A 96,729-nucleotide genomic window follows, 5' to 3' on the forward strand; every position below is an offset into this window, starting at 1 on the left:
CGATCGACTCTACTGTTTCTGAAACAACTTGCAGATTTTCGACAATCGGTTCTGGTTGAGGATGCTCGATCGACTCTACTGTTTCTACAACTGGTTCCGATGCTGGTTGAGGATGCTCGATCGACTCGACGGTTTCTGAAACAACTTGCAGATTTTCGACAATCGGTTCTGGTTGATGAGGCTCGATCGACTCGACGGTTTCTACAACTGGTTCCGATGCTGGTTCATGATGCTCGATCGACTCTACTGTTTCTGAAACAACTTGCAGATTTTCGACAATCGGTTCTGGTTGAGGATGCTCGATCGACTCTTGCCTATCTGAAACAACGGGCAGATTTTCGACAATCGGTTCTGGTTGAGGATGCTCGATCGACTCTAGAGTTTCTGAAACTTCTAGATTTTCGACAATCGGTTCTGGTTGAGGATGCTCGATCGACTCTAGAGTTTCTACAACTGGTTCAGATTCTGGTTGAGGATGCTCGATCGACTCTTGCCTATCTGAAACTATCAGATTTTCGACAATCGGTTGCGATTCCGATTGAGGAGAATCCGCGCTCGAGTCTGGAGTTTCTGCCGCTTCTTGCAGATTTCGATCGACCTCCGGTTCGCTGTGAACCAGATTTTCTTCCGGTTTTTTTTCAGCCGCTGTCAGCCTTAAAAACACATCTTCCAAACTAGCCCGATTGCGGCGCATTTCGCAAAGTCCGAATCCCGAGGTGATAATAGCTGCGGCAATTTCTCGTCCGGGTTCTATGTCCGATTCGCACAAGGCCCGCAGGCGGTAACGACTTGCTAAAAATTGCTGGCTTGGAATTAATTCGACCGATCGAACTCCCGGCACATTTTCCAAAGAAGGCAACAGCAGACTGTTTACCAAATCAGCCTCGCCTTCAACTTCGAGTTCGTAGCCCTCTCCGGCGGCCAACTCTCCCATCAAATTTTCGGGAGTACCCGCAGCGACGATTTTACCGCGATTGATGATGGTGACGCGGTTGCAAGTCATGCTGACTTCGGGGAGAATGTGCGTGGAAAGGATGATTGTGTGCTGGCCGCCAAGACTTTTGATTAAATTGCGGACTTCGATGATTTGTCGGGGGTCGAGGCCGACGGTTGGTTCGTCTAAGATAATTACCGGGGGGTCGTGGACGATCGCCTGGGCGATACCGACGCGCTGCCGAAATCCTTTAGAAAGTTTGCGGATTAAAACTTTGCGTTTATCAATCAGGCCGCAGCGTTCGATCGCGGAGGTAACTCGTCGCGCGCGATCGCCCGCAGGTACTTGCTTAATCCTGGCCACAAAAAACAGAAACCCTTCCACAGTCATTTCTGGATAAAGCGGCGGGTTTTCCGGCAGATAGCCGATGCGCTGTCTGACTGCCATCGAGTTTTCGTGAACGTCGAGGCCGGCGATGCGGGCGGTACCGCTGGATGCCGGCAAATATCCCGACAAAATCCGCATAGTTGTGGTTTTGCCAGCGCCGTTTGGCCCCAAAAACCCGAGAATTTCTCCTGATTCGACCGAAAAAGACACGTCCGCGATCGCTGCGGTCGAACCGTAAGTTTTGCTTAAGTGTTCTACTTCAATCATTTGTCAGAAGTCACGCGATTTTAGATTTTAGATTTTAGATTTTAGATTGACTCCGCCAAGTGCAGAGTCCCCCAGCACAGCGGGTCGATCGAATTTATGGCGCAAATCTTAATTTGATTTTGTCTTTTAGTGTAGTCCTGCAAGAACCAAATCTATCATAAGTGTCGATCGTACTTTGAAGCAAAATGCTACGTAGTAGGGTGCGGAACCCGGAAATGATGAGCCCATGTGCATCGAATCGCTACGAACTGACGCACCCTACCAGTAGAGTCCGTGCCTACCCCAACCCTCAAGTAGCTGGCTTCGCTACAGAGGCGGGGCTGTTTCTAGGTTGAGTAGCGCTTACGCGCCCCTCCGCGTAACGCGCCTTGGCGGTTCGTTCAAAAAAATCTCAACTCCTTTTCCAAATCTTGATTTCCCCCAACCAACCCGCACTAACAATAGTCTTACCGTCGCTGCTAATCGCCACAGCGCTAACGTAGCCAGCATGACCGCTCAAATTACCTCTCAATTCGCCCGATCGCACATCCCAAAGTCTCACACTCTTATCCCAACTCCCAGTAACCAACGTAGTGCCATCCCGACTGAATGCCACAGACCAAACTCCATCAGTATGCCCGCTCAAACGCCGAATTAACTGCCCGTTTCCGACATTCCACAAACCAACAGTGCCGTTGCTATTTCCCGCCGCTAAACTTTTGCCGTCGGGAGTAAAAGCTAGCGACAAAACAGACAAGTTTTTGCCGCCAATCGTGCGAATTGCTTGACCGCTAGCTAAATTCCACAACCTAATTGAACCGTCTTTGCTGCCGCTAGCTAAAGTTTTGTTGTCGGGACTGATTGCAACAGCATTCACCAACCCAGAATGCCCGGTCAAAGTCCGCAGCAACTCCCCCGTTTTCGGGTTCCAAAGCTTAATCGTTTTGTCCCAACTGCCGCTGGCTACAAATTGACCGTCGGGACTAACGGCAACGCTCGAAACTGCATTGGAATGCCCGCTCAAAGTGCGTACAACCGCGCCAGTTTCTAAATTCCAAATTTTCACAGTTTTGTCGTCGCTACCGCTAGCTAATACCTTGCCATCCGCACTCGCGCCCAGTGCGTTTACGGCTTCCGTGTGTCCTTGCAGGGTAGTTTTTAATTGCCCGCTGGGAAAATTCCAAACTGAGATTGTGCCGTTGCTATTTCCTGTAGTAAAATAAGCTGAAGCTAGGGCAAGGGAACTGACAACTTCCGAAGGCCCTTTGAGGGTATTTGTAGCAGCAAAGGCGATCGCACTTGCTGGCCGGCGGGGCGCATTATTCGCCGGAGTTTTCGGATTTCCGGCAGTAGGAGATTGGGGAACTACTGGCAGCGAAACAGTCGATCGCCATTTCATGAAAGTATTAATTTCTATTCCCGCAGCCACGATTTTATCGGAATTGTCCTCTAACCTGACAATGCCGTTAATTGCGACAACTCGCCCCGCATCATCGAGCACCGGCCCCCCACTCATGCCCGCTCTCACTAAGTTGTTGTAGACCAAAGTATAGCCGTTCCAGGGAGTTTGGCGGCCGGTAAGCTGACCTTCCGTGGCGATGAAAATCGGCTGTCTCAGAGAACCGCCGGATATCGGCCAGCCGGCCACATAAGCCTTGTTTCCCTTAGTTGCTGCGGAATTGGCTAATTGAGCCAGGGGGTAGCTTTGAGTGCTGCTGAAGGGTACGACGGCTAAATCCATCCCCGGCACTCGCCGCACGAGGCTGTATGATACAGAGTGAGCTTTGCCGTCGGGAGTTACGACCTCGTAACCGCCGGCTTTATCGACAACGTGCCAATTTGTGAGAATATAGTATGTGCTGCCTTGTTTCTCTAAAATTACTCCCGAACCGCCTTTTGGGCCCTGGATGCGAACCGTAATTTGTTGGGCAACGGTTTTAACTTTGTCGGCGGTTAATGCGAGGGCAATTTGAGGTGATGTGATTGGGATGAGGGCGATCGAACTCAGGGCGATCGTAGCACTCAAAATAGCCGGAATTGTTCTGCTGTAATTCATTATTGTGTAAATTTAACATACCCATATATCAACTGACGGATAACTTTTCCGGTTTGTGGCATATTGACCGAAAGCATCCAGGATACAAGCCCCCGGATTCATCGGTCCAGAAATAAAAAACCTGTATCCGATAAAGGAGCCCCCGAATTTATCCGTGCGGTCAGTCGATTTTAGATTTTAGATTTTAGATTTTAGATTTACCCCACAGATAAATCTGGAAGCTTGAACTAGGGTCTAAAATTTTTATTTTTCCACGACTTAAGTACGTGGCAGCGTATCCGTTTTTGGGCCTTGTCAATGCTTCAATTCTAAAATCTAAAATCTAAAATCTAAAATCTAAAATCGATTGACGGTTAACAACGCCAAAATGCCTGCGCGACGATCGAACTTTCGACATTCGCACAAGCCTCACAATATGTGACACAGCCCTCTGGCTAGCATAAAAATTTAGAATCGGGAACCGCACCTAGCCTCAACAATCGCAACTGGCTGATCTCTATTCTTTTCTCGGCAAATCAGAATTTGAGCCAAACGCTGCTCGGAATAATACCCATTAGCCATCCAGCCGATAGGTGCGCCCGCGATCGCGCCAACTGCTAAACCAGTGATGAGGCTCCCAATAAGATGCTTCCTGGCGATCGGGTTTTCTTGCATAACAATTTATCCTAAACACTTAACCTTAGCAAAAATACCACAAATAAAATTCACTTTCTTCCTCCTATTTACTTATTTCCTAAGTAGTAACCCAGGATTAAGTATAATTTTCTTCACAGTCCGCTTAACACAATCCCATGCAGCAATAATCAAGCATCCAAACTTAACAAAACCGATGGCAAGAAATATATGGTATTTAGAAACTGGGACAAAGAATTAACTGAGGAAAATCTCCGAGAGCAAATAGCCCAAGCCAAGCAAGCATGGAAAAACGCTGAGGCTACAGAGTCGCGTGCCGAATCCGTGCAGTATAACCAGTCGGAAGATTTAATAGTTATCAAACTGAAAAACGGCGCTATTTTTTGTTTTCCTCCAAAGCTGGCACAAAGCTTAGAAGGTGCTTCACCAGAACAGCTTGCTGATGTTTTGCTGCCTCCTTCTGGCAGCAGCGTGCACTGGGAAAGCTTCGATATTGTTGATTTTGGCATTGCCGAACTTGTAGCAGGTATTTTTGGCACAAAATATTGGATCGCTGATTAATTTCTTAGTCCGCGCAGGCGGACTTTGTTTGTATAGTAGCGGTTTCAACCGCCGAGTGACTTTCAACCATTAACTTATTCAGCCCTCTCAATATGACTTCAGCTTTGAGCAAGGAACTTAAGTCCCTTGCGGACTGTAACGGCAGGTGCAAAATATCAATAGTAAGGCATCTGCACTTGACAAAACCAAACGCTTGGGTTATCATACATAATATATAAAAATTTTTAAAATTAACAATAAAATTATGCCCCAAGTTATAGAAGATATCAAGAACAATTTATTTGTTTACATCTATACTAACGACCATATTCCCGCTCATGTCCACGTTTTCAAAGGGAGAAAAAATGATGCTAACCAGATGGAAATCAAGATTAATATTGGCAATGAAGAAGCACCTCCTACTTTAGTTAAGGCTGACGAGAGAATCAAGAATAAAGACATCGTGAATGCACTTAAACTTATAGCGACCAATCAAGAAATGCTGTTAAGTAAATGGGAGGAAATACATGGCATTTAAAAACTGGGACAAAGAATTAACCGAAGAAAATCTTCTAGAGCAAATAGCCAAAGCCAAAGAAGCATGGAAACAAGCCGAGGTTACAGAGCCCCGCGCCGAATCTGTATATTACAATCAGTCTGAAGATTTAATTGCGATCAAACTGAAAAACGGTGCTATTTTTTCTTTTCCGCCAAAGCTAGCACAAGGCTTAGAAGATGCTTCACCAGAACAACTTGCTGATGTTTGGCTACCACCTTCCGGTAGCAGCGTGCACTGGGAAAGCTTAGATGTTGATTTTGGCATTCCCGAACTTATCGCAGGTATTTTTGGGACAAAATCTTGGATGGCTGAATTAGGAAGGAAGGGAGGACAGGCAACTTCAAACTCTAAATCGGCAGCAGCACGGAAAAATGGCAAGAAAGGCGGACGACCTAAAAAGAATATTTCTGTTAATTCTTGAAATCCTTTTGAGCTGTCACATACCAGCGAATTAAATCCCCGACTTCTCCAAGAAGTCGGGGATTTTGCATTCAATATTATGCCAAATCAAACAGCAAAAATTCAGCATCTTCCGTAGCTTCAATCGCCAATTCAGACTCGCCGCTAACCGCCGCAGCGTCGCCATTTTTCAAAGGCAAACCGTTGAGCAAAACCGAGCCGCGAGCCACTTGCACCCAAGCATGGCGATTCGGCTGCAAAGCATGAGAAACCCGCGAGTCTTTATCCAAAACAGCCGCATACAAATCCACATCTTGATGCACTTTCACAGCACCATCTCTGGCATCTCGCGCCGCCACTAATCGCAGTTTTCCGCGCCTTTCTTCCACTGGAAACTCCCGCTGCTCGTAACTCGGCTGCAAGCCTTTTGTATCGGGTAACAGCCAGATTTGCAGCAAATGAACTGCGTCTGTTTGCGAGTTATTGAACTCGCTGTGCTGGATACCCGTACCTGCACTCATCCGCTGCACTTCACCGGGTTTAATCACTGCACCGGTACCCAAACTATCCTTGTGTTCTAATGCTCCTTCTAATACATAAGTAATGATTTCCATGTCGCTGTGCCCGTGAGTGCCGAAACCTCTGCCGGGGCTAACGAAATCCTCATTAATTACCCGTAAAGAGCGAAAATTCATATAATTTGGATCGTAATAGCCGGCAAAAGAAAATGTGTGGTAACTGTCCAGCCAACCGTGATTAGCGTGTCCTCTTGCTTCACTTTTTCTGACGGTAATCATTTTCTGAATCCTCAGTGAAATTTATCGGGTGTTTCTTTGATGTTTTTATTTTAAACCGAGTCAAGCTATTATGGATAGTACGCACTTAAAAGTGCGGTAGTTACCAAAAAGATACTATGCAAGTCCAAGAAGTAAACGTCGATCGAGCAAATTGCCCTGTAGAACGCACTCTAGATGTGATAGGCGGGCGCTGGAAAGTCTTGATTCTGCGGGAGTTGTTTCAAGGAGTGAAGCGTTTTAACGAGCTGCAACGAGCTGTAAACGGCATTACTCAGAAGATGCTGACGCAGCAACTGCGGGAAATGGAATCAGACGCGATCGTACACCGGGAAATTTACCTGCAAGTGCCGCCAAAAGTTGAATATTCGCTAACGCCTTTGGGCGAAAGTCTCAAACCGATTATTAATGCCATGCACGAATGGGGAATTCAGCATATTAGCGAAGATCGAGAATGAGCGGTTTCTAGATGTTTTTTTTCCCTCTTCCGACAGATTTCAAATTTTCAACCTAGTTCAACAATAATAATATGAACAACATAGAGCGTCTCGCCACCCTCAACCGCATCCGCAAACTCAGCCGCCTGATGGATACCGCCATTGGCATCCCCGGCACTAAATTTCGCATTGGTTTAGACCCGATTATCGGTTTAGTTCCGGGTGCTGGGGATATCGTAGATACCGCATTTTCCGCCTACCTAATTTATTTAGCAACTCGATTCAACATCCCCCAAAAGACTCTAGGCAAAATGATTTACAATATCGGTCTAGAAGCCGTTGTGGGATCGGTACCTTTAGTCGGAGATATCTTCGATGCTTTTTATAAATCAAACATGAGAAATCTGGCGCTTTTAGAAGCACACCTCGAAGCAGTTGAACCAGAACTAGCCGCAGTTGCAGAACCTATTCCTCAACCTATTAAAATGTAGGGCTGGTGCCACAAACAATAATTGTAAATAACCAACAATCTCTCAAACCCGCTCCGATCAAACGAAAAATCACAATGTACATTTTCCGCATTCGATCCAAATTTAATGTTGATGCGGGTTGTCAGTTGTGGGGAACGGGTTGATCTAGATTGTTGGTACTCGTCAAATATTATTCGTAAAACCCGCCCTTACGAAATAATTACTGATGTCGTTTAACTGCTTCCACCAAAGCAACAACATCGGCTTCCAGAGTATTAAAAGCCGTTACCAGTCTAATAGTACATTCATCCCACCGATAAAACAGAAAGCCCTCAGCTAAAACCGCTGTAATTATCGATTCGGGAAGTTGAATAAAAATCTCGTTAGCTTCAACTCGATGGCAAAACTTCGCTCCCTCAACTCCCGCCAAACCTTCGGCTAATTTTGCTGCCATATTATTTGCATGAGCCGCATTTTTCAGCCACAAATCATCCGTTATGTACGCTTCCAACTGCGCCGACAAAAACCGCATTTTAGAGAAAAGATGGCCGCTGCGCTTGCGATAAAAAGGAAAAGTCTTTGCCAATTCTGAATTAAAAAAAACCACAGCTTCCGCAGCCATCGCGCCGTTTTTTGTCGCTCCAAAGGAGAGAATATCGACACCGGCGCGCCAAGTAACATCCGCAGGAGAACAGCCCAAACTGGCGACAGCATTGGCAAAGCGAGCTCCATCCATGTGCAGGTGCAAATTGTGGCTGCGAACCACTTCCGAAATGTGGGAAATTTCCGCTGGATTGTAGACAGTTCCGGCTTCCGTTGCTTGAGTGATGCTGACGGCTGCCGGCTGTACGTGGTGGACGACACCTGCACCAGCGCGATCGAGTATTTTTCCTAAAGTCTCTGCCTCTATTTTACCATGATTTCCTGTTACTGTTACTAACTTTGCACCGCCTGTAAAAAACTCCGGCGCGCCGCATTCATCTAGATTAATATGAGATTCGGCGTGACAGTAAATAGCCCCGTAAGGAGGAGTGACAACCGCAAGGGCTAGCGCATTAGCAGCAGAACCAGTTGCTACAGGAAAAACAGTCACCGATGTCTCGAACAAATCCGAAAATTCAACTTGCAAACGCTTTGTATATTCATCATCTCCGTAAGACATCACAGCACCGCAATTAGCTGCTGCAATCGCTGCCATAATTTCCGGCGAAACCCCGGTTGCATTGTCGCTACAAAAATTCATTAGAATAATTGGGAAATAGAATCTATAATATAACTCAACACTCAGCAGTCAACACTCAAGCATTAAACCAAGAGGCAGAATTATGGCCGAATACCGCCAAATAGAATACCGTATAGGCAAAGACGGCAAAATTACCGAAACCGTCCTCAACGCCACAGGTTCGAGTTGCACCGAAACCACCGCCGGAATTGAAAAATCTCTCGGAAAAGTAGAATCTCAAGACTTGTTGCCAGAATATTACCAAGGCGAAGAAAATTTGAGCGTTGAACAAACGCAGACTTTAAAACAAGTTTAGAAGAGTTAAAGATGTTTGAGATCCTCGGTGCAACAGTTGATGTAACAACAGTGCCTGCCTTCAGCTTCGCGCTGGCTGTCGGGGGCATTTTTCTAATTTTAGTCTACCTTTATGCTGCATCTGAGGCGGGAGATGCGATCGAGTTTAAGTACGATACAATTCTGCGGGAACGCATGAATCAGCTAGACATTCTCGATTGGCAAGATTTAGGCGAAAAAGCAGGCTTAAGTCGCTACGCGGTGCGTTTAGTGCGACAGGGAGACGTGGGAAACCTCAAGCTAGACCAACTGAGGCGGCTGGCAAAAGTGCTGAATTTGAATTTTCAAGAGTTCGATCGCACTTTGATCGCGCTGCCAATATCGGCTACAATCACAACTAATCCCACCGAAATTGAAGAATTAAGGCAGCAGTGTTTCCGGCTGCGAGAAGAATTGCAGCAGCAAAAAACTCAACTAACTGCCGATTTTCGCCGCGCTACATTTGAACAGTTGCAAACTTTGTTAACCAACTATCCCGCCGCCCGCAAAATGGCAGAGGCCAAGCCTGATATGCCAGCCAAAAATCTTTCTGCTCTTTTTACTCCGTTAGAAAATCTGTTATCAAGCTGGGATTTTGAAACGATTGGTTCTGCGTGGGAACAAACTGCTTACAATCCGCAGTTGCACCAGCCAGATGTTGAGGATATAACAGAAGGAGAATTAGTTTATATTCGGTTTGTCGGGTATCGGGAGGGAGAGCGAATTCTTACTCCTGCTAAAGTTAGTCGCACGCTGCCAGGAGGCATAAAAAATTAAGTGAGGAGCGCAATGCGACCCTACAAATAGAGTAGATTCGTAAGTCATATAAAGTAAAGTTAGCTGCACCACCCTGGGCAGCATAAAAAATAAAATCTAAAATCTGAAATCTAAAATCACCATGACTACAGTTGCCATTGACTTCGGCACCAGCAACACGGTTGTCTGCATTCTCAACCCGGATACGCAAACACCAGAAACTTTAAGATTGGGCGAGATATCCCGCATTTTTAAAACGCATAAATCGAGTGAAGATCCCCGAGAAATACCTGTAGTACCGACTTTGGTATTTGTGAAAAGTGCGGGAGAGTTAATATTGGGAGAAAAAGTGCGATCGCAGCGTTTGGGGCAAGCCCAGCCAGACCGTTTTTTTAAAGCTTTTAAATGCAATTTAGCCGCTGACTTTCAGCCACCACCCCGCAATATTGATGGAGAAACATACACATCAACATCAGTAGCAGAACAGTTTATCAAAACTATTTGGAAGCAGTTATATATACAAAATATACAGCCAGACAAAGTAATTTTTACAGTACCCGTAGGAGCATTTGAGCGATATCTGGATTGGTTTCGCGATTTAGCAGAATCTTTGGGAGTTTCGGAAGTTCAGCTAATAGATGAATCCACAGCAGCAGCCCTAGGATATGCAGTCAAACGCCCCGGTTCTCTAGTTTTAGTAGTTGATTTTGGCGGCGGAACTTTAGATTTAAGTTTAGTCCGTACTGCTCTAGCCCCCCCCTTACCCCCCCTTGTCAAGGGGGGGAGAAATCTCGCTCCCCCCCTTAACAAGGGGGGGCTGGGGGGGGTGCGTGCCGAAGTGTTGGCAAAATCGGATGCTTATGTCGGCGGCGAAGATATTGATATCTGGATTGTCGAAGATTATTTGCGGCAAATTGGTTCGTCGCGGGCAGAAGTCGGCGCAGTTGGGTGGCAAAACTTATTAGAAATAGCGGAAAAATTAAAAATTCAACTTTCTCAAGTTAATGAGGCTAAGGAAAGCTGGTTTGACGATGAAAATTTTATGTCTTACGACTTGCAGCTAAACCGAGACAAGCTTGAGGAAATTCTGGAATCTAGGCAGTTGTTAGAACAGTTGCGGGAAAGTTTAGATGAAGTGCTGAGCATTGCACAGGGAAAAGGTATCGGTAAAGCAGATATCGAACAGGTTTTGCTGGTAGGAGGAACTTCTCTAATTCCGGCTGTATCTAATGTAGTGGTTTCGTATTTTGGGCGGCAAAAAGTCCAAAGAGACAAGCCTTTTGAAGCCGTGGCGCACGGTGCTTTAGCCTTGACACAATTAGCGAGAGTTGACGATTATTTGCGCCACAGCTATGCAATTCGCCTCTGGGAACCTTATGCTAAAGCTTATGCTTATTCGCCGATATTTAGCAAGGAAATGAAGTATCCCTGTGAAAGTTCCGAAGAGTTGACGCTGCAAGTGGCAATTGAAGGGCAAAGGGAAATTCGGTTAGATATTGGGGAAGTTGCGGAGGTATCGCAAGCGGAGGTTATTTTTAACGAAAAAGGGCAAATGACGAGCAGCTTGCTCAACAAAAAAACGGATTTTCGGTCTCTGGAAAGCCATCACCAGCAGGTTTGCGTAGCGCATTTGAATCCGCCCGGAGTATTGGGAATTGACAGGGTTTCGGTGAGTTTTGAGGTGGATGAGAGGCGGGTTTTGTTGGCGACGGTGCGAGATTTGGTGACTGGTAAGGTGTTGGTAGAAAAAGGGGCGATCGCCAAACTGCAATAATGATAAAATTTTTATATAACATTCGGATCTTGAAATCGGTACGACACAAACTCTCGTCCGGATGGTGCGCGGACGGAAGAATATTTATTTAAATCAAATCTATGCCACCATGAAAAAGCAACAAAATAAATTTAGCCACCTGACAGCAATCGAAAGAATTTCCCTGTCATTTCCAGCCAGATTTTTATTGGATAAAAACTTGCTGCAAGGGAAAGTCTTAGATTTTGGGTGCGGCTTCGGCAGCGATGTTAGATTGTTGCAGCAAAAAGGCTTGAATATTGCGGGTTACGACCCTTATTATTTCCCGGAATTCCCCGAAGATAAATTTGACACAATCATTTGTTTTTATGTTTTGAATGTTTTGTTTCCTGAAGAACAAGCTAATGTCCTGATGGAAGTGTCGCACCTGTTGAAACCGGGAGGTAATGCGTATTTTGCGGTAAGAAGGGATATCAAAAAAGAAGGCTTCCGAGAACATTATGTTCACAAAAAGCCTACATATCAGTGCATTGTCAAACTTCCATTTAAGCCAGTTCACCTAGATGAGTATTGCGAAATTTACAAATACGTGCATTACAACCATCAAAGAAATTCTACTAATAACTGCATATTCTGCAATCCGTATAAAAACCTAATTTTACTAACTGAATCAGCAACAGCTTATGCGATGTTTGACGGTTATCCCGCCAGCAAAGGTCATGTTTTAATCATCCCCAAGCGTCACGTTGCAAATTATTTTGAACTGCCGTTTCGAGAGCAATCTGCTTGCTGGTTTATGGCTAATAAGGTACAAGAGATGTTAAGTAAAGAATTTCAGCCTGACGGGTTTAATGTGGGAATAAATATTAATAAACAGGCAGGTCAAAGTCGAACTCACGCGGCTATTCATGTGATCCCGCGTTATAAGGGCGATGCGGCTGGGAATAAAGGCGGAATTAGGTATGTGATTCCAAAGAGTGAAAAATAAAAGTTAGCCAATTGTGAAAGGAATTCTTTTTTACCGCAGAGGCGCAGAGGAATAGAGAAGAGAGGAATTCATAATTTTTGTAAGGATTGTTATATTTGAGCAAACGGCGAGCAAAATAAGGTTAAAATGTGTTTGCCAAGTCTAAAACTACACATTAGCAGTAATTTGGTGTTCTGTTTATGTCTAAGCGCAAAAAGCAAGAATGGCTCAAGGAAACCCTAGAACTCAAAGAAGACCACAATTGGAAATCAAAGCCTGGAACTCGGATTTTTGTAGCAGGAAGAGGTGCAGTCCGCTTTGATGTCCCCGAAGATTGGCATTTTGAACCCGATACTAAGTCGTTCCGATTTACGGATAAAAAGCCGCCGGATGATGATTGTTGTTTGGAGGTTTCGTTTAATTTGCTACCGCCTGGTAACTGGGCAGATTTTCCGCTAGTACCGCTATTACAGAAGGTGGTTGAAGATGATACGCGGAATCCGATCGCTCCTGGGGAAATTATCCAATTGAAGCGGCAAACTGCCCGCATTGTTTGGACTGAATTTAAGTTTATCGACCCTCCAGAACAGCGGGAAGCTTATTCGCGAATCTGTATTGGATTGGGTTCTAATGTTCAGTGTTTGATTACTTTTGATTACTGGGTAGACGATGCAGAGCGTTTGACTCCGGTCTGGGATACGGTGATGGATTCGTTAGTTCTGGGTTTGTTTATTAGCGACCCTCGAACGGGGTTCGCACGTCCAGACTAGACCGATTTTCTGGGAAACTTTCAACCACTAATTTTGCTAAGTGTTGGATTGGCAAGCCACCGGCCAGTAAATTGAGAACCTACATTAAACTTTACAACCGCTTTGCCATGAAAATATCTGGCTTGCCAATTCCGTTCGCGTCGGGCATCACTCCGACGATCGCAAAACCCATTTTTTGATAAAATTCGTAGGGATGACCGCGCAAGTTTCTAATTTTGGCGATGTGTTCCCAAACGTTAGGATAAAGATTGATGCCTGAAAGAGTTGTTTGATTGTCTTCGTCGTCGGTGCCCACCCACAGCACGATCCCTCCCCGGTTTTTAGCTTCTGTTGCCAAATCAGCTACGAGCGATCGACCAATTCCTTGTCCGCGAAATTCTGTTCTCACTACCAGCGGGTGCAGTTCCCAAACATTACCGTCATACTGTTTAATCCCGCCAATCCATCCCAAAACTTGATTGCTGTCGCCGACAGCAATTCGACTGATGCGATCGGCTCCGAAAGATTCTTGCACTTCTTGCAAAGCAGATTTTAGATCGGGCCAAGCATCGGGCCAATGCTCTTTAAAACCTTCAACTATTAATCTAGCTACCTGTTGAACTTTTGGCTCGTCAACCGCACGCAAATCTGTAATTTGTACGTTCATGAATTTACATACTAAATTAAGGATTACGGACTAATACGCTCACAAACCGGATTTTATAACCGGGGTAAACGGCAAAAACGAAATATTATTCATAGTCTTCAGGCTCCTTATGTTCCCAAAGGGAAAAGTTATTATTGGAAAGTTGCGATCGCCCGTTAGCGAAGCCCTGGAAGAGGATCGCCAATTCCCCGCAAAATACTAACACAAGTGCCCTACAATTATCCCACCATCCGGCATCAACCAACCTGCTAACCCCATGCTTTGCGATTACCTGGTACAAATCCTCACCGCCCGCGTCTACGATGTTGCTCAAGAAACAGCCCTAGAAGTAGCCCCCAATCTATCAGCACGGCTCAACAATAAACTTTTGCTGAAGCGAGAGGATATGCAGTCGGTGTTTTCCTTCAAGCTGCGGGGTGCGTACAACAAAATGGCGCAACTGTCGCCGGATTTGCTAGCACAAGGTGTCATTGCAGCTTCCGCCGGCAACCACGCCCAAGGAGTCGCCCTCGCCGCCCGCCACCTGGGAACTCGCGCGATCATAGTCATGCCCGTAACGACGCCGCAGGTGAAGGTAAATGCGGTCATATCCCGGGGCGGAGAGGTAGTTTTGCATGGGGATACCTACGACGATGCCTACGCCTTTGCGCGCCAATTAGAGGCGGAAAAAGGTTTAACTTTTATTCACCCTTTTGATGACCCGCACGTAATTGCGGGACAGGGTACGATCGGCATGGAAATTCTGCGGCAACATCAAAAACCAATTCATGCGATTTTTGTGGCAATTGGCGGCGGCGGATTGATTTCGGGAATTGGGGCCTATGTCAAGCGGTTGCGGCCGGAAATTAAGATTATTGGCGTCGAACCCATCGATTCCGATGCAATGAATCAATCGCTGAAAGCAGGTAAACGGGTGCGTTTGTCGCAGGTGGGTTTATTTGCTGATGGCGTTGCTGTGCGGGAAGTGGGGGAGGAAACTTTTCGGTTGTGTCAGGAGTATGTGGATGAGATTATTTTGGTGGCTACGGATGATGTTTGCGCGGCGATTAAGGATGTTTTTGAAGATACGCGATCGATCTTAGAACCTGCTGGCGCTTTGGCGATCGCAGGTGCGAAAGCTTACGTGGAACGGGAACAAATCGCAGGACAAACATTAATTGCTGTGGCTTGCGGCGCGAACATGAATTTCGATCGGCTGCGTTTTGTAGCAGAAAGAGCCGAGTTTGGCGAACGCCGCGAAGCCATTTTTGCAGTTACAATTCCCGAACAACCGGGAAGTCTCCGCAGGTTTTGCGAATGTCTGGGAAAACGCAATTTAACTGAATTTAGCTATCGAATTGCGGATGAGAAAGAGGCACATATTTTTATCGGTGTACAAATTCAAAACCGTGCCGATGCGGTGAATATAGCCGCAAGTTTTGAAGATTGTGGCTTCAAGACTTTGGATTTAACTGATGATGAATTAACGAAATTGCACGTGCGGCATATGGTGGGCGGGCGTTCGATGCTGGCCGATCATGAATTGTTTTATCGCTTTGAATTTCCCGAACGTCCGGGTGCGTTGATGAAGTTTGTCGGTTCGATGAGCCCTAACTGGAATATCAGCGTTTTTCACTATCGAAATAACGGCGCAGATTACGGGCGAATTGTGGTGGGAATTCAAGTACCGCCCGATGAGATGCAGGAATGGCAGGCTTTTTTGGATACGCTGGGCTATCAGTATGGGGATGAGAGTAAAAATCCGGCGTATAAGCTATTTTTAAGATAGTTTGGGTTGTGGTCTTGAAACAAATTAATATTTATGAACGTACTCAAAAAAATCTTGCCGTTTTTTTTGATGATTTTTGCTGTTGCTGTTGTGGCAGCAGTTGCACATTTTGCGATCGAACAAATTTCCAGCCCAGTCAGTTATTTTCAACCAGTGGATACCAGAGATGGTGCAGAGTTGTACAAAAAAGAACTACCCAACGGAAATCAGGCTTATTTGCAAGTTATTAACGTCCAAAAAATGCAAATAGACCAGCTAATTGGAGAGGTCGATCGGATGGCTTTCAATAAAGGATTGTATTATCAGGGAGAAAACAAATATTACAGTCCTTTCTTTAAGACCAAGTTATTCTCTGAAGTTACAGGTGAATACAAAAAGCTTTACGCTAACGATGTTTTTTCCGTGATTAACTGTTCTTTTTTTGAACAATACCAACGCAGCACGCAGCTATCTTTTCCTATCAAATTCAACGGTCAAGTTATTACTGGCGGTAACGGCCTCTACGGCCCCGTCAAGAAACCAAAAGATGGGCAGTATAAAAATGTTCGATTGAAAGCTTTGGTCTGGAACGATCGAGAAGCATATATCACAAATTACGAACCGCAAACCGGAACGCCCTTGAATCAAAAAGAAGTACAAAATGCAGTTGTCACTTACGAATACAAGCACCATCCAGCTAAACTCATATCTAAAAATCCCGCAAATAGGTATCACGTGATCGGTACGCTGGACAAAGATGGTCGCAAGGGTAATGAATTGCTGGCAATTATCACAGTTAATGAAGCGACATTAGATGCAGCAGCTAAGTTAATGCGAGAATTCGGAGTGAAAGGAGATATAGTGACGATCGACGGCGGACTCTCAACTTATCTATTCAATCCTAAAGTCGGGGAGATTATGTTGCCTCAATCGAATAATATTGCCACTCGCGAACTGCCGCACTATTTAGGATTTAGGAATAGAAAATCTCAGACAGCTTCACCAAAAATAGTGGTTGCTCAACCAGCAGAAAAAGTGCAGGTGGAAGCAAATAAACCTTACTTAATTTTGTGGAAAGATAATATTCAGGATGAGGTCAAGATTGAGCTGTATCAAGAGAATAAGTTGGTTGAAAGCATAGCCAACCGCGCGACTAGCGATGGGGTTTATGAATGGAAACCTAAGATTGCTGTAAAATCAGGGTCTTTGATTCGGATTTCAAGTGTTAAAAATGCCAAGGTGTCTGGGGCTTTGCAGTTGTGATTATTGTTGGCAAAGAAATCTCATTGCGATCGCAAATTCCGCACATCCTCAATACTGAGTCCCGTTGTTTGACCGATCGTTGCATCATCCAGGCGATCGACCAATTGCCGCGCGATCGCAACTAAGATGCGATCGCGCGGCGGTATGATATTCCTGACGTTGAAACGATTTGGTAGTTGCGGGCGATCGCACTTGGGTTTTCTGGTTAGGGCGATCGGGCAAAACGTACAATGCCCAAACCTTGCTATAATAAACAATCTTAAAAACTTAACACTAAAGGCTGAGGTTAAAGTCCTGACAATAACTTCACAAGAAACGGATGTAGAGATTCAATAATTTCCCATTGTTCTGGGACAGGGAGGGGAAATTACTATTCCCCAGTTTTTACAAGATTCTCTCAATGTTAATCAGGGAGATATGCTGGTATTACTCCCAATAGGTAATCTGATTGTGATTGATCCCAAACAACCTCAAGCTCCCCAATTAATCGATCGGATTGCAACGATTATGGAAAATGAAAATGTGGGTTTGACTGATTTATTGGCTGGTTTATAAGCCGAGAGAGAGGCGATTTGGCGGGAGAAACAATCTTGATGCGTAGGATCTTTGCACAGGAAACTCTAGAGGCAAGCCGATGGAGTTAATCTTCAAGTAGCGTCAATTATGCAATTTTAAATATTTTCGGAAGTGAGTTTAAAAGAAGATATTGCTGAATCCAATTGGCCCAAGGGAACTACTGCAATTATACCTCACTAGGCGATCGCGCACTGATTTTGAAGCTGGATACATGGATAAAGACGATCGCTATGGTGAAAGCATCGTTATCCCTGCTACCGAAAAACTTTGCTTCTTATCTCTGCAATTCGATGGCTTTTTTCACTGTCGTCAAACGACTAAGACCCTCATTTTTCAAAACACCTAAAATTGACAAGCGGTTTTCGTCAATAATCCGGCGTGTGGTGATTCGGTCTGGATAACACCTCATAAACATATTTGTAAAGTGCGAGCCGTAGTGGATATGCTCATCGCTTGAGGGAGCGAAAAGAGGGCGGACACAAGCCTCGAAATTCGGCTCGTGGAAGTAGGCTATAGCAAATCGCTCCCTCGTATTCAGCCTGACTTTATGTGGTGTTGAGAGGAGGTAGCCATTGGTGAGGAATTGCAGAATATCGCCAGGAAATACCGTTAGTACGCTTGGCACAGGCTTCACTAATATCCAGGGTTCCTCATTTTCATACATACCCCCCATACTTTCAGTCGGCAGCCAATTTCTGTTTCTCTTTTCCCCTTCAACTGGTGGACGTATATAGAGGCCACCCACATCATCCTGGGCCGCGATCACCAATAAGCCGTAATCAGTATGTGCACCGATTCCTCTCGTTGATTTTTGAGATAACGCCGGGAATCGCAATACGCGCATATGATGCCAACCATCCTTGGTCAATTCCGTCAAAGCGTTAATGTCATCCAGTTCCAAGCCCAGGGCCGTCAGTTTCAGCAATTTCTCGCCGATTGAGCCTAGCTCGTCCATGTATGCTTTCATGCTTTGTTGGTAGTCCTCATCAGGCCAAGGCGCCGGACCATGACAAGGCCATTGCGCTTGTACACGCCTATCATTTAGTGGAACATCTTTGCAAACAGTGAATATCTCGGAATAATCGGACTCCCCAGCGGTGACTTCCTCGCCCGAAGCAATATACCCACTGTAGGTAAGATCGCTAATGAATTGGGATTTCGACTCCAGAGGCATACCAAAGAACCGCCTGCTCGCGGCAAAAGTTCTCTCGCTCTTTCGCTCCTGTATTTTGTTCGTGGCCACGTGAAAGATACCGTCCCTTCTCCATGCCTGAATCATCTGGCGAGCTAGGTCAATATCGGATTGTCTTCCAGTGATACATTCGGGCAGATGAAATATTTGCAAATTAGACACTTCGATTTTCTCTTGGTATTTATGGGTCAGATGTATATAGCAGTTATTGGATAGATGAGGTAGAGGTTTCAACTTAAAAAGCTTGAGTAGACTGGGTTTAGGCTTACTCCATCTTTGTGAGAACCGCTATATGTATTTTTATCTATAAATACATATAATAGCTTGTTCACCACCTGTCAAGCCCAAAAAGTTGGAAAAAGCTGGAAAAAGTTTGGTATAGTAACCATCCTATCTCACCATCCCACCTATGGACAGTCCTGAGATCTTGCAATTTGTCGATAAAGCTGTTTGCGCCAAGACAGGCAAACATCTAAATAACTTGCAGCGGGGGATTCTTGCGGGAATACTGAAGCGTCAAAGATATGCTGGCGTTGCAGAAACTTATGGTTATAGCTCCCAGCACGTTAAAAATGCTTGTCACGAACTTTTGCAAATGTTATCTGAGGTGTTTGGTGAACAAGTTAAAAAAAGTAATCTTGAATCCGTCCTAGAACGACATATAAATCAGAATATAACAACTTTGGTTAATAAAAATAATCAAAATTTTATTGGTATTAGCTATATTAACAATTGCCCTACTCCCTCTACTCCTACCCCAGATCAAAGTCAGCCGGAAACTCCCGACTTGCAGGAGGAAAGCAAAAATCAAACTAAGATTGAAACAATAGATAAATTACGGCAGTTGGGCTTGAGCGACGAGCAAATTGCAGAAGCGCTAGATATACCTTTAGAGCAGGTTAAACAGGTGGACTTGGAGGAGTAAAGTCTGGTACAGTAATAAAGAGGTAAGTTTTGAAAATAAATTAGGAGAATCAAGTGAAAATCAAAATTATCATTCACGAAGCAGAAGAAGGCGGATACTGGGCAGAAGTTCCTGCTATTCCTGGCTGTGCAACAGAGGGAGAAACCTTCGAGGAACTGCTGCAAAACCTCTATGAAGCAATCGAAGGTTGCCTTAGTGTAGATATTGAATCCATCGAGACAAATGAGCGAGACAAAATTATGGAGATTGCTATATGAACTCCATGTCTGGCAAAGAGTTAGCAAAGCTGCTAGAACGTAATGACTGGATATTATTAAGAGTTCAAGGCAGTCACCACATCTACGGGAAAGCTGGAAGCTCAATCCGAATTTCTGTGCCAATTCACGGTAATAAATTTTTAAAATTTGGATTACTCAGACACTTGTTAAAACAGGCTGGTTTATTGGAAAATACCCATCAAAATAGCAGCACAGTTGAAGAGTCAAATAATGAGAATAAGGAGGCGGATGAATCTGATGCAATCCAGGAAGAACAAGAATGACAACGACGCCTTTGAAAAGGGAAAGCTGGTTTCAGAGAGTGATAATTAAAGATTGGGCGCGCACTTACGATGAAAGCAACAACCCAGCCTACAAGCTATTTTGGGAAACGATCGCAAATCCCTGCAATAGAGGTTTCGCCGTCAATCGGTGGAGTATGTTCGGACATGGCAACAGCAGCATCTATCTTAACTCGTACACCATCGATCCACTGGCGATCGGCGAGAGCTGCTTGGAACTCATCAAGCCATTGGAGAAACTCTGCGAGTTCATTTTTTGAAAGTTATCTTACTGCTGTCTTTATCTCTGCAATGTTCATGGGTAATTAACTTTTTTTGCTAATAGCCGTTTACCTGTGTACTCTAATTATATCGCGACGATCGCATTATACCAAATCCGCTCTCTTCTCTTCAGTCCCCCTCTGCTCGGACTTCGTTTGACTCTATGCAGCGATTTCAATCGCCGGGTGACTGACAAATCAGCAGCAGGGAAAGAGGAATTTTCGTCTGTGGATGTGTCTGCTCATCGAATTCACACACCTTCCAGCCAGATTCCGACACTTGTTGAAACCACGAACTAACTGTGCGAAAATACCACGGCATTGGCTCTCGAAAAGCTCCGCCGCAGTTGTCGAAAGTCTCGGTTTTCCATCCATCAACATAGGGCTGTTCCTGACAGGCTGTGAATGGATGAACTGTCTGGATCGACAGTTGTCCGTCTGAGACTATTACTTTGCGTAACGATCGCAATAAATCTCCAATTTCCTCACCCAGTAGCGAGAAATTGCAGACGATTCCATCGTATGGTTGACCGAGTATCGCTGGATCGGCAATAATCTCATCGTAGCCGATCGCCTGAAAACAACTGCCTCCTTTCTCGCGAGCTCGATCGACCAAAGCAGCGCAACCATCAACTCCAACAACCTCAACACCGCGCTTTGCTAGAGCGCGCGTCAGCCAACCTTCACCGCATCCAACATCCAAAACACGCCGAGGCCCATAGCGCAGCACTGCTTGCAGAATAGCGTCATCGGTTGCTATCCGGCGACTTTCGATTGTGTTGTATTGGATCGCCTGTATCCATGCGTCAGCATTAGCCTCCCAACTTTGTTGAATTTGTTGTTCAGGGCGATCGAATTTCATGGTAATTCTATTCTTGGTACTAAGCCCAGGCGCATCTAAATTTTACAATCAAGTTTGATGAAATTCTTGTGGGGTGTCCCCCCGCCCGAAAAGTACAACGCAAGATGCCCGACAGCTTAGGACTTACGAATAAATCTGATTTTCAACCCGATTTTGCGTAAGTCCTGGGTACATAAAAACGAGTTAATAAAGCGCGATTCTTAAACCCATCGACCGACTACAACTCTCACCGTTCCATCGGCCAAAGTTTCCTCTTCTTCAACATGAAAACCCTCTGACTGCACCGCCGCCATCAAACTTTTGCGCGCGTATTTTTGACTGATTGAATTGACAAATTCCTGCTGATTAATTCGAGCGCCCCAAAAATCCGCCACCAATTCGTAATCCTCTCCGCTGCGGCGAAAACCCAAATCGTAACCGTTGGATTGCCGAATCACGTAGTCGGCATTAGTTTTGTCACCCCGATAACCCCGTACCTGCACATTGCACTCTACTTGATAACCCAACTCTTCCAACAGTTGATGTAGCAGTTCGCCGTTCTTGATCTGAACCTTGATCGTTGTGAAGTGTGACATATCACTTTCGGATTTGTGTGTGAAACGCTGATTTGATTATAATACTATAAACTGCAACAGTCAATAAGTTAGAAGTTGCGATCTTAAACGCGGTTTGAGCGTCAGCGAAAGCAGCCAGGTTACAACCCCCCGGATTCATATGTTCAGAAAATTACAACAGAGTATCCGATAACAATTGCCCCGATTTATCCGTGCGTGAGTTCGCTTTTTTTACTTATCCAATTCTTCAATCTAAAATCCAAAATCTAAAATCTAAAATCGTATGATAGCCGACAATTCTAACCAACCCAGAGAATATGATGCCGTCCTCGGCGGCCAAAGTCAAATCCCGATCGCCGGCGCTGTTTTGGGAGGCATCGCCGGGGTCAAGCAGCGCTTCAACAGTCCTAGTATCGAGTCGCGGATTGCCGCTGTTAAAGATGCTCCTAAATACGGAGGCGCTGGTTTAAATTTAGCAATTGAGGCGCTGCTTGACCCCGCAGCAGAAGTGCAGCGAGTTGCTTATTTAATTTTGCGATCGAGGACAGAACCTCTAGTGCGCCAAGCTTTAAAAGAATTCGTCCCTTACAAACTTTTTGACTGCATCCGCACTGTCAAAACAGGGACAAATGTTGCGATTAGTCCCGGAGGATCTCGCACGGCTAGTTTGCACGGGAAAATAATTAGAATTTGCGATGTAGAGACAGGAGAAATACTCTATACTGTTAACAAGTATCCCCGCGCTCAAGAAACTTTTGTCCTTTGCCAAGAAAGCGAAGTTTTTGTGAGAAGCAGAAATACTCCGAAACACCGTGCGATCGAAATTTGGCAGGGAGGAGAATTGCGGCATACTTCCCTCGGACATGAAGAGGAAATTAGCGCAATTGTCATCAGTCCCGACAGTCAAGTTATCGCCAGCGGTTCGGCAGATACTACTATCAAAATTTGGAATTTAGAGACGGGAAAGTTAATCTGTACTTTTGGTAATCATTTAACTTGGGGAGCTGATCAAGCAAGAATTATTAGTCTTGCTTGTAGCCCGATCGCACAAACTCTCGCTAGCAGCAGTTCTGACGGTACATTTAAACGGTGGAGTCTCCGCAGCAAAGCAGGAATTGTTAGTCTTGCTTTTAGCCCGATCGCACAAACTCTCGCTAGCAGCAGTTCTGACGGTACAATTAAGCTGTGGAACCTCCGCAGCAGAGAATGCTCCCAAACAATTAAAGGTTATGCGAATTGTCTGGCTTTCAGTCCAGACGGCCAGACGTTGGCTACTGGCGGCTGGGACAGAAATATTCAACTGCGGCAGCTATCGAATCCAGATAGTCAAATCACTTTGGCCGGGCATTTTAACTCGATAAATGCGATCGCCTTTAGTCCCGACGGACTTACTGTTGTCAGTGCTAGTGCTGATGGTAATATCAAATTTTGGAATGCCAGTACCGGCGAACATATTCACACTCTCAGCGGACATCAAACCTCTGTTACTTCTCTTACTTTTAGCAGCGATAGTGAAACTATTATTAGCGGCAGTATAGACAAAAATCTCAAAATTTGGGGAATTAATTGAAGGAAGAAGGAATAGAGAAGAAGGAATAGAGAAGAAATCGATCTCATGAGTTTCAGCAATTAAGCACCTCCTAACCATTCAGGCGCTGGCTATATTTCCAAATTACCGATTCCCGATTCCTCGGTGCGTGAATCTACGCAAAAAAATATAATAAATTTACAATTCCAGTTCTTGTGCAAGCCGATAATTGCGGAACTTATTTTTGTAATAGTATACACACTTACAGTAAAAGTACCAATTGGCAGGCATTATTCAGTTGATTGTCAATTTCTGAACAGTCGCCAGAAACCCTGAGCGAGCCACAATTCCTGAATCATTGAAACTAGCTTTAAACTATCGCATATTGCTCGGATGAGTATCGCAGCTAACTGTAATATTTGACTTAAAAAGTTTATGCTTAAAAGATAGGCTGGGGTTAAATATACAGTGCATCCCAGAGTAACCATGTCACACTGCAACCAATCCATCTGTCGTTCCCCCAATATCGCAGAAATGTGCGACACTGCTGCTACTTGGCAGCAAAAAGCCGATCGACTAACGGTAGAATTAAACAGCACCCAGGAGCGACTTCACGCAGAAATCGATCGGCTCAAACAAGCCAATGAAACCCTGCACGCTGCCGTCAGTTGTGCCTCAATTTTCCTGTGGGCAACAGACAGAGAAGGCAAGTTAACCCTTACAGCAGGGAAAGGATTAGAAAATTTGGGACTCAAACCAGATGCAACTGTCGGGCTGTCGATTTTTGAAGTTTACAGCAGCCAGCCAGATATCTTAGAAAATATTGCCGAGGTACTAGCAGGAAACGATCGCACTTGGAATGCCCGAGAGGGAAATTTTATGTACGAAATTCGATCCGCCGCCCTGCGAGATGGAAACGGCGAAGTTGTCGGGGCAGTGGGTGTTTCTACTCAAATTACCGAGCGCGAGCAGTCCATCGCCACTCTGGAAACGGTAAATCAAGAATTAGAAGACAGACTTCAGCAGCAAACGGAAGTCTTCCATGCAGCACTTGCTGAAAGCGAAAAAAAGTACCGCAACCTCGTAGAAACCTCCCAAGAATTGATTTGGTCGATCGATATTGAAGGCCTCTTGACTTTTGTCAATTCCGCCGCCAAACGCATCTACGGTTACGAACCGCCAGAAATGATCGGCCGCCGCTTCACCGATTTTTTAGTTCACGACCAAAAAAATAAACCAAGAGAAATATTTGCCCAACTTTTAGCGAGAACCAAAATTCAGCCACAAACCGCTAATTCTCCTTACGAAACAGTACACATTCGCAAAGACGGTACTCCCGTCCATCTGCGCGTCAACAGCATCATCAACCAAGCTGAAAACGGCGCTATTTTAGGCTTGTGCGGAACGGCGATAGATATTAGCGATCGCAAGCGATCGGAAGAAGCACTCCAAGAAGCTACAGACCAACTTCGCGCCGTGTTGGATGCCGTGCCCGGACTAATTTCTTGGATCAGTTCAGATTTGCGGTATATCGGAGTCAACCAGCACTTAGCAACCTCGTTCAAACTGTCTCCTGAAAGCTTTGTCGGTCAAGAAATCAACTTTCTCGACAAAGGCTCGATTTTTGAAGAAATGATCCGCAATTTTTTTGAGAGTTCATCTCAGCAAACCTCCCAAGAAATAGACATACAAATTAACGGGTTAGTCCGAAATTATTTGATAGTAGTTCAGAAATATCTTCAGGGAACCGCAGCAGTTTGTGTAGGGACAGACATTACCGAACGCAAGCGTGCGGAAGCTCTAAAAAACCAATTGATCTGCTCGCTGCAAGAATCAGAACACAAATTTCGCAGCCTTTATGAAGCCACCAGCGACGCAGTAATGCTGCTCGACGAACAATATTTTTTTGACTGCAACCACGCCACTTTAAAAATATTTGGCTGTAGCAACAAAAAAGAATTTTACGGCAAGCATCCGAGCGAATTTTCCCCGCCGTTTCAGCCTAACGGACAAGATTCAGCCAGTTTAGTATCACAGAAAATGAACACAGCAATGCTCGTAGGTAGCTGTCGATTTGACTGGGTACACCAACGACTCGACGGTTCAGAATTTTCCGCAGAAGTTCTGTTAAACGCAATGGAAATTAACGGAAAAAAATTTCTCCAAGCAGTAGTACGCGACATTACAGATCGCAAACGGGATGAGGATCAAATCAAAGCGTCCCTCGCCGAAAAAGAAGTCCTTCTCCAAGAAATTCACCACCGCGTCAAAAACAACCTCCAAGTTATTTCTAGCCTGCTGAAACTTCAGTCTCGCTACATTCAAGACAGCCGCGTTAGTGAAATGTTAAAAGAAAGTCAAAACCGAGTCAGATCGATGGCTCTGGTTCACGAACAATTATATCAATCCAAAGACTGGTCAAACATTGATTTTGCTGAATATATCCAAAATCTCGCCCACAATTTATTCCAAGCTTATGAAATTCATGCAGAAGGCGTTAAGTTGCAAACAAATATTGCGCCGTGTTCTCTTAATATTGATACGGCAGTTCCTTGCGGATTAATTATCAACGAGCTTGTGACAAATGCTCTCAAATATGCTTTTACAGGACAAATCAAAGGTAAAATTAACATAGATTTTACTTTAGAAAATAATAGACTTTGCGTGCTAACCGTGAGCGACAGCGGAATTGGTTTTCCTCAAGACTTAGATTATCGAAAAGCCCGAACGTTGGGTTTGCGACTGGTCGGGTCTTTAGTCAAGCAAATCAGGGGCAAAATAGAACTGTTAGAAACTGCTGGCACGACTTTTAAAATAACCTTTTCCCAACCCCAATTGCATTCTTAGGAGAGAATTTAATGTTTAACAAAAAAATTCTGATTGTTGAAGACGAGAGCATAATTGCGGAAGACATTTCCGACTGTTTAATATCTCTAGGATATCGAATAACTGGTATGGTCTATTCGGGAGAAGAAGCGATTGAATCTGTAGCCCAATTCCGACCAGATTTGGTTTTGATGGATGTTAACCTGCAAGGAGAAATTGACGGCATTACAGCAGCAGCAGAAATTTTATCGCGCTTTCAAATTCCGGTAGTTTATCTGACAGCGTATGCTGACGAAAACACTTTGTGGCGCGTCAATGCGACCAAACCCTTCGGCTATATTGTCAAACCCTTTGAGGAAAAAAACTTGCACACAACTATTCAATTAGCTCTCCACCGACATCAATACGATAGCTTGACAAACTTGCCAAATCGTTTGTTGTTCCGAGATCTGCTAAGTCAGATATTAGACAAGCAAAAAAAATGGTCAGCACTCATTCCCGTTATGACTCTCAGTTTAGATAAAATTAACCGAATTAACAGTACCTTGGGACACGAAATTGGCGACTCCGTACTTTGCAAATTTGCCGAGCGGCTTAGTAACTGCACGGAGAACATTAATATTGTGGCTCGTTTGGAAGCGGCCCAATTTGCAATTGTTCTAGAACCAGTTGCGGAAAAACAGGATGCTGCCAAGATTGCTCAAAACATTTTAGATATTGTAGCCCAACCTATGATTGTCAAAGGCTCGGAACTTTACCTCACGGCAAGTATCGGCATTTCTTTATCTCCAAGCGACGCCAGCGATGGAGACCAACTCCTAAAAAATGCTTATACAGCTATGTACAATTCTCAGCAACTAGGGGGAAATAATTATCAGTTTCACACTGCAAAAGTAGCGCACAGTTCCATCAAGAGATTCACTCAAGAAACTTTTCTCCGCAATGCTTTAAAGCGCTCGGAATTTGAAGTTTACTATGAGCCGCAAATAGAAATTAAAACAGGTAAAATTATTGGTGCTGAAGCTTTGGTGCGCTGGAATCATCCAGAAAGGGGCAGAGTTTCTCCGGGAGAATTTATTCCCATGGCTGAAGAAATGGGCTTGATTGCACCGCTGGGCGAATGGGTGTTAGAGACTGCTTGCAGGCAAACTAAAGTTTGGCAAACACAGGGTTTGCCGCCGCTGCGGGTAGCAGTCAACGTGTCAGCCCGCCAGTTTGAGCAAAAAAATTTGACGGAGAGAGTCAGACAAATATTGACAGAAACTAATCTCGATCCTAAATGTCTGGAATTAGAATTGACTGAAAGTCTGATTTTGCAAGATGAAAAGACTGCTGTTCAAGCTTTTACGGCGTGGAAAGATATGGGGATTAGCATAGCAATTGATGATTTTGGAATGGGATATTCTTCTTTGAGTTATCCGAAACGCTTTCCGTTTGATGCGATCAAAATTGACAAGAGTTTTATTCGCAATATTGCAGAGGATCGCCAAAATGCAGCGATTACAATAGCGATTATTCAAATGGCACACGGCATGAACATGACTGTGATTGCTGAGGGGGTAGAAAATGAATCGGAACTTGCTTTTTTGTGCGATCGCGAGTGCGACGAAATTCAAGGTTATTTTTTCAGTCAGGCTTTGCCAATGGCTGAGTTTGAAGAGCTGCTTAAAAGCGATAAGTGCTGGGAGTTATGCTGAAGGAAGAAGGAAGAACGAAGAAGGAAGAAGGAAGAAGGAAGAAGGAAGGATATCAGCAATTAAGAACGTCCTAATCGTCTTGGTCGTTGCTAGAAAATAGGAGAATGGGGTATTGGTAATTGGTAATTTTCCCTAATGACTAATGACTGATGACTAATGACTGATGATTAATGACTGATGATTAATGATTAATTCAAAAGAGACGATCGACCAACCAACTTCCCAGCCACAGCCCGAAACCGGAAGTAGCCACCAACAGGGTAAACGTGTAAAGCCCGCTACCAGTGTGGATCGACCTTTCCCCAGCTACCATCCGCGCCACCACTCCCGCAATAATCCCGATCGCAGCCCAAGCGCCATAAACAGTCTTAGACCCGGCAAAGATCGAGGCTTGGGCGATCGCCTCCGAACCCGCCCCAGCCCAAGCCCCCGCCCACGCCCCAATCCCCAGCCCGATCGCACCTCCGAACCCGACGGGGCCGCCAGAATTCACGCCTACTTCCACCGCCAGCCCGCACGTCAAGCCGACAATCGCCCAACACACGGCTGCCACCAACGCCTTGACCCAATCCCCAGAACCCGTTCCAGCCATCAATCCCACCACGGTCACCACTCCCGCTACGGCTAAAACTACAGCCACAGCCCGAGACTCTGCCTCGGAACTGGCGATCGCCCCCAAACCAGCCCCAACTGCGCCCCAAGCAGCCCCTGTTACCATTCCTCCCGCCTTAAAACCGGCGATCGACCCCCCCACCGCCCCAGCCAAAACTAACGCCGCCAGCCACACTCTGGGCGTTGCCGAACCCTCGGCCAGCAAAATCGCCGCCCACAGCCAATCTGCACCGCAGATTAAAGCCCACATCCACAGCGGGGCGTCTGATACCGTCAAAATCCAACCGGTCAAAGCGTAACTCGCCACGGCGATTGCCAGCGGCCCCCAAGGGAAGCTTGAATAGTTTTGAGATGACCGCGGTTTTGAGTATTGAGTTGAAAATTCTTTTTTCCTTTTCGAGATCAGCTTTGGATAGTTTTGAGATGGCCCTGCTTCCCTCGCCGCGCTTCGCCCAGGTTGCTTTCTTCCCCGCCACGCTTGGCGATTTTGAGTTGTAAATCGTTTCTTGCTTGAAGAATTCTTTTGAGTTGGAAATTTTTTGGAGGCGGCTTTTGGACGAGTTTGACTGCGCCCAGAACCAGGCTTGGCGGCTGATTTTCCAGAACGCCTTCTCAGCGGCTTTTCAGGCGCAGGGGGTGGCGGCTGCTGAAACTGTTTTTCGATCGACCTCGATGATTCAGGCTGACTCAGAAACAACGCCAACTGCTGGTAAGCTTCATTAATTTCTGTTAATCTTTGGTGAGCTTTTTGTTGCAGGCGCTCGTTGTGGGCAAACCGATCGGGATGCCACACAAACGCTAAATCCCTGTAAGCGCGCTTAATTTCTTCTAGGGAAGCTCCCGGCTCAATTTCGAGGATTTCGTAGCATCGATTAATGTCAGCCATAGGCTTCGATCGGCAGGTGTTGGTAAATTTGCCATCGTACTTCACATCTTCTACTATTCTCAGCCAAGCTGCACAGTAAGCCGATCGCCGATCGAGTGTCAAGCGTCCTCAAGTCTGCGGGCCATCCTTCCGGTCGATCGATGCAGACTGACAACTGGCTACAATGAGAAAATCCTTTCGTGCGATCGGTAACTGTGTCTGTGTCGGAAAATCAAGCTCCCACCTTCATCCTAGTTGACGGCCACTCCTTGGCCTTTCGCTCCTACTTCGCCTTTGCCAAAAGCCGAGATGGGGGTTTGCGAACTACGACGGGCATTCCCACCAGCGTCTGTTTTGGCTTTCTCAAGTCGCTGCTGGAAGTAATGGCGGCCCACGACCCCCAGTACATGGCGATCGCCTTTGACCTCGCCACACCCACATTTCGCCACGAAGCAGACGAAACTTACAAAGCCGGTCGTGCGGAAACTCCCGAAGATTTTATTCCCGATATCAAAAACCTGCAAGAACTCCTCAGCTATTTGAATTTACCTGCCATAACTGCTCCAGGCTACGAGGCGGACGATGTTTTGGGAACTTTGGCAAACAAAGCCAGCGCGGCCGGTTATCAGGTCAAAATCCTCACGGGCGATCGAGATTTGTTTCAATTAGTAGAAACCGAAAAACAAATTAGCGTATTGTATTTGAGTACGGATGAACTCAGGCGATCGGGCAAAGGCAAATCCCAAGAATACGGCCCGGAAGAAGTCAAAGCCAAACTCGGCATTGTGCCAGAACAAGTAGTAGATTACAAAGCCCTCTGCGGTGACAAATCCGATAACATTCCAGGAGTTAAAGGCATCGGCGACAAAACCGCCCTGCAACTGCTGGAAGCTTACAATTCCCTCGACGGAATTTATGCAGCCATCGACGAGATTAAAGGAGCAACTAAGAAAAAGCTAGAAGAAGGCAAAGAAGCTGCTTACCATTCTCAACGCATGGCGACAATTGTCCAAGACGTGCCCTTGGAAGTAGATTTAGAAAATTGCCAGCTCAAAGGTTTTGATGAATCCGCCTTGATTCCGATGCTGGAAAAATTAGAATTTAAGACATTTTTAGGGAAAGTAAAGCAAATTCAAAAACGGTTCGGCGGTGTAGAACAACAATTGGAAAAGGGCGGGCCAGATGCCCACCCCACAATCAATTCAATCGACAGTGGAACAGGCATCTTGCCTGTTGCTTTGGGCGCGGAAGATGCCCACCCCACAATCAATTCAATGGAGAGTGGAACAGGCATCTTGCCTGTTGCTTTGGGCGGGGAAGATGCCCGCCCCACAATAGATAAGTCACCTCCAACTTCTGAAAGTTCAGAAGACGAAGACGACGACTTGTGGTTTTTTAGTCCCGCAGAAACTAAAGCGGCTCAGCAGGAAAACAAACTGCCAATTCAACCCAAAATAATTCAAACAACCGAACAGTTAAACGAATTAGTCCAACTGCTGCAAACCTGCACCGACAAAGCCTCACCCGTGGCGTGGGATACCGAAACTACCGCGATCGAACCGCGAGACGCCGAATTAGTCGGAATTGGCTGCTGTTGGGGAACCGGCAAAGAGGATCTCGCTTACATTCCCACAGGACACAAAACGGGCAAAAACTTAGACAAAGCCACAGTTTTAAATGCTTTGCGTCCGATTTTGGAAAGCGAGAATTATCCCAAGGCGCTGCAAAATGCTAAGTTCGATCGATCGATCCTGCGCTGTCAGGGAATCAAACTAGCAGGAGTCGTCTTCGACACCATGCTAGCCAGTTACGTACTCAACCCAGAAACTAGCCACAGTCTCAGCGAATTGTCAAGGAAATACTTAGGCATTGTCGCCAAAAGTTACAGTGAATTAGTGCCGAAAAACAAAACAATTGCTGACATCAGTATTCCGGCGGTAGCCGACTACTGCGGCATGGATGTTCACACCACATTTGGGTTAGTAAATAAACTTAGAGCAGAATTGGATAAAGCTGATGAAGCTAACTTTCCGGGAAAGTCTTTGCACCAGTTGCTGCTGGAAGTAGAACAGCCCCTAGAACCTGTTTTAGCAGAAATGGAATACTGCGGAATTCGCATTGATTCAGCTTACCTGCAAGAACTGTCGCAGCAGCTAGAAAAGAGCTTAACAGAAATAGAAGAAAAGACTTATCAAGCAGCGGGGAGAAAGTTTAATTTAGGTTCCCCAAAACAACTCAGCGAAATATTGTTAGAAAAAATCCCGGATGAGTTTCAGAAAAAGTCTCGCAAAACTAAGACGGGATACTCTACAGACGCCGCCGTATTAGATAAATTGCAAGGAGACCACCCGATTGTAGACGATTTATTAGAACACCGAACATTATCCAAGTTGAAATCAACTTATGTCGATGCTTTGCCGCAGTTAGTTCGTGCTGATACCGGGCGAGTGCATACAGATTTTAACCAAACTGCAACGGGTACGGGAAGGCTTTCTTCTTCCAATCCAAATTTACAAAATATTCCCATCCGCACCGAGTTTTCGCGGCAAATTCGCAAGGCTTTTTTGCCGGAAGCAGGTTGGGTGATGGTGTCGGCTGACTATTCTCAAATAGAACTGCGAATTTTGGCTCACTTGAGTCAAGAACCTGTGTTAATTGAAGCTTACCAAAATAACCGAGATGTGCATACCGTGACGGCTCAACTGCTGTTTGAAAAGGAGGAAGTAACGCCGGACGAAAGACGGTTTGGCAAGACGATTAATTTTGGGGTAATTTACGGTATGGGGGCGATTAAATTTGGGCGATCGATGGGCAAAACTTCAGCAGACGGTAAAAAGTTTATTGAACGATTTAACCAGCGTTACAGTAAAGTATTTGAATATTTGGAGAAAGTAAAAAAAGAGGCGATCGCCCTCGGATACGTTACCACAATACTCGGCCGCCGCCGCTACTTGAACTTCGAGAGCGAAAGCATCCGCGACTTAAAAGGCCGAAATCCCCAAGACATTCACTCCGATAGACTTAAATCTCTCAGCAGAGATGATGCCCAATCTTTGCGGGCGGCAGCCAACGCTCCCATTCAAGGCTCTAGTGCTGATATCATTAAACTTGCCATGATTGAGGTACACAAAATTTTGCAAAACTATCAGGCGCGGCTGCTGCTGCAAGTTCACGACGAATTAATCTTTGAAGTACCTCCCGATGAATGGGAAGAATTGCAGCCGAAAATTAGAACTGCGATGGAAAATGCTCTGCCACTTAGCGTACCGCTGATAGTTGACATCCACGCCGGGCAAAATTGGATGGAAACAAAATAGACAGCAGCAACCGCACTTTTGGGATAAAAAACAAGATGATGACAGCCGAAACACAAACTTTGTGGCAGCAGTTAAACGATTTAAAAAAACGCGCCACCGATTTAAACTTGCGCTTTTCTCAAGCAGCTCAAAAACTGCAACACAGCGGCACTCCTTTATCCGAAAGCTTGGTTGAAGAATTAGCCGTCTACCGCCAAGATTTTGACAAGCTATGTGCCAAAACTCAGCAATTGCCAAGCCCGCAAGCCGCACCTGCGGAGATTGTTTCTTTACAAGATATCGAAAGATTGCTGCTAAAAGCAGAAGTAGCAAAAATTCCCACTTGGCATCACTGCATTGACCTCGGTTGCGGAGTCATCACTCCGGGTGGCGGTAAAACCTCTTCTCCTCAAACCGAAGAAAAAATTGGACTTCCCGAAAGTTTAGCAGGAATGACTGTTTTAGATGTCGGTGCTTGGGATGGATTTTACTCTTTTGCCGCAGAAAGGCGCGGGGCTAAGCGCGTTTTGGCTACAGATTCCTTTGTTTGGCAATCCCCCGATGTTGGCAAAGGAGGATTTGAGTTGGCGCGCAGAGTGCTCAAGTCTCAAGTTGAAGATATGGAGATAGACGTGCTCGACCTTTCGCCCGAGAAAGTAGGGGTTTTTGATTTGGTTTTGTTCTTGGGAGTGCTTTACCACATGAGGCATCCCCTGCTGGCTCTCGATCGAGTTTTCAGCGTCACCGGCAAGCAGTTAATATTAGAAACTCACGTCGATATGCTTGATTGTCAAAGACCGGCAGCGGCGTTTTACTGTGGCGGCGAACTGAATAATGACCCGACGAATTGGTTCGGGCCAAATGCTCTGGCGGTGAAAGGGATGCTGGAAAGTGCAGGATTCCGCGACATCAAAGCTGTTAATATTTCGCAAGCTAGCGGTACGTGCGCCCGGATGGTTTTTCACGCTTGGCGTTAGGGAAAGACTGAAAGTGCGATCGGTTAATTAAACTCACCACATAAATGTAAACTAAGAGACACACCGAACTATGAGCCAAACTAAAATCGCCATTTTCCCAAAAATAAAAACCTTAAGTGCAGTTGCTCTGCTATTGCTACTATTCGGGTGTCCACAAAAGCTAGCGCCCAACAACTATCCTGTAAAGCGAGTCAGCGACGGCGACACCCTTGTTGCTAGCGATGCCGCCGGGAAAGATATCAAAGTGCGTTTTGCCTGTGTAGATGCACCGGAAGTCGCGCACACCAATGCTGAGAAAAATAGCAAAGCAGCCGCAAAAAAAAATCAATTTAAGTGGGGAAACCTAGCGCACCAAAGAATGCAGCAGCTAGTCAAACAAGGGGGCGGTCGCATTGTTTTAACTGTCACCGATACTGACCGCTACGGCCGCAAAGTTAGCGAAGTTCGCTTGCCAAACGGCACCTTTGCCCAAGAAGTTTTGATCCGCGAAGGATTAGCAATGGTTTACCGTCCTTACTTGAAAAACTGTCCGAGTGCAAGTCTTCTGGAACAAGCCGAAGCCGAAGCTAAGAAAAATCGCCGCGGCGTTTGGGGAGATTCTAAGTTTGTTCCCGCGTGGAAATTTCGGAACAGTGATACATGATGGAAAGAAGGAAGAAGCCCGACGGAAGCCGGAAGAAGCAAGAGGGTAAAAGTCCGAACTAACTCTTGCTTTCGGAGTTTTTTTCGTCTAGTACAGTCACAAGTTTCAACCTATTTGTATATAGACAGGGACAGGATTATGTTATTGACATGGAACCTGCGAACCTGTATCAGAGATTTACAGTCTTGGGCTCACTCAGGTCTTGTTAAACCCGGTCTATACTATAAATCTTAGGTTTAGCTGCGCCGCATCCGCTGAGAAACTGGTTGCTCAGCGGATGCGGAGCGTCCTAATTTAGTACAATAGAAGAAGGACGAGGTTCTGCTCGTACCGCCCGCAATCTGTGGATTTTCGGCGATAGCTGACGCCAGATTCATCTAAAACCAGACATGAGTTCGATCGCACTTTGATCGGAGCTTTTTTTTTGAAAAGTCAACAAATGTGATAGGCTCCAGATAAATCAATATACTGCTGACAAAAGCGGTCTATTGCAATCACCCAAAAATTAACTTTACCGGACATCAATGAATATCAAACATCTGGTTATTTCCGGCATGGCCCTGCTCCTCGGTACTGCAATCGTAGGAAATGCTATTGCTCAAGAACTGACCGACGACCAAAAAACGGTTGTTTGTCGCTTGAAAACAGAAGTTGACCAGCGGAAAAGCAACGGTCAAAAATTAGTATTTGTGCCGTTGCTGGGTCAAGTTCGCAAGCAAGTTTCATCTCCTTTTAGAGCGACGCTGCATCCTAATGTGGAGTATGTTTTTGTTGCCACTTGCGACGGAAATTGCCAGGATTTAAACTTATCTCTCAAGGATGCCAGCGGTCAGGAAATAGCTGCGAGTCAAAAGACAGGCGAACTGGCGTCAATCTCTTTTACTCCCCCATCCCAAGGCGAATATCAAATCAGTGCTAAACCGGGCGAATGCACGAAGGCAGAGGGTTGCAGTTACGGTCTGGGAATCTTCGTTCCTGCCTCTGCAAACGTACCTAATGCTTCAAGAATTCCTGCTGATATAGCACAATTTCGACTTTGCCAGTAGAGGAACAGCGATAGAGTTGTGGGTTGCGAGTAGAGTAGAGTTTTGAATCAGAAATCTAACTCATAACTTGCAACTTATAACTCGCCACTTATCTCGCAACCGCGCCCGACGGTGAGGACGTTCTTAATTAATGAAACCTTGCCTTTGACTGTTTCTTCCTTCTTGCTTCGGCTATAATTTGTTAGGCATAACTCCTCCAAACTGTCAAGCCGATCGAGCCGTGGAACCCTGCAAAGACCCCATAACTGCCGAAATCGGGCCTGAAACCAGAACTTTATTTACCCTCACGCAGGCATCAATTAGAATATAGATGGTGCCTCTCAAAGGTGACGAGTACATTGCCCATGTCTTTAACCTTAGCCTTGAAAAATCAACTGCAGAACCTTCCTCAATTAGGGTTAAAAAGTCTGTTGGGCCGCTTGGGCATCAGGCAGAAAATCGGCTGCGGATACGCCTTGGTCATTGGTATTGCCGTTTTGGGTGCTGTGGCCGGACGGGGAGTAGAATCCTATCACAAACAGCAAGTTAGAGAAAAACTCGCGATCGACCGAGATAAAGCGGAAATCCTGACAAACCTCAATAACACGGTGCAGGAAGTCAGAATTCACCAGCAAGAGCTCGCGAGTCTGACGGCAAAACCGCAAATTTTCGATCGCGAACGCTCGGAATTCCTGACCCGCGTTGCTCAGATGAGCGGCATCCTCGAACAACTGCAAACTCTGCCGCCGACGAAGAATCCCGAGGTTGCAAAAGACTACCAACTGCTTCAACAGTTCGCTCAAGCCCACGGCAAAACCGTAGAATCATACTTTCAACAAGTACAAAAATTGTTGGCGACTGCGAAATTATCTGGTTTAAATCCAAAGCAGCAGCAGGCTTTGGGGCGCAACTTGAACAATTTTGTGGCTGGCGAAACTGCTATGAAACTCAAAGTGTTTTCCGAGGATTCAGCCACACTGGCCGGCAACTTTCGCGAGAAAGCAGATCAGGCATTTAGAACCTACGAGGAAGCAGAACAACTTGGAACTCTGATTCTGGTGTGCTCTCTAGCAGTATCCGCCGGTATCGCAGCCTTACTTGCACGATACACCAGCGCGGCGATCGCCCGCCCCTTAGAAGCCACCACCCTCATCGCCCAGCGAGTTACCGAAGAATCAAACTTTGATTTGCAAGTACCCGTCACTACTTCCGACGAAGTGGGAAGGCTAGCAATTTCGCTCAACGAACTCATACAGCGGGTAGCAGAATATACAGAAGACTTGCACGAAGCAAAAGTAGCAGCCGAAGCTGCCAACCGCTCCAAAAGTGCATTTCTCGCCAACATGAGCCACGAACTCCGTACACCCCTCAATGCCATCATTAACTACAGCGAAATGCTGCAAGAAGATGCTCAAGATTCCGGTTCCGAAGATTTTCTCCCCGACTTAGAAAAAATTCAAACAGCAGGCAAACACCTGCTCGACATGATCAGCGACATCCTCGACATTTCCAAAATAGAAGCCGGTCACGTCACCCTTTATTTAGAAAACTTCGACGTGGCGACCATGATTGAAGAAGTGATGACTACGGCTCAACCGCTAGTAGAGAAAAAAGGCAATGCTTTAGCACTGAAAACAAAAGGCGAACTCGGCACAATGTACGCCGACCAACCGAAAGTGCGGCAAATTCTTCTCAACTTGCTCAGCAATGCTGCCAAATTTACAGAAAAAGGGGTCATTACTATCGGCGTCGAAAGAATTATAATTGAAAAATCAAGATCGGCGAAACAAAATAAAAATAATGATTTTTATTCTGGTTCAAACTACAATTCTCAAGTTTTAATGTTTCGAGTCAGCGACACCGGCATCGGGATGACGGACGAACAATTGGAGCAGATATTCAAACCTTTTACCCAAGCTGATGCCTCGACTACCCGCAAATACGGAGGGACGGGTTTGGGACTGACAATTAGCCAGCGTTTGTGTCAAATTCTAGGCGGCGAAATTAGCGTCGAAAGCCAGGACGGCAAAGGTTCTACTTTTATTGTCAGTCTCCCGGAACGGGTGGTAATGCAGGCATGAAGTGAGGCAAAATATGGATGTTGACACGGATACACGGATTAATTATTGAGCATTCGTCAATAGTCAGGAGGCAGATATTCAAGGAAAAAGAAAAAGGCAGGAAGGAAGAGAGAAATTTTAAAATGTATTGATATATGAATTATCCAAATAAAGAATAATTAACAACCCGATCCGGACTAACGCACAGTCTCTATCTGTAGGTGCGCCGTGTGCACCTTACATATAGGGGTTCTGCGTAAGTTTTGATAATTTCCAGGTTAAAACCTGGGAAGATAGCGCTTATCATCATATAGCTCAAGATAGATATCGATTAAAATTATACCACCGTTGTCAAAAAAGGTGCGGAACCTCTCTAGGAAGTCTCGTTTAAACAGTTCGTACAATACAAAAAAATTGTTAAGAGCATCTCTTTCATCTATCCAATGTTTGCCCAAATGATTCGATAGGATCGTTGTCTCTCTCATAACAAGTCAATTAAGCTTTTACCTTTATTGCAAGAGGATGTGCGAAGCCATTCTAAAAATTCGGCTGACAATTTATCGGCTTTTTTCAGATTTTGTAAGTCTTCCATTTCCTTAGCAATTTCCTGCTTGGCTAGCGGATCGTTGGCAATTGGTTCCAACATATCTTGAGAGTTTTTTAATTCGTATAGCTTGTCTCTTTGACCAATAAATCCCTCAATAGTGTCAAATCTAGCATTTCGCACTACTCCAATAATATATTTAGAGTCCGATGTTAGTAGGGCTGTCAGAGTAGAGTAGAGTGCCGAAATAGTGAATTGAGCTTCAAAAGCGTAATGAGCATCACAAAATTCATCTGACTCCAAGTCCGGGCAAACACCTTCACCGTCAATTTTTTCCATTAATTTACGAATTTTTGACGGAGCGATTGATTTTTCTTGTAGAATCAGCCAAACTTCATCCAGCACTTCTCTTAGTAAAGAGGGCTGCCCCCAGTTCTCCATTTGAGAAAATTTCTCGTACATTGGCAGCATTCTTTCACAAATAGAAGCGGCAAAAGCTACTTGGTGAAGATGGGACAGTTGTTTTAGTTCTTGTTCCAAAGAATCCAAGTTAAAAAATTGTGGAGTCATTGTTAACCCTCTTTCCTTTCATATATTGAGTATTCATTTTAGCCTGTTTGTTCTCGGCTCTAATAAGCTAGCTCTTCTAATTCATCGTGCTTGCATGTGTCCCCAACAAGTGCCACAAATACCTCTAATCCTATTTGTACGATCGCTTACCCCAATTGCCTCAAGTTCGTATCCTTGCATTTCTGCTTCTCTTATCAAACGCCATTCTGCATGGTAGTCAAGTCCGCTCGATCTCGGTTTGCGAAGCACAATATGGCCTAGTGCTTCATACTGATCTTGTACCTCATTTTTGATATCTCCTAAAGAACAGGCAATCTCTTTTTGTCCTGAGCCTTTAATTCGACCTACACCAATTGTTCTATTATCTCTAGCCTTAGGATATCCAGCGTAAAGAATATCAGCAATCCGAAGCAGGAGACTGTTTAAGAATGTGCAGTTCTTTCAAGTGGCACTAGAAAGCTTTTTTAATGTGAGAGTTGGTTTTATCCAAGAGTCCAACTTTTAGGCGCGACAGTTTGCTTTTCCTTGCGCGACACAGCTACATAGGACGGAAATACCTATCTACAGAGAGGGGAACACCGATCCGATCGCCCGCCACTAACTCCCTACAATGACAATTGTACGAGGAATCAAGCAATTGCCTCTACAGCAGCCATCATTTTTAATGCAGGGAATTAAAATTTATGCAACCAAATAATCCAAACCAATTTACTGAAAAAGCCTGGGAAGCCCTCGCCCGCACTCCCGAACTCGTCAAAGCAGCTCAGCAGCAGCAGCTAGAAAGCGAACACTTGATGAAAGCTTTGCTGGAACAAGAATCGGGACTCGCTAGCAGCTTGTTTAACAAAGCGGGAGTTTCTGTAGCAAAATTGCGCGATCGCACTGATGAGTTTATCAGTCGCCAGCCCAAAATTACTGGAAGCGGCGGCAACGTTTATCTAGGTCGTTCTCTCGACACTTTGCTCGATCGCGCCGATACTTACCGAAAAGAGTACGGCGATGAATTTATTTCGATCGAGCATTTGATACTAGGTTACGTTAAGGACGATCGCTTCGGCAGAAATCTACTACAAGAATTTAAACTAGATGAAGCCAAGCTCAAAGATATTATTGCCCAAGTCCGGGGGAACAACAAAGTGACCGATCAAAATCCAGAAGGGAAATACGAAGCGCTGGAAAAATACGGCCGAGACTTGACTGAAGCCGCGCGTCAAGGCAAACTCGATCCGGTAATCGGACGGGATGACGAAATCCGCCGCACCATTCAAATTTTGAGCCGCCGCACCAAAAATAACCCGGTATTGATTGGGGAACCGGGAGTCGGCAAAACTGCGATCGCCGAAGGACTCGCCCAGCGAATTATCACCGGAGATGTGCCGCAATCTCTCAAAGATCGGCAATTAATTAGCTTAGATATGGGCGCGTTAATTGCCGGTGCAAAATTCCGGGGAGAATTTGAAGAACGCTTGAAAGCGGTACTCAAAGAAGTGACCGACAGCAACGGCAAAGTCATCTTATTTATCGATGAAATTCACACCGTTGTCGGTGCTGGCGCAACTCAAGGCTCGATGGATGCCGGCAACTTACTTAAACCGATGTTAGCGAGGGGAGAATTGCGCTGTATCGGCGCTACAACTCTCGACGAATACCGCAAGTACCTCGAAAAAGATGCGGCACTAGAACGCCGTTTTCAACAAGTTTATGTTGACCAACCGACAGTTGAAGATACTGTCTCGATTTTGCGGGGCTTGAAAGAACGGTACGAAGTTCACCACGGCGTGAAAATTTCTGACAGCGCCCTAGTGGCGGCGGCTACTTTATCTACTCGATATATTAGCGATCGCTTCCTTCCAGACAAAGCCATTGACTTAGTGGACGAAGCAGCCGCTAAACTCAAAATGGAGATTACCTCCAAGCCGGAAGAACTAGACGAAATCGATCGCAGGATTTTGCAGCTAGAAATGGAAAGACTGTCGCTGCAAAAAGAAAGTAATGCTGCTTCGATCGAACGCTTGGAAAGACTGGAAAAAGACTTAGCCAACCTCAAGGAACACCAAAACGGTTTGAATGCCCAGTGGCAATCTGAAAAAGGTGTCATCGGCAGCATTCAAAAGATTAAAGAACAGATTGATAAGGTGAATATTGAAATTCAGCAAGCTGAATTAAAATATGACCTGAACCGCGCTGCTGAGTTGAAATATAGCAAGTTAACCGAATTGCAAAAACAACTGCAACAAGCTGAATCTCAACTTTCAGCAACTCAAACCACAGGTAAAAGTTTGCTGCGGGAAGAAGTCACTGAAGGTGACATTGCCGAGATTATTTCCAAGTGGACGGGAATTCCGATCAGCAAGTTAGTTGAATCGGAAATGCAGAAACTTCTGCACTTGGAAGATGAACTGCACAAGCGGGTAATCGGACAGGATGAAGCGGTGACGGCGGTTGCAGATGCAATTCAGCGATCGCGCGCTGGTTTAGCCGATCCCAATCGTCCGGTTGCGAGTTTTATCTTCCTCGGTCCCACGGGTGTTGGCAAAACCGAATTAGCTAAAGCATTAGCGTCTTATCTGTTCGACACCGAAGAAGCGATCGTGCGAATTGATATGTCGGAATACATGGAAAAACACGCAGTTTCGCGGTTAATTGGTGCGCCTCCGGGATACGTCGGCTACGATGAAGGCGGACAATTAACTGAGGCTGTGCGCCGCCGTCCTTACTCCGTGATTCTATTCGATGAAATAGAGAAAGCGCACCCGGATGTCTTCAACATCATGCTGCAAATTCTGGATGACGGCCGCGTTACCGATGCTCAAGGTCACACAGTAGACTTTAAGAATTCTGTGATTATTATGACATCGAATGTCGGCTCTCAATACATTTTAGATGTGGCGGGAGATAACGAACTAATGCGCAGTCGGGTGATGGAAGCGATGCGGGGAACTTTCCGCCCGGAATTCTTGAACCGGATTGATGAGATGATTATCTTCCACGGTTTGAGCAAGCGCGAATTGCGGCAGATTGTGCTGTTGCAAGTCAAGCGCTTGGAAAAACGGTTAGCTGAACGCAAGATGTCTCTGAAGCTGTCGGAATCTGCGATCGATTTCTTAGCAGAAATTGGTTACGATCCGGTTTACGGTGCGCGGCCTTTGAAGCGGGGAATTCAGCGCGAGTTGGAAACGCAAATGGCGAAGGGTATTTTGCGGGGAGATTTTGCTGACGGCGATACCATTTTTGTGGATATCGAGAATGAAAGGTTAGCGTTTAAGCGGCTGCCGGCACAGTTGGTGACTGCTAAATAATATGAGTAGGGTGGGCTGCGGCCCACCTTATTTTTTTGAGGCGATGGTTCTTTTTTTTTACCGCAGATGTAGGCGGATGGACGCGGATCGACGCGAATGGGATTGCTCTTTTTTAATTATGGCGATCGCTTTCTGATTTATCTTTTTTCTGTTCTTGGCGTTCTCTGACTGCTTTAGCGGCCACATGGGAAAGCAGGTTTGCGATCGTTCTATCTTCCTCTTCGGCCCATTCGGACAAGGCTTGGTGAACGTCTTCTGGCAGTGTAACTGTGACTCGCATACGTGAAGGCATTGGACGGCATGGCTTTACTTCAATTGTCTTAAATTTTACACTCCAAACCCTTTCTGTATCGCGCCAATTCAACTCGGGCGATCGCTCCGGGATTCGTCCTTTTTCTGCTCTTGGCGCTCTCTAACAGATTTCGTAAGCAGGTAAGTTGTCAAACTGCTAACGGATCTGCTTTCTTCTTCTGCCCATTCTTCCAGAGCTTTTTGAATCTCCTCTGGCAAGTATGCGGTAACTCGTCCCCGTGAAGCCATTCGTTGCACTGCAAAACATCTCAACACAGTCCATCTTACGCTGTTTTGAGTTAAGACCGATAAAAATATCTCATTTTAAGTCATTTTATCTTATTGTACGTCATAACGTGTTATACTGCCACCTGTAAACAGTCAAAAGCCAGCCCCTCAACTGTCCAAGGTTCTGGGCTGGCTCTGGCTCCAACAATTCACTGGAGACGGATTCTATTATGACGTACAAAGAACGCTTGTGCTGTTGGGCGATCGCCCGTTTGTTACCTTCTCATCAATGGATGATCGTTGCCCGCTTCCGCAGTCGTTCTGATGCAGACGGGCATTTTCAGTTTCTGCGACAAACTATACCTCACGTTAAGTTTGAGGTTGTATTCGATCGCAGTGGCGACAGTCACCGTTTATCCGCGACCTGCCGCCCTTCCAATCCCGTTACCAGCGCGTTATAAATGGTAATTTTTGCGGCGGTTTCAGTTAACTAAACATTGGCGATCACACTTTTTTTGATAAGTGCGATCGTCCTTCCTTTCTTGAGTCTCCCTCTACTGGGACGATAGTTTCTGTAGAAGCGATTTCAATTGCCGAGTTATTTGTTGGGCTGTTTCTACTAACTTACTTCCGCACCATCACAGAGCGAATCACAGCATTCGGCTGATATTTATTAGTCTGATAAAATCCCCCTTGACCGGCCCCGTAAACCCCCGCGAACTGCTTCCCCTCAGCCTTGGGAACAAACATAATGTTTCTAGTGGGTTGCTTAGCAAATACAACCCCTTCTCTCGATTCATTATCCACGTTATAAGATAAAGTAGCTTTGCCGTAAATGACCTCGGCTTGTTTGAGGGTCATTCCCGGCCCAACGCCCTGAACTGTTTTATAATTAGAATTCTCAGTCATCAAAAGTTCAATGACATCCGTATCTTTTAGCTTTGTACCCGCAGCATAAATAATCCGATATTGCACTTTTCCCGACTGGCTGACAGCCACAGCATCAAAGTCTACCATAAAAGGAGACTCTACCTTAAACTGCGCCGTGGAACCCAGAGCCTTTTTCAATTGTCCGAAAGTCATCCCCACCTTCGCCGCTCCAATTGTGCGATCGGAAATTGTTAAACTCGCAGCAGGCGTTTTTTGAGCAGCCTTTGCCGCTTCTCCCAAGACATTTGCACCCCCAAGCGCAATAGCGGAACCCGGAACCGAAATTAAAGTGAGGTAACTGCCGATCGCCAATAAAACAGCTATCATTGATCCAGACAAAACTTTAACATTCAACATGGCTAATTCTCCTAGATTTCAAATGCGACTATCTACCCGCATCTTTTTGGCTATCCTGGGCTTCACCCTCCTAGTTTGGATTCTCAGAGGTGTTGGCATCTTGACATTCATTCCCGGTGCTGTGATCTGGATACTGATTTTGTTGTCTTTCGTTGCGGGTATCCTCAGCACTTTACTCCGTCGGTAAGCCAGCATCCGGCAAATAACAAATAACAAATAACAAGTAACAAATTATTTTAATTGTGATTGTTTCATTGCCTTTCCCACTGTCACATTCAACTGAGCGCCGATCAGCATCACCAAAGAAGAAAGATCGAGCCACAGCAGCAACACAATAAAAGTTCCGATCGTGCCGTAAGTCCAACTGAAATTGCCCCAATGCCAAACATAAAACCGAAATAAAGCTGAAAATAGCGCCCACAAAATAGCTGCAAAAACAGCTCCCGACAAAATAGGAATATCTGGTTGACGGCGGCTCGGCCCGTAGCGGTAAACAAAGGCAAAAGCCAGTGATACAATTCCTAAAGAAATCGGCCACCGCCACAGCCGCCAAACACCTAACAGTTGCGACTCCAAAGGGCAATTATCGGCGAGCAGCAAGCAATTTTGAACATCTTTTAAATCGCAAGTGGCGACGGACTCCAGCAGGCAACTCTGGCGGGCAATAGCTTGTACAATTAAGTCGCTGACAAATACTACTCCCGATGCCAGAATCAATAGTATAATTGTGCCGATACTCAGCGCCAGAGAAATAAGTTTTGCTTTCCAAAATGGTCGAGTTCGATCCCTCGGGATTTGATGGATGCGATCGAGTGCAGCCATCGCCGCGCTCATTACTCCAGAAAATACCCAAAGCGACGCAAAAAAGCTGACCGAAAACAGCCCTTTACTGCGAGTTAACAAAATTTCTTTGATTAAGCCGCCAATCAAATTCCGAACGTTATCCGGTATGACTTCGCCCAAAAGACGGGCGATTTGATACAGTGTTGACTGCAAAGGTTCAAAGATGGCGATCGCAGATAAGATAGCCAACAGCCCCGGAAACAGCGCCAGCATAGAATTGTAGGCCATTTCCGCAGACAGCCCCGGCAAGCGCTGTTCTCCTGCCTTCGCGCCGACTTCCTTAAGCGTGCCCCAAGTCAAACACCGACAAAACAGCCAAAAACCACCTAATTTCCGTTTGAGAGCTCGAAGCAGCCTCAAAAATGCCTGAAACAAAGCTAAAATCAGGTAGCGCAACCAGTAAAAAATGTTCATAGCGCACAGGAGACGGGGAATTAGAAAAGGGAAAATGGATGCAGGACGATCGCGCAACTGGAAATAAGGAGCGTTATTTAATTAAGCCATTGCTAATCTAAAATTTAAAATCTAAAATCTAAAATCTAAAATCAATATGGCTCAGGATGTCAGACAGTGGTTAGATGAAATCAAGCGACTGCAACAGCAGTTAACAGAAGTTTCGCGCGATCGAGATGAGGCCGGTGAAAGTGCGGCTCAGTGGCGCCAACTCTACAATACCGAAGCCGAGCAGCGGCGGAATGATGCTAAATTAACTCAGCAAAGCATCGCTTCTCTGGAAGCACAAATAGAGCAATTACAAAATTTTTCGCCCCTTGTACCCGAAGGCGACGATGCTGGAGTTGCTCGCCAGCAGGAAGTCGAACAACTGCAAACAGTAGGCGAACTTAAAGCTAAGTTAGCAGAAGTTCTCGAAGAGCGCGATCGGGCGATCGAACAAGTTAAACAACTCACTCAAGCCCTCAAACAAGAAGAGGCTCGTCACGCCGAAACTAGCAAAAATTTAACTAGCGCCCTCGGAGATGCCGTTGACTTGCTCACGAAAGCCCAAAATCCTGCCCCTGCAAAAACGGAGACAGTATATTCTTTAGAAATAGTACCTACTCGCACTGCAAATCCTGGCGAAACTGCTCTGGAAATACGTCAAACTTCCGCCCAAACAGGCAAAAATCCCGCCCAGCTTCCACCTTCTAAAAATCAGTTACTCGATCTACCACCATTTGGGAATTAGGAGCTAAAAATTCAGGAATTGTCGGCAGGGCGAATCGCCTTAGCAGGTGCAATTTAGTCAGCGATTCCTTGTTTTTGTTTTTCCTGCAATTAAGCAGCCTTAATTCATCTGCTTCTTTATTATTCCGCATCTACAGATGGTTGACTGATCGATGTAACTGTACTATTCGCCAACCTATAATCCGCATTCAAAATTTTGAAAACAGCCAAAAAATCTGCCTCGCGTCGTACCAATCTACAGTCTATAGATAGAGTTCAACCCAACTAATTGTTACTAATATCGAAAACGACTGATGTGTGAGGAAACTTCATGAAGGCAGAGATATCCGCAGTCTGGTTAAAGATGGAGAGCATGATCGACGGCTTGATTATCATGTTGCCCAATATTGTGCTGGCGTTAATTGTCTTTGCAATCTTTTTCTGCGTGGGCGGGGCAATTAAGAGAGCGGTCAGGCGGGTAACCCGCAACCACCACCAAGCACGAAATTTGGGGTTGGTGTTAGGACGGTTGGCGCAGGGTACGATCGTTCTAGTTGGTCTGTTTGTTGCGCTTTCGATTATAATTCCCACATTTAAAGCTGGGGATTTGATTCAATTGCTGGGAATTAGCGGGGTGGCGATAGGTTTTGCCTTTCGCGATATCTTGCAAAACTTCTTAGCCGGTATCCTAATTCTGTTGACTGAACCGTTCCGAATCGATGACCAGATTGTGTTTAAAAACTTTGAGGGAACGGTAGAAAATATTGAGACCCGCGCTACAACAATCCTAACCTATGATGGTCGCCGGATTGTCATTCCCAATGCCGAATTGTTTACAAATGCGGTGACAGTGAATACTGCTTTCGATAAACGCCGCACGGAATACGATTTTGGTATTGGTTACAACGACGATATTGACCGCGCCAAGCAGTTAATGCTGGAAGCATTGTACAGCGTAAATGAAGTGTTGAAAGATCCTGCACCCGATGTGCTGGTGGTTCAGCTAGCAGAAAGTACCGTCAATATTCGCGTTCGATGGTGGATTGCTCCGCCGCGCCGAATTGACGATATGCGATCGCGCGACAAGGTAATTTGTGCTATTAAAAAAAAGCTTGTGGAAAACGGCATCGATTTGCCTTATCCCACGCGACAAATTTTGTTTCACGACCAAACCGAAGAAACCGATGGCGATCGCTCCCAGCAGCGCGAAGGATGGCCTGCGGGTAAAAGTAAAGTTCCGAAACCTCGCAGTATTGGCGGATATGTGGGAAAAGTGGCCCAAGGGCGATCGCAACTTGACGACAACGGGCAATCTTAACCGCGCCACAATTCATGAAAAATATCAAGTTGAGAAAACTTTGGAATTCGCTGCACTGCGCTCGTGCAACCGGAATTGAGAGCAGTCGCCGAGTGATTAAAAAAGTAACAAACCAGGATTGATATGATGCCTAATTTTCAAGCAAAAACCACAGTCCGATTGCCGTAAACTAAAACACGATTTTGTAAATGATATCGCACGGCTCTTGCTAAGACAACCCTTTCTAAATCTTTACCTTTGCGAACCAGATCGGACACTTCATCGCGGTGACTGACGCGCACAACATCTTGTTCGATAATCGGCCCCGCATCTAAATCAGGTGTAACGTAGTGGGCTGTTGCACCGATAATTTTTACCCCTCTTTCATAAGCCCTTTCGTAGGGATTTGCACCCACAAACGCGGGTAAAAATGAATGGTGAATATTAATCAGATTGGGAAATGCGATCGTAAAGTCTTGACTTAAGATTTGCATATATTTCGCCAAAACTACTAGATCGATATTATATTTCTTAAGAATTTCTAACTGTTGTGCTTCTTGAATAGCTTTATTGTCTTTAGTAATGGGAATATACTCAAAGTCGATACCGTATTGTGCGGCAAGAGGCTTTAAATTTTGATGGTTGCTGATAATCAGGGGAATTTCACATCTGATTTCTTGAGATTGTTGTCGCCAAATCAAGTCTAATAAACAGTGTTCTTGACGGCTTACAAAAATGGCAATCCGCCGAATTTGATGGGAGAAATGCAATTGCCAATTGGCTTGTATGTCCTTGGCTATTTCACTAAAAGCAGGTGTTATTTGTTCGGTGGTTAAGTCAAAATCATCTAATTGCCATTCTAGCCGGCTCAGAAACAATCCGGCGGTAAAATCTGTATGGTGATCGGCGTGGATGATATTGCCGTTATGGGATGCGATAAAGTTAGCAAGTAAGGCGACGAGTCCTTTGCGATCGGGACAGGCAATTAACAGGGTTGCAGTAGGCTTAGTCATAATATAATGACAAAATTGTCTCGCTGAGTCGAGCAAGAACAAGTTATCTCACAGGGGTTTATTGATACGTTTAGGGGCGGGCAAGATGCCCACCTCACAAGAGTTTTTAACTAAGAGTGGAACAGGCATCTTGCCTGTTTCGATGGCTTACGGGCGGACAAGATGCCCGCCCCACAAGAGATTTTAACTAAGAGTGGAACAGGCATCTTGCCTGTTTCGATCTTCCTTCTTCCTTCTTCTAAAATCCCATCGCCCCAGCTACTGCATCCAAAGTCGGAGCAATGCCACTTTTAAACTGATTGTTGCTGTGATTAATTGCCGTATCCGGGTCTTTCAAACCGTTACCAGTCAGCACGCAAACCACTGTCGCCCCAGTCGGAACTTGGTCTTTTACCTTCAGCAAACCGGCCACAGAAGCTGCACTCGCCGGTTCGCAGAAAATTCCTTCCTGCGATGCTAACAAACGGTAAGCGTCGAGAATTTCGGCGTCGGTGACTGCTGCAAAACTGCCGCGGCTCGCTTCGGAAGCTGCGATCGCCTGTTTCCAGCTAGCGGGGTTGCCGATCCGAATCGCCGTCGCCAGGGTTTCCGGGTTCGCCACGGGCTGTCCCGTCACCAAAGGTGCAGCCCCAGCGGCTTGAAATCCCATCATCCGCGGCAGGCGCGAACATTTTTTTGCTTGATGGTATTGACAAAAACCCATCCAGTATGCTGTGATGTTTCCGGCATTTCCCACGGGAATGCACAGCCAGTCGGGCGCATCGCCCAAAGCGTCCACCACTTCAAAAGCGCCGGTTTTCTGGCCTTCCAAACGGTAAGGATTGACTGAGTTGACCAATGTCACGGGGTAGTTAACAGCCATTTCGCGGACAATTTCTAGGGCCCGATCGAAATTTCCCCCAATCGAAATTACTTCCGCACCGTAAAGCAAAGCTTGCGCCAGCTTGCCCAAAGCCACGTAACCTTCGGGAATCAACACGAAAGCTCGCATTCCTCCGCGTCTGGCGTAGGCGGCCGCGGAGGCAGAAGTATTGCCGGTACTGGCACAAATTACTGCCTCCGCACCAGCTTCCTTTGCCTTGGAAATCGCCATTGTCATCCCCCGGTCTTTGAAACTACCAGTGGGGTTGAGGCCGTCGTATTTGACCAAGACGCGCACGTCTCGACCGATGAGAGAGGCGATCGCAGGTGCTGGAATCAGAGGAGTATTGCCTTCTTGGAGAGTGACTACCGGCGTGGTTTCCGTCACAGGCAGGTAGGGGCGATAAGCTTCGATCAAGCCGGGCCAGCCGTAGCGTTTCGGCTCGGCTGCGCGGGCAGCGGAGTTAGCAGCAGAGTCAGTAGCAGGTAGAATCAGGGTCACGATGTCAATGGTTTTAGGCAATGGCCAAGGAATTTACACTAATTTTAGCTCGATCGGTTAATTTGATGTTTAATACGATCGGTTCAGGTTAAAGTAACTTAATGGTGTGAATGTGTAGATATGTCTACCCAATTACTAATGTCAAATAATTCATCCACTCTTTCCCGGCCTCAAGTTACCGCGAGCAATCCCGAAATGGCTAGTTCTTCTACCCTATCGACCACTTTTGCCCGCAAAGTAGATTCGGTGAAGTGCCCCTACCAAGCCGACCAGCAAGTTAAGTTCCTGCACTTGCAAGCGGAAATCGAATCCTTGCTGTTGGAAGTGCAAAGCCTCAAACAGCAACGCTCGATCGCTGGCTTGTCGGCTCTAGACCCCATTTCTGGCAGCAACAGCAATTAGCAGACAACAGTCGCTAATGCTAACTGTGCTGCCCCTGTGTTATAAAAACCAAGGTTTTGCTACCCGCAGTATTTTTTGCCGAAAGTGCCAGAAATTCCTAACTGCGGATAGCGATCGCTAGCATTTGCTAAAACGCGCTTGCCTACTGCTCAACTCGTCTGCCACAACCTGGCAACGAGCTGACATTTTACTGCGCTTTTTCATTGCGCTAATTTGTTAAGCCATGCTCATAGCATACGGAGAATCGAAATCAGTTTATGACAGCATCGATCGAAAAACCACTAAATTTGATATCCGCAAGTGACACTTCCAACCTGCGCCTCAAAGATATTCTCAAAACCCTGCCGCGGGAAGTATTCGTCAAAAACCCCCGCAAAGCTTGGACAAAAGTTATTGTCAACGTTTTGCTACTTGCTGTCGGTTATTGGGGCATAGCAGTCTCTCCTTGGTTTCTACTACCCCTGATGTGGATTTTCACAGGAACCGGATTAACCGGTTTTTTTGTGATCGGTCACGACTGCGGTCACCGGTCATTTGCTAACCGCCGCTGGGTTAACGATTTAGTCGGACATCTCGCCTTTTTGCCGTTAATTTTCCCGTTTCACGCATGGCGGCACGGACACAATTATCACCACAAGCACACCAACAAAATTGGCGAAGATAATGCTTGGCAACCCATGACAGCGGAAGACTACGCTGCTGCTCCCAAGGCTTTACAAATAGCTTATAGTTTAATTTTCGGTCGGATGTGGTGGATCGGCTCGATCGCCCACTGGGCAAAAGTACACTTTATGTGGTGGCGCTTCACAGGCCAACAGAAACAAGAACAAGTCCGGTTTTCTGTGTTAGTGGTTTTAATCGGTGCTGCGATCGGATTCCCGATTTTAATTGCAACAACAGGCATTTGGGGATTTGTCAAATTTTGGTTGATGCCCTGGCTGGTTTACCATTTCTGGATGAGCACTTTTACGATCGTTCACCACACAGCACCAGACATTTCCTTTAAAGAACCGGAAGAATGGGACGAAGCCCAAGCGCAACTATCGGGAACAGTTCACTGCGATTATCCCCGCTGGGTAGAGTTTCTGTGCCACGACATTAACGTGCACGTTCCCCACCACCTTTCAACTGCTATTCCCTGGTACAATTTGCGCCTCGCCCACAGCAGCTTAAAGGATAATTGGCAAGATCATCTCTACGAAACAGAATTTTCTTGGTCTTTAATGAAGCGGATTGCCGACAACTGTCACCTATACGATCCGGCTGGCGGCTATCAAACCTTGCAGGAATTTAACGCTAAAACCAAGTAAGTTTTCAACGCGATAAATGCCAGAAAAACCCGGTTTGTCAAACACAACCGGGTTTTTCGATATTAAACTCCGTAGCCTTTGTCAGAGGCGGAATGCGCGCCCTACTGTCAATATCACAATCCCTACCATTATTAAATCAGTCATTCCCAATCTAAAATCTAAAATCTAAAATCGAATGACTTTCAATCCCAATAACTGTCGCAACGAAAGCGAAGTAGAAAGCAAACTTATTGTCAGCTATCTGCTACCAAAGTTAGGCTATACTCCCGACACTTGGCACCAAGAAATAGCATTTGGGAATATTCGTCTAGACTTCCTCTCATTTGCCACCCAAGTTATCCCCATAGTCGTCGAGACAGACTCACCGATGAGTGTAGTCATGGAGGCTAAACATCCGAAGGAAAATTTAGACCGCCACCTGCGAAAACTCCATCGCTATTTAACAAGTTTGAGCATCCGCTACGGCCTCATAACTAACGGTAAAGAAATTAGAATTTATGCAAGAATCGCCGATGATATTCAGCTAGTCTTTAAGTGTGCTGGACAAGACCTTGAAAATAGAATTGAGGAAATTATCGCTTTAATTGGCAGAGATCGTTTAAACTTTATAAAAAATCCCGATAATCTCAAACTGGAAGATAGTAAAATTAATTTGGTTAGTCCTGAGTTAATTAGCGAAGTCCCAGTACAGCCCAACAATCCCGCCACCGCAGAACCTGAGCAAAGTCAAATCTCTGAACCGGAACAAATACCTGAAAATAATCCAGTTAAGCCTCAACTTAAATCCGATGTAACCGTTCCCCAAAAAAGGCAAAATAGTATGAAAGTTATTGCAGTTTACCATAACAAAGGCGGCGTTGGCAAAACTACAACAGTAGTCAATTTAGCTGCTGCGCTGAGCAAGAAAGGTAAGAGAGTCTTGGTGATCGACTTAGACAGTCAGGCAAATACAACCTTTGCGACAGGTTTAGTTAAATTTGAGGATGAAGAACAAGATGATTTGAAAGATAATAATATTCTTCAAGTTTTGCAATCAGAAGACTTTTTCTCCATCGCAGAAGTAGCTCGCAAGTCTAATTTTTGCCATCCCGAAATAGATGTGGTTCCTTCCCACATTGATTTAATGCAATATGAAATGGAACTCAATCAACTAGATTACAGCCGAATGATTTTAATTCAGAAGCTAGCAGAAGTACAGAATAAATATGATATTGTACTGATTGATACGCCGCCATCGTTGAATTTTTATGCTAGAGTTGCCCTAATTGCGGCAGATTATTTAATTATTCCTTCTGACTTAAAACCTTTTGCCAATCAAGGACTGATTAATGTCAAGGATTTTATTAAAAAAGTTAATGGATTCAAAAAACAAATTGGCAAGAAACCTCTAGAAGTTTTAGGCGTACTCTCTTGCAAAATCTCAACTAATAGTAAATTTGTACAGTACAGTTTGCCCAAGCGGAGGGAGGCAATTCCCAAACGCTACGGCTTTGAAATCATGGACAGCGTAATTTACGAGAGAGACGATTTAGCAAAGTGTGCAGAACAATTTCAAATCGTGGGAAATATGGAAATCGCCGATCCCATTTCAGTGCTAGACTTTAAGCCTGATTGCATCGCATCCCAAGAATTTGAAATGCTAGCACTCGAAGTTTTGGAAAAAATAGGTAAAAACTAATGAAAAAATTATCTCCGTCACTGGTTGCAGTTAAAAAAATTACATCCGCAGTACCCCGTTCCAATTTTGCAGAGCCTGATTTGGATAAATTAGCGAGACTGATTTTAGAGTCAGGAGGATTGATTAATCCGATAATTGTCCGCCGAAACGGTATGGATGCTTACGAAATAGTAGACGGAGATTTTGAATACTATGCGGCGGCGAGAGCAAAGGAAATAGATGCTCCCAAAGGCGAGACAATCGGAGCATTCATCCTGGAAGAAGAAAATGAAGAACTTCTCCTCAAACAACTTGAAATTCTCAGAAAAACCGCAATCACTGAGAATCAAAGTGTAACTGTGGTTCCGCAACAGTCCTCCAGCTTTGAACAGCGACTGACAAATATTGAAAGTAGATTGGAAAACAGAATTAATGAATTGAAAGCCGAGTATATGCGGGAAAAACAGGCGCTGATAGAGAGGGTTAAAGATGTTGAAAGCCGCATTCCCAAACCTGTTCCGCTGTTGGAAGCACTCAACACTCAAGATAAATTCAAATTGGCTACAAATTTGAAAAATGCTGGCATCAAAGCTCAAATAATAGAACAAATCATCAAAGAGCGAGATTTGGAGCAGTTTGCATCTTTTGAAAATGTGTTGGAACGCATTAAAGGGTTAGGGGAAAAAACAATGATTAAGCTTATTGACAAGTGGCAAAAATATTTATAAGCTTTCAGCCATCTCAATTGCATTTTTGGGGCGCTCAAAGCCCGCCCGACAAAAGTTGAAAAACCCGATTAGACTCGGCGGTTGAAACCCATCCTACACGAACTTCCGTCCCTCTCGCTTGAGACTAAAGAATAAAGGGGATATTAAAGCTGGCTTTCGTATAAATGGCAATTGCGATCGCAACTCGCAACCCCAGCCCGATCGCCCTGACGCGAAAAAAAGTAAAGATGAGTAAAGCAGTGTATCATTGGTGCCCCACAGCCAGTTAAACTCATCACAGTCGCTTTTTTTAGGAATTGCAGTAACTTTTGGCGATCGCCGGGCTGTCACCGCACAGGTACAGCAGCAAGGCGATATCTCCCCAGATAACCGAGTTCGATCGCAGTTTTGGTAAAGTGCTTGTGGCGCACCCGACAATTAGAGTTCTTGGGTTAGTTCAGCAGCACTTAAAATTGAGGCTGTAAAGTACAAATATACATAAATACATACACACCAGATTTAAATGACAAAAGGGGACTTGTAACAAGATGGATCGATCGTCCGATCAAAACCGAATAGTTGAATATTTGCGGATTAAGCCAATTAGTCACAGTCAGATTTACACTTCCCAAATTGCAGTACCAGAGCCTCAGAGGGGGGAAATTCCCCGCAAACGCCGCGAAGATCTCAGGAGAAGTCTCATCGAGCAAGGCAGCAACTTGATTCCTTTAATTGTGCGCCGCACTGAAGCTTACAGCAATGAAGAAGAATATGAAGTTGTCTGCGGCTCAGATTGGTGTATTGTTGCTAAAGAACTCGGCATCGAGCAAATGTGGGCTTGGGTATTTGAAATGAGCGACGAGGAGGTAGCTGTTGCTCAAGCAGAAATGGAACATTTAGCTCCGCAAACGACTCATAAAACTGCACAAATTGAGACTCTACTGCAACAATTTGAGCTATCATTTCAAAAAAAGGTAGAGAGTCTAACAAAACAAATAGAACAATCTGTTAAAAAAAATGAAGAACTACTAAAAAAGCACCTAAAAGCTCTAACTGAGCAGAACTTTGAGCGCAACCAAATAGAACAGATTAAGCATTTGCTCGAACAAGTGGAAAAAGCATTTCATGAAAAGGTAGATAAAATGGCTAAAAAAATTGAACAATCGAGCAGCAACCGTCCGCCAACATCGGCGGTTATTTCTGAGGTAAATCTTGAAGCCGCTTTGAGACAGTTGGATGAACTGGAAAAACTGCTGTCAAGAAAACTAGAACGCACAGTCCAAACCATTAATCAGTTTGTTTCTGACGCCATTGAAGACGTAGAAAATGACCTAAAAAATCAAATTGAAACGCTGCGCCGCCAACTCGGAGGCGCAGCGACGCACTCAGAAATACAGCCCGAGGCACAACCTAAAACGCCGTCAAAAACACAGCCCAAGAAGCAGTCGAAAGCACAGCAGAAACCTCAGCTACCGCAGTTGCAGTTGGAGTTGCCGTTTCCGTCCCCAACGGAAGACTACGAAACTCTTTCGCTGAGGGGCTTGAAGGCTATCGGCAAAGACCGGAAAATTCGGGGCTACGCGCGCATGAAACGACCGGAAATTTTGGCTGCTCTCAGGGAAGCTGACGGCCAATAAAGCGGTAATTGCTAATAGTTAAACACTAATTGTTCGGTGTTCGATCGCATTTTTGGGCAAAAAGTGCGATCGGGGTTTCAGAATAGTCCTCGGCAGAGATATGAAAAGCTTGCTAAAATAGACAGACAACCTCTTACTCCTCAGCCAGCAGCCATGTCCGCAACCGCAGAATTAGCTACTACCCAAGAAATACCAGAACAAGAGATACCAGAAAATGTTATCTTTCCTTCAGGCGATTTATACAGTGACGAACCTCCGGTGGAAACAGAACTGCATCTCCGACAAATAATCCTACTCCTCAACTGTCTAGAATGGCTGTGGCGAGATAGAAATGATTTCTATGCTGCTGGAAACCTCACCATTTATTACAGTCCCAAGCAACTCAAATCGAAAGACTTCCGGGGTCCAGACTTTTTTGTGGTACTCGGAACTGAACGCAAAACTCGGAAAAGCTGGGTAGTTTGGGATGAAGAGGGAAAGTACCCCAATATTATCGTAGAAATCCTGTCTCCCAAAACAGCGGATGTAGACAAAAACTTTAAGAAACAACTATATCAAGATACTTTTCGCACTCACGACTACTTTTGGTTTGACCCAGAAACTTTAGAATTAGCTGGGTTTCATTTAGTTGACGGGGAATATGAAGCAATCGCACCGAACGAATCCGGGCATCTGCGGAGTCAACAACTCGATTTGAGTTTGGGAATTTGTGCCGGAAAATTGCGTTTCTTTACCGCAGAAGGAGAGCTTGTCCCTACTTCAGAAGAGGTTGCAGAAAGGGAGATTCAACGAGCCGACGAAGAGGCTCAACGAGCCGGACAAGAAGCTCAACGAGCCGATCGCCTGGCCGCGAAACTGCGAGAATTAAATATTGATCCCGATACAATTTAGTGCACCCCCTACTCACAAAAACACGGTTTACTGCCGCGTGTATCGGTGCTTCACCCCAATCGGAAAATACTCTGCATCGCCCGTCTCCGTTAATGTCACCACAGGTAACTGATATTCTGGCGGAACGTAATTAGCAAATTCGCTATTTAGCCGCCGCAATTGCGCGAGAATTGAAGATGCGATCGCCTGCTTCATCTCCTCGTGGCCATCCACCCCCGCTGCTAATTCCACAACCACCGATAAAAACCGATTTTGATCCGCATCTTCCTTGACTTGCAGTACAAATTTTCCCGTCACCCATTCTCGAATGGCGGGAACTTCTAAACCTACGGTGACGTTTTCCGGGTAAATGTTAGCACCGAAGTAGGAAACGGTAAAGTGCGATCGCCCGAATACATAGACAAAGGGCAAGCAGCGAATTCCTCTGGGGAAATCAGAAACTTTCATAGCTGCTTCTTGCTGCAAACGTGCCACAGGGTTAAATCCCCATTCTGCCAAAAAATTTAGCATTGCTTCGTAACAAATTAAACCGCCGTTATCGGAGATGTGATAGCGTATTAGCGGGATGCCGTTGTCGCCAGAAAATAACAGCGTGCCGTCATTATTTATTTCAAAAAAGCGACTTTTCGGATCGTACTGCATCAGCGTTGGCAACCGCGATTCCCCGAATAAATTGCGTGCTGCTTCGGGATTGTTTGCTAAAAAGCGGCGGATGCAAATGCTCAGCGGTGTCTCGTTGCCCAAAACGCCCGCATCGGCAGTACCGTAAAGGCTCGCAGAGTTGTAATATAGATTGTCAGAATTAGTGCGATCGCTCACCAAACTCCGCCATTCTTCGCTAAACACTTCCCCCGCAAACACCATCTTAATTCGATATTTTTGCCACTCCACACCCCCAGCAATTCCGCTATCAATCACATCCTTAATAAACGGCGGATATCCCAACAATACTACTTGCTCGAAATGCTCCCCAAGTTCCTGCACAACTCGAAATATCTCAGCCTTATTATTCCCAGGCGTTACAACTGTAACTGGATAGCCTTTACTCGCTAGATAGCGGCAGCAATTTGCCGTGTACATTCCGCCTACCCAAGTCCCCAACGCAAAGCAAATGACAGCTAAAGTTGAGCGATTTTCGGCGTAAAAACTGTCGTGAAATATTTGTTCAAAACGAGCGGCAATTTGCAACTCGTCGCTGATAAAACGCGGCCAAAATGTCGGGTTTCCTGTCGAACCCGATGAAACAGCAATGAAATCGCAAGTTTCTAATTTGCCCTGGTAGCACAACTGAGGTAGCGGGTGACAGCGTAAATAATTCTCTTTGGTAATTAGCGGCAATTTTTGGAAGTCTTCAAAGGTTTTAATTGAGGCGGGATCGATGTTGAGTGCAGCTAGGAAAGTCTGGTAAGCTGGTACTGTGGCCGCGACTTTTTGAAAAAGCGCGATCGCCCCCGCTTCGGCAACTCGATTCTGCTGGTGTTGCAATCGTTCCTCAAGCGGCGCCCTCAAAAACTCTTCAAACGCCCCAATTGCTCGCTGACGCTGTTCTGGCTGCATGATTTGCTCCTTAAAATGGGTATTTTGCACCTCGATCGCTCAAGATTCAATTAGTAGCGCTAACGACCCGATCGCACATTGGGCTGGACACTAAAAATTTGAACACACTTTGAGGTCGATCGAATCGAAAAGATGGCGCAGTAGATAAACTTCAATACCACGAAACCGCTTTTTTAACAATAACCACAGGGGATAGGCAAGCTGCCGAGCGACTAATAAACACTGACACACTATGTCAAGATTAATTCAGCGATCGCCCAAAATCCTCAGTCTCAGTCAAGCGTGAAAATCCGACGCAGCAAGTTCCAATGAACAATCCCATCTACCCCGGCATAACTCTCAACAACCACTACCGCATCGTCCGCGAATTGGGACACGGAGGCTTCGGGCGCACCTACCTAGCTGAAGATGCCCACCGATTTAACGAACCCTGCGTTTTAAAAGAATTTGCGCCCCAAGTACACGGAAGTTACGCTTTACAAAAATCCGAGGAACTGTTCGAGCGGGAAGCAGGAGTTCTCTACAAGCTGCAACACAATCAAATCCCGCGCTTCCGCGAACTCTTCCGCGTCAGTATCAGCGATCGAGGCTACCTATTTCTCGTTCAAGACTACGTTCCCGGTCAAACTTACCGCTTCCTGCTGGACGCCCGCAAGCGTCAGGGTTTGCGGTTCATAGAGGCAGAAATCAATCAACTGCTGCTCCAGATTTTGCCCGTGCTCGAATACATTCACTCTTTGGGAGTGATTCACCGCGACATCTCCCCGGACAACCTGATTCTGCGGAGTTCTGACGGGATGCCGGTGCTGATCGACTTCGGCGGAGTAAAACAACTTGCCGCCACCGTAGAGTCTCTGTTCGCTGAGGCTAACGGCACTCCCGCGCCCGCGACTCGCATCGGCAAGCTCGGCTATGCTCCCCTCGAACAAATGCAAATGGGCATCGTCTATCCCCAAAGCGATTTGTACGCTCTGGCGGCGACGGTTTTAGTGTTGCTGACGGGGAAGGAACCGCATCAGTTGCTCGACAGCCAGACGCTCAATTGGAACTGGCGGGCGGAATGTTCTCTGTCTCCGAATTTGTCCCTGGTGCTGGATAAAATGCTTGCTCAACAGCCGAGCCAGCGTTACTCCTCGGCTCGCGAGGTAATGCTCGCTCTCTCGGGCAATCCGCCTTTACAGCCACCTTTGCCACCAGCCCCGGATTTTGGGCCCACGCAGCCACCGGAGCACTCGCCTATACCAGTACCCGCCCCCGCGCCAAAACTGCCGGGAACTCCGGTGCGTGCTGCTATTGGCAATCAACAAAAGATGCCTGCTTGGAAAATGGTTTTGTTTGTGGTGGCGGTGCTCTCAAGTATGGGGGGAGTTGGCTGGTTTGCGGGCAATTATTTGTTAAATCTGCAATCCAAAGTGCAGAAAATTCCCCAGAGCCCGAGCCCGAAGCAGCAGCAAGAAGATGCTTTGCAAGATCGCTTTGTAAAGCTCAAAATTGACGATCGATTCTATAGCGGTTACGTCAACCTTGTGGACGAGACTTTCTATGCCAAATACCCGGAATTGGGCGGACGGCTGTTAAAAGAAGGCGATGACGATCGCCAGTGGCGCGAAAGGTGGCAGAAAATCGGCGACGAGTTGCTCGACAAGCTGGAAAATCTCAGCAGCGACGCTAGAGCGCGGTTGGGCACTTACGACACCGCCGATATCGATCGCTGGAAAACTGAGGTTAACAAGCTGAATTTGAGCAGTCGGGCTCTTTACGATTTGGCTGATGCCAAGTTCTTTTATTGGTTTCCACAACAGCCGCGCGATCGCAATATCATCGGTTTGCCGATCGGACAAATTTGGCAAGCAATTACCGCCGACGCCCTCGCATCCTTGCAAGCAGGAGCCACTGTCGAAAGCGTTGAATTTGACCGCCTATCGAACAGCAAAAGCCTCACAGGCAATCTCAAACCCGGAGAAGGGAAAGCTTACATTGCCCGGTTCGCTCAAAATCAAACTTTGCGCGTGAATTTGCAAGCACCGCGCAAATCTACTCTGCTGTCAATTTATACTCCGGGGCGGACAAAGGGCGCGCGAGCTTTGCTGCAAGATGCAGATGGGCTTAGTTGGTCGGGATTGCTGGATGATGCTGGTTATTATGAATTCGTGGTCGTTTCTCAAGCCTCTGAGCCGATCGCTTACGAGTTGAATCTGACGGCGGAATAACTGCTATTGACCGAAAGCATCCAGGATACAAGCCCCCGGATTCATCCGTCCAGAAATAAAAAACCTGTATCCGATGAAACTTGCCCCCCGAATTTATCCGTGGGGTCAATCGAAAATCGAAAATCTAAAATTTAAAATCTAAAATCGATTGACGCTCTCGATCGACCCAGGCAATAATAAGGTAATACCAATCACGTAAGTTTTCCGTTTCAAAGAAAGAATATGCTGAGATTCGCGATCGTAGCTTTAGTAACTTTAGGATTAGTATTGGTGACTGCACTAGGTTTACATCCAGCCAATGCGACAGTCAGCACTCCCGAATTTTATGCTTGGAACTTTGCCTCTGTAGGCAGTAGCGAGCTTGTTTGTAAAAAGACAGTGGTAGTTCCGCAAGACCTAATAATTCCGTCATCTATGCAGGCTGTCAGTATCACTTCTGCAATTGTAGATGAAAAATATTGCGCGAATTCCACTAAGCCTGTGAATTAAAACAGTGCATAATATGATGTCCAGTTATACAACCATAATTAAGATCTCGGTCAGTCCATTGTAGATTTTAGATTTACTTCACAGATGAATCTGGGAGCTTAAACTAGGATCTAAAAGTTTGATATCTCCACGACTGTTGCTGTTGGCAAGTATCCGTTTTTGGGGTGAGGAGGCTGCCTCCTGATTCATCCATCTAGAAGAAACCAAAGTCCTAATTACAAACACGGGCTAATTATGAGCAATTAACCGGACATCATATAAGTGATTGCCTGAGTGATTGCGGCTATCCGCGCAGTGACAGTGTTGGTGGCATTCTTTTATGAGAAACTACAGTTATTTTATAAGAAAAGTTTATCAAACGAGTCGGGCGCAGCATTTTTATGCTATTGAAAGATATCGAACTCTTCCCTATTTGGGCAGTTATTTTATTGTGACTTAAGAACCGAGGGAAAAAATTCAGCCATTTGGCTAATTATTTATTGGTTAATTGGCCGAATTACTAATTCGTTAGTTTGAGTATGCTAAAGTTAGTCAGGTTCAGATATATAGTGCCATCTGTTATCTAATTATCATGCTCAAAATTTTGGTGATTGAAGACGACGAATTAATCCGGGAAACTCTTCTGCAACTCCTGGAATCTCACAGCTACCGGGTCATTGCGGCCGAAAACGGTCGAGCTGGGGTGCAGATGGCACTTTCGGAGATACCTGATTTAATTTTGTGCGATGTCCAGATGCCGGAACTCGACGGTTATGACGTGTTGCGGACTCTGCGGCAAAACTCGCTAGCTGCAACAATTCCATTTATTTTCCTCACGGCTCAAAGTGATAAAACCGATTTTCGTCGGGGGATGGATTTGGGGGCAGACGATTACCTGACAAAACCGTTTACCAAGGCTGAATTGCTGGGAGCGATTGCTTCTCGCGTCTTGAAACGGCAAACTATTACTCAACCGCTGACAGTTGCGCTTCACCAAGCAGAAGCCAGACTCAAAGATTTAGTTAACGACTCGACCAAGGTTACGACTCTCTCTCCTGAAAAGTTTGCTCTCGAAGCTTTGCTGCGCCATGCTTTGGCACAAGGTGAGTTTCAGGTATACTATCAGCCCCAGGTGAATATTGCTACCGGCAAAGTTATCGGCGCCGAAGCTTTAGTGCGCTGGCAAAATCCCGATCGAGGAATAATTTCTCCCTGCGAATTTATTCCATTAGCAGAAGAAACAGGTTTAATTATTCAGATTGGCGAGTGGGTACTGCTTTCAGCTTGCGCTCAAGCCGCTAGTTGGCTGGCTGCAGGGTTTTCGCCCTTTACAATATCAGTAAATTTGTCGGCTCGGCAGTTGTCAGACCCGGAACTCAAGGCGCGAATCGTCCAAATATTGGAAACTACAGGCTTGGAGCCTGCTAATTTAGAATTAGAAATGACCGAAAGCGCTTTGGTAGAAAATGCGACAGTAGCAGGCGCTACTTTAAACCAACTTAAAGCTCTAGGAATTCGGATTGCTATTGATGACTTCGGCACCGGTTACGCTACTTTAGGATATCTCAAGCAATTTGCTTTTGACAGTTTAAAGATCGATCGAATTTTCGTCCGTAATGCCAATGAAGATACTCAAAATGCTGCTATTACTACAGCAGTAATTTTACTGGGTCATAGTTTGAATATGACAGTAATTGCTGAGGGAGTAGAAACAGAAGCAGAACTAGATTTTTTGAAAGAACATCAGTGCGATATCATGCAGGGCTATCTGTTCAGCCGCCCCGAACCAGCAGCGATAATTGAAAGTATGTTGGTTGCCGACCCGGGTTTTTTCGCGCAGCCCCCAGCAGCACCTGCTCGCGTTGTCCCTTTTGTACCTGTGTCCGAACCAGAAAAATCTAAAAACCTTTCTATGTCGGGTCTAGGAATAGTTTAAGTATCACCAAGATTTCTGTATAATACAAAAAAATGCTTTTTTTTACCTTGTATTTTATGCATAAAAGTTGACGTTCTATCATAAAAAATTGTAGCTTTTTTGGAGAGATGAATTCAAGAAGGAAATTTTAGCCCAACATTCCTTAACTTCTTCCCATTTTATGCGATCGCGCCTGTAATTCGACTATTGGAGCAATTGTGGCGTTTTGAAATTGCGAGCTTTTATCAAGTTGCAGCAGGTAAACTAATTGAAGTTCCTACTTTGGGAGCCGCAGTTTCAAGAACTGTCCAACTGGATTTGGTGCGAGCCTTTCATGGAAAGAATATTAGTAGTTGACGACGAAGCAGACTGTCAAATAGTCTTAGCAATGTACCTGGAAAGCCAGGGATACCGGGTTGAATGCGCTAATTCCGGGCTTGAGGCGCTCTCGATTTTTGAGAATGCCCCCCTAGATTTGGTAATTTCAGATGTCATGATGCCCGAAATGGACGGGTTTGAGTTTTGCCGCCGCTTGCGAACTACACGTTTGGGACAGTTGGTGCCGTTTATATTTTTGTCAGGTCAAGGCGAGATTGAGTCAAAAGTTGAAGGTCACTCGATCGGCGCTGACGATTATCTGGTAAAACCTTTTCATTCTGAAGAAATGTTAGCTAAGGTGAAGGCGCAGTTAGAGCGCTCTCACCGCATTCACGCCGAGATTGTGCGACTCCTTCAAACTTCTACTGCTAGGGCGGTGGAGCCAAAAGTTGTGGCAGTATTGCCAGCACCTGCACCTTTGCCTTTAACACCAGCCGAGGAAAGAGTTTTTTGGGAAGTTATTCAGGGTTATACTAACAAACAAATTAGCGATCGGCTGTTTATTAGCCCCCGGACTGTGCAAGCTCATTTAGGCAGCATTTTCAGCAAATTACAGCTAGAAAATCGGGCTCAGCTTGTGAGATTTGCCCTAGAAAACGGATACAAACCACCCCAAACTTAGCTCAGCTCTGATAATGTCCGGCAAATTACTTACGATATCTCCCAAGAGAACGGAACGAAGCGAAGTCAAGCAATCCCAGGGGCTTAAGATTGCTTGCGTCTGCTGCGGACATGATATAAACCTAGGGCGCGGCAGCCAGTCAAAAACTGCCGTAGCTGCCACATTAATCGCGGCTGACGCACTCAGCGGGCCGATTATTCCAAATTCAAAACACAATAAGGAAAATTAGTTATCACGCAAACCCCCGGCCCCAAATTCGTACCCCGCAAGTTGGCACGTTCCAAATCAGCCTGGCGCACGTTATTAGCCGCATCGATATTTGTACCGCTCAATTGAGCCCTCGGAAGCCGAGTATTTGACAAAATAGCATTCTGCAAATTAGTATCGCGCACATCCGCAAAAGACATATCCGCTCCGCTTAAATTTGCACGGTTTAAATTAACCCTAAACAGCAGCGATCGCCTCAAATCGGCATTCGATAAATTAGCTTGTAACAGATAAGCTTCACCCAGATTCGCATTAAAAAGTTTAGCACCGCGCAAATCAGCACTCGTCAGATTCGCTCGCCCCAAAAAAGCATTAGACAAATCCGCATTTCGCAGATTAGCACCATTCAATTCAGCACCGTACATCTCGGCGTTGATTAAATTAGCGTTAGACAAATTAGCATCACTTAAATCCGCTTCTAACAAATTAGCTTCATAGAGATTTGCTCCGCTTAAATCGGCTCCTCTTAAATTAGCTCTGTACAAGCTAGCCTTGAATAAATCAGCATTTCTCAAGTCACAGCCTTCGCATTCATTACTTTCCAGCAATTGCCTGACATGATCTGGATTTTGAGCTTTAACGGGAGCTGCAAGCCAAAACAAAGCTAAACTTGCCGTTACAGTTGCCAAGATTTTAAGTTTCACAAACAAACCTCACTGCTACTTCGGATTAATTATACTAGCAAACTGTAGAAGTTAAACCCATGTCCTTCTCTCTTTTCTCTTGCTCTGCGTTCTTTGCGCCCTCTGCGGTAAATCCTCAAAAAACTGATTCGCAGCCACTGATTTAGACCTGCTTGCAGCAAGGCGGGCTTGGCCCGCCCTACTTAACTTAATTAAGCCTCATCTAAAGCAGCAACACCAGGCAATTCCTTACCTTCGAGCAGTTCCAAACTAGCACCGCCACCAGTGGAAATGTGGCTCATTTGTTCGCCTAAATTCAACTGTTCCACAGCCGCCACCGAGTCACCCCCACCGATAATTGTGGTAGTACCAGTTTTAGTAAGTCCAGCCAAAGAATGAGCAATACCTTCAGTTCCAGCAGCAAACTTCTCCATCTCAAACACGCCCATCGGCCCGTTCCAGATTACCGTTTTGCAATCGGCCAAAGCATCTTGGAAAGTTTTTACTGAATCCGGGCCGATATCCAAACCCATCCAACCTTCCGGGATGCTTTCTACAGGAACAGTTTGAGTGTTAGCCGCCGCATCAAACTTATCAGCAACTACCACATCAGTAGGTAACAGAAAAGTAACTCCCCGTTCCTTCGCCTTCTCTTCCAAAGACTTAGCCAGTTCCAGCTTGTCATCTTCCACCAAAGACTTGCCAACGTTCAAGCCGCGAGCTTTGTAGAACGTGAAAACCATGCCGCCGCCCAACAGCAGTTTGTCGCACTTTTCGAGCAGTTTTTCAATGACTCCAATCTTGCTAGAAACCTTAGAACCGCCGATAATAGCAGCCAAAGGACGCTGGGGATTGTCGATCGCACTGCCGAGATATTGCAGTTCCTTCTCCATCAAAAACCCAGCCACAGAAGGACTCAGATACTTAGTAACGCCCTCAGTAGAAGCGTGAGCCCGGTGAGCCGTACCAAAAGCATCATTGACATACAAATCGGCCACAGAAGCTAACTTCTTAGCAAATTCTGGGTCGTTTGCCTCCTCCTCTGGGTAGAAGCGCACATTTTCCAGCAAAAGCACATCGCCATCTTGCATCGCCTCGACTGTAGCAGCGACTTCATCGCCGATGCAGTCGTCAGTCTTTTTGACCTCTTTGCCCAACAATTCCGACAGCCGCTTAGCAACCGGAGTCAAGCGCAACTTCTCCGTCACACCCTTGGGACGCCCGAAGTGGCTGCACAAAATGACCTTAGCACCCTTGGACGCTAAATCTTGAATTGTCGGCAGAGCAGCCCGGATGCGAGTATCATCGGTGATACTGCCGTTGTCGAGCGGCACGTTAAAGTCCGCCCGCACCAATACCCGTTTGCCCGATAAGTCCGATGCCGATAAATTTGCTACAGTTTTTTTGGTCACAGGATTAACCTCCTAATATGGGTGTTTTTGTCTAATTCCGTTGAAATGGCGGCACTTGTCACTTGCACTTGGAGCCTCGGACGCATTCAACCGCGTCCGTACAAAAAACGGAAGATGAAACAAACGGCACTGATTGGCTCAACGTAAACATTTTATCGGAGTCCGCGTCCGGGAGATGCGCACTATGTTCAAGACTGTCTTATTTCCTGTCGATCAAAGCCGAGAAGCCCGCGAAGCCGCGGAAAAGGTTGTCAATATTGTGAAAACCTACACTTCTCGTTTAGTTATTCTTTCGGTAGTCGAACCCCCAGCCGAGGAGGGTGCCACCCCACCGTCAGAGGTGATGAGTTCCCCGGAAGCAGTCGCCAAACTGCTGTCTGAGGCCCAATTGATGTTTTCCCAGCAGGGAATCGAAGCTGAAATCATTGAGCGAGAAGGCAAACCGGCTTTCACGATTTGTGATGTAGCTGACGAAATTGGGGCCGATTTGATTGTGATGGGCTGTCGGGGGATGGGTTTAACCGATGATGGGGCGTCTGACAGCGTTACCAATCGGGTGATCAATCTGTCTCCTTGTGCAGTTTTGATTGTGCCTTAAGGAAGGAAGGAAGAAGGAAGAAGGAAGAAGGAAGAAGGAAGAAAGAAAACTCTTTCTTATTACTTATTTCCAGTAGTGTAAGTTAGATGCCCAACAGCTTACTTCTGCCATTTTCCTGATTCCCTCCTTCCTTCGTGCCCTTAAATCCGTTACACTCATCCGTTCCCTGATTATTTCTTGATTCTTCCCTCTTCCTTCTTCCTTCTTCCTTCTTCCCTCTTCCTTCTTCCTTCTTCCCTCTTCCTTCTTCCTTCTTCCTTCTTTCTTCTTCCTTCTTCCTTCTTCCTTCTTCCTTCTTCCTTCTTCCTTCCTATTATGAAAATTCACTGGTATCCCGGTCACATTGCCAAAGCTGAACGGGCATTAAAAGAACAGCTAAAGCGGGTAGATGTGGTGCTCGAAGTCCGAGATGCCCGCATTCCATTAGCTACTTACCACCCCCAAATGCCGAGTTGGGTGGGCGGCAAGGCGCGAGTATTGGTCATCAACCGCATGGATATGATTGCGCCTCGCGCGCGCGAGGCGTGGGAAACATGGTTTGAGGCCCAGGGGGAAACTGCGTATTTTACTAATGCCGAACACGGTCAAGGAGTAGACGCTGTGGCGGATGCCGTGCAGAATGCTGGGGTGCAGCTAAATAAAAGAAGGTTCGATCGAGGTATGCTGCCCCGTCCAGTCCGTGCAGTGGTGATGGGCTTTCCAAATGTCGGAAAATCTGCTTTAATTAATCGCCTGTTAGGGCGGAGAGTGGTGGACAGTGCCCGCAGAGCTGGAGTAACTAAATCGCTCCGATGGATTCGCATTTCTGACGAAATTGAATTATTAGACGCCCCCGGAGTCATCCCAACCCGCATTAACAATCAAGAAAATGCCATAAAATTAGCTATTTGCGAAGATATTGGCGAGGCAGCTTACGACAATCAGGTAGTAGCGGCAGCGATGGTAGATTTGCTCCAAGGGCTGGAGGCGGCTGATGAGACGTTGATATCACTATCTGGTTTCAAATCCAGGTATAAATTAGATGCAGCCTCTAGTAATGGTGAAGATTATTTGCACGAGGTAGCAAAAGACAAGTATAAAGGAGATGTCGAACGAACGGCGCGGCAAATGTTAAACGATTTTAGAACGGGTGTGTTGGGTCAGCTTACTTTGGAGTTGCCACCGGCTTGATCGGACTCGTGCCATACAACTAATCAGGAATGGTATTAAAGAGGGATTTGCTGGCGCTACTAATTTGAACTTCGTCTCCTATGTGTAATATTTTTCCGGCTGCTTGACCCGAGACTCGCATACTAACTATCAGTCGATTAAAGTGATTTAAAGACCCTCTCTTTACCAAGTCAGGCATGATTTCCTCCTGCTTGGCTTTTAGTAGATTTTGAAAATTTGTATCGGTTGCTTTCGGGGCATAATATGGCGGACATCGGATACAGGGGTGACCGAGATTAATAGCTTCAAATATTACAGTCCCTATTTTCAACGTGACTAATTCATTGGCTTCTGGGAAAAGTTGGTCTTCCCAAAAAGCCGGGACATCTCCTATTTCAATATTAGCTCGCAAGCGATGGCGCATTTCGTTAACGGAAACTCTCGGAAACCAAGATGCAACTTCGGCGATTGTTTCGGTACTTATTATGCTTGGCCCGGGCGCAGCGGTATCGTCGGGAAAGCCTGTCAGCAAGTTTTCCATTAACTTGACGGGGAAACCGAAGTAGTTGCTCAACCAATATTCTATCCCTGGGCGTTCTCTATCTACATGAAAAAAAATTTCTTGTTCGGTGTCTTGTATTTTTATGCCGGCCATTCTCTTTTGGATGTCAAAGGATAAGCGCAGAAAATGGACTCCGCTGTTGCGCTTAGTGTTAACAAGTTCTCCTGCTTCATCGCAGATTGCAAAAGAGCGATCGCCTTCTAGAGCTCCGCTGGCAAGAATAGTTGCTTGACTGACAGCTATGCCGTCAAGGGACTTGACCGGATAGATATGGATACTGGCGACGTAAGACATTTCGATCCATTGATAAATAATTGTAGTTTTACAATAGTCCCGACTGTTTTTAGTTCGTAGTCTGAAACCCGCGATTTTCCGTTGGTAGCGAACTTGTCGAATCGCCTTGAAACCCTTTTTCTACGGTTGGCAATCAAAAACTGTCCGAAGTATTGGTTTGAGATACATTTTAGCATCCCCTGCCTACAGAAGGATGACCGCAGTTGCCTTTAGGAAATAAAATCTGAAATAGAAAGGGGCAAATTTTTGGAATTTTTAAGTTTAAATTTTGCTGTAGCTACTTGTAAAAAAAAAGTAAAGAAGTAGGGTTCAGCTTGTGGTATATCTTATGCTATAAAACACCCAAAATTAAACCGAGTTGCAAGCAATGACAGAAAGCGGAAGAAGAGATATGATTTCGCGACGCAATTTAATGTTGAAGGCTGGTACAGGGATGCTGGCGGCAAGCTTTGCACCTGCGCTTTTGCAAGCTCAACCCGCAAAGGCAGAAGCAATCTCTGATATTACTCCCGACGGTGCTCTCAAGAAATTGATGGAGGGGAATCAACGCTACATTGAGCAAAAACGGACATTTCCCGACCAAGCTCGATCGCGAATTGTAGAAGTAGCAGAGGGTCAACATCCGTTTGCAACGATCCTGGCTTGTTCTGATTCGCGGGTTGCGCCCGAAATTATTTTCGACCAAGGATTAGGGGATTTGTTTGATATCCGAGTAGCTGGAAATTTTCTCGACGATGTGGTTCTCGGGAATATGGAATATGCCGCAGTAGAACTAGGCGTGCCGCTATTAGTAATTCTGGGTCACGAACGCTGCGGTGCTGTTAAAGCAGCTTTAGATGGCAAAGCTGTGCCGGGTCACATTAGCACTTTGGTGGCGGCGATTAAACCCGCAGTTGATACCACAAAAGGTGTCCAAGGCGATGCCTGGGATAACGCAGTCAGAGCTAATGTGAAAATCAATGTAAATAAGTTACAATCCTCGTCGCCTATTTTAGCTGAAGCAGTCAAAGCGGGCAAGCTTAAAGTTGTTGGGGGCCGCTACGATTTGGATAGCGGCAAAGTAGAGATAATTGCTTGATTTTGCTGGCATCTCATATCTGGGGATATTTTTTAATGAACAGGCTTTCCGGCCTGTTCCACAATCCGAGAATTTGATTGTGGGGTGGGCATCTTGCCCGCCCATAAAAGCCATAATTTCAGTTACATTAAACCCATTTCTTGCAGTCCCCGGCGCAGGCGTTCTGCTTCAAATGGGCGGCGCTGTTCGTGAAGGGCGATCGCTCTTTTGAATTCGGCTAAACTTTCTGGCATTTTGCCAATTTTCAGCAGCGCTACTGCCAAGTTTTGATGAGCTTCGGCGTGTTCTGGAGCGATTTTGATCGCTTGTCGGTAATAGGCGATCGCATCTGCTAAATTTCCGGCTGCCTTCAACGTCAGTCCTAAATTGTAGTGACCTGTGGCAAAACTGGGGTCAATTTTTAAAGCTGCTTTGTAAGCTTTTTCAGCCGATTTCAAATCTCCTTCATCTTTGAGCAAATTGCCCAAATTATTGTAAGCGCCCAACTTGAGCGCCGGAATCACATCTGTATTAATTGCCGCTTGATAGTGTTCTTTGGCTTTAACAAATTGCTGCTGCTGGCGATAAGCAATTCCCAAATGATAGTTGAGTTCGTAAACAATAGAATCATCAATTGCCGCAGCAGCCAAGCCCCTAGTTAATAAATCTATTCCCCGACCAATTTGCCCTATTTCTACATACAAAGCGCCTAATTTGCTACAAGCATAAGCATCGTTTGGATAATAAGCGATGTAGCGTTCCATTGCTGCTTGAGCTTTTTGGAATTTACTTTTTGCTGCGATCGCATCTTTTTGATAACCAGAGTGCCAAATCGCCACATCGGGCAGAGAAGCTATTTTCCAGGTTGGTTCCCTATGCAAAATCTCAGCCACGCTGTCGTCTACCATTGCGTGATAAGGGCGAGAAAAGCGGATGTCGGGGCGATTGCGAAACAATCGAGACACTAGGGAATAGGGAGATTGAGAGGCACCGATTTCTTGGCGGATGAGATTTATTAGGAGCAGCCGATCGCTCTGAATGCCCTCCTTAATTTGAGGTAAAATCTGCGGTACCAAAACCTCGTCGGCATCCAACACCAAAATCCAGTCGCCCTGGGCGTGCTTCAGACACTCGTTGCGCGCCGCTGCGAAGTCGTCGCACCATTCAAAGTCATAAACCCTCGCGCCATATCCTCTGGCAATTTCACGGGTGCGATCGCCCGATCCCGTATCCAACACCACTATTTCGTCCACAACACCCTTAACGCTGTCCAAAGTCCTCGACAGTGTTGCCTCTTCATTCTTCACAATCATGCACAGAGTCAGATCCATCGGGCGCAAACTTTCCTCGTTTCACAAAATTATTGTAATTTTTTTACCAGTAAAACACAAAAAGTCCCAGAAAAAATTCTCCTATTTCCTTTTTGCCTTGAGCATAAGTACCTTTCTTCCCTAGAAAAAGTGGGTTAACTCTTTTGAGGTATTAAAAAGCCTCAAACTCGGACGATTCCTCAGAAATCCTACCACTTTCGATTCTTCCCTACGGTAGAGGTAAGGACGGGAGAGCAGTTGTTATTCTAAGAACATAAGACAGAGAACGAAAAAAGTTAAGCATTCAGGAGAAACGGAAATGGGAATTATTGCTTGGATTGTTTTAGGACTGATTGCCGGTGCGATCGCCAAAGCCATTTATCCGGGAACTCAAGGCGGCGGTTTTCTGGCCACAACAGGTTTAGGAATTTTGGGCGCGCTAGTGGGAGGTTATTTAGGTCAACTCTTTGTGGGGACTAGCGGTGGAGCTTCCTTCGGAGCATTGACTCTACCCAGCATAGCTTTTGCCGTAATAGGTGCGATCGTTCTACTTTTCATCTGGGGATTGTTAACTCAGCGTGCTGCATAACAAATATTGCCAATTCTCAGTCGATCGACTTAGGGTATTCATAAACCCGGTTTCTAGAAGAAACCGGGTTTTTCAGTGGTTTGTAGGGTGCTTCAGCCTACTCATACCAAATCCGCGTTAAAAACCGCGATCGCACTCAGCGTTTGAAACGGTTCAAGAGTCAAACTTTCGTCAGAGCTCACATCTTGCACCATTCTCAAGAACAGGCTTTCCGGCCTGTGAAGCGAAGACGGAGTTTTCTTGTGGGGCGGGCAGGATAGCCCGCCCGCAAAAGGCTTATTGAGAATGGTGCAACATCTCAGTGCGAGCAGAGGGGGACTGAAGAATAAAGGGGTAAAAATCCCGGATTTGGTATCAATTAATTAATCAATCCGCAAATTAAAAGGCAAGCGAACATAAATCCCCTGCGGGTCGTTCATCGACCCGATCGCAGCCAATTCATCCTGCATTTTCTTAACTTCAGCAGTCAGTGGGTCGAGTTTGGTGGCTGGTTTCAAAACGCGAACGCCTGAAAGTCTTTCCAAAATTCGCTCCTCGAAACTGCGGCGTTTTGGATATTCTTCCAACTGCCAATTGTCGCCGAGTTTAGCTTGCTTCGCCGCCTCTCTGACAGCATCTTCAAGGCCGCCAATTTCATCGACTAAACCCAACTGTTTCGCGGCCGTACCCGACCACACCCTGCCTTGAGCAATTTCTTGTACCTTGTTTTTCGGCAGTTTGCGGGAGTCGGCGACTTTAGTAATAAATCGATCGTAAATGCGATCGACTATTCTCTGAATATTCGCCAATTCTTGAGGATTTTTCGGGCGGGAAACCGTGTTAGTATCCGCAAAGCGGCCGGTTTTCACAACGTCCCAAGTCAGGCCGTTGTTAGCAGCCAACTTTTGGGCGTTGAACAGCATTCCAAAAACGCCGATAGAACCCGTAATCGTATTCGGTTCGGCAAAAATGCGGCTGGAACCCATCGCAATCCAATAGCCGCCGGAAGCTGCTAAATTGCCCATCGAAACGATAACTGGTTTCTTTTTGCCCGTCAGCATAACTTCGCGCCCGATGACTTCGGCCGCCGTCGCGCTGCCTCCGGGACTGTTGACCCGCAAAACTACTGCTTTTACGTCGTCATCTTCTCGAATTTTCCGCATTTCTTGAGCGATGCGATCGCCTCCTACTTGAGTCGGGCCCCCTTCGCCGTCTACAATCTCTCCCTCGGCGTAAAGTATAGCAATTTGGTTTTTCTTGTCAGCGCGAGTTGAGTTTTTATCGTCAGCAATTCTGGCGTAGTTTTTCAAACTAATTTGCTTGAAAGATTTGTGTTCGCGATCGGTTCCTGTCAGTTTTTTAAGTTCGCTCGCAATTTCGTCAAAGTATACAACTTTATCAACTAACTTGCTTTTGAGAGCTTCGTCAGCCATCAAAGTTCCGCCCTTATCTGCAACCGCTTGCAGTTGGGGAACGGTCACTTTACGGTTCGGCCCGACAGTTTTCAGGTATTCTCCCCACATATCTCCGAGCAACTTTTGAGTTTGCTGGCGATTTTCGGGACTCATTTTTGTGAGCAAAAACGGCTCAACGGCTGACTTGTATTTGCCGACACGAGTCACTTGAACTCCCAAACCGTATTTCTCCAAAGCACCGGTGAAAAACATTGCCTGACTGCTAAAACCGTTGAGTTCCAAAGCCCCGTAAGGATTGATTGCAATTGTATTAGCAACGGAACCGAGGTAATAATCTCGCTCGCTCCAGTCCATCTGGTAAGCAAAAATGGGTTTTTTGGCATCTCGGAAACGCTGCAATGCCGATCGAACTTCTTTGAGATTGGCAAATCCGCTGCTGCTCGAATCAGAGCTGCCTTCGAGATAAATGCCAACTATTTTCGGGTCTTTTTTCGCAGATTCGATCGCGTCTAAAACAGTCCGCAGCGTCACTGTATCGCCGGAATCCTCCGAAAGCACTTCTTCAATCGCCGCGCCAGTGCTGCGGCTAGGTTTGCTGTCAGTGATATTTAAAGAAAGGTCTAATACCAATACAGACTTATCTTTAACTTGCGGGCCTGAATCTTTAGACGACGATGCCGCCAGAGCAATTAGCAGTACCAGTCCCCCCAATCCGATGCTGCCCAGCAGCAACAATCCGAGGAAGGTTCCCAGCAAACTTGCACAGGTATATTTTAGGAAATCTTTCATTAGATAATTGGTAATTGGTAATTGGTAATTGGTAATTGGTAATTAGTAATTGGTAATTGTAATTGGTAATTGGTAATTGGTAATTGTAATTGGTAGCAACTCACAAATAACAAATAACAACTCACCACTGCCAACTGCCAACTGCCAACTGCCAACTGACTCACTTTTATCTTAACCTTTCCAAAACCCCAGAATGTTTTAACTGTCCCAAGTTAGCGCAGCCCGTACAGAACATCACGGTGGCGATTTCTGCAATTAAAACCTCAGCTAGAAGGCCTGCGGCTGATTCCGATTCCGCTGCGGCTTGTAGAAACGGCCGCGCCAGTCCCGCGATATCCGCGCCGAGGGCGAGGGCTTTCGCTGCATCCAACCCATTCTGCAAGCCTCCAGAGGCAATCAGAGGAACATCCGGCGCTACGGCGCGGGTGCTGACAATGCACTCGGCTGTCGGTATTCCCCAGTCGGCAAAAGTTGTGCCCAACCTGCGCTGCTTGCTATCTTTAGCTCGCTTTCCTTCTATTTTTGCCCAAGAAGTGCCTCCGGCCCCGGCAATGTCGATCGCATCTACTCCCGCGGCGAGCAATTTCTTTGCCATGTTCCCTGAAATACCGTTGCCGACTTCTTTAGCAATAACTGGTACTGGTAATTTATCGCACAATTTGGCGATTTTATCTAGGAGTCCTTTAAAGTTAGTATCGCCTTCGGTTTGAACGCACTCTTGCAGCGGATTTAGGTGCAAAATTAGGGCATCTGCTTCGATAATATCAACAAGTTTTTGGCACTCTTCCAAACCGTAACTGTAGTTTAATTGAACTGCTCCGATATTGGCAAATAGCAGAATATCTGGAGCGCGGCGACGGACGGCAAATGTAGGAGCTAGTTGAGGTTTTTCTACGATGATTCGCTGGGAACCGACTCCCATTGCCAGTTTGTATTCTTGAGCAACATCGGCGAGGCGATAATTGATTGTCTGAGCTAATTCTGTGCCGCCGGTCATCGAGGAAATTAGCAGGGGAACGGCTAGTGTTTTGCCGAGAAATGTGGAGGTTAAATCAATTTCAGTGCGATCGAGTTCTGGCAAACAGCAGTGAGCAAAACGGTAGCGTTCGAGGCCGCTGGTAGTTTCGCGAAATTGTACGTCTTCTTCGAGGCAGATCCGCAGGTGGTCTGCTTTGCGGGTTTCGGTTTGCGACGGGGAGGTTAGCGGCAAGTTCACAGTAGCTATTTGGGGAAAGAGTTGTGATTTGGGAATATAGCAATTTTATTTCATTTTTGAATTTTTTAATGAACCGCAGAGGGCGCAGAGGAAAAGAAAAGAGAGATGTTCGCAAATTCTGCAATGGTTGCTGTATTATCCAGGAACGGTCAGCGGCTTTCCATTATCTGAAGGTTTCAACTTCAACAAAAAAGGAACTGCTTTTTGCACCCATGCTTTGACTGACGTGTAACTTGCCGCATCTTCTCCGAAAGAAATTTCCAGCATATCCGTGTGAATTATCCCCGGATTCAAAGGAACCGCCGCCATACCTCCGGGCAATTCTTGAGCGAGCGATCGCGTAAGTCCTTCTATCGCCCACTTAGAAGCGCAATAGGGCGCAACTTCCGGCGATGTTGACCTTCCCCAACCAGAACTCAAGTTAACAATTATGCCGCTTTTTCGAGCAATCATTGCCGGGACAAAGTGACGAATTACATTAGCAGTACCTTTAATATTAACATCAATTACCTGCGAAAATTCTTCGTTACTAACATTCCAAAGAGGGGCGAGATGATTAGTTACACCTGCATTGTTAATGAGCAAATCTGGGGGCGAGTAGTTGGCCAGCATTTCTGTTGCCCAAGCTTTTACGCGATCGTCGTTGGCGACATCCAAACAAGTAAAATTGTGGGGCGAACTATATTTTTGGTTGAGCTTTTCCACTGCTTCGGAAGAACGGGCGCATCCCAAAACTGTATGTCCCAATTCAATAAACTTTTCGGTCAGGGCAAGACCAAGACCGCGACTGACTCCGGTAATTACAATTAATTTTGTCATAGATTTGCTGAATTTTGAGATTAAGTAATACAATACATATTTACTGGTCTGTTGACAAATCGATCGCAGGGGGAAAGCATGAAAGTAAAAGCAGCAGTTGCTCGCAGTGCCGGCAAACCTTTGAGCATTGAAACGGTTGATCTAGATGGGCCGCAGGCTGGAGAGGTGTTGGTGGAAATTAAAGCCACTGGTGTTTGTCACACTGACGCTTACACTCTTTCCGGCGCCGATCCTGAAGGTTTGTTTCCTGCTATCTTAGGCCACGAGGGAGCCGGGATAGTCGCAGAAGTTGGGGCGGGAGTAACGAGTGTCAAAGTGGGCGATCGAGTAATTCCTCTATACACTCCCGAATGCCGAAACTGTGAATATTGTTTGAGCGGCAAAACTAATCTCTGTCAAGCAATTCGCGTGACTCAAGGCCAGGGAGTGATGCCCGACGGCACGAGCAGGTTTTCTATAGACGGACAGAAACTTTACCATTACATGGGAACTTCTACCTTCGCTAATTATACAGTATTGCCGGAAATTGCAGTAGCAAAAATTCGCGAAGATGCTCCTTTTGATAAAGTTTGTTTGATCGGTTGCGGCGTAACAACTGGCATCGGCGCTGTCATCAATACGGCGAAAGTAGAGCCTGGTTCTAATGTGGTAGTTTTCGGTTTGGGTGGCGTGGGTTTGAATGTAATTCAAGCGGCTCGCATGGTGGGAGCTAACATGATTGTCGGCGTAGACATGAATCCCAACAAGCGAGAGATGGCGGAAAAATTCGGCATGACTCACTTTGTCAATCCCCGCGAAGTCGAAGGCGATTTAGTGCCTTATTTGGTAGATTTAACCAAAGGCGGAGCTGATTACAGTTTTGAATGTATCGGCAACATTAATGTCATGCGTCAAGCTTTGGAATGTTGCCACAAAGGTTGGGGCGTGAGCGTAATAGTCGGGGTAGCAGGAGCAGGTCAAGAAATTAGTACCCGCCCGTTTCAGCTAGTAACTGGCAGAGTCTGGAAAGGTACGGCTTTCGGGGGGGCAAAAGGCAGAACTGATGTTCCTAAGATTGTTGATTGGTATATGGACGGTAAAATTGATATTGATAGTTTGGTATCTCGGGTAATGCCGATCGAACAAATTAACGAAGCTTTTGATTTAATGCAAAAAGGCGAAGTAATTCGCACAGTTTTGACTTTTTGAAGGAAGAAGTTCGGCAACGGATTTTGTAACGGATGTAATACAGATTAATTCCCAATTTCCAATTATGCTCTCTGAATCCCTAAAACTGCAAAAAGAATATAAAAGTTTCGGCGGCCAAATAGGCTTTTACAGTCATCAATCCTCCGCTTGCAACAGCGAGATGAAATTCGCGGTTTATCAGCCGCCGCAAGCTTTATCTCAACCCGTACCTGTTTTGTATTTCTTATCAGGTTTAACCTGCACGGAAGAAAACTTTATGGCAAAAGCGGGAGCGCAACAATTTGCGGCAAAATACGGGTTAATGCTGGTTGCGCCCGACACTAGCCCGCGCCAGACTGGTATTCCTGGGGAAGATGACGATTGGGATTTAGGAAGTGGTGCGGGTTTTTATGTTGATGCGACAGCCGCACCTTGGAAGGCTCACTATCGAATGTACAGTTATGTGGTTGATGAATTGCCGAATTTAATCGCCGAAAATTTTCCAGCGCTACCGGAAAAACAGGGAATTTTCGGTCATTCGATGGGCGGACACGGGGCGTTAATTTGCGCTTTGAAAAATGGATCTCGCTATCTTTCAGTTTCCGCTTTTGCGCCTATTTCCGCGCCAATGCGCTGCCCTTGGGGACAAAAAGCTTTTGCAAACTACCTCGGCAGCGACCAAGAGATTTGGAGGGCTTGGGATGCTAGCGAATTGGTTGTGGCAGCACCATATAACCGCCCGATTCTGATTGACTGCGGCACTGCTGATTCGTTTCTTGCTGACGGGCAGTTGTTGCCGGAAGTGTTCGCGGAAGCTTGTGCAAAAGCGGGACAGCCGCTAACTTTAAGGATGCAGGAAGGTTACGATCACAGCTATTATTTTATAGCGAGTTTTATGGAGGATCACATTCGGCATCACGCGACTGTTTTGTGCGGGTAGTTCCTAGCAGGAAGCAGGCAAGATGCCTGCTCCACAACAACTGGTTCTTAGGCTCTGCCTGGGAACCGATATCCAGAGGCTCTGCCTCGAATGGCTGCCATGAAATGTGGAGGCAGAGCCTCCAGATCTGCTTTACCAGGCTCTGCCTGGTAACCAGTGAACTCGCTTCTACGACAGGTATTTTCGGTTAATTAAGATCGATCGGAAATACCCAGTCTTTATACTTGCTGTCGCGATTTTCGATAATCCCGGTTAGTTTGTCCAAAATCTTTTCGGTGATGGGTCGGTTTTTGGGCAATTGATAGTTTTCTACTCGGTTAATTGGCGTAATTTTGGCTGCGGTTCCGCAGAGGAAAATCTCGTCTGCAATCAACAGTTCCGATCTATCAACTGGTCTTTCTGTGACTTCAATTCCTAAGTCTCTGGCGATAGTTATAACGCTGTCTCTGGTAATTCCTTCGAGAATATCTTGCTCGAAACCGGGAGTAATTAATTTACCGTTTCTGGCGACAAATATGTTCATTCCTGAAGCTTCGCTGACTTTTCCCTGAGTGTTCATCATAATTGCTTCGTCGAAGCCGGATTCTACTGCTTCTGTTTTGGCTAAAGCTGAGGTGATGTAGGCGCCGCTAATTTTACCTCTTAAGGGCAAACTGCGGTCTTCTTGGCGGTACCAAGAGCTAATTCTACAGTTGACTCCTTGTTTGGGCAAATAGTCTGAGAGTTCTAATCCGTAAACAAAAAAGTCGGTTTCTACGTTGTGCAGTCTGGGGGCAATTCCTAAACTGGATGTGTAGACGAAAGGGCGGATATAAAATGATTTTGTTGGCTGGTTTTTATGGACAAAATCAATGATTATTTGTTGGATTTTGCTGGCTGGCAAATCGCAGTGGAGGAAGCTGGCACTTTGACTTAATCTTTGACAGTGGCGGTCTAATCTAAATAGCAAGATTCGATCGGCATTTTGGGGGTCGGGAATTCCCCGCAACCCGCCTAAAACTCCGGTTCCGTAGTGCAGTGCGTGGGTGGCTATGGAAATTTTGGCGTCGGTAAATGGGAGAAATTGGTTTTGAAAGTAGGCAATTGGCAGAAAACTATCCATGATTCAAGCTGGCGATGAGTTTTGCAGTCCGCGAGGAATGGTGAATTTGGTTATATTACCATAAGTTATACCATTTTAGATTTGAGATTAAAGAATTGAAGAATTGGAAATGACTGATTCGATATAAGTTTGGAACGCGCACAGTTGCATTGTTTTTTTAACTGGGATTATTATCTGGTTATATCTATTTATAAAATAATATCAAGAGCGGTCTGTTTGGTTGATAATTGTTTTGGGGAAAAGTGCGATCGACTACAAACAAAAATCAACCAAAGGGCAACTATGGCACGCAAATGTTTCATCATTGAAATGGGGATGGGTATAGACCAGCACGGGCAGGAACCGACTGTAGCCTGTGCAAGGGCTGTACGGAATGCGATCGCCAATAATGCTCTCCTAGGCGTCTGGGAAGTGGCAGGTTTGAGCGACCCCAATCAGATGATTGTTGAGGTTAAGGTCGCCGTTCCTTACCCGGAACAAGTGCGCGCCGAAGAGGTGTTGGCGGTGCTACCTTTTGGCAGCAAAACTCTGATTGTGGAGCAAGGGGGCATGATTGTCGCAGGAAGGGCGATCGCCTCTCTGAATGATAAAAATGATGAAATGCTAATCGCTGTGGCGGCTGTGAGTGTTTTTGTGGACACTCAGGATTAACTAATTTTTTGTTGTTTGAATAAATCGCCCGCTCGAACTTTTTTGTTTCCGCGATCGGGCGATCGCCTGTCTGTTAAAAAACGATTAATTTAGACTAAGTTGTTGTAGGGTGCTCCAGAGAGTTCGCATGAAATACCGTAGAAAATCTGAGGCTTTGAGGCATCCTACAATAGGTCTGTTGCACGCTAAGGCTTATTTGCGCCTACCTACTTAATTTTAAAGTTTTAATTGATAATTTTTAATTTCTCAGGCGACCGGGTATGTAAGCAATCCAGCAAAACCCTACGATTAATAACAGCCAGGTTGCTGTAATATTGTTGCCCAACAAGCTGCGGAGAAAATCTTCCATTGTTCTCAAAAATTATAGGGTTTAAAAGAATTTATTGCTCTTCCCTCTCGGAACACAAAAGGTAGAGTCCGATCGCGTTTTAGGCGATCGGACTCTACCTCTTCTACTTCATATTATGGCTGGCTGGTATCTGCCAACATTTGGTTAACCATTTGCAAGTGCGCCTGAAGGTTCGGCAACTTCTGGGTAGCCCAAGCCTTCAAGTCGGGATCTTGTCCCTGTTGAGATTGAGCCTGAAACAGAGCAATAGCCTGATTGTGGCTGTCGATCATCGCTTGCTTGTAAGCAGTGTCAAAACTTCTACCGGAGAGTCCCGAAAATCGATCGGTCAAAGCTTTGTTCTGGCTGCTCATTTCGGTTGGCAGTTCTACGCCTTTTTGCATTGCTAACTGCATCAGTTCTTGATTTGCCTGCGTGTGTTCATCAACCATTTCTTGGCCGTACTGTTTCACACCAGCACTAGAACCGCGCTGCACTGCCAATCTGCCGAGCTGCACTTCCAGCATACCAGTTTGAGCTGCTTGCATAACAAATGTTCTGTCTCTGCTGCTGAGAGAATTAGGCGAAGTTTCGCCACCTCTTGGACTGTTGGGAGAACGGCCGGGATTGTTGTTGCTGGGGGTATTTGGGCCGTTGGGAGAACTACCGTCGGGACTGTTGTTGCTGGGGGTATTTGGACTGTTGGGAGAACGGCCGGGATTGTTGTTGCTGGGGGTATTTGGACTGTTGGGAGAACCACCGCCGGGACTGTTATTGTTGTTGGGATCGCTAACAGGAGAGTCAGGAGGATTAAGATTGTTGGAATCGTTTTGAGCAAGATCGAAAACTCGATCGCCCGACTGGCTCAAGCCGTGAGTCTGGCGGTTTAATTCTGCGAATCCGGGCACAGCTATCAAGGAACTAACGCCGGCAATTCCGGCAACAGTAACCAATTTTTTGAACAAACTTTTGCGATTAAGTGAAGTCATGAATTTCTAAGCCTCTAAGTTTTCAAAATTACGTAAAGCAAAGCTATCCGGTAGGGAATCGCCCGAAACTAGCGCTGGGACGGTGTACTGCCTTTCCGAAACAAGTTGATCAAACCAAACGCGCCCAAGGCTCCCAGCCACCCCAAATTGTTGGGGCTATCGCGCCGAGCACTCAAAACTCCAGAATTAGTATCAGCCGGCGTCGATGTAGTACCGGTTGTACCCGTTGTACCCGTTGTACCAGTGCCACTCGTACCGGTTGTACCCGTTGTGTCTGTACCGGTTGTACCAGTTGTACCCGTTGTGTCTGTACCTGTTGTACCGCTTGTACCCGTACCTGTCGTACCTGTTGTACCGCTTGTACCGGTTGTACCGGTTGTACCCGTTGTGTCCGTACCGGTTGTACCGCTTGTACCCGTGCCACTCGTACCGGTTGTACCCGTTGTGTCCGTACCTGTCGTACCGGTTGTACCAGTGCCACTCGTACCGGTTGTACCCGTTGTGTCCGTACCTGTCGTACCGGTTGTACCAGTGCCAGTTGTACCCGTACCTGTCGTACCGGTTGTACCGCTTGTACCCGTGCCAGTCGTACCCGTTGTATCCGTGCCAGTCGTACCCGTTGTACCCGTTGTACCCGTTGTATCCGTGCCAGTCGTACCCGTGCCAGTCGTACCGCTTGTACCGCTTGTACCCGTACCAGTCGTACCGCTTGTACCGCTTGTACCCGTACCAGTCGTACCGCTTGTACCGCTTGTACCCGTGCCAGTCGTACCGCTTGTACCGCTTGTACCCGTTGTACCCGTTGTACCCGTTGTACCCGTTGTAACCGTTGTACCCGTTGTACCCGTTGTGTCCGTGCCACTCAAACCGCTTGTACCGCTTGTACCCGTGCCCGTTGTACCGGTTGTACCCGTGCCAGTCGTACCGGTGCCAGTCGTACCCGTACCGGTTGTACCCGTGCCAGTCGTACCGGTTGTACCGCTTGTGCCAGTCGTACCGGTGGTACCGCTTGTGCCAGTACCACTTGTGCCAGTACCGCTTGTGCCAGTACCGCCTCCAGTACCGCCGCCAGCACCGCCACCAGCACCGCCGCCTCCCGACTGGGCTGAAGCAGGCACTGCTAACGAAACCGTTGCTAAACCTAAAGTACAAGCGCTTGCTAAAACAACTTTCAACAACTTAGAAGATTTCATGGTAATGCTTGCTTTTGTGTAGAGTCCTGCGATCGCTTCTGATGCCAAAACCGCAGGGTCAAATTGACAGCGTAACGTGCAACTTTTCTAACCTGTGCTGCGGGATAATGAAGGTAAAGGAGCCAATTTAGTCCCGTTTCCTCGATTATTTTTCCCTGATACATTAGACCGCAGCGTTAATAGTTTATAAGCTATTACGTATCGTTCAAGTGCGCCATTCATCTTTAGGAACATTTGGCAAAATGGCGTTTTATTTCAGGTGGTAGATGATATCTGATTGGGCGGCCGACTAGCTAAATCAAAACTTGCACGCGGGGGATATAAACCGGGTTTATCTGAAAAATTTTGGGTTGAGTAACGAGACATATACCAATCAAGCGGGTTTCTCAGACAAGCGCCCGGCTCTTGCTATAAATTTTCCCCGGCTGCTGGTGCTTTGAGGCAGAAATTCTTGATTTTCTCTCCGTCAATTTTGGCTTAGCGCTCCGCCAGATGAGTTAGTTTAAAATTTTTTTGATCGCTATTTTTCCTTAACTTGCTGCTGGCAATTTGGGCACTCGCAGAATACCGCTCAAACTTTCCCAGGAAACAAAATTATCTCAAAAAGCCCGATGTGCTGCTCATAGTCCCAGACCGCCTACAACCCTGCAACAGCAAAGCTTTTGACTAGCCTTTGAGTTGCGTAAAACAGGCAGGCGAACTGAGGGGTATCCAACTCGAACCCGCGCCACATTAAATTAACCAGCGGCGGCGCACTCGTCAGAATTGCTTGTGAGTGCGATCGGGCAAACTCTGATATAGTAAAGCCAAAACTATGCCAGAGAGCGCTTGTTCTCTAACACATTTTCCAACGAGACATCAACTATGCTGCATCGAATTCTTGCCAGAAGTCGCTATCTAATGTTAATCGCTGTATTCGGTTGTTTTGCAGCGTCTGTGACGCTTTTGATGTACGGTGCCCTGGAAACCGTCATTACCATCGGCTACACAGCTACAGTAGCGGTTTCCAGCGAAAACTCGAAACAACTGATTCTGTCTTGCATCGAAGTTGTAGATTTGTTTCTCCTCGCCACAGTATTTTACATTACTGCACTCGGACTTTACGAGCTGTTTATTGACGAGCGCATCAAAGTACCACACTGGCTGGAGATTCACACAATCGACGACCTAAAAACCAAACTCACTAGCGTGATTGTAGTAGTGTTGAGTGTATTGTTTCTCTCGGAGGTAGTTAAATGGAACGGCGCGACAAACATCCTTCCCTTGGGAGCGGGTATCGCTTTAGTAATCGCTGCGCTGACGTATTTTCTAAATTCGCAAGTAAAAAAGCCGAAGTCAGATTAATGGCTGTTTGAGCAGGGAAATTAGCCAAATCCCGCTGAACCAGCAACGGCAATCTAATTGCATTATTACCTCACAATAAAGTTAATGTTACATCTGCCTTCGGACTGATAAAAATGCAATTTTAAACTTGCTTTTAGAGAGAGGAGGTAGTTGCTTCGAGTATATAAGATAGAATTTATGTTTGATAATAGGAAACCATTATGCCAGAACAACAATTTGATACCCTACCTTCAGAAGCACAAGAACTACCCGAAGGAGCGCAGCATATTTTTCAGGCTGCTTTTAAAAGCGCTAGCGAAGATGGAATGAGCCAAGATGCTGCTACTCGCGTGGCTTGGAACAGCGTAAAATCTGAATATGTTCAAGGCGAAGGTGGCACGTGGCATCACAAGGGCGACGATACTAACCAAACCCGCAAATCTGTACAGTCTGGTGGCAATTAGTTATCAGCCATTAGTAATATCGTGTCCGCTAACATAACCCCTATCTGCGGTGTAGTGAGGGCTTCCTTCCTCAATTTTTGATGAGAACGAAGAGTCCTCACTACCAACCAATTGCAGTGACGTTATTCTAGCGGGCATGATATCATCAGTCATTAGCAAAGCAGTCATCACTTGTGGTTAATGCTTTACGTTGATAGCTGTGGGAATCGCTGTCGTACAGAAGTTAATGCAGGGTGTTAATCGGCTGGCGCATATCCCATTGCAATTCCGCTAAAACGATCAAGTTAAATACTATTACGGCTTCCGTAAATAGGAAATACCAACCGCCAGTTTAAGGCACAAGCAAAATGCCAGATACATGAAAGAAAGTTGCAGCTAAAAGCGCGCGCGATCGCACTGCCCATCCCGTCCAAATATAATAGCCGATTCCGCTCATTCCCAACCACAGGGGACAGAGATTCGCCAACACTTTTCCCCAACTCAAAAAAATGGTCAAATCGGTCAGCCGCAATCCTAATAACATCAGTATTACCCAACGGTAAAGCAGCCAAGTCAGGCGTTCTATTTTAATCCAAGAGTATGTCATGCTTACCCTTGCTGCTGTACCTACGAGGCTTATTGTTGACCGCAAACCTGCTTGCAGCATCCAACTCACAGGAAAAAATTGTGCTGTGCCGAAGATGGGTATTAAGAGCAAGATCCACAGCAGGCAAGCTAGAGCGAGGCAAGTATAAAATTTTGAATAAAATAGATATTTGCTAAGGGGAAACTGAACGTGCCAAAGCCCTTCTCAATCCTAAACGGCGTTAATTTGTTTGGGTCGTAGAGGTGAAACTGAATAATTTAAGAAGGTTATGTTTGACAAGATTAAAATTAATAATTAGTGGCTCATTTACCTACTCTTTTAAGATTAATCGATATTAAGATAATTGCTATCTGCCAAACGGATTAATTTTGTAAATTTGACGATATATCGGCAGTAAGAGTTATTTAATTTCAATGTAAAACCGGAAGAGTTCGATTATAAAAATTTAGAAAATAGCTCTTGCGACAGATTGCTGGAATATTACTTATTCGATACTTTGAAAATAGTCAACTTTGTTACAGAATTTATGCTCACTTCATCCCATCCTCTGAAACAGGTATTCCACTGCCCGGAAGAATCTGATTTTTACGCGCACTGCTTGGAAACTTTAGTGTTAAATGCCAGCGACAATTCTCGACTTATCGTAGAGTTTGGTTCAGGAGAGGGAAGTCCTGTTATTAAGTCTTTGCTGAGAACTGATTTTGATGGCACAATACAGGGATTTGAGCTAAATAATGTAGCTTGGAAAATTGCTCAGTCTCAAATTAAGGAATATGAACTGAGCGAAAAATACACCGTCAACAATTGCTCTTTTTTTGATTCGCCTTTATACGAGTCGGCCGATTGTGTAATCTCAAATCCCCCTTACTTGCCTGCGGTGGATGATAAGATTTACCAGCCGCTGTTGCACGGCGGGAGTGATGGTTCTACAATTGCTAAGAAACTTTTATCTTTGGGCTGCGATGAAGTTTTGCTGATGGTTTCTAGCTATTCTAATCCTGTGGGTTTGATAGATTATGCCTTGGATCGAGGCTACTCGGTTGCAAATTTTGAGATTGCACCTTTAACTTTTGGCTATTATAGTTCGGAACCCAAGGTGAAAAGCGCGATCGCCAGTCTGCGAGAACAGGGCATGGCTTTTTATTCGGAAAATATCTATCTGCTGGCTGGAGTTTTGTTTAAGAAACAGGAAAAGTCGCAAAGAGATTTGTCGATCGAGCTAATTCAGTTAATGACAGCATTTTAAAATACATCGCTGGTAGGGTGCCTCTGAGATGTTGCACCATTGTCAGCAACAGGCAAGATGCCTGTTCCACAAGAAGAAATACACTCTTTGTGGAACAGGCATCTTGCCTGTTCCTAAAAGGCTTATTGAAAACGCTGCAATATCTAGGGTGCATCAAAGACTGATGCACCCTAGATAGCTGTTAATTCCGTTCTGCGGCTTGGATCGATCGCACTACAGCAGCCGCAGCCCGATCGCCGATCGACTTCTCCTGATCGTACCCCAACACCAGCTCCCACGCTTCCTGTGGGTATCTATCAACCAGCGGGATCGCCACTTCATCCAACATCCAGCGCCCGTGACGCTCATCTTCTTTGATGTGCAGTTCCCAATAACCCATCGCAGCCTGCGAGAGACCCAGACGCTGGGCGGCGGCTAAATAATTGCGGTAAGCGACGGGCCCCGCCACCTCAAAATAAGTGAGTCCGCCGTTGTAACGCAGAAAATGGCGCTTGCGTTCCGTCAGCAGAAAGTTGTGATTGATGCTTGCGAGCACTTCCCAAGGCACTAAATCGAAGTACGCTTCCGGTTCCGTACTCATGTCGAATTCTGCCAGCATTTGAGCAAAAAAGGTCGAGTGCTTGCGGGGGAGACGACCGCCGCCGTATTCTTCGATCAGCACTCGGGTAAGGGTGCACTGAATTTCGTTGCCGGCGCCGCCGAGGATGCGAGAAAGGCGGCTGGCTTCCACTAAACCGTCGAAAGAGGCGATCGCCAGCAGGTGTTTGTATCCCTCTTCAGTCATCTGTTCCCGCTGGTAGCGATCGAGATCGGTTAGCGGAGGATCGACATCGGCGGTCGCGCGATCGCGCAGGGCTTGCTTGACATCCGGCAATTTTTGCAGCGCTGCAACGTCGATTTGCGCCAGTTCCCACTGCTGCCAAGGTTCCTCAATGCGATCGCGCACGGAACGCAAATAGTGCGATCGCTCGTTATTGTAGCGGCGCAAATCGTCGTACCAAAACAAGTTGAGGCGGTTGATGCGGTAAAGCACGCGCTGCAAGAAGCGGTGAGCGGCCTCATCGCCCGGTTCCTGTTGGTAAGCTGCTTGAATTGCGTAGGCGATCGCGCTTTCAAAATCGCTGACAAGTAACGGTTTTGCCGCCACCGTCTTGTCTAAATCCTCGACTTCTAGCAAATTGACAAATTGCCGATCGGCTGCTTCGTAATTTGGGGGTGCGGGTTGCTTTTTGGGAAGACTCGGCGAGTCTATTTTGGGGAGTAAATCTGCCGTATTTTGCATGGAATTAAGTTATGCTAACTCTAATTATTGTGCTGCCTGCCCAAACAGCCAACCGTTGCAGATTGCTGAGGATTCTGGCTAATTACTTTCAAGATAGCGAATCAGTCAGCCGTATACACCCTTCCATTGATAGAGATTTGACCGCTACCGTCTCATACCCTTTCAACTTGTGAGTAAAGGTAACAACGTTTATGGAAAATGGTATTAACTTATATCAGGCTTCCTTCTCAATCGCCTGTTTAGCAACGGGCAAGATGCCCGTTCCACAGAAACTCCATTTTCTTGTGGAACGGGCATCTTGCCCCTTCTTGAGACTGGTACAACCTATGACTATCAACCTAGGCGATCGCGAAAATACTCGTCATACAAATTGCATCTCGCACTGCAATAATTGCCCTCCTGTTTCACCAAGCCCATACTGTTTAATTTAAAGGCTAATTCTAGCCTCAATCTGACTGGCTTTTGCCCACTCGAAACCTCTCTCATCGCCTCGATTAATTCTGGATATTTTTCTAAATTCCACAAATGCCTGCGCAAATGATCGCTGTAAATTCCTGCCTCCGTTGTCGCCGATTTCAGCAAGTGATTTAAAGTCACATCTTGACGGGCAATGCGATACATCGCCAACCGCACTAAATAGGGATGTCCTCCCACTAGCGCCATCATTTCTGCAACTTCTGTAGCGCTCCAATTGATTCCGTGTCGCGCTGCTAAGTCTTGCACTTGCTGCGAATCAAACTCCAGTAATTCAATCGGTAAACCCACATTAAACGGCGATTTGTTCACATCCAGCGGGATATAAACTTCTGTCGAATGCACCACAATCAAACGAAACTTTTTCCAAATATCTCGCCGTTTTGCTTCTTCGTGTAAAGCTCGCAATAACCCAAAAAAGTCGTCGGCAATTTCTGGCGATTCAAACAGGCGATCGCTCTCATCCAACCCTAACGTCAGAGGTTTTGAGGATTCTGACAGCAAATACTGTTCAAAATAAGCCTTACAGCACTGATTGCTGCCAATCAAATCCGCTAATTCCCAACACTTCGGCAACTGCTCCAGCATTCCCAACTCTTGACCGATGCTAGCACAAAACCACTGCAAGAATGTATCTGAATTAGCGAATATTCTTCTATTTGCTAGCTGAAAACTCAGCGCTACCGTGCGAGAACCTTGCATTTCTGCATGATGCAAAATCCTCGCCATCAAAGAAGTTTTGCCCATTTGTCTGGGTGCTTTTATGCGGATCAGCGCTCCCGGCTGGGCGATCGTCTCGTAACAGCGGGATTCGATCGGAGGGCGATCGATATAAAAACGAGAAGCTATTTCAACTTGCCCTCCCGGCAATTCTGGCGGCGCGGCTGGCAGGGGTTGAATTATTGACTGTTTTGTGCTACTAATTGCGTTCCATTCTACAGCTAATTCATGGTCGGCAGTTAACGATGTGCGACCTTCTTTGATGATATTTAAAATTTCTGATAATAACTTTGATGAGTCGTCAGCACCGCGCCAAAGCCAGGGCTGAACTCCTGCTAAATAGCTGAGTAAATCAAAGGAAAGCGGTGTATTGAATTCAACTAAAATCGGTAAAATCGCTGGTTTATGAGCAGTAAAATTGTGCAATTCCTTGGCTAGCTGCACTTGTTCCAATACCATTTCGCTAGCGGCCGATTCTTGGGAAATCAGCAACAGCAAATAATCGCAACGCTTTAAATAGGAGGCTGAGTCGCTGCTGTTGTTAATAAAAAAGACTTCGTGGCCTGCCGCACTCAAAGCTTGGTGTAACTGCTGGGAAAGGGTGTTGTGTGAGGTCGATCGGGCGTTGGCTAAGCCCTCGAAGAGGATCGCTACTTTTGCCCTCACAAGCAGTACCTCCTCTGGCTCTGATTGCGCCTCAAAATCGGCTATATGGCGCCATTCCTGGCCCAATCCGCGACAAATTTCGATGAAATTGGCATAATCCACAGGTTTGCCATTCAGAAAATGGCTGACTGTAGATTGGGCCATCCCTAAATCCTCAGCCAGGATTTTCTGACTGGGGAAGCCATTTCTCAGGAGACAGGATTTAACTGCGCGAATGCACTCTTCGCGCACCCTTAGCGATCGTGGCATTGCTTATAACGATCGAGACACTGAAACCATCATAAATGCCAACCGTCCCTAAAGTTGATGAAAAGTCGATGAAAAGTCGATGATTTTTCAAATAACTCAGTCGCCAACTCAAATAGCCGCCTGATTAGATTAGAAATAACAAGGTTGAATCCCATCAAAACGAGGTAAAAGCATTGTGTATTCTATCCTAATTTTGCCGCTGGCCTCAGCCACTAATCAACCAGGTTTCGCCTTCACCCCGCCCCTATTCTGGTTGCTGCTCGGAGTTGTGCTTAGTGCGATGGAGCTATTAATCATCAAAACTCAGCCCCAAAAATACAGATTTTACCTGCTAATGATGGGAGCTTCGGCTTTAATTGAATCATTTATTTTGTGGAGAGGTTCGGTAGCATTTCAGTTTAGTTGGGCGAACATAATGTATGAAGATTTTGACTGGCAAATCTTCTACTGGATGGGGATAGCCCTGGCGCTGAGCATCTGGATTCGACCGATTTTCATTGTTCGCAAAAAGTTTGTGATTCCCGAAGCAACCGAAGCTACAACAATCTCCGAAATTTTCCCCGGAGAAACCGGAATGGTTATTTATGAAGGGGCTTCGTGGAAAGCCCGCAATGAAGACTCCCAAGGGGCGATCGCACCCAGACAAAAAGTTTACGTTTTGCGCCGCGAAGGAAACACGCTGATTGTTGTACCAGACAGATTAATTCACATCAACGGCTAAACTTTGGCAGCCACCTCAATTCATCTTTAGTTCACAGCTTAAAATTAGCAGGAGATTCACTATGTATCAGTATTTTTTGATGGTGTTGTTTGCAATCACCGGAGTATCCTTAGCCAGCAGCGTTAAAATCGTCCGTCAAGGAGATGAGGCTTTAGTTGAAATTTTCGGAAAGTACGATCGCAAGAAACTCGAACCTGGTTTGACATTTCTGATTCCCTTTGTCGAAACAGTCGCCTATAAACAAACTCTGCGCGAGCAAATTTTAAACTTGCCACCGCAACCCTGCATGACGCGCGATCGCCTTGCCATTACCGTTGAATTTATTGTTTACTGGCGAATAATTGACTTAGAAAAAGCTTCCTACAAGGTGCAGAACCTCAAGGAAGCGATGTTAAATATGCTGATTCTTTCAATTCGGACTCACATTGCGACATTATCCCTGGAGGAACTTTACACGGCTCGCAATGAAATCAATAATGCTTTAGTGGAGGAGTTGGATACAACGACAGATCCTTGGGGTGTGAAGTTTACGAGAGTGGAATTGCGCGATTTTGCGATCGGCAGTAAAGTTATTCAGCCAACATCCATTGACCGGAAAGAAGTACAAAAGCTGCGAGCTTAGGGATTAGTATTCCCTCGTTTAACTCGTTACCAGGCTCTTCCTGGTAACGCAGATCCAGAGGCTCGGCCTCGCCGAATTTAATGGAGTTTTCAAGAACCAAAGTCTTTACTACAAACAGAGAGGATACAATACCATGAGTCAACAAAATTCTAAATCAGCTAGCATTGCATCTAATACTCGTGAATGCTTATGGATTTTAATCTTCTTTGGAATAGTTTTTTTAATCTGTCGACCATCATTTATGGTTAAACTTAGGAAAAACAAGCAATGGGAAGCCAGAGAATATATTAGCTCATTGAACAAAGGTCAGCAAGCCTATTTTGCTAAAAAAAGTGTTTTTAGCACTTATGTTAAGGCTTTAGGAATTGGCATTAAAATCGAGACAAAAAATTACAATTATTCCATTCTAACCACAAAAACAGCAACATTTAATTATGGAGTCTCAAAGCAAAAAGACCTTACAAGCTATGTCGGTGGTGTCTTTGTAATTCCTGCTACCCAAGTTAACTCAAATGCTTCTAAAAATAAAATAACGACCACATCTATATTGTGCGAAGCTGATTCTCCCGGTACAATTAAACCAGCAGAACCAACTTATCAAAATGGCAAGCTTGTGTGCGGTACAGGCACAATAGAAGTGACCAAAAAATCTCACTAAAAGCAAGATAATTACAGTCGATTACTAATATCAAATCGACCTTCAATTGAGATTTACCTGACTAAAGTCTTTACAACAAACAGAGAGGATACAAAACTATGAGTCAACAAAATTCTAAATCAGCTAGAATTTCATTCAATGGTTGGGGACGCTTATTGGTTTTAATCGGGCTTGGAGTAATTGTTTCGTTCCCTGTGCGATTATTTCTGATTAGGGTTAGGGACGTAAAGCAATTGGGAGCCTACGAGTCTGTTAGCTCAATAAACCAATGTCAGCAAGCCTATTTTGCAGAAAAAAGTCTTTTTAGAAACTCTGTTAAAGCGTTAGGAATTGGCATTAAAACCGAGACAAAAACTTACCAATATTCACTACTGACCACAAAAACAGCAACATTTAATTATGGAGTCTCAAAGCAAAAAGACCTTAGAAGCTTTGTCGGTGGTGTGTTTGTAATTCCTGCTACAAAAGTTGAGTCAAATGCTTCTAAAAATAAAATAACAACCACATCTATATTGTGCATAGCTAATTCTGCTGGTACAATTAAACCACCACAACCCACCAATCAAAATGGTAAAATTGCTTGTGCTACAGGCACCATAGAACTGAAAAACTAATCTAACTAGAGGCTAGATAATGACAGTCGATTACCAATATCAAATCGGCGGCAGTCTCCCGCAAAATGCACCTACTTATGTAGTGCGACAAGCTGACTCAGAACTTTATCAAGCCCTAAAAGCCGGAGAGTTTTGTTACGTGCTCAATTCCCGACAAATGGGCAAATCCAGTTTGCTGGTGCGAACTGTACAAAAACTCTCGGCTGATGGTATTGCCTGTGCTACGATCGACCTTTCGGACATTGGCAACCAGCAAGTCTCTCTGGATAAGTGGTACGGTGGCGTCGCTTACAAACTTTTGTGCAGTTTCAACCTGTTTAACCCAGTCGAGTTTATGACTTGGTGGCGGGAGAGAGAGTTGATGTCGCCAGTGCAGCGCTTAGGAGAGTTAATTGAAGAATTGCTGCTGGTCAAAATTTCTCAAAACCTGGTCATTTTTATTGATGAAATTGATAGCGTTCTGAGTTTTCAAGAACCGCTAGACGATTTCTTTGCATTAATTAGATGTTGTTACAATAAACGCGCTCACAATTCAGAATACCAGCGCATTACATTTGCTTTGCTGGGAGTAGCTACGCCGTCGGATTTAATTAGCGATGCAACTCGCACGCCCTTTAATATCGGTTTAGCTATTGAATTGCACGGTTTTAAATTACAGGAAGCTCTGCCTTTAGCAAAAGGGTTTGAGGGAAAAGTAGACAATCCTCAAGAGGTTTTAAAAGAGATTTTGGACTGGACTGGAGGGCAGCCATTTCTGACTCAAAAGCTTTGCAAGCTGATTCTGCACAATCTAAAAAGCTTAGCTTCGGCTTCTCTTATATCAGACTCAACCGATGAAATCAAAACTGAAAACTTTACTACTAATAAATTATTAATTAGCAAGATAGTGCAATCTCATATTATTGATAATTGGGAATCATCCGATGAACCTGTACACATAAAAACAATTCGCGATCGCCTTCTCAGAAGTCAGCACCGCGCCAGCAGGTTATTAGGATTATATCAAAAAATATTGCAACCCTTTGAACCCCCCCAACCACCCTTAAAAACGGGGGATGAAATGCCAGAATTACCCTTATTAAGGGGGGGGTCGGGAATCTGGGCGGATGATACTCCCGAACAAACTGAATTGCGGTTGAGCGGATTAGTAGTAAAACGAGCCGGAAAATTAACCGTATCCAACCGCATTTACGCAGCTATATTCAGCCACAACTGGATAGAAAAAGCACTCGGCGACTTGCGCCCCTATGCTGAATCCCTAACAGCATGGATAGCTACAAGTTGTCAAGACGAATCTCGCTTGTTGCGCGGTCAAGCACTCGAAGATGCGCGAAAATGGGCTGCAAATAAAAGCTTGAGTACCCAAGATTATCAATTTTTAAATGCGAGTCAAGAAGCGGAATTTGCTAAGTTCCGCTGTCAAGAAAAACAGCATCAAGCTGAAATAGAACAACTGCGTCGCGAAAAAAAAATACTAGAGGAACTAAGCGAAGCACAAAAGCAGAAAAAAGTGATTGCAATTAAACTTTGGCGCGAGCAACAACTGAGAGTGCAAACAGTTACAGGAGCAGCAACAATACTAATATTAATTCTGATAGCAGCATTTTGGGTTAAACCGTCAATCGAAGAAAGAAACAACAAAATTCTCACTCTCAGTTTGCTATCAGAAACGCTCTTGGCTGCGGATAAAAAAGAGGAAGCTTTGCTAGAAAGCATTAGAGCTGTTACAGAAATGAAAGGATCGCTCGGAGTGAGTTCAGATATTCAGATGCGAGTGGCGATCGCCCTCGAACAGGCAGTTTACAGCTTTCGGGAACGCTGCAGCTTGCAGAGTCAAGCCAGTACCCTTGCTTTCGCGAGTTTCAGTCCCGACAGTCAAACAATTGTGACGGCTACCGATGATAATTATATCAAACTTTGGCAAACTAAGGGAACTTTGCAAGCAACATTAGCTGGCCATACTGATAAAATTAGAAATGCCATCTTCAATCCTAGCGGTCAGCTCATTGTCTCAGCCAGCGACGACAAAACTCTCAAAATTTGGCAAAAAAATGGCAAATTAATTCATAATTTAAAAGGACACAGCGGTCAAGTAACAAGTGTCTCTTTTAGTCTAGATGGTAATATTATTGCTTCAGCCAGTGTCGATGGAACTGTGAAACTATGGAAAATCAACGGTGAAAATTTATCAACTTTTAAAGTAGAGCGAGGTTGGATAACCAGCATGAGTTTTAGCCCAGACGGTCAGATAATTGCTGCGGCTGGCACTGATGGCACTGTTAAACTTTGGAGTTTGAGCAAGATTAAGGAAAAGTTGCAAAAACAGGAGTCAATTGAAGCAAGCACCGATATCAAATTGTTCCGAACTTTACAGATTGAAAGTGATAAAATTATGAGTGTAACTTTCAGTCCAGACGGAGCAATGCTGGCGGCGGCAAGTGCTGGGGGAACTGCGAGAATTTGGAGCAAAGACGGCACACCGCTAAGTATTTTAAAGCATACAAGTGGATTGACAAATATCAGTTTTAGTCCCGACAGCCAAATGTTGCTATCTGCAAGTACAGACAAAATGGTAAGGCTGTGGAATATTGACGGTACATTGCTCAAAACTTTAAAAGGTAACAAGGATGCTGTTTGGAGTGCGAGTTTTAGTCCAGACGGCAAGGCGATCGCAAGTGCTAGTGCTGACGGTACGGTGATGCTGTGGAATCTTAATCTTGACGATTTGCTGGTGCAGGGCTGCAATGTCGCCCGCAATTATTTTCAGACAAATCCGATCGCCAATCCCAGCAATCGCCACCTCTGCGACGGGATTGGAACTCAGTCGGAACTCACGCAAAAAAAACCGGGTTAAGAGTCAAAATCTTGAGTTTGGCAGCAAAGTATCTAGGCAGAAACTGGCTTTTTGACCAAGAATTTCTTGATGGTACCCGCCACGTGATTTATTCGTGGAATCAATCCAAAATCTCAAATCTAAAATCCTCAAGCCCCCGCATTTATCCGTGGGGTCGCCTCTAAAATCTAAAATCTAAAATCTAAAATCGATTGACCGCCCCTGCGTCTAGGGCTGATATGGTTACAATTGGTAGCAGCTAATAGGTAATAGGTCAGCCCGATCGGTGTATTCAACTCTAGAGCAAAAGTACCAGCGCCTGCAAAAAGACTTAACGGGCGGAGTCATCGCCCTGGGCGGCATTTTCTGCACGGGTACTCTCTGGTATTGGCAGGTGGAAAAATGGTCTTTGCTGGATGCCGCTTACATGACAGTATTTACTCTAGCAACTGTGGGCTACGGTGAACTTCAGCCCCTCGGGAAACGCGGGCGAATGTTTACCATATGCCTGATTTTGATGGGCGTGATTGTGATTGGTTTCATCGTCAACCGCTTTACAGAAGCGCTGATTGAAGGATATTTTCAAGAAGGAGCAAGAATTAGGCAGCAGCGACGATTGGTAGATTCTTTGATCGGGCATTACATTCTCTGCGGTTTTGGGCGCATTGGGCGTCAGATTGCCTTGGAATTTCAGGCAGAAAATATTCCTTTTGTGGTGATAGATTCGGCGGTGCAGTCGGTTGAGGCAGCTTTGGCGCTGGGATACACGGCTGTCCAAGGAGACGCGACTCTGGACGAAATTTTGCTGAGTGTGGGGATCGATCGCGCAATTTGCATAGTAGCAGCTTTGCCTTCGGATGCCGAGAATTTATACACTGTCATGTCGGCGAAAACTCTGAATCTCAAGGTGCGGGCGATCGCCCGCGCCACCACAGAAGAAGCCGTAAAGAAGTTGCAGCGGGGTGGCGCCGATGCCGTCGTATCCCCCTACATTAGCGGCGGAAAGCGGATGGCGGCGGCGGCTTTGCGGCCTCAAGTTATGGATTTTTTAGATGTTGTTTTGACGGGCACCGATAGTTCTTTTTACATGGAGGAATTTTTGATCGATCCCAATACTTGTGTCTACGTCGGGCAAAGTTTGAGAAATGCCAAGTTGCGATCGCAATCGGGGGCCTTGGTTTTAGCGGTGCGGCGCGCTGGCGGGACTTTGATTGTGGGGCCTACTGGAGAAACTGCGATCGAAGGAGGAGATATGCTGATTTGTTTGGGCACCGCTGAACAACTGCGAACTCTCAATCAAATCCTCAGTCCCCTGAGTTTTCGCCTCCCCCGGCCTCCCAAGTAGAAGTAGTACGATCAATCGCAGTTTAAACCCGCCGCTGCTGTCGGAAATTCTATCGGCACAAAAGTCACGCCAAACTGCTCCTGAGAACACTTGACAATATGCACTAATATCGGACTAAAATTTTTGCGCGAGCCCGTTTTGTCAAACTGAATTGTTCCGGTGGCTCCGGTGACGCTAAAATCTGGATTGGCAATAGTTTTTTGCATCCCTTCGCGGCTGGGTTGCTGCTGCTCTTCTATGGCTTGAATCAGCGTCTTAGTCGCATCGTAGGTTAATGCAGTTCGGTGACTGACATTTCCTTCCCAAAGCTTGCGAGTATCCTCAAGGAATTTGCGGTCGGGAGAGTTTAAATGATGCCAAGAAACTGCGACCGCCATTTTCTCAAAAGACGGTAACTTAGCAGCAGCTTCTAAGGTGTTTTGACTGTATATTCCCCCGGTTCCGACTACCCAATTGCGGTCTAGATTGGCTTGGAAAAGTGCCATCGCATTCTTGATGGCGATCTGGCCGTGACTCGGACTTAAAACGATCGTTGTTTTCTCTGTTTGCCTGACTTCTTGTATGGCTTTTTTAACATTAAAATCGCTTTTTGACAGATCGAATTCGGTGATTTTTGCAATATTTCCTCCCCGTTCTCTAAACTGTTTTCTGAATTCTTCCCAAAAAGAGGAAGTGGATTCGCTGCTGGTGCTGTAGAAACCCGCTGCTGTGGTTTGACCTTTTTTTTCAATCAGATATTTCACGAATACTTCAACACTAACTTTAGTCCGAGGCACAGTCCTAAAGAAAAATTTTCGGGGTTTTTCTGTGGCTGCTTCCGTCGTACTGCCGGGGGAAATTAATACTAAATGATTTTGGTTGTAAATATCGACTGTATGGGCTGTCATTGCGTTAGTGTAGTGACCGACCGCGCCCAAAACACCGCCCAGTTTGACTAGGGAATTAGCGCGGGCGATCGACTCATCTTTTAGATTGGCATCGTCAGCAATTATGACTTGTAAACCTTTTCCTTTAATAGCTTGATTTTCTTGAAAGTCTAAACCGTTTAGGTTGCGATCGATCTCTGAATTGAATAATTTTAAATTAACTTCCGTTTGCGCTTGAGCAACCCCCCGCAAGATTTCTTTAGGCAAGTCGAGTTCGGCTCTACCTTGTTCGTTTGTGCGAACGGGAACGATTATGGCAATGGTGTAATAATCTGCTTTTTTAGCCTTTAATAAGGCATTATTCATGTAAATTAAAGTTTCTGGATCTTTGCGTTCTTCTTCATGCCACGACCTTTTAAAGTAATTAAATGCTTCCCGATAATTAGATTTGGCAAAGTCATTAACTCCGTCTTGCTTTAATCGAGGAGTCGAGGATTTTAGGAGAGATTCTTGGGAGCGTGTCACTTTTGCGATGAGTATTTATACTCAAACATTTCTTCGCTTACCAATTAAGCCATTTAAGTAAGCA

At 45.7% G+C, this 96,729-nt stretch carries 91 protein-coding genes and 1 pseudogene; 56 read left to right on the forward strand and 36 right to left on the reverse strand.

What is annotated here, in order from left to right; all coding sequences use genetic code 11:
- Positions 1-511: 511 nt before the first annotated feature.
- From QUA20_RS11770 to QUA20_RS11780, 3 genes and pseudogenes are all read right to left on the reverse strand, one after another.
- Positions 512-1,588: pseudogene (locus tag QUA20_RS11770) on the reverse strand (ABC transporter ATP-binding protein); the annotation flags it as partial.
- Between the two features lie 391 nt (positions 1,589-1,979).
- Positions 1,980-3,623 (reverse strand): WD40 domain-containing protein, encoded by a 1,644-nt coding sequence (locus tag QUA20_RS11775; RefSeq protein WP_333188976.1) that lies wholly within the window; start codon positions 3,621-3,623, stop codon positions 1,980-1,982.
- Between the two features lie 447 nt (positions 3,624-4,070).
- Positions 4,071-4,277: a hypothetical protein gene (locus QUA20_RS11780; protein WP_172187881.1), complete on the reverse strand. Its 207-nt coding sequence runs from the start codon at positions 4,275-4,277 to the stop codon at positions 4,071-4,073.
- Positions 4,278-4,466: 189 nt separating this feature from the next.
- Here QUA20_RS11780 and QUA20_RS11785 point away from each other — a divergent pair, with 189 nt between their 5' ends.
- From QUA20_RS11785 to QUA20_RS11795, 3 genes are all read left to right on the forward strand, one after another.
- On the forward strand, positions 4,467-4,817 hold the full coding sequence (locus QUA20_RS11785) for a DUF2442 domain-containing protein (protein WP_333188979.1): 351 nt from the start codon (positions 4,467-4,469) through the stop codon (positions 4,815-4,817).
- A gap of 244 nt (positions 4,818-5,061) precedes the next feature.
- Positions 5,062-5,334, forward strand: a complete 273-nt coding sequence (locus QUA20_RS11790) for a DUF4160 domain-containing protein (protein ID WP_333188981.1) — start codon at positions 5,062-5,064, stop codon at positions 5,332-5,334.
- Positions 5,324-5,776, forward strand: coding sequence for a DUF2442 domain-containing protein (locus QUA20_RS11795; RefSeq protein ID WP_333188983.1), 453 nt, complete (start codon positions 5,324-5,326; stop codon positions 5,774-5,776). Before QUA20_RS11790 ends, QUA20_RS11795 begins: the two co-directional genes overlap by 11 nt.
- A gap of 76 nt (positions 5,777-5,852) precedes the next feature.
- On the opposite strand, the gene QUA20_RS11800 is transcribed toward QUA20_RS11795, so the two are convergent.
- Complete coding sequence (locus tag QUA20_RS11800; RefSeq protein ID WP_333188985.1) at positions 5,853-6,551, reverse strand: pirin family protein; 699 nt, start codon at positions 6,549-6,551, stop codon at positions 5,853-5,855.
- Positions 6,552-6,667: 116 nt separating this feature from the next.
- Between QUA20_RS11800 and QUA20_RS11805 the strand changes: the two genes are divergently transcribed.
- A complete protein-coding gene (locus QUA20_RS11805) occupies positions 6,668-7,006 on the forward strand; it encodes a helix-turn-helix domain-containing protein (RefSeq protein ID WP_333188987.1) in 339 nt (112 codons plus the stop codon).
- 71 nt (positions 7,007-7,077) lie between these two features.
- On the forward strand, positions 7,078-7,476 hold the full coding sequence (locus tag QUA20_RS11810; protein ID WP_333106950.1) for a DUF4112 domain-containing protein: 399 nt from the start codon (positions 7,078-7,080) through the stop codon (positions 7,474-7,476).
- Between the two features lie 199 nt (positions 7,477-7,675).
- Here QUA20_RS11810 and QUA20_RS11815 read toward each other — a convergent pair whose 3' ends face one another.
- Positions 7,676-8,698, reverse strand: coding sequence for a beta-eliminating lyase-related protein (locus QUA20_RS11815; protein ID WP_333188989.1), 1,023 nt, complete (start codon positions 8,696-8,698; stop codon positions 7,676-7,678).
- Between the two features lie 82 nt (positions 8,699-8,780).
- On the opposite strand from QUA20_RS11815, the gene QUA20_RS11820 reads away from it, so the two are divergent.
- The 5 genes from QUA20_RS11820 (at position 8,781) to QUA20_RS11840 (ending at position 13,256) form a co-directional block, all read left to right on the forward strand.
- Positions 8,781-8,993, forward strand: a complete 213-nt coding sequence (locus QUA20_RS11820; RefSeq protein WP_333188991.1) for a DUF2997 domain-containing protein — start codon at positions 8,781-8,783, stop codon at positions 8,991-8,993.
- A gap of 11 nt (positions 8,994-9,004) precedes the next feature.
- Positions 9,005-9,787, forward strand: coding sequence for a helix-turn-helix transcriptional regulator (locus tag QUA20_RS11825; RefSeq protein WP_333188992.1), 783 nt, complete (start codon positions 9,005-9,007; stop codon positions 9,785-9,787).
- A 121-nt stretch (positions 9,788-9,908) separates the two neighbouring features.
- On the forward strand, positions 9,909-11,540 hold the full coding sequence (locus QUA20_RS11830) for an Hsp70 family protein (protein WP_333188994.1): 1,632 nt from the start codon (positions 9,909-9,911) through the stop codon (positions 11,538-11,540).
- A gap of 109 nt (positions 11,541-11,649) precedes the next feature.
- Positions 11,650-12,507, forward strand: coding sequence for a bifunctional class I SAM-dependent methyltransferase/HIT family protein (locus QUA20_RS11835; RefSeq protein ID WP_333188996.1), 858 nt, complete (start codon positions 11,650-11,652; stop codon positions 12,505-12,507).
- 179 nt (positions 12,508-12,686) lie between these two features.
- Positions 12,687-13,256, forward strand: a complete 570-nt coding sequence (locus tag QUA20_RS11840) for a hypothetical protein (RefSeq protein ID WP_333045531.1) — start codon at positions 12,687-12,689, stop codon at positions 13,254-13,256.
- Between the two features lie 91 nt (positions 13,257-13,347).
- On the opposite strand, the gene QUA20_RS11845 is transcribed toward QUA20_RS11840, so the two are convergent.
- The gene (locus QUA20_RS11845) at positions 13,348-13,902 is read right to left on the reverse strand and encodes a GNAT family N-acetyltransferase (RefSeq protein WP_333188998.1); all 555 of its coding nucleotides are present in this window, start codon (positions 13,900-13,902) and stop codon (positions 13,348-13,350) included.
- A gap of 235 nt (positions 13,903-14,137) precedes the next feature.
- On the opposite strand from QUA20_RS11845, the gene ilvA reads away from it, so the two are divergent.
- On the forward strand, positions 14,138-15,670 hold the full coding sequence (gene ilvA / locus QUA20_RS11850) for a threonine ammonia-lyase, biosynthetic (RefSeq protein WP_333189096.1): 1,533 nt from the start codon (positions 14,138-14,140) through the stop codon (positions 15,668-15,670).
- Between the two features lie 33 nt (positions 15,671-15,703).
- Positions 15,704-16,912 carry a hypothetical protein gene (locus QUA20_RS11855; protein WP_333189000.1) on the forward strand — a complete coding sequence of 403 codons (1,209 nt, stop codon included), beginning with the start codon at positions 15,704-15,706 and terminating at the stop codon, positions 16,910-16,912.
- A gap of 20 nt (positions 16,913-16,932) precedes the next feature.
- Here the strand turns inward: QUA20_RS11855 and QUA20_RS11860 are convergent, their stop codons facing one another.
- Complete coding sequence (locus QUA20_RS11860) at positions 16,933-17,169, reverse strand: hypothetical protein (protein WP_333189002.1); 237 nt, start codon at positions 17,167-17,169, stop codon at positions 16,933-16,935.
- A gap of 593 nt (positions 17,170-17,762) precedes the next feature.
- Positions 17,763-18,842, reverse strand: a complete 1,080-nt coding sequence (locus QUA20_RS11865) for a 2-oxoglutarate and iron-dependent oxygenase domain-containing protein (protein WP_333189004.1) — start codon at positions 18,840-18,842, stop codon at positions 17,763-17,765.
- Positions 18,843-19,089: 247 nt separating this feature from the next.
- On the opposite strand from QUA20_RS11865, the gene QUA20_RS11870 reads away from it, so the two are divergent.
- The 4 genes from QUA20_RS11870 to QUA20_RS11885 are packed head-to-tail and all read left to right on the forward strand — an operon-like array spanning position 19,090 to position 20,424.
- On the forward strand, positions 19,090-19,605 hold the full coding sequence (locus QUA20_RS11870) for a hypothetical protein (protein ID WP_333189006.1): 516 nt from the start codon (positions 19,090-19,092) through the stop codon (positions 19,603-19,605).
- Between the two features lie 53 nt (positions 19,606-19,658).
- Positions 19,659-19,862, forward strand: coding sequence for a type II toxin-antitoxin system HicB family antitoxin (locus QUA20_RS11875; RefSeq protein WP_332960085.1), 204 nt, complete (start codon positions 19,659-19,661; stop codon positions 19,860-19,862).
- A complete protein-coding gene (locus QUA20_RS11880; RefSeq protein WP_333189008.1) occupies positions 19,859-20,146 on the forward strand; it encodes a type II toxin-antitoxin system HicA family toxin in 288 nt (95 codons plus the stop codon). Before QUA20_RS11875 ends, QUA20_RS11880 begins: the two co-directional genes overlap by 4 nt.
- Positions 20,143-20,424 carry a hypothetical protein gene (locus QUA20_RS11885; RefSeq protein ID WP_333189010.1) on the forward strand — a complete coding sequence of 94 codons (282 nt, stop codon included), beginning with the start codon at positions 20,143-20,145 and terminating at the stop codon, positions 20,422-20,424. Before QUA20_RS11880 ends, QUA20_RS11885 begins: the two co-directional genes overlap by 4 nt.
- Before the next feature lie 175 nt (positions 20,425-20,599).
- Here QUA20_RS11885 and QUA20_RS11890 read toward each other — a convergent pair whose 3' ends face one another.
- Both QUA20_RS11890 and QUA20_RS11895 read right to left on the reverse strand, forming a co-directional pair.
- Positions 20,600-21,286 (reverse strand): class I SAM-dependent methyltransferase, encoded by a 687-nt coding sequence (locus tag QUA20_RS11890; RefSeq protein ID WP_333189012.1) that lies wholly within the window; start codon positions 21,284-21,286, stop codon positions 20,600-20,602.
- Positions 21,287-21,486: 200 nt separating this feature from the next.
- Positions 21,487-21,861, reverse strand: a complete 375-nt coding sequence (locus QUA20_RS11895; protein ID WP_333189013.1) for a DUF1257 domain-containing protein — start codon at positions 21,859-21,861, stop codon at positions 21,487-21,489.
- A gap of 262 nt (positions 21,862-22,123) precedes the next feature.
- Here QUA20_RS11895 and QUA20_RS11900 point away from each other — a divergent pair, with 262 nt between their 5' ends.
- From QUA20_RS11900 to QUA20_RS11910, 3 genes are all read left to right on the forward strand, one after another.
- A complete protein-coding gene (locus tag QUA20_RS11900; RefSeq protein WP_333189015.1) occupies positions 22,124-23,410 on the forward strand; it encodes a WD40 repeat domain-containing protein in 1,287 nt (428 codons plus the stop codon).
- 444 nt (positions 23,411-23,854) lie between these two features.
- Positions 23,855-26,215 carry a PAS domain S-box protein gene (locus tag QUA20_RS11905; protein WP_333189016.1) on the forward strand — a complete coding sequence of 787 codons (2,361 nt, stop codon included), beginning with the start codon at positions 23,855-23,857 and terminating at the stop codon, positions 26,213-26,215.
- A gap of 11 nt (positions 26,216-26,226) precedes the next feature.
- Positions 26,227-27,891 carry an EAL domain-containing protein gene (locus QUA20_RS11910; RefSeq protein WP_333189018.1) on the forward strand — a complete coding sequence of 555 codons (1,665 nt, stop codon included), beginning with the start codon at positions 26,227-26,229 and terminating at the stop codon, positions 27,889-27,891.
- 193 nt (positions 27,892-28,084) lie between these two features.
- Here QUA20_RS11910 and QUA20_RS11915 read toward each other — a convergent pair whose 3' ends face one another.
- Complete coding sequence (locus tag QUA20_RS11915) at positions 28,085-29,491, reverse strand: J domain-containing protein (protein WP_333189020.1); 1,407 nt, start codon at positions 29,489-29,491, stop codon at positions 28,085-28,087.
- A 77-nt stretch (positions 29,492-29,568) separates the two neighbouring features.
- Here QUA20_RS11915 and polA point away from each other — a divergent pair, with 77 nt between their 5' ends.
- The 5 genes from polA (at position 29,569) to QUA20_RS11940 (ending at position 37,390) form a co-directional block, all read left to right on the forward strand.
- Positions 29,569-32,685 carry a DNA polymerase I gene (gene polA / locus QUA20_RS11920; RefSeq protein WP_333189022.1) on the forward strand — a complete coding sequence of 1,039 codons (3,117 nt, stop codon included), beginning with the start codon at positions 29,569-29,571 and terminating at the stop codon, positions 32,683-32,685.
- Entirely contained in the window at positions 32,667-33,641 is a 975-nt protein-coding gene (locus tag QUA20_RS11925; RefSeq protein ID WP_333189024.1) for a DUF1698 domain-containing protein, read from the forward strand. Before polA ends, QUA20_RS11925 begins: the two co-directional genes overlap by 19 nt.
- A gap of 70 nt (positions 33,642-33,711) precedes the next feature.
- Entirely contained in the window at positions 33,712-34,284 is a 573-nt protein-coding gene (locus QUA20_RS11930) for a thermonuclease family protein (protein WP_172187750.1), read from the forward strand.
- A gap of 524 nt (positions 34,285-34,808) precedes the next feature.
- Positions 34,809-35,330 carry a hypothetical protein gene (locus QUA20_RS11935; protein ID WP_172187752.1) on the forward strand — a complete coding sequence of 174 codons (522 nt, stop codon included), beginning with the start codon at positions 34,809-34,811 and terminating at the stop codon, positions 35,328-35,330.
- Positions 35,331-35,674: 344 nt separating this feature from the next.
- Entirely contained in the window at positions 35,675-37,390 is a 1,716-nt protein-coding gene (locus QUA20_RS11940) for an ATP-binding protein (protein ID WP_333189027.1), read from the forward strand.
- Between the two features lie 460 nt (positions 37,391-37,850).
- On the opposite strand, the gene QUA20_RS11945 is transcribed toward QUA20_RS11940, so the two are convergent.
- A complete protein-coding gene (locus QUA20_RS11945; protein ID WP_333189029.1) occupies positions 37,851-38,483 on the reverse strand; it encodes a DUF416 family protein in 633 nt (210 codons plus the stop codon).
- 683 nt (positions 38,484-39,166) lie between these two features.
- Between QUA20_RS11945 and clpB the strand changes: the two genes are divergently transcribed.
- Positions 39,167-41,782, forward strand: a complete 2,616-nt coding sequence (gene clpB, locus QUA20_RS11950; protein WP_333189030.1) for an ATP-dependent chaperone ClpB — start codon at positions 39,167-39,169, stop codon at positions 41,780-41,782.
- Positions 41,783-41,894: 112 nt separating this feature from the next.
- On the opposite strand, the gene QUA20_RS11955 is transcribed toward clpB, so the two are convergent.
- Together QUA20_RS11955 and QUA20_RS11960 are read right to left on the reverse strand one after the other, a co-directional pair.
- Complete coding sequence (locus tag QUA20_RS11955) at positions 41,895-42,074, reverse strand: ribbon-helix-helix domain-containing protein (protein WP_333189032.1); 180 nt, start codon at positions 42,072-42,074, stop codon at positions 41,895-41,897.
- Between the two features lie 68 nt (positions 42,075-42,142).
- Entirely contained in the window at positions 42,143-42,322 is a 180-nt protein-coding gene (locus QUA20_RS11960) for a ribbon-helix-helix domain-containing protein (protein ID WP_193973468.1), read from the reverse strand.
- A gap of 209 nt (positions 42,323-42,531) precedes the next feature.
- Between QUA20_RS11960 and QUA20_RS11965 the strand changes: the two genes are divergently transcribed.
- The gene (locus QUA20_RS11965) at positions 42,532-42,762 is read left to right on the forward strand and encodes a hypothetical protein (RefSeq protein WP_333189035.1); all 231 of its coding nucleotides are present in this window, start codon (positions 42,532-42,534) and stop codon (positions 42,760-42,762) included.
- Between the two features lie 163 nt (positions 42,763-42,925).
- On the opposite strand, the gene QUA20_RS11970 is transcribed toward QUA20_RS11965, so the two are convergent.
- Positions 42,926-43,588 (reverse strand): hypothetical protein, encoded by a 663-nt coding sequence (locus QUA20_RS11970; RefSeq protein ID WP_333189037.1) that lies wholly within the window; start codon positions 43,586-43,588, stop codon positions 42,926-42,928.
- Positions 43,589-43,610: 22 nt separating this feature from the next.
- Here QUA20_RS11970 and QUA20_RS11975 point away from each other — a divergent pair, with 22 nt between their 5' ends.
- Positions 43,611-43,775, forward strand: coding sequence for a hypothetical protein (locus tag QUA20_RS11975; RefSeq protein WP_333189039.1), 165 nt, complete (start codon positions 43,611-43,613; stop codon positions 43,773-43,775).
- 44 nt (positions 43,776-43,819) lie between these two features.
- Here the strand turns inward: QUA20_RS11975 and QUA20_RS11980 are convergent, their stop codons facing one another.
- Positions 43,820-44,845, reverse strand: a complete 1,026-nt coding sequence (locus QUA20_RS11980; protein WP_333189041.1) for a YihY/virulence factor BrkB family protein — start codon at positions 44,843-44,845, stop codon at positions 43,820-43,822.
- 136 nt (positions 44,846-44,981) lie between these two features.
- Here QUA20_RS11980 and QUA20_RS11985 point away from each other — a divergent pair, with 136 nt between their 5' ends.
- Both QUA20_RS11985 and QUA20_RS11990 read left to right on the forward strand, forming a co-directional pair.
- Positions 44,982-45,617, forward strand: coding sequence for a hypothetical protein (locus QUA20_RS11985; RefSeq protein WP_172187768.1), 636 nt, complete (start codon positions 44,982-44,984; stop codon positions 45,615-45,617).
- A 309-nt stretch (positions 45,618-45,926) separates the two neighbouring features.
- Positions 45,927-46,913 (forward strand): mechanosensitive ion channel family protein, encoded by a 987-nt coding sequence (locus tag QUA20_RS11990; protein ID WP_333189043.1) that lies wholly within the window; start codon positions 45,927-45,929, stop codon positions 46,911-46,913.
- Between the two features lie 137 nt (positions 46,914-47,050).
- Here QUA20_RS11990 and purU read toward each other — a convergent pair whose 3' ends face one another.
- Positions 47,051-47,905 carry a formyltetrahydrofolate deformylase gene (purU, locus tag QUA20_RS11995; protein WP_333189045.1) on the reverse strand — a complete coding sequence of 285 codons (855 nt, stop codon included), beginning with the start codon at positions 47,903-47,905 and terminating at the stop codon, positions 47,051-47,053.
- Between the two features lie 238 nt (positions 47,906-48,143).
- Positions 48,144-49,268, reverse strand: a complete 1,125-nt coding sequence (gene thrC / locus QUA20_RS12000) for a threonine synthase (protein WP_333189047.1) — start codon at positions 49,266-49,268, stop codon at positions 48,144-48,146.
- 138 nt (positions 49,269-49,406) lie between these two features.
- Here thrC and QUA20_RS12005 point away from each other — a divergent pair, with 138 nt between their 5' ends.
- From QUA20_RS12005 to QUA20_RS12035, 7 genes are all read left to right on the forward strand, one after another.
- On the forward strand, positions 49,407-49,670 hold the full coding sequence (locus tag QUA20_RS12005) for a hypothetical protein (protein WP_246276764.1): 264 nt from the start codon (positions 49,407-49,409) through the stop codon (positions 49,668-49,670).
- A 257-nt stretch (positions 49,671-49,927) separates the two neighbouring features.
- Positions 49,928-50,980: a fatty acid desaturase gene (locus QUA20_RS12010; RefSeq protein WP_333189049.1), complete on the forward strand. Its 1,053-nt coding sequence runs from the start codon at positions 49,928-49,930 to the stop codon at positions 50,978-50,980.
- A gap of 175 nt (positions 50,981-51,155) precedes the next feature.
- Positions 51,156-52,658, forward strand: coding sequence for an AAA family ATPase (locus QUA20_RS12015; RefSeq protein WP_333189051.1), 1,503 nt, complete (start codon positions 51,156-51,158; stop codon positions 52,656-52,658).
- Complete coding sequence (locus tag QUA20_RS12020; RefSeq protein WP_333189053.1) at positions 52,658-53,365, forward strand: ParB N-terminal domain-containing protein; 708 nt, start codon at positions 52,658-52,660, stop codon at positions 53,363-53,365. Before QUA20_RS12015 ends, QUA20_RS12020 begins: the two co-directional genes overlap by 1 nt.
- A gap of 250 nt (positions 53,366-53,615) precedes the next feature.
- Positions 53,616-53,759, forward strand: a complete 144-nt coding sequence (locus tag QUA20_RS12025; RefSeq protein WP_333189055.1) for a hypothetical protein — start codon at positions 53,616-53,618, stop codon at positions 53,757-53,759.
- A 133-nt stretch (positions 53,760-53,892) separates the two neighbouring features.
- Positions 53,893-54,981, forward strand: coding sequence for a Rho termination factor (modular protein) (locus QUA20_RS12030; protein WP_333189057.1), 1,089 nt, complete (start codon positions 53,893-53,895; stop codon positions 54,979-54,981).
- Positions 54,982-55,134: 153 nt separating this feature from the next.
- Complete coding sequence (locus tag QUA20_RS12035) at positions 55,135-55,872, forward strand: Uma2 family endonuclease (protein ID WP_333189097.1); 738 nt, start codon at positions 55,135-55,137, stop codon at positions 55,870-55,872.
- 27 nt (positions 55,873-55,899) lie between these two features.
- Here the strand turns inward: QUA20_RS12035 and QUA20_RS12040 are convergent, their stop codons facing one another.
- Entirely contained in the window at positions 55,900-57,429 is a 1,530-nt protein-coding gene (locus QUA20_RS12040; protein WP_333189059.1) for a phenylacetate--CoA ligase family protein, read from the reverse strand.
- Between the two features lie 308 nt (positions 57,430-57,737).
- On the opposite strand from QUA20_RS12040, the gene QUA20_RS12045 reads away from it, so the two are divergent.
- The 4 genes from QUA20_RS12045 to QUA20_RS12060 all read left to right on the forward strand — a co-directional run bounded on the left by QUA20_RS12045 (position 57,738) and on the right by QUA20_RS12060 (position 63,022).
- Positions 57,738-59,639 carry a serine/threonine-protein kinase gene (locus tag QUA20_RS12045; protein WP_333189061.1) on the forward strand — a complete coding sequence of 634 codons (1,902 nt, stop codon included), beginning with the start codon at positions 57,738-57,740 and terminating at the stop codon, positions 59,637-59,639.
- A 222-nt stretch (positions 59,640-59,861) separates the two neighbouring features.
- Entirely contained in the window at positions 59,862-60,128 is a 267-nt protein-coding gene (locus QUA20_RS12050) for a hypothetical protein (protein ID WP_172187795.1), read from the forward strand.
- 571 nt (positions 60,129-60,699) lie between these two features.
- Positions 60,700-62,043 carry an EAL domain-containing response regulator gene (locus QUA20_RS12055; RefSeq protein WP_333189063.1) on the forward strand — a complete coding sequence of 448 codons (1,344 nt, stop codon included), beginning with the start codon at positions 60,700-60,702 and terminating at the stop codon, positions 62,041-62,043.
- Positions 62,044-62,290: 247 nt separating this feature from the next.
- Complete coding sequence (locus QUA20_RS12060) at positions 62,291-63,022, forward strand: response regulator transcription factor (protein ID WP_445304671.1); 732 nt, start codon at positions 62,291-62,293, stop codon at positions 63,020-63,022.
- Between the two features lie 194 nt (positions 63,023-63,216).
- On the opposite strand, the gene QUA20_RS12065 is transcribed toward QUA20_RS12060, so the two are convergent.
- Together QUA20_RS12065 and QUA20_RS12070 are read right to left on the reverse strand one after the other, a co-directional pair.
- A complete protein-coding gene (locus tag QUA20_RS12065) occupies positions 63,217-63,933 on the reverse strand; it encodes a pentapeptide repeat-containing protein (RefSeq protein ID WP_172187799.1) in 717 nt (238 codons plus the stop codon).
- Between the two features lie 191 nt (positions 63,934-64,124).
- Positions 64,125-65,324, reverse strand: a complete 1,200-nt coding sequence (locus tag QUA20_RS12070; protein ID WP_333189066.1) for a phosphoglycerate kinase — start codon at positions 65,322-65,324, stop codon at positions 64,125-64,127.
- 184 nt (positions 65,325-65,508) lie between these two features.
- On the opposite strand from QUA20_RS12070, the gene QUA20_RS12075 reads away from it, so the two are divergent.
- Complete coding sequence (locus tag QUA20_RS12075; protein WP_172187804.1) at positions 65,509-65,922, forward strand: universal stress protein; 414 nt, start codon at positions 65,509-65,511, stop codon at positions 65,920-65,922.
- Between the two features lie 63 nt (positions 65,923-65,985).
- On the opposite strand, the gene QUA20_RS12080 is transcribed toward QUA20_RS12075, so the two are convergent.
- Complete coding sequence (locus QUA20_RS12080) at positions 65,986-66,249, reverse strand: hypothetical protein (protein WP_333189068.1); 264 nt, start codon at positions 66,247-66,249, stop codon at positions 65,986-65,988.
- On the opposite strand from QUA20_RS12080, the gene ylqF reads away from it, so the two are divergent.
- Complete coding sequence (ylqF, locus tag QUA20_RS12085) at positions 66,238-67,092, forward strand: ribosome biogenesis GTPase YlqF (RefSeq protein ID WP_172187808.1); 855 nt, start codon at positions 66,238-66,240, stop codon at positions 67,090-67,092. The genes QUA20_RS12080 and ylqF overlap by 12 nt on opposite strands.
- Before the next feature lie 19 nt (positions 67,093-67,111).
- On the opposite strand, the gene QUA20_RS12090 is transcribed toward ylqF, so the two are convergent.
- Complete coding sequence (locus QUA20_RS12090; protein ID WP_333189069.1) at positions 67,112-67,927, reverse strand: MOSC N-terminal beta barrel domain-containing protein; 816 nt, start codon at positions 67,925-67,927, stop codon at positions 67,112-67,114.
- Positions 67,928-68,318: 391 nt separating this feature from the next.
- Here QUA20_RS12090 and QUA20_RS12095 point away from each other — a divergent pair, with 391 nt between their 5' ends.
- The gene (locus tag QUA20_RS12095) at positions 68,319-69,005 is read left to right on the forward strand and encodes a carbonic anhydrase (RefSeq protein ID WP_333189070.1); all 687 of its coding nucleotides are present in this window, start codon (positions 68,319-68,321) and stop codon (positions 69,003-69,005) included.
- Positions 69,006-69,127: 122 nt separating this feature from the next.
- Here the strand turns inward: QUA20_RS12095 and QUA20_RS12100 are convergent, their stop codons facing one another.
- Complete coding sequence (locus QUA20_RS12100) at positions 69,128-70,315, reverse strand: glycosyltransferase (RefSeq protein ID WP_333189071.1); 1,188 nt, start codon at positions 70,313-70,315, stop codon at positions 69,128-69,130.
- Between the two features lie 298 nt (positions 70,316-70,613).
- Between QUA20_RS12100 and QUA20_RS12105 the strand changes: the two genes are divergently transcribed.
- On the forward strand, positions 70,614-70,883 hold the full coding sequence (locus QUA20_RS12105; RefSeq protein ID WP_333189072.1) for a GlsB/YeaQ/YmgE family stress response membrane protein: 270 nt from the start codon (positions 70,614-70,616) through the stop codon (positions 70,881-70,883).
- A 362-nt stretch (positions 70,884-71,245) separates the two neighbouring features.
- Here the strand turns inward: QUA20_RS12105 and sppA are convergent, their stop codons facing one another.
- From sppA to QUA20_RS12125, 4 genes are all read right to left on the reverse strand, one after another.
- Complete coding sequence (gene sppA, locus QUA20_RS12110; protein WP_333189073.1) at positions 71,246-73,066, reverse strand: signal peptide peptidase SppA; 1,821 nt, start codon at positions 73,064-73,066, stop codon at positions 71,246-71,248.
- Positions 73,066-73,230 (reverse strand): hypothetical protein, encoded by a 165-nt coding sequence (locus QUA20_RS12115; protein WP_333189074.1) that lies wholly within the window; start codon positions 73,228-73,230, stop codon positions 73,066-73,068. The genes sppA and QUA20_RS12115 overlap by 1 nt, the downstream gene beginning before the upstream one ends.
- A 2-nt stretch (positions 73,231-73,232) precedes the next feature.
- A complete protein-coding gene (fni, locus tag QUA20_RS12120; RefSeq protein WP_333189075.1) occupies positions 73,233-74,282 on the reverse strand; it encodes a type 2 isopentenyl-diphosphate Delta-isomerase in 1,050 nt (349 codons plus the stop codon).
- A 135-nt stretch (positions 74,283-74,417) separates the two neighbouring features.
- A complete protein-coding gene (locus QUA20_RS12125; RefSeq protein ID WP_333189076.1) occupies positions 74,418-75,101 on the reverse strand; it encodes an SDR family oxidoreductase in 684 nt (227 codons plus the stop codon).
- Positions 75,102-75,179: 78 nt separating this feature from the next.
- On the opposite strand from QUA20_RS12125, the gene QUA20_RS12130 reads away from it, so the two are divergent.
- Both QUA20_RS12130 and fghA read left to right on the forward strand, forming a co-directional pair.
- A complete protein-coding gene (locus QUA20_RS12130; protein ID WP_333189077.1) occupies positions 75,180-76,289 on the forward strand; it encodes an S-(hydroxymethyl)glutathione dehydrogenase/class III alcohol dehydrogenase in 1,110 nt (369 codons plus the stop codon).
- Positions 76,290-76,353: 64 nt separating this feature from the next.
- On the forward strand, positions 76,354-77,208 hold the full coding sequence (gene fghA, locus QUA20_RS12135) for an S-formylglutathione hydrolase (RefSeq protein ID WP_333189078.1): 855 nt from the start codon (positions 76,354-76,356) through the stop codon (positions 77,206-77,208).
- 187 nt (positions 77,209-77,395) lie between these two features.
- Here the strand turns inward: fghA and QUA20_RS12140 are convergent, their stop codons facing one another.
- Complete coding sequence (locus QUA20_RS12140) at positions 77,396-78,310, reverse strand: branched-chain amino acid transaminase (RefSeq protein WP_333189079.1); 915 nt, start codon at positions 78,308-78,310, stop codon at positions 77,396-77,398.
- Positions 78,311-78,592: 282 nt separating this feature from the next.
- On the opposite strand from QUA20_RS12140, the gene QUA20_RS12145 reads away from it, so the two are divergent.
- Positions 78,593-78,961 carry a Lin0512 family protein gene (locus QUA20_RS12145; protein WP_333189080.1) on the forward strand — a complete coding sequence of 123 codons (369 nt, stop codon included), beginning with the start codon at positions 78,593-78,595 and terminating at the stop codon, positions 78,959-78,961.
- Between the two features lie 462 nt (positions 78,962-79,423).
- Here the strand turns inward: QUA20_RS12145 and QUA20_RS12150 are convergent, their stop codons facing one another.
- Both QUA20_RS12150 and QUA20_RS12155 read right to left on the reverse strand, forming a co-directional pair.
- The gene (locus QUA20_RS12150) at positions 79,424-80,278 is read right to left on the reverse strand and encodes a DUF4142 domain-containing protein (RefSeq protein WP_333189081.1); all 855 of its coding nucleotides are present in this window, start codon (positions 80,276-80,278) and stop codon (positions 79,424-79,426) included.
- Between the two features lie 68 nt (positions 80,279-80,346).
- A complete protein-coding gene (locus QUA20_RS12155; protein ID WP_333189082.1) occupies positions 80,347-81,471 on the reverse strand; it encodes a hypothetical protein in 1,125 nt (374 codons plus the stop codon).
- Between the two features lie 864 nt (positions 81,472-82,335).
- Between QUA20_RS12155 and QUA20_RS12160 the strand changes: the two genes are divergently transcribed.
- A complete protein-coding gene (locus QUA20_RS12160; protein ID WP_172185981.1) occupies positions 82,336-82,815 on the forward strand; it encodes a YqhA family protein in 480 nt (159 codons plus the stop codon).
- 200 nt (positions 82,816-83,015) lie between these two features.
- Positions 83,016-83,258, forward strand: coding sequence for a ChaB family protein (locus QUA20_RS12165; RefSeq protein WP_333189083.1), 243 nt, complete (start codon positions 83,016-83,018; stop codon positions 83,256-83,258).
- Between the two features lie 3 nt (positions 83,259-83,261).
- Here QUA20_RS12165 and QUA20_RS12170 read toward each other — a convergent pair whose 3' ends face one another.
- Together QUA20_RS12170 and QUA20_RS12175 are read right to left on the reverse strand one after the other, a co-directional pair.
- A complete protein-coding gene (locus tag QUA20_RS12170; protein ID WP_172185983.1) occupies positions 83,262-83,426 on the reverse strand; it encodes a hypothetical protein in 165 nt (54 codons plus the stop codon).
- Positions 83,427-83,589: 163 nt separating this feature from the next.
- Positions 83,590-83,844, reverse strand: coding sequence for a hypothetical protein (locus QUA20_RS12175; RefSeq protein WP_333189084.1), 255 nt, complete (start codon positions 83,842-83,844; stop codon positions 83,590-83,592).
- Between the two features lie 526 nt (positions 83,845-84,370).
- Between QUA20_RS12175 and QUA20_RS12180 the strand changes: the two genes are divergently transcribed.
- On the forward strand, positions 84,371-85,090 hold the full coding sequence (locus QUA20_RS12180) for an SAM-dependent methyltransferase (RefSeq protein WP_333189085.1): 720 nt from the start codon (positions 84,371-84,373) through the stop codon (positions 85,088-85,090).
- Between the two features lie 181 nt (positions 85,091-85,271).
- Here QUA20_RS12180 and QUA20_RS12185 read toward each other — a convergent pair whose 3' ends face one another.
- Both QUA20_RS12185 and QUA20_RS12190 read right to left on the reverse strand, forming a co-directional pair.
- Positions 85,272-86,372 carry an iron-containing redox enzyme family protein gene (locus QUA20_RS12185; protein WP_333189086.1) on the reverse strand — a complete coding sequence of 367 codons (1,101 nt, stop codon included), beginning with the start codon at positions 86,370-86,372 and terminating at the stop codon, positions 85,272-85,274.
- Between the two features lie 333 nt (positions 86,373-86,705).
- Entirely contained in the window at positions 86,706-88,481 is a 1,776-nt protein-coding gene (locus QUA20_RS12190; protein WP_333189087.1) for an AAA-like domain-containing protein, read from the reverse strand.
- Positions 88,482-88,656: 175 nt separating this feature from the next.
- Between QUA20_RS12190 and QUA20_RS12195 the strand changes: the two genes are divergently transcribed.
- From QUA20_RS12195 to QUA20_RS12220, 6 genes are all read left to right on the forward strand, one after another.
- The gene (locus QUA20_RS12195; RefSeq protein ID WP_333189088.1) at positions 88,657-89,202 is read left to right on the forward strand and encodes an NfeD family protein; all 546 of its coding nucleotides are present in this window, start codon (positions 88,657-88,659) and stop codon (positions 89,200-89,202) included.
- A 61-nt stretch (positions 89,203-89,263) separates the two neighbouring features.
- Positions 89,264-89,824, forward strand: a complete 561-nt coding sequence (locus tag QUA20_RS12200; protein ID WP_333189089.1) for an SPFH domain-containing protein — start codon at positions 89,264-89,266, stop codon at positions 89,822-89,824.
- Positions 89,825-89,957: 133 nt separating this feature from the next.
- Complete coding sequence (locus QUA20_RS12205; RefSeq protein ID WP_333189090.1) at positions 89,958-90,482, forward strand: type IV pilin-like G/H family protein; 525 nt, start codon at positions 89,958-89,960, stop codon at positions 90,480-90,482.
- Between the two features lie 98 nt (positions 90,483-90,580).
- Positions 90,581-91,096: a type IV pilin-like G/H family protein gene (locus QUA20_RS12210; RefSeq protein WP_333189091.1), complete on the forward strand. Its 516-nt coding sequence runs from the start codon at positions 90,581-90,583 to the stop codon at positions 91,094-91,096.
- A gap of 19 nt (positions 91,097-91,115) precedes the next feature.
- Positions 91,116-93,950, forward strand: a complete 2,835-nt coding sequence (locus tag QUA20_RS12215; protein ID WP_333189092.1) for an AAA-like domain-containing protein — start codon at positions 91,116-91,118, stop codon at positions 93,948-93,950.
- Positions 93,951-94,215: 265 nt separating this feature from the next.
- Complete coding sequence (locus tag QUA20_RS12220; protein ID WP_333189093.1) at positions 94,216-95,274, forward strand: potassium channel protein; 1,059 nt, start codon at positions 94,216-94,218, stop codon at positions 95,272-95,274.
- Positions 95,275-95,285: 11 nt separating this feature from the next.
- Here the strand turns inward: QUA20_RS12220 and QUA20_RS12225 are convergent, their stop codons facing one another.
- A complete protein-coding gene (locus QUA20_RS12225) occupies positions 95,286-96,665 on the reverse strand; it encodes an ABC transporter substrate-binding protein (protein ID WP_333189094.1) in 1,380 nt (459 codons plus the stop codon).
- Positions 96,666-96,729 lie beyond the last annotated feature (64 nt).

The sequence above is a fragment of the Microcoleus sp. Pol7_A1 genome (assembly GCF_036701085.1).
In the GTDB taxonomy this organism is placed as follows: domain Bacteria; phylum Cyanobacteriota; class Cyanobacteriia; order Cyanobacteriales; family Microcoleaceae; genus Microcoleus; species Microcoleus asticus.

Coding starts and splice junctions, on each gene's coding strand:
- QUA20_RS12190 (WP_333189087.1), bottom strand. CDS start 88,481: ATGCCACGATCGCTAAGGGTGCGCGAAGAGTGCATTCGCGCAGTTAAA.
- QUA20_RS12155 (WP_333189082.1), bottom strand. CDS start 81,471: ATGAAATCTTCTAAGTTGTTGAAAGTTGTTTTAGCAAGCGCTTGTACT.
- QUA20_RS12100 (WP_333189071.1), bottom strand. CDS start 70,315: ATGGATCTGACTCTGTGCATGATTGTGAAGAATGAAGAGGCAACACTG.
- QUA20_RS11910 (WP_333189018.1), top strand. CDS start 26,227: ATGTTTAACAAAAAAATTCTGATTGTTGAAGACGAGAGCATAATTGCG.
- QUA20_RS11845 (WP_333188998.1), bottom strand. CDS start 13,902: ATGAACGTACAAATTACAGATTTGCGTGCGGTTGACGAGCCAAAAGTT.
- QUA20_RS12175 (WP_333189084.1), bottom strand. CDS start 83,844: ATGACATACTCTTGGATTAAAATAGAACGCCTGACTTGGCTGCTTTAC.
- QUA20_RS12105 (WP_333189072.1), top strand. CDS start 70,614: ATGGGAATTATTGCTTGGATTGTTTTAGGACTGATTGCCGGTGCGATC.
- QUA20_RS12125 (WP_333189076.1), bottom strand. CDS start 75,101: ATGACAAAATTAATTGTAATTACCGGAGTCAGTCGCGGTCTTGGTCTT.
- QUA20_RS11890 (WP_333189012.1), bottom strand. CDS start 21,286: ATGAAATTCGATCGCCCTGAACAACAAATTCAACAAAGTTGGGAGGCT.
- QUA20_RS12185 (WP_333189086.1), bottom strand. CDS start 86,372: ATGCAAAATACGGCAGATTTACTCCCCAAAATAGACTCGCCGAGTCTT.
- QUA20_RS12130 (WP_333189077.1), top strand. CDS start 75,180: ATGAAAGTAAAAGCAGCAGTTGCTCGCAGTGCCGGCAAACCTTTGAGC.
- QUA20_RS11885 (WP_333189010.1), top strand. CDS start 20,143: ATGACAACGACGCCTTTGAAAAGGGAAAGCTGGTTTCAGAGAGTGATA.
- fghA (WP_333189078.1), top strand. CDS start 76,354: ATGCTCTCTGAATCCCTAAAACTGCAAAAAGAATATAAAAGTTTCGGC.
- QUA20_RS12030 (WP_333189057.1), top strand. CDS start 53,893: ATGGATCGATCGTCCGATCAAAACCGAATAGTTGAATATTTGCGGATT.
- QUA20_RS11775 (WP_333188976.1), bottom strand. CDS start 3,623: ATGAATTACAGCAGAACAATTCCGGCTATTTTGAGTGCTACGATCGCC.
- QUA20_RS11780 (WP_172187881.1), bottom strand. CDS start 4,277: ATGCAAGAAAACCCGATCGCCAGGAAGCATCTTATTGGGAGCCTCATC.
- QUA20_RS11805 (WP_333188987.1), top strand. CDS start 6,668: ATGCAAGTCCAAGAAGTAAACGTCGATCGAGCAAATTGCCCTGTAGAA.
- QUA20_RS11830 (WP_333188994.1), top strand. CDS start 9,909: ATGACTACAGTTGCCATTGACTTCGGCACCAGCAACACGGTTGTCTGC.
- QUA20_RS12035 (WP_333189097.1), top strand. CDS start 55,135: ATGTCCGCAACCGCAGAATTAGCTACTACCCAAGAAATACCAGAACAA.
- QUA20_RS12200 (WP_333189089.1), top strand. CDS start 89,264: ATGTATCAGTATTTTTTGATGGTGTTGTTTGCAATCACCGGAGTATCC.
- QUA20_RS12040 (WP_333189059.1), bottom strand. CDS start 57,429: ATGCAGCCAGAACAGCGTCAGCGAGCAATTGGGGCGTTTGAAGAGTTT.
- QUA20_RS11990 (WP_333189043.1), top strand. CDS start 45,927: ATGAAGGCAGAGATATCCGCAGTCTGGTTAAAGATGGAGAGCATGATC.
- QUA20_RS12020 (WP_333189053.1), top strand. CDS start 52,658: ATGAAAAAATTATCTCCGTCACTGGTTGCAGTTAAAAAAATTACATCC.
- QUA20_RS12210 (WP_333189091.1), top strand. CDS start 90,581: ATGAGTCAACAAAATTCTAAATCAGCTAGAATTTCATTCAATGGTTGG.
- QUA20_RS11930 (WP_172187750.1), top strand. CDS start 33,712: ATGAGCCAAACTAAAATCGCCATTTTCCCAAAAATAAAAACCTTAAGT.
- QUA20_RS11980 (WP_333189041.1), bottom strand. CDS start 44,845: ATGAACATTTTTTACTGGTTGCGCTACCTGATTTTAGCTTTGTTTCAG.
- QUA20_RS11810 (WP_333106950.1), top strand. CDS start 7,078: ATGAACAACATAGAGCGTCTCGCCACCCTCAACCGCATCCGCAAACTC.
- QUA20_RS12140 (WP_333189079.1), bottom strand. CDS start 78,310: ATGGATAGTTTTCTGCCAATTGCCTACTTTCAAAACCAATTTCTCCCA.
- QUA20_RS12050 (WP_172187795.1), top strand. CDS start 59,862: ATGCTGAGATTCGCGATCGTAGCTTTAGTAACTTTAGGATTAGTATTG.
- QUA20_RS11955 (WP_333189032.1), bottom strand. CDS start 42,074: ATGCCTTCACGTATGCGAGTCACAGTTACACTGCCAGAAGACGTTCAC.
- QUA20_RS11815 (WP_333188989.1), bottom strand. CDS start 8,698: ATGAATTTTTGTAGCGACAATGCAACCGGGGTTTCGCCGGAAATTATG.
- QUA20_RS12075 (WP_172187804.1), top strand. CDS start 65,509: ATGTTCAAGACTGTCTTATTTCCTGTCGATCAAAGCCGAGAAGCCCGC.
- QUA20_RS11835 (WP_333188996.1), top strand. CDS start 11,650: ATGAAAAAGCAACAAAATAAATTTAGCCACCTGACAGCAATCGAAAGA.
- QUA20_RS11895 (WP_333189013.1), bottom strand. CDS start 21,861: ATGTCACACTTCACAACGATCAAGGTTCAGATCAAGAACGGCGAACTG.
- QUA20_RS11945 (WP_333189029.1), bottom strand. CDS start 38,483: ATGACTCCACAATTTTTTAACTTGGATTCTTTGGAACAAGAACTAAAA.
- QUA20_RS11795 (WP_333188983.1), top strand. CDS start 5,324: ATGGCATTTAAAAACTGGGACAAAGAATTAACCGAAGAAAATCTTCTA.
- clpB (WP_333189030.1), top strand. CDS start 39,167: ATGCAACCAAATAATCCAAACCAATTTACTGAAAAAGCCTGGGAAGCC.
- QUA20_RS12055 (WP_333189063.1), top strand. CDS start 60,700: ATGCTCAAAATTTTGGTGATTGAAGACGACGAATTAATCCGGGAAACT.
- QUA20_RS11935 (WP_172187752.1), top strand. CDS start 34,809: ATGAATATCAAACATCTGGTTATTTCCGGCATGGCCCTGCTCCTCGGT.
- QUA20_RS11940 (WP_333189027.1), top strand. CDS start 35,675: ATGTCTTTAACCTTAGCCTTGAAAAATCAACTGCAGAACCTTCCTCAA.
- QUA20_RS12090 (WP_333189069.1), bottom strand. CDS start 67,927: ATGTCTTACGTCGCCAGTATCCATATCTATCCGGTCAAGTCCCTTGAC.
- QUA20_RS11825 (WP_333188992.1), top strand. CDS start 9,005: ATGTTTGAGATCCTCGGTGCAACAGTTGATGTAACAACAGTGCCTGCC.
- QUA20_RS11800 (WP_333188985.1), bottom strand. CDS start 6,551: ATGATTACCGTCAGAAAAAGTGAAGCAAGAGGACACGCTAATCACGGT.
- QUA20_RS11820 (WP_333188991.1), top strand. CDS start 8,781: ATGGCCGAATACCGCCAAATAGAATACCGTATAGGCAAAGACGGCAAA.
- sppA (WP_333189073.1), bottom strand. CDS start 73,066: ATGAAAGATTTCCTAAAATATACCTGTGCAAGTTTGCTGGGAACCTTC.
- QUA20_RS12010 (WP_333189049.1), top strand. CDS start 49,928: ATGACAGCATCGATCGAAAAACCACTAAATTTGATATCCGCAAGTGAC.
- QUA20_RS12145 (WP_333189080.1), top strand. CDS start 78,593: ATGGCACGCAAATGTTTCATCATTGAAATGGGGATGGGTATAGACCAG.
- QUA20_RS12160 (WP_172185981.1), top strand. CDS start 82,336: ATGCTGCATCGAATTCTTGCCAGAAGTCGCTATCTAATGTTAATCGCT.
- QUA20_RS12045 (WP_333189061.1), top strand. CDS start 57,738: ATGAACAATCCCATCTACCCCGGCATAACTCTCAACAACCACTACCGC.
- QUA20_RS12095 (WP_333189070.1), top strand. CDS start 68,319: ATGATTTCGCGACGCAATTTAATGTTGAAGGCTGGTACAGGGATGCTG.
- QUA20_RS11960 (WP_193973468.1), bottom strand. CDS start 42,322: ATGGCTTCACGGGGACGAGTTACCGCATACTTGCCAGAGGAGATTCAA.
- QUA20_RS11905 (WP_333189016.1), top strand. CDS start 23,855: ATGTCACACTGCAACCAATCCATCTGTCGTTCCCCCAATATCGCAGAA.
- QUA20_RS12180 (WP_333189085.1), top strand. CDS start 84,371: ATGCTCACTTCATCCCATCCTCTGAAACAGGTATTCCACTGCCCGGAA.
- QUA20_RS11985 (WP_172187768.1), top strand. CDS start 44,982: ATGGCTCAGGATGTCAGACAGTGGTTAGATGAAATCAAGCGACTGCAA.
- QUA20_RS11975 (WP_333189039.1), top strand. CDS start 43,611: ATGCGACTATCTACCCGCATCTTTTTGGCTATCCTGGGCTTCACCCTC.
- QUA20_RS12215 (WP_333189092.1), top strand. CDS start 91,116: ATGACAGTCGATTACCAATATCAAATCGGCGGCAGTCTCCCGCAAAAT.
- QUA20_RS11790 (WP_333188981.1), top strand. CDS start 5,062: ATGCCCCAAGTTATAGAAGATATCAAGAACAATTTATTTGTTTACATC.
- QUA20_RS12205 (WP_333189090.1), top strand. CDS start 89,958: ATGAGTCAACAAAATTCTAAATCAGCTAGCATTGCATCTAATACTCGT.
- QUA20_RS11870 (WP_333189006.1), top strand. CDS start 19,090: ATGGACAGTCCTGAGATCTTGCAATTTGTCGATAAAGCTGTTTGCGCC.
- QUA20_RS12165 (WP_333189083.1), top strand. CDS start 83,016: ATGCCAGAACAACAATTTGATACCCTACCTTCAGAAGCACAAGAACTA.
- ylqF (WP_172187808.1), top strand. CDS start 66,238: ATGAAAATTCACTGGTATCCCGGTCACATTGCCAAAGCTGAACGGGCA.
- purU (WP_333189045.1), bottom strand. CDS start 47,905: ATGACTAAGCCTACTGCAACCCTGTTAATTGCCTGTCCCGATCGCAAA.
- QUA20_RS11880 (WP_333189008.1), top strand. CDS start 19,859: ATGAACTCCATGTCTGGCAAAGAGTTAGCAAAGCTGCTAGAACGTAAT.
- QUA20_RS11785 (WP_333188979.1), top strand. CDS start 4,467: ATGGTATTTAGAAACTGGGACAAAGAATTAACTGAGGAAAATCTCCGA.
- QUA20_RS11855 (WP_333189000.1), top strand. CDS start 15,704: ATGAACGTACTCAAAAAAATCTTGCCGTTTTTTTTGATGATTTTTGCT.
- QUA20_RS11840 (WP_333045531.1), top strand. CDS start 12,687: ATGTCTAAGCGCAAAAAGCAAGAATGGCTCAAGGAAACCCTAGAACTC.
- QUA20_RS11900 (WP_333189015.1), top strand. CDS start 22,124: ATGATAGCCGACAATTCTAACCAACCCAGAGAATATGATGCCGTCCTC.
- QUA20_RS11965 (WP_333189035.1), top strand. CDS start 42,532: ATGACGTACAAAGAACGCTTGTGCTGTTGGGCGATCGCCCGTTTGTTA.
- QUA20_RS12005 (WP_246276764.1), top strand. CDS start 49,407: ATGTCAAATAATTCATCCACTCTTTCCCGGCCTCAAGTTACCGCGAGC.
- QUA20_RS12150 (WP_333189081.1), bottom strand. CDS start 80,278: ATGACTTCACTTAATCGCAAAAGTTTGTTCAAAAAATTGGTTACTGTT.
- QUA20_RS11970 (WP_333189037.1), bottom strand. CDS start 43,588: ATGTTGAATGTTAAAGTTTTGTCTGGATCAATGATAGCTGTTTTATTG.
- QUA20_RS12015 (WP_333189051.1), top strand. CDS start 51,156: ATGACTTTCAATCCCAATAACTGTCGCAACGAAAGCGAAGTAGAAAGC.
- QUA20_RS12170 (WP_172185983.1), bottom strand. CDS start 83,426: ATGACTGCTTTGCTAATGACTGATGATATCATGCCCGCTAGAATAACG.